General features: G+C 67.9%; 95 protein-coding genes, 1 tRNA gene, 1 other RNA gene and 1 pseudogene (1 of these 98 only partly in view). 53 read left to right on the forward strand and 45 right to left on the reverse strand.

The features are described from left to right. Positions 1-44: the final stretch of an urea ABC transporter ATP-binding subunit UrtE gene (urtE, locus tag TSB10P1A_RS13210; protein WP_186388381.1), read on the forward strand. 652 nt of this gene lie to the left of the window's left edge; only the last 44 of its 696 coding nucleotides appear in the window; the start codon falls outside the window, past its left edge; the stop codon is at positions 42-44. Positions 45-55: 11 nt separating this feature from the next. Here urtE and TSB10P1A_RS13215 read toward each other — a convergent pair whose 3' ends face one another. Then, entirely contained in the window at positions 56-826 is a 771-nt protein-coding gene (locus TSB10P1A_RS13215) for an SDR family oxidoreductase (RefSeq protein ID WP_186388382.1), read from the reverse strand. A gap of 118 nt (positions 827-944) precedes the next feature. Next, a complete protein-coding gene (locus TSB10P1A_RS13220; RefSeq protein ID WP_186388383.1) occupies positions 945-1,343 on the reverse strand; it encodes a DUF2177 family protein in 399 nt (132 codons plus the stop codon). A 336-nt stretch (positions 1,344-1,679) separates the two neighbouring features. Between TSB10P1A_RS13220 and bfr the strand changes: the two genes are divergently transcribed. The 3 genes from bfr (at position 1,680) to TSB10P1A_RS13235 (ending at position 4,456) form a co-directional block, all read left to right on the forward strand. Further along, positions 1,680-2,165 (forward strand): bacterioferritin, encoded by a 486-nt coding sequence (gene bfr, locus TSB10P1A_RS13225; RefSeq protein ID WP_186388384.1) that lies wholly within the window; start codon positions 1,680-1,682, stop codon positions 2,163-2,165. Positions 2,166-2,319: 154 nt separating this feature from the next. After that, positions 2,320-3,474, forward strand: a complete 1,155-nt coding sequence (locus tag TSB10P1A_RS13230; RefSeq protein ID WP_186388385.1) for a lipase family protein — start codon at positions 2,320-2,322, stop codon at positions 3,472-3,474. A gap of 97 nt (positions 3,475-3,571) precedes the next feature. Then, positions 3,572-4,456, forward strand: a complete 885-nt coding sequence (locus tag TSB10P1A_RS13235) for a 2-keto-4-pentenoate hydratase (protein WP_186388386.1) — start codon at positions 3,572-3,574, stop codon at positions 4,454-4,456. Positions 4,457-4,924: 468 nt separating this feature from the next. Here TSB10P1A_RS13235 and TSB10P1A_RS13240 read toward each other — a convergent pair whose 3' ends face one another. The 5 genes from TSB10P1A_RS13240 to TSB10P1A_RS13260 form a co-directional block, all read right to left on the reverse strand. After that, on the reverse strand, positions 4,925-7,417 hold the full coding sequence (locus TSB10P1A_RS13240; protein ID WP_186388387.1) for a Tex family protein: 2,493 nt from the start codon (positions 7,415-7,417) through the stop codon (positions 4,925-4,927). Positions 7,418-7,576: 159 nt separating this feature from the next. After that, positions 7,577-8,689, reverse strand: coding sequence for an ATP-dependent RecD-like DNA helicase (locus TSB10P1A_RS13245; protein WP_186388388.1), 1,113 nt, complete (start codon positions 8,687-8,689; stop codon positions 7,577-7,579). A 67-nt stretch (positions 8,690-8,756) separates the two neighbouring features. Further along, positions 8,757-9,788: a 4-hydroxyproline epimerase gene (locus TSB10P1A_RS13250; protein ID WP_186388389.1), complete on the reverse strand. Its 1,032-nt coding sequence runs from the start codon at positions 9,786-9,788 to the stop codon at positions 8,757-8,759. A 29-nt stretch (positions 9,789-9,817) separates the two neighbouring features. Further along, positions 9,818-11,062, reverse strand: a complete 1,245-nt coding sequence (locus tag TSB10P1A_RS13255; protein ID WP_186388390.1) for an FAD-binding oxidoreductase — start codon at positions 11,060-11,062, stop codon at positions 9,818-9,820. 66 nt (positions 11,063-11,128) lie between these two features. After that, positions 11,129-12,022, reverse strand: a complete 894-nt coding sequence (locus TSB10P1A_RS13260; protein WP_186388391.1) for a dihydrodipicolinate synthase family protein — start codon at positions 12,020-12,022, stop codon at positions 11,129-11,131. 277 nt (positions 12,023-12,299) lie between these two features. On the opposite strand from TSB10P1A_RS13260, the gene TSB10P1A_RS13265 reads away from it, so the two are divergent. Both TSB10P1A_RS13265 and TSB10P1A_RS13270 read left to right on the forward strand, forming a co-directional pair. Next, a complete protein-coding gene (locus TSB10P1A_RS13265) occupies positions 12,300-13,016 on the forward strand; it encodes a GntR family transcriptional regulator (protein WP_186388392.1) in 717 nt (238 codons plus the stop codon). Positions 13,017-13,164: 148 nt separating this feature from the next. Beyond that, positions 13,165-15,036 carry a DUF262 domain-containing protein gene (locus TSB10P1A_RS13270; protein ID WP_186388393.1) on the forward strand — a complete coding sequence of 624 codons (1,872 nt, stop codon included), beginning with the start codon at positions 13,165-13,167 and terminating at the stop codon, positions 15,034-15,036. Between the two features lie 28 nt (positions 15,037-15,064). On the opposite strand, the gene TSB10P1A_RS13275 is transcribed toward TSB10P1A_RS13270, so the two are convergent. Next, positions 15,065-15,745 (reverse strand): GntR family transcriptional regulator, encoded by a 681-nt coding sequence (locus TSB10P1A_RS13275; RefSeq protein ID WP_186388394.1) that lies wholly within the window; start codon positions 15,743-15,745, stop codon positions 15,065-15,067. A 146-nt stretch (positions 15,746-15,891) separates the two neighbouring features. Between TSB10P1A_RS13275 and TSB10P1A_RS13280 the strand changes: the two genes are divergently transcribed. Continuing rightward, positions 15,892-17,055, forward strand: a complete 1,164-nt coding sequence (locus TSB10P1A_RS13280; RefSeq protein ID WP_186388395.1) for a pyridoxal phosphate-dependent aminotransferase — start codon at positions 15,892-15,894, stop codon at positions 17,053-17,055. 99 nt (positions 17,056-17,154) lie between these two features. On the opposite strand, the gene ctrA is transcribed toward TSB10P1A_RS13280, so the two are convergent. Then, entirely contained in the window at positions 17,155-17,844 is a 690-nt protein-coding gene (gene ctrA / locus TSB10P1A_RS13285; RefSeq protein ID WP_067218837.1) for a response regulator transcription factor CtrA, read from the reverse strand. A 384-nt stretch (positions 17,845-18,228) separates the two neighbouring features. Between ctrA and fliI the strand changes: the two genes are divergently transcribed. The 4 genes from fliI to TSB10P1A_RS13305 all read left to right on the forward strand — a co-directional run bounded on the left by fliI (position 18,229) and on the right by TSB10P1A_RS13305 (position 21,034). Then, positions 18,229-19,554 (forward strand): flagellar protein export ATPase FliI, encoded by a 1,326-nt coding sequence (gene fliI, locus TSB10P1A_RS13290; protein ID WP_186388396.1) that lies wholly within the window; start codon positions 18,229-18,231, stop codon positions 19,552-19,554. Between the two features lie 29 nt (positions 19,555-19,583). After that, complete coding sequence (gene fliJ / locus TSB10P1A_RS13295) at positions 19,584-19,994, forward strand: flagellar export protein FliJ (protein ID WP_186388397.1); 411 nt, start codon at positions 19,584-19,586, stop codon at positions 19,992-19,994. Positions 19,995-20,119: 125 nt separating this feature from the next. Then, entirely contained in the window at positions 20,120-20,593 is a 474-nt protein-coding gene (locus TSB10P1A_RS13300) for an acetyltransferase (protein WP_186388398.1), read from the forward strand. A gap of 3 nt (positions 20,594-20,596) precedes the next feature. Further along, entirely contained in the window at positions 20,597-21,034 is a 438-nt protein-coding gene (locus TSB10P1A_RS13305) for a paraquat-inducible protein A (RefSeq protein ID WP_186388399.1), read from the forward strand. 9 nt (positions 21,035-21,043) lie between these two features. Here TSB10P1A_RS13305 and TSB10P1A_RS13310 read toward each other — a convergent pair whose 3' ends face one another. Next, a complete protein-coding gene (locus tag TSB10P1A_RS13310) occupies positions 21,044-22,168 on the reverse strand; it encodes a DUF2336 domain-containing protein (protein WP_186388400.1) in 1,125 nt (374 codons plus the stop codon). Positions 22,169-22,439: 271 nt separating this feature from the next. Here TSB10P1A_RS13310 and TSB10P1A_RS13315 point away from each other — a divergent pair, with 271 nt between their 5' ends. From TSB10P1A_RS13315 to TSB10P1A_RS13345, 7 genes are all read left to right on the forward strand, one after another. Then, a complete protein-coding gene (locus TSB10P1A_RS13315; RefSeq protein ID WP_186388401.1) occupies positions 22,440-24,032 on the forward strand; it encodes an aldehyde dehydrogenase (NADP(+)) in 1,593 nt (530 codons plus the stop codon). A 118-nt stretch (positions 24,033-24,150) separates the two neighbouring features. Then, positions 24,151-26,640 carry a mechanosensitive ion channel domain-containing protein gene (locus tag TSB10P1A_RS13320; RefSeq protein ID WP_186388402.1) on the forward strand — a complete coding sequence of 830 codons (2,490 nt, stop codon included), beginning with the start codon at positions 24,151-24,153 and terminating at the stop codon, positions 26,638-26,640. Between the two features lie 379 nt (positions 26,641-27,019). Continuing rightward, on the forward strand, positions 27,020-28,624 hold the full coding sequence (locus TSB10P1A_RS13325) for an ABC transporter substrate-binding protein (RefSeq protein ID WP_305849900.1): 1,605 nt from the start codon (positions 27,020-27,022) through the stop codon (positions 28,622-28,624). Positions 28,625-28,747: 123 nt separating this feature from the next. Beyond that, positions 28,748-29,755: an ABC transporter permease subunit gene (locus TSB10P1A_RS13330; protein WP_186388403.1), complete on the forward strand. Its 1,008-nt coding sequence runs from the start codon at positions 28,748-28,750 to the stop codon at positions 29,753-29,755. 13 nt (positions 29,756-29,768) lie between these two features. Beyond that, a complete protein-coding gene (locus TSB10P1A_RS13335; protein WP_186388404.1) occupies positions 29,769-30,686 on the forward strand; it encodes an ABC transporter permease subunit in 918 nt (305 codons plus the stop codon). Positions 30,687-30,690: 4 nt separating this feature from the next. After that, positions 30,691-31,569 carry an ABC transporter ATP-binding protein gene (locus TSB10P1A_RS13340; RefSeq protein WP_186388405.1) on the forward strand — a complete coding sequence of 293 codons (879 nt, stop codon included), beginning with the start codon at positions 30,691-30,693 and terminating at the stop codon, positions 31,567-31,569. After that, entirely contained in the window at positions 31,566-32,402 is an 837-nt protein-coding gene (locus TSB10P1A_RS13345; RefSeq protein WP_186388406.1) for a dipeptide ABC transporter ATP-binding protein, read from the forward strand. Before TSB10P1A_RS13340 ends, TSB10P1A_RS13345 begins: the two co-directional genes overlap by 4 nt. 38 nt (positions 32,403-32,440) lie before the next feature. On the opposite strand, the gene TSB10P1A_RS13350 is transcribed toward TSB10P1A_RS13345, so the two are convergent. Continuing rightward, positions 32,441-33,598: a hypothetical protein gene (locus tag TSB10P1A_RS13350; protein WP_186388407.1), complete on the reverse strand. Its 1,158-nt coding sequence runs from the start codon at positions 33,596-33,598 to the stop codon at positions 32,441-32,443. A 222-nt stretch (positions 33,599-33,820) separates the two neighbouring features. Further along, positions 33,821-34,411, reverse strand: coding sequence for a DUF1134 domain-containing protein (locus tag TSB10P1A_RS13355; protein WP_186388408.1), 591 nt, complete (start codon positions 34,409-34,411; stop codon positions 33,821-33,823). Positions 34,412-34,700: 289 nt separating this feature from the next. Between TSB10P1A_RS13355 and TSB10P1A_RS13360 the strand changes: the two genes are divergently transcribed. The 7 genes from TSB10P1A_RS13360 (at position 34,701) to TSB10P1A_RS13390 (ending at position 41,950) form a co-directional block, all read left to right on the forward strand. Then, positions 34,701-35,207 (forward strand): hypothetical protein, encoded by a 507-nt coding sequence (locus tag TSB10P1A_RS13360; protein WP_208984930.1) that lies wholly within the window; start codon positions 34,701-34,703, stop codon positions 35,205-35,207. A gap of 216 nt (positions 35,208-35,423) precedes the next feature. Then, positions 35,424-36,068 (forward strand): histidine phosphotransferase ChpT, encoded by a 645-nt coding sequence (chpT, locus tag TSB10P1A_RS13365; protein WP_186388409.1) that lies wholly within the window; start codon positions 35,424-35,426, stop codon positions 36,066-36,068. Positions 36,069-36,199: 131 nt separating this feature from the next. Further along, positions 36,200-38,965 carry a chemotaxis protein CheW gene (locus tag TSB10P1A_RS13370; RefSeq protein WP_186388410.1) on the forward strand — a complete coding sequence of 922 codons (2,766 nt, stop codon included), beginning with the start codon at positions 36,200-36,202 and terminating at the stop codon, positions 38,963-38,965. Continuing rightward, the gene (locus tag TSB10P1A_RS13375) at positions 38,962-39,441 is read left to right on the forward strand and encodes a chemotaxis protein CheW (protein ID WP_186388411.1); all 480 of its coding nucleotides are present in this window, start codon (positions 38,962-38,964) and stop codon (positions 39,439-39,441) included. The genes TSB10P1A_RS13370 and TSB10P1A_RS13375 overlap by 4 nt, the downstream gene beginning before the upstream one ends. Positions 39,442-39,488: 47 nt before the next feature. Then, positions 39,489-39,854 (forward strand): PleD family two-component system response regulator, encoded by a 366-nt coding sequence (locus TSB10P1A_RS13380; protein WP_186388412.1) that lies wholly within the window; start codon positions 39,489-39,491, stop codon positions 39,852-39,854. Positions 39,855-39,941: 87 nt separating this feature from the next. Further along, positions 39,942-41,090, forward strand: coding sequence for a chemotaxis response regulator protein-glutamate methylesterase (locus tag TSB10P1A_RS13385; protein WP_371515095.1), 1,149 nt, complete (start codon positions 39,942-39,944; stop codon positions 41,088-41,090). Next, positions 41,087-41,950 carry a protein-glutamate O-methyltransferase CheR gene (locus TSB10P1A_RS13390; protein ID WP_186388414.1) on the forward strand — a complete coding sequence of 288 codons (864 nt, stop codon included), beginning with the start codon at positions 41,087-41,089 and terminating at the stop codon, positions 41,948-41,950. The genes TSB10P1A_RS13385 and TSB10P1A_RS13390 overlap by 4 nt, the downstream gene beginning before the upstream one ends. Positions 41,951-42,174: 224 nt before the next feature. Here the strand turns inward: TSB10P1A_RS13390 and TSB10P1A_RS13395 are convergent. Beyond that, positions 42,175-42,250: transfer RNA gene (locus TSB10P1A_RS13395), tRNA-Glu, on the reverse strand. A gap of 141 nt (positions 42,251-42,391) precedes the next feature. Then, on the reverse strand, positions 42,392-42,751 hold the full coding sequence (locus TSB10P1A_RS13400; RefSeq protein WP_186388415.1) for a hypothetical protein: 360 nt from the start codon (positions 42,749-42,751) through the stop codon (positions 42,392-42,394). On the opposite strand from TSB10P1A_RS13400, the gene TSB10P1A_RS13405 reads away from it, so the two are divergent. From TSB10P1A_RS13405 to TSB10P1A_RS13415, 3 genes are all read left to right on the forward strand, one after another. Further along, positions 42,750-43,787, forward strand: a complete 1,038-nt coding sequence (locus TSB10P1A_RS13405) for an RluA family pseudouridine synthase (RefSeq protein WP_186388416.1) — start codon at positions 42,750-42,752, stop codon at positions 43,785-43,787. The two genes, TSB10P1A_RS13400 and TSB10P1A_RS13405, sit on opposite strands and share 2 nt — an antisense overlap. 157 nt (positions 43,788-43,944) lie before the next feature. Further along, positions 43,945-44,847: an RNA polymerase sigma factor RpoH gene (gene rpoH / locus TSB10P1A_RS13410; RefSeq protein ID WP_186388417.1), complete on the forward strand. Its 903-nt coding sequence runs from the start codon at positions 43,945-43,947 to the stop codon at positions 44,845-44,847. 180 nt (positions 44,848-45,027) lie between these two features. Then, positions 45,028-47,226 carry a CHASE2 domain-containing protein gene (locus TSB10P1A_RS13415; RefSeq protein WP_186388418.1) on the forward strand — a complete coding sequence of 733 codons (2,199 nt, stop codon included), beginning with the start codon at positions 45,028-45,030 and terminating at the stop codon, positions 47,224-47,226. On the opposite strand, the gene TSB10P1A_RS13420 is transcribed toward TSB10P1A_RS13415, so the two are convergent. Further along, positions 47,223-48,167, reverse strand: coding sequence for a DMT family transporter (locus TSB10P1A_RS13420; RefSeq protein WP_186388419.1), 945 nt, complete (start codon positions 48,165-48,167; stop codon positions 47,223-47,225). The two genes, TSB10P1A_RS13415 and TSB10P1A_RS13420, sit on opposite strands and share 4 nt — an antisense overlap. A gap of 179 nt (positions 48,168-48,346) precedes the next feature. On the opposite strand from TSB10P1A_RS13420, the gene TSB10P1A_RS13425 reads away from it, so the two are divergent. The 3 genes from TSB10P1A_RS13425 to TSB10P1A_RS13435 all read left to right on the forward strand — a co-directional run bounded on the left by TSB10P1A_RS13425 (position 48,347) and on the right by TSB10P1A_RS13435 (position 52,859). Next, positions 48,347-49,615, forward strand: a complete 1,269-nt coding sequence (locus tag TSB10P1A_RS13425) for an MFS transporter (protein ID WP_186388420.1) — start codon at positions 48,347-48,349, stop codon at positions 49,613-49,615. Positions 49,616-49,778: 163 nt separating this feature from the next. After that, positions 49,779-51,068 carry an adenylosuccinate synthase gene (locus tag TSB10P1A_RS13430; RefSeq protein WP_186388421.1) on the forward strand — a complete coding sequence of 430 codons (1,290 nt, stop codon included), beginning with the start codon at positions 49,779-49,781 and terminating at the stop codon, positions 51,066-51,068. 60 nt (positions 51,069-51,128) lie between these two features. Then, positions 51,129-52,859, forward strand: a complete 1,731-nt coding sequence (locus TSB10P1A_RS13435; RefSeq protein WP_186388422.1) for a hypothetical protein — start codon at positions 51,129-51,131, stop codon at positions 52,857-52,859. Positions 52,860-52,986: 127 nt separating this feature from the next. On the opposite strand, the gene serA is transcribed toward TSB10P1A_RS13435, so the two are convergent. The 22 genes from serA to TSB10P1A_RS13545 all read right to left on the reverse strand — a co-directional run bounded on the left by serA (position 52,987) and on the right by TSB10P1A_RS13545 (position 74,142). Further along, positions 52,987-54,573, reverse strand: coding sequence for a phosphoglycerate dehydrogenase (gene serA, locus TSB10P1A_RS13440; RefSeq protein WP_186388423.1), 1,587 nt, complete (start codon positions 54,571-54,573; stop codon positions 52,987-52,989). Positions 54,574-54,661: 88 nt separating this feature from the next. Then, positions 54,662-55,837, reverse strand: coding sequence for a phosphoserine transaminase (locus TSB10P1A_RS13445; protein WP_186388424.1), 1,176 nt, complete (start codon positions 55,835-55,837; stop codon positions 54,662-54,664). 227 nt (positions 55,838-56,064) lie between these two features. Then, positions 56,065-56,862, reverse strand: a complete 798-nt coding sequence (locus TSB10P1A_RS13450; protein ID WP_186388425.1) for an outer membrane protein — start codon at positions 56,860-56,862, stop codon at positions 56,065-56,067. A 271-nt stretch (positions 56,863-57,133) separates the two neighbouring features. Then, the gene (gene glmM / locus TSB10P1A_RS13455; protein WP_186388426.1) at positions 57,134-58,480 is read right to left on the reverse strand and encodes a phosphoglucosamine mutase; all 1,347 of its coding nucleotides are present in this window, start codon (positions 58,478-58,480) and stop codon (positions 57,134-57,136) included. 310 nt (positions 58,481-58,790) lie between these two features. Continuing rightward, positions 58,791-60,719, reverse strand: a complete 1,929-nt coding sequence (gene ftsH / locus TSB10P1A_RS13460) for an ATP-dependent zinc metalloprotease FtsH (RefSeq protein WP_186388427.1) — start codon at positions 60,717-60,719, stop codon at positions 58,791-58,793. A gap of 129 nt (positions 60,720-60,848) precedes the next feature. Continuing rightward, positions 60,849-62,186, reverse strand: coding sequence for a tRNA lysidine(34) synthetase TilS (tilS, locus tag TSB10P1A_RS13465; RefSeq protein ID WP_186388428.1), 1,338 nt, complete (start codon positions 62,184-62,186; stop codon positions 60,849-60,851). Continuing rightward, on the reverse strand, positions 62,173-63,177 hold the full coding sequence (ybgF, locus tag TSB10P1A_RS13470) for a tol-pal system protein YbgF (protein ID WP_208985164.1): 1,005 nt from the start codon (positions 63,175-63,177) through the stop codon (positions 62,173-62,175). Before ybgF ends, tilS begins: the two co-directional genes overlap by 14 nt. A 209-nt stretch (positions 63,178-63,386) precedes the next feature. Then, complete coding sequence (pal, locus tag TSB10P1A_RS13475; RefSeq protein WP_186388429.1) at positions 63,387-63,872, reverse strand: peptidoglycan-associated lipoprotein Pal; 486 nt, start codon at positions 63,870-63,872, stop codon at positions 63,387-63,389. Between the two features lie 140 nt (positions 63,873-64,012). Then, a complete protein-coding gene (gene tolB, locus TSB10P1A_RS13480; RefSeq protein WP_186388430.1) occupies positions 64,013-65,368 on the reverse strand; it encodes a Tol-Pal system beta propeller repeat protein TolB in 1,356 nt (451 codons plus the stop codon). 150 nt (positions 65,369-65,518) lie between these two features. After that, entirely contained in the window at positions 65,519-66,463 is a 945-nt protein-coding gene (locus TSB10P1A_RS13485; protein WP_186388431.1) for a cell envelope biogenesis protein TolA, read from the reverse strand. A gap of 4 nt (positions 66,464-66,467) precedes the next feature. Beyond that, on the reverse strand, positions 66,468-66,920 hold the full coding sequence (tolR, locus tag TSB10P1A_RS13490; RefSeq protein WP_208984932.1) for a protein TolR: 453 nt from the start codon (positions 66,918-66,920) through the stop codon (positions 66,468-66,470). 4 nt (positions 66,921-66,924) lie between these two features. Further along, positions 66,925-67,638 carry a protein TolQ gene (gene tolQ / locus TSB10P1A_RS13495; protein WP_186388432.1) on the reverse strand — a complete coding sequence of 238 codons (714 nt, stop codon included), beginning with the start codon at positions 67,636-67,638 and terminating at the stop codon, positions 66,925-66,927. Between the two features lie 186 nt (positions 67,639-67,824). After that, positions 67,825-68,298, reverse strand: a complete 474-nt coding sequence (gene ybgC, locus TSB10P1A_RS13500) for a tol-pal system-associated acyl-CoA thioesterase (RefSeq protein WP_186388433.1) — start codon at positions 68,296-68,298, stop codon at positions 67,825-67,827. After that, positions 68,285-69,331, reverse strand: a complete 1,047-nt coding sequence (gene ruvB, locus TSB10P1A_RS13505; RefSeq protein WP_186388434.1) for a Holliday junction branch migration DNA helicase RuvB — start codon at positions 69,329-69,331, stop codon at positions 68,285-68,287. Before ruvB ends, ybgC begins: the two co-directional genes overlap by 14 nt. Next, positions 69,328-69,942: a Holliday junction branch migration protein RuvA gene (gene ruvA / locus TSB10P1A_RS13510; protein WP_186388435.1), complete on the reverse strand. Its 615-nt coding sequence runs from the start codon at positions 69,940-69,942 to the stop codon at positions 69,328-69,330. Before ruvA ends, ruvB begins: the two co-directional genes overlap by 4 nt. Before the next feature lie 28 nt (positions 69,943-69,970). Continuing rightward, complete coding sequence (gene ruvC, locus TSB10P1A_RS13515) at positions 69,971-70,489, reverse strand: crossover junction endodeoxyribonuclease RuvC (RefSeq protein ID WP_186388436.1); 519 nt, start codon at positions 70,487-70,489, stop codon at positions 69,971-69,973. 151 nt (positions 70,490-70,640) lie between these two features. Continuing rightward, positions 70,641-71,390: a YebC/PmpR family DNA-binding transcriptional regulator gene (locus TSB10P1A_RS13520; RefSeq protein WP_186388437.1), complete on the reverse strand. Its 750-nt coding sequence runs from the start codon at positions 71,388-71,390 to the stop codon at positions 70,641-70,643. Between the two features lie 224 nt (positions 71,391-71,614). Beyond that, complete coding sequence (locus TSB10P1A_RS13525; protein ID WP_186388438.1) at positions 71,615-72,442, reverse strand: TIGR00282 family metallophosphoesterase; 828 nt, start codon at positions 72,440-72,442, stop codon at positions 71,615-71,617. Next, complete coding sequence (locus tag TSB10P1A_RS13530) at positions 72,439-73,062, reverse strand: 5-formyltetrahydrofolate cyclo-ligase (protein ID WP_244293103.1); 624 nt, start codon at positions 73,060-73,062, stop codon at positions 72,439-72,441. The genes TSB10P1A_RS13525 and TSB10P1A_RS13530 overlap by 4 nt, the downstream gene beginning before the upstream one ends. A 74-nt stretch (positions 73,063-73,136) precedes the next feature. Further along, positions 73,137-73,292: non-coding RNA, 6S RNA (ssrS, locus tag TSB10P1A_RS13535), on the reverse strand. Between the two features lie 109 nt (positions 73,293-73,401). Next, positions 73,402-73,779, reverse strand: coding sequence for a cell division protein ZapA (locus TSB10P1A_RS13540; RefSeq protein ID WP_186388439.1), 378 nt, complete (start codon positions 73,777-73,779; stop codon positions 73,402-73,404). Between the two features lie 12 nt (positions 73,780-73,791). Continuing rightward, positions 73,792-74,142, reverse strand: coding sequence for a DUF4164 domain-containing protein (locus TSB10P1A_RS13545; RefSeq protein WP_186388440.1), 351 nt, complete (start codon positions 74,140-74,142; stop codon positions 73,792-73,794). 396 nt (positions 74,143-74,538) lie between these two features. Between TSB10P1A_RS13545 and tkt the strand changes: the two genes are divergently transcribed. The 11 genes from tkt (at position 74,539) to TSB10P1A_RS13600 (ending at position 87,794) form a co-directional block, all read left to right on the forward strand. Beyond that, complete coding sequence (gene tkt, locus TSB10P1A_RS13550; RefSeq protein ID WP_186388441.1) at positions 74,539-76,521, forward strand: transketolase; 1,983 nt, start codon at positions 74,539-74,541, stop codon at positions 76,519-76,521. Positions 76,522-76,707: 186 nt separating this feature from the next. Next, the gene (locus TSB10P1A_RS13555) at positions 76,708-78,255 is read left to right on the forward strand and encodes an adenylate/guanylate cyclase domain-containing protein (RefSeq protein ID WP_186388502.1); all 1,548 of its coding nucleotides are present in this window, start codon (positions 76,708-76,710) and stop codon (positions 78,253-78,255) included. Positions 78,256-78,449: 194 nt separating this feature from the next. After that, positions 78,450-79,457 (forward strand): type I glyceraldehyde-3-phosphate dehydrogenase, encoded by a 1,008-nt coding sequence (gap, locus tag TSB10P1A_RS13560; RefSeq protein WP_186388442.1) that lies wholly within the window; start codon positions 78,450-78,452, stop codon positions 79,455-79,457. A 65-nt stretch (positions 79,458-79,522) separates the two neighbouring features. Then, positions 79,523-80,716, forward strand: coding sequence for a phosphoglycerate kinase (pgk, locus tag TSB10P1A_RS13565; RefSeq protein ID WP_186388443.1), 1,194 nt, complete (start codon positions 79,523-79,525; stop codon positions 80,714-80,716). A gap of 109 nt (positions 80,717-80,825) precedes the next feature. Continuing rightward, a complete protein-coding gene (locus TSB10P1A_RS13570; protein WP_186388444.1) occupies positions 80,826-81,857 on the forward strand; it encodes a class I fructose-bisphosphate aldolase in 1,032 nt (343 codons plus the stop codon). 122 nt (positions 81,858-81,979) lie between these two features. Further along, on the forward strand, positions 81,980-82,624 hold the full coding sequence (locus tag TSB10P1A_RS13575; protein WP_186388445.1) for a thiamine phosphate synthase: 645 nt from the start codon (positions 81,980-81,982) through the stop codon (positions 82,622-82,624). Positions 82,625-82,830: 206 nt separating this feature from the next. Continuing rightward, positions 82,831-83,832, forward strand: coding sequence for a tetratricopeptide repeat protein (locus TSB10P1A_RS13580; protein ID WP_208987092.1), 1,002 nt, complete (start codon positions 82,831-82,833; stop codon positions 83,830-83,832). 218 nt (positions 83,833-84,050) lie between these two features. After that, complete coding sequence (efp, locus tag TSB10P1A_RS13585; protein WP_186388447.1) at positions 84,051-84,614, forward strand: elongation factor P; 564 nt, start codon at positions 84,051-84,053, stop codon at positions 84,612-84,614. Between the two features lie 133 nt (positions 84,615-84,747). Then, a complete protein-coding gene (locus tag TSB10P1A_RS13590; RefSeq protein ID WP_186388448.1) occupies positions 84,748-85,542 on the forward strand; it encodes an inositol monophosphatase family protein in 795 nt (264 codons plus the stop codon). A gap of 104 nt (positions 85,543-85,646) precedes the next feature. Then, positions 85,647-86,648, forward strand: coding sequence for a flagellar motor protein MotA (locus tag TSB10P1A_RS13595; protein WP_186388449.1), 1,002 nt, complete (start codon positions 85,647-85,649; stop codon positions 86,646-86,648). Positions 86,649-86,762: 114 nt separating this feature from the next. After that, positions 86,763-87,794 carry a peptidoglycan -binding protein gene (locus tag TSB10P1A_RS13600; protein ID WP_186388450.1) on the forward strand — a complete coding sequence of 344 codons (1,032 nt, stop codon included), beginning with the start codon at positions 86,763-86,765 and terminating at the stop codon, positions 87,792-87,794. Positions 87,795-87,942: 148 nt separating this feature from the next. Here the strand turns inward: TSB10P1A_RS13600 and TSB10P1A_RS13605 are convergent, their stop codons facing one another. Then, a complete protein-coding gene (locus tag TSB10P1A_RS13605; protein WP_186388451.1) occupies positions 87,943-88,668 on the reverse strand; it encodes a DUF1013 domain-containing protein in 726 nt (241 codons plus the stop codon). Positions 88,669-88,802: 134 nt separating this feature from the next. Next, positions 88,803-89,813 carry an NAD(P)H-quinone oxidoreductase gene (locus tag TSB10P1A_RS13610; RefSeq protein WP_186388452.1) on the reverse strand — a complete coding sequence of 337 codons (1,011 nt, stop codon included), beginning with the start codon at positions 89,811-89,813 and terminating at the stop codon, positions 88,803-88,805. A 136-nt stretch (positions 89,814-89,949) separates the two neighbouring features. Between TSB10P1A_RS13610 and TSB10P1A_RS13615 the strand changes: the two genes are divergently transcribed. Then, positions 89,950-90,150: a DUF1192 domain-containing protein gene (locus TSB10P1A_RS13615; protein WP_186388453.1), complete on the forward strand. Its 201-nt coding sequence runs from the start codon at positions 89,950-89,952 to the stop codon at positions 90,148-90,150. A gap of 431 nt (positions 90,151-90,581) precedes the next feature. Beyond that, a complete protein-coding gene (locus tag TSB10P1A_RS13620) occupies positions 90,582-91,112 on the forward strand; it encodes a DUF1465 family protein (protein ID WP_186388454.1) in 531 nt (176 codons plus the stop codon). A 111-nt stretch (positions 91,113-91,223) separates the two neighbouring features. Here TSB10P1A_RS13620 and rpmE read toward each other — a convergent pair whose 3' ends face one another. After that, positions 91,224-91,448, reverse strand: a complete 225-nt coding sequence (gene rpmE, locus TSB10P1A_RS13625; protein ID WP_186388455.1) for a 50S ribosomal protein L31 — start codon at positions 91,446-91,448, stop codon at positions 91,224-91,226. Positions 91,449-91,811: 363 nt separating this feature from the next. Between rpmE and TSB10P1A_RS13630 the strand changes: the two genes are divergently transcribed. Next, the gene (locus TSB10P1A_RS13630; protein WP_186388456.1) at positions 91,812-93,644 is read left to right on the forward strand and encodes an ABC transporter transmembrane domain-containing protein; all 1,833 of its coding nucleotides are present in this window, start codon (positions 91,812-91,814) and stop codon (positions 93,642-93,644) included. Between the two features lie 87 nt (positions 93,645-93,731). On the opposite strand, the gene TSB10P1A_RS13635 is transcribed toward TSB10P1A_RS13630, so the two are convergent. Next, on the reverse strand, positions 93,732-94,523 hold the full coding sequence (locus tag TSB10P1A_RS13635; RefSeq protein WP_186388457.1) for an SDR family NAD(P)-dependent oxidoreductase: 792 nt from the start codon (positions 94,521-94,523) through the stop codon (positions 93,732-93,734). A 164-nt stretch (positions 94,524-94,687) separates the two neighbouring features. Continuing rightward, positions 94,688-96,601 (reverse strand): propionyl-CoA synthetase, encoded by a 1,914-nt coding sequence (locus TSB10P1A_RS13640; protein WP_186388458.1) that lies wholly within the window; start codon positions 96,599-96,601, stop codon positions 94,688-94,690. A gap of 231 nt (positions 96,602-96,832) precedes the next feature. Between TSB10P1A_RS13640 and TSB10P1A_RS13645 the strand changes: the two genes are divergently transcribed. From TSB10P1A_RS13645 to TSB10P1A_RS13655, 3 genes are all read left to right on the forward strand, one after another. Next, entirely contained in the window at positions 96,833-97,597 is a 765-nt protein-coding gene (locus tag TSB10P1A_RS13645) for a sulfite exporter TauE/SafE family protein (RefSeq protein WP_186388459.1), read from the forward strand. 105 nt (positions 97,598-97,702) lie between these two features. Next, the gene (locus tag TSB10P1A_RS13650; RefSeq protein WP_186388460.1) at positions 97,703-99,340 is read left to right on the forward strand and encodes an acyl-CoA synthetase; all 1,638 of its coding nucleotides are present in this window, start codon (positions 97,703-97,705) and stop codon (positions 99,338-99,340) included. A 135-nt stretch (positions 99,341-99,475) separates the two neighbouring features. After that, positions 99,476-99,937, forward strand: coding sequence for an EF-hand domain-containing protein (locus TSB10P1A_RS13655; RefSeq protein ID WP_186388461.1), 462 nt, complete (start codon positions 99,476-99,478; stop codon positions 99,935-99,937). 156 nt (positions 99,938-100,093) lie between these two features. Here the strand turns inward: TSB10P1A_RS13655 and TSB10P1A_RS13660 are convergent, their stop codons facing one another. Continuing rightward, a complete protein-coding gene (locus TSB10P1A_RS13660) occupies positions 100,094-100,273 on the reverse strand; it encodes a YdcH family protein (RefSeq protein WP_186388462.1) in 180 nt (59 codons plus the stop codon). Positions 100,274-100,671: 398 nt separating this feature from the next. Between TSB10P1A_RS13660 and TSB10P1A_RS13665 the strand changes: the two genes are divergently transcribed. From TSB10P1A_RS13665 to TSB10P1A_RS13675, 3 genes are all read left to right on the forward strand, one after another. Further along, positions 100,672-100,893: a YdcH family protein gene (locus TSB10P1A_RS13665; RefSeq protein ID WP_244293104.1), complete on the forward strand. Its 222-nt coding sequence runs from the start codon at positions 100,672-100,674 to the stop codon at positions 100,891-100,893. Positions 100,894-101,010: 117 nt separating this feature from the next. Continuing rightward, positions 101,011-101,508 carry a 5-(carboxyamino)imidazole ribonucleotide mutase gene (purE, locus tag TSB10P1A_RS13670; protein ID WP_186388463.1) on the forward strand — a complete coding sequence of 166 codons (498 nt, stop codon included), beginning with the start codon at positions 101,011-101,013 and terminating at the stop codon, positions 101,506-101,508. 22 nt (positions 101,509-101,530) lie between these two features. Beyond that, positions 101,531-102,631 (forward strand): 5-(carboxyamino)imidazole ribonucleotide synthase, encoded by a 1,101-nt coding sequence (locus TSB10P1A_RS13675; protein ID WP_371515097.1) that lies wholly within the window; start codon positions 101,531-101,533, stop codon positions 102,629-102,631. A 54-nt stretch (positions 102,632-102,685) separates the two neighbouring features. On the opposite strand, the gene TSB10P1A_RS13680 is transcribed toward TSB10P1A_RS13675, so the two are convergent. Then, positions 102,686-104,074 (reverse strand): MATE family efflux transporter, encoded by a 1,389-nt coding sequence (locus tag TSB10P1A_RS13680; RefSeq protein WP_186388465.1) that lies wholly within the window; start codon positions 104,072-104,074, stop codon positions 102,686-102,688. A 492-nt stretch (positions 104,075-104,566) separates the two neighbouring features. Here TSB10P1A_RS13680 and rpsU point away from each other — a divergent pair, with 492 nt between their 5' ends. Together rpsU and TSB10P1A_RS13690 are read left to right on the forward strand one after the other, a co-directional pair. Further along, positions 104,567-104,794: a 30S ribosomal protein S21 gene (gene rpsU, locus TSB10P1A_RS13685; RefSeq protein ID WP_029059436.1), complete on the forward strand. Its 228-nt coding sequence runs from the start codon at positions 104,567-104,569 to the stop codon at positions 104,792-104,794. A 478-nt stretch (positions 104,795-105,272) separates the two neighbouring features. After that, a complete protein-coding gene (locus TSB10P1A_RS13690) occupies positions 105,273-106,127 on the forward strand; it encodes a tetratricopeptide repeat protein (protein WP_244293105.1) in 855 nt (284 codons plus the stop codon). A 337-nt stretch (positions 106,128-106,464) separates the two neighbouring features. Here the strand turns inward: TSB10P1A_RS13690 and TSB10P1A_RS13695 are convergent. After that, positions 106,465-107,190, reverse strand: a pseudogene (locus tag TSB10P1A_RS13695) (ATP/GTP-binding protein); the annotation flags it as partial.

Genomic DNA, 107,190 nt, shown 5'->3' on the forward strand with positions numbered 1-107,190 from the left:
ACGATCTGGAGGAGAGCGCGGTGCGCGCCCACCTCACCGTCTGACGATCAGCCCCTCAGCCGCGGCCGATATAGGGCATGGTCGTCGCCATCACCGTCATGAACTGCACATTGGCATCGAGCGGCAGGCTGGCCATGTGCAGGACGGAGGTGGCGACATGCTCGGCCGCCATCACCGGCTCGGCCCGCACGCTGCCGTCCGGCTGGGCGACGCCCTGCTGCATGCGCACCGTCATGTCGGTCGCCGCATTGCCGATGTCGATCTGGCCGCAGGCGATGTTGAACGGCCGCCCGTCCAGCGAGATCGAGCGGGTGAGGCCGGTGATCGCATGTTTGGACGCCGTATAGGCGGCCGAACCGGGGCGCGGCACATGCGCCGAGATCGAGCCGTTGTTGATGATCCGCCCGCCTTGCGGGTCCTGCGACCGCATCAGGTTGAAGGCGGCGCGCGCGACGAGGAAGGCGCCGTCGAGATTGACGGACATCAGCTTGCGCCATTCCTCGAAGGTGAGATCGCCGATCGGCTTGCCGAGCACGGTGGTGCCGGCATTGTTGAAGACGACGTCGAGCCGGCCGAAGGCGTCCTGCAGGGCGCCGAACAGGTCGTCCACCGCCACCGGATCGCTGACGTCGCAGGGAACGCAAAGGGCCGCCGCCGGATCGACGCCGGACATCGCCACCGTCTCCTCCAGCTTGTCGCCCCGGCGCCCGGTCAGCACCGTGCGGTAGCCCGCCTTGAGAAAGGCGATGGCGCAGGCGCGCCCGACGCCCGCGCTGGCGCCCGTCACCAGCGCCACAGCTCCCGTTCCATCTCCCCGTCCGGCCATCTCGGTCCTCCGCTTGCAAGCCGTTCCAATCGTTGTCGCGACAATGGCCGGGGAGCAGCGGAAAAGGCAAGCCGTGTCGGCACTTGGCCGGGCAGTTTGTCGGAGCGCCGAAAGGGCTCTAGACGAAACTGCGGGCGATCAGGAAGCCGGCGGTCGCCGACACCCCGGTCACCAGCGTGCCCCAGACGATGTCGACCACCGTCACCACCACCGGCCAGTCGCGCAAGGTGGCAAGGTTGGTGACGTCATAGGTCGCATAGGCGAAGAAGCCGAACAGGCAGCCGTAAAGCGCCGCGTCCTGCCAATTGCCCGAACGCAGCGCCGGGGCGACCGCGAAGATGACGATGCCGACCACATAGACGAGGTAGAACAGGCCGGCGACGGCGAAATTCACCTGCTCGGCCATCAGCCCGGCAAGGCGCTCGCGATAGAACGACCCCGCCACATGCGCCAGCCAGATATAATCCATCACCAAGAAGATCAGCGCCGTGGCGCCATAGGCGATCGCATGCGTCATGTCGGGGGCCTTCCTGTTGGTCCTGCCGCTATAAACGCAGGATCGCAGCCGGCGGTTCACCTTTCCGCCGCATTCGGCAGGCCCCTTGCGAAATTCTTGGCAAGGGCCCGGTTTCGCACTGGCCCGTTCTGTCTCCTGTGAAAATCCCTGTCCAGCCGGCCGCAGCCCCTTCCCATTGAATTGGAATTATTCTAAACTACCTTCAATTGATCGCCTTCCCTCCCCGGAGCGACCTCCGCGAGACCTCCGCGACGGCGCCCCCGGAAACCCGTTTGGACGATCCCTACCCGTTTGGACGACCCTCGGGACAATGACCGAAAGACAGGAGTACATGGAATGAAAGGCAGCGCGAAAGTTATCGAACGGCTCAACGAGGCGCTGTTCCTCGAGCTCGGCGCGGTGAATCAGTACTGGCTGCACTACCGCATGCTCGACGACTGGGGCCTGACCAAGCTGGCCAAGAAGGAGCGGGCCGAATCGATCGAGGAAATGCAGCACGCCGACAAGATCATCGCGCGCATCCTGTTCCTCGAGGGCCATCCGAACCTGCAGAAGGTGGCGCCGCTGCGCATCGGCCAGGACGTCAAGGAAGTGCTGGAAGCCGACCTCGCCGGCGAGCACGAGGCCCGCAGCTCCTACTCCAAGTCGCGCGACATCTGTCACGACGAGGGCGACTACGTCTCCATGAAGCTGTTCGAGGAGTTGCTGGCCGACGAGGAAGGCCATATCGACTTCCTCGAGACCCAGCTCGACCTCCTGGAGAAGATCGGCGTCGAGCGCTACTCGCTGCTCAACTCCGGTTCGGCCGACGAAGCCGAATAAGCTCCCTGCTTCGCTCCACTGCACAGCCGCCGCGCCCAGGCGCGGCGGCTTTTTGCGCGCGGGGGCGGGCACGCCTGCGTGTGAATTCGAAAATTAACCAACCTCGAATTGCAAAACCGGTCTATCCTGCCGCTCCGACTCACAGGAGGACGGCATGGCATTCAGCGCCGGTTTCGATTTCACCGAAGCGCGGGCCGCGCTCGCGCTGTCCCAGGCGATCTATGGCGCTCCCGCCATTCCGGTGCCGACGCCCGATCCGGCCGCGCTTGGCTGGACCAAGGTCGATGCGCTGTCGCCATCCGGCCCGACCCTGCTCGACAATCTCTGGCAGATCTGGCGGAGCGATGCCGCCCCGAACCGCTACGCCCTCGTGGTGCGCGGCACGGTCGACACCGACGCCAGCATCCTCGCCGACCTGCTGTTTCCGCTGGTCGATGCAAGGCTCGAACTGACGCTCGATATCGGCGGCGCGACGCTCGACATTCCCTTTCATCTCGCCCGCGCCGAGACGGGCAGCGCCGTCATCGCCGGCACCCATCTCGGCTTCACGCTCAGCCTCTTGTTGATGCTGCTGACCACCGACCGGCCGCTGCTGGCGACCCTTGCCCGCCTGTCGCTGCTGCCGGGAACGGAGCTGCTCGTCACCGGCCACAGCCAGGGCGCCTCCATCGCGACGCTCGCCACCTCGTTCCTGCGCCATGCCAGCGGCCCCTTCGCGCCGTTCCGCACGCTCTCCACCAAGACCTATGTGCTGGCGCCGGCCAAGCCCGGCAACGACCACTATGCCGCCGACTATGCCGCCATCGCCGGCATGGCAGGCTTCGGCTGGACCCTTGCCAGCACGCAAGGCTGGGTGCCGCAGGTGCCGTTCACGCTGCAGGGACCGGGCGATCTCAACACGCCCAACCCCTTGCGCGCCTATGCCGGCGAGACGATGCCGGACAGCGATCCGCGGGTCGCGGCGATGGCGCTGACCGCGGCGACGGCGGCCGAGGCCGCCCAGGTCCAGGCGCTCGCCTATGCGCGGGCGACCGTCGACCGGCTGAAGACGGATCTCGCCGCCATTCGCCTTGCCCCCGACGCGCTGCCGGGCGGCGCCGCGACGCCGGTTCCCGGAACCGCCCTCTCGCCCGCCCTCGACACGCTGCTGTCGCGGCTGCAGCTCTCGCTGAACTATGCCCCGGCGGGCGCCCTGGTGCCGCTGTTCGCCCGGCCCGGCGGCAACCCTGAGGACCCGAAGGACTATTTCTGGCAGCATCATCTCGGCAATTACTGGATCTACCTGCAGGAGCAATACGGCGACCTGTGAACGGCCCCTCCCCGGCGCCGGCTGACGCTTGCAAGGCGCGCCGCGCCCCGGCACTCTTGCGCCCGGCGTGACACGCCTTTCGGGAGGAGTTTCATAAATGCAGTCCAATCGCTCGGCACGTGCCCTTGGTGCCGCCTCGCTTCTCGCCTCACTGCTTGTGCTCTCCGGCGCGGCCCAGGCCGCCTGCCCGGACGATGCGGCCATCGACGCCTTCCTGGCGGCGCGCGCCAGCGCGGCCCCGACGCCGCCGCCGGTCGCCGCCGGCGGATCGATGGCGGACGCCCTGTGCGCGCAAGACAAGATCGTCGCAAGGCTGGAAACGGATCTCGGCCCGGTCGTCGGCTACAAGGCCGGCCTCACCTCGCCCCGATCGCAGGAGGCCTTCGGCGTCAGCGAGCCGGTGCTCGGCACGCTGCTGGAGGGCATGATCCTCACCGGCGAGGTCACCGCCCGGCCGGCGGAGGCGGTGCGCGCGCTGTTCGAGGCGGATCTCATCGTCGAGATCGCCGATGCCGCCGTCAACGAAGCGACGACGCCGGAGGAGGTGCTCGCCCATATCGCCGGCATCCGGCCGTTCCTGGAGCTGCCCGCGCTCGTCGTGGGCAAGGACGACAAGCTCGACGGCCCGGCCATCACCTCGATCAATGTCGGCGCCTGGAAGGGCGTGATGGGCGATCTGATCGAGATCCCGCAAGGGGAAGAGGGCGTTGCCATGCTCGCCGACTTCACCGCGAAGCTGACGATTGAGGCCACCGGCGAGACCCTGTCGGAGGCGCCGGGCAAGGCCGTGCTCGGCCATCCGCTCAACGCGGTCACCTGGATCGCCGGCGCGCTGAAGGCGCAGGGCAAGGCCTTGAAGCCCGGCGACCTCGTCTCGGTCGGCTCGATCGGCCCGCTGCATCCGATGAAGCCGGGCCTGAGCGTGACGCTCACCTACGAGGGCCTGCCCGGCACGCCGAAGCTCGGCGCCCGGTTCGAGTAAGGGCAACGCGGGAGGGGGGAGCCCCTCCTTCGTCATCCCGCACGCAGCGTAAGCGGAGATGCGGGATCGGAGAGCCGGGGCGTATGAGGTGCGCTCCGGAAAAATGCCACGACCGCCGTGGCTCGCCGGTCCCGGGTCGCGCTTCGCTTGCCCGGGATGACGCCGGAGGGGTCGGAGCCAGCAAAACGGCAGCAGCGAGAGGAGCGACACGCCGTCCCGCCTCATGCCCGCTGAGGGTGCCAATGGGTCCCGGCTCTGCGCTGCGCGCGGCCGGGATGACCTTCCGAGGGGGAGGCACGACCTCGCATCCTCTCGGCCGTCACCCCCGGTCGCACGCAAGCACGCACCGGTCACCCCACCCACGGATGTCACCCCACCCACGGATGTCACCCCGGCCGCAGGCGAAGCCGGAGAGCCGGGGTCCATTCGTTCCCAGAGCGGTCGATGGAGAAGGATGCCCTTTCCCGATCAGCGCGGCTTCTTGTTGAAGGCCGCCGCAAGGGCTGCGGCCATGGCGCCGTCGCCGCCGCCCTGCGAGGGCCGCGAGCCGCCAGAACCACCACCGGAACCGCCACCGCCAGAACCGCCACCGGGCCCGCCGCGACGCGGGCCGCCGGGCCCACCCTTCGGACGATCACCACCGCTACCAGGGCCGCCGGGATCGCCGCGCGGCCGGTCGGAGCCGCCGGCACCCCGCCCGCCGGCCGCCTCGCCGCCGTCCTTGCGCATGGTCAGGCCGATGCGCTTGCGCGCCATGTCGACCTCCACGACCTTCACCCGGACGATGTCACCGGCCTTCACCACCTCGGCCGGAACGCGCACGAAACGGTCGGCGATCTGCGAGACATGCACCAAGCCGTCCTGATGGACGCCGATATCGACGAAGGCGCCGAAATTGGTGACGTTGGTGACCGTGCCTTCCAGCACCATGCCGGGGCGCAGGTCGCTCATCGTCTCGACGCCGTCGGCAAGCTTGGCGGTCTTGAACTCCGGACGCGGATCGCGGCCGGGCTTTTCCAGCTCGGTGAGGATGTCGCGCACGGTCGGCAGGCCGAACGTGTCGTCGGCGAAGCGCGCGGGATCAAGCCCTTTCAGCAGCGCCGCATTACCCATCACCTCGGACAGCGGCCGGCCGCAGGCCTGCACGATGCGGCTGGCCACCGGATAGGCCTCCGGGTGCACGGAAGACGCGTCGAGCGGATTGTCGCCGCCGGGAATGCGCAGGAAGCCGGCGCATTGCTCGAAGGCCTTGGGCCCGAGCCGCGCCACCTTGAGCAGCGCCTTGCGGTCGCGGAACGCGCCCGCCGCCTCCCGGTGCGCCACGATGGCCTCGGCAAGGCCGGCGGAAAGGCCGGAGACGCGGGCGAGCAGCGCGGTGGAGGCGGTGTTGAGGTCGACGCCGACCGCGTTCACCGCATCCTCGACCACCGCGTCCAGCGCCTTGGCCAGTTTCGTCTGGTTGACGTCGTGCTGGTACTGGCCGACGCCGATGGACTTCGGCTCGATCTTGACCAGTTCGGCCAGCGGATCCTGCAGGCGGCGGGCGATGGAGGCCGCACCGCGCAGCGAGACGTCGACGCCGGGCAGTTCGCGCGAGGCCAGCTCGCTCGCCGAATAGATCGAGGCGCCGGCCTCGTTGACGATCACCTTGATCGGGCGGTTCGCCGGCGGGATCTCGCCGAGCAGATCGGCGACCAGCCGGTCGGTCTCGCGGCTCGCCGTGCCGTTGCCGATGGCGATGAGCGAGATGCCGTGCCGGGCGATCAGCGCCTTCAGCGCCGCCGTCGAGCCCACGATGTCGTTGCGCGGCTGGAACGGATAGATCGTCGTCGTCTCGACCAGTTTGCCGGTGGCATCGACCACCGCCACCTTGACGCCGGTGCGGATGCCGGGATCGAGGCCCAGCACCGTCTTGTGGCCGGCGGGAGCGGCCAGCAGCAGGTCCTTGAGATTGCGGGCGAAGACGTGGATCGCCTCTTCCTCGGACTTCTCGCGCAGCGCGTTCATCAGGTCGAGTTCCAGATGCAGCGCCAGCTTGACCCGCCAGGCCCAGCGCGCCGTCTCCGCCAGCCAGCGGTCGGCCGGCCGGCCCCGGTCCTCGATGCCGGCGGCCTTCATCACCATCAGTTCGACCGGCTTGAAGGTGCGCTGGTCGTCCTCGTCGACGGCCAGTTCCAGCGCCAGAACGCCCTCGTTGCGTCCGCGCAGCAGCGCCAGCGCCCGGTGGCTCGGCACGTCGGCCCATTTCTCGCGATAGTCGAAATAGTCGGAGAACTTGGCGCCCGCCTGCTCCTGGCCCTCGACCACCCGCGAGCGCAGCACCGCGCCCGAGGTCATGTGCGAGCGCAGCCGCCCGACCAGCGCCGCGTCTTCCGCAAAGCGCTCCATCAGGATCTGCCGCGCCCCGTCGAGCGCCGCCTTGGCGTCCTCGACACCCTTTTCCGCGTCGACGAAGCGGATGGCTGCTGCCTGCGGGTCCTGCGAGGGATCGGTGATCAACAGGTCGGCCAACGGCTCCAGCCCCGCCTCGCGGGCGATCTGCGCCTTGGTCCGCCGCTTCTTCTTGAACGGCAGGTAGAGATCCTCGAGCTGCGCCTTGGTCTCGGCCGCATGGATGCGCCCGGCCAGCGCGTCGTCCAGCTTGCCCTGCTCCTCGATGGAACGCAGGATCGCGCCGCGCCGCTCCTCCATTTCGCGCAAGTAGGTCAGCCGCTCCTCGAGCCGGCGCAACTGCGTGTCGTCGAGACCGCCGGTCGCCTCCTTGCGGTAACGGGCGACGAAGGGGACGGTGGCGCCGCCGTCGAGCAGCTCCACCGTCGCGGAGACCTGCTCCGGCCGGCAGACGAGCTCCGCCGCGATGATGCGGGCGATGCGGGCGGAAATCTCCGGCGGCAGCGCCGTCTTCGCGGACGCGGGACGGGAAGCCGGAACGTCCGGCGAAAAGGAGGAAAGATCGGTCATCTTGCGGGCCTGTCGACAAATCGGGCCGCCGGGCGAGGGCCGGCCGGCGGGCCGGGCACTTTACGCAAGCCGCGCCCGCGACGCCAGTGCGGGACGCCAAGAGGCGAGGGCGAAAGTGGAAAACGGCGACAGCCGGGCCGGACCTGGCCGGGCTCGCGCTCAGCGCACCACGGTGATGCGCTGCGCGGCGCGGGTCACCGCCGTGTAGAGCCAGCGGTCGCGATATTCGCGGAAGGCCCAGCTCTCGTCGAACAGGACGACGTCGTCCCATTGCGAGCCCTGCGCCTTGTGGACGGTCAGCGCATAGCCGTAGTCGAACTCGTCGGAGCGACGCTTGAGGGCGTAGGGGATCTGGTCCGCGCCCTCCTCGAACAGGCCGGGCAGCACCTTGACCTGCACCCGGCCCTTGCCGGCGGCCTCGTCCTCCGGGCGCACGTCGAAGCGCAGCGTGTTGCCCTTGGACGGGCGCAGCCGCGCCACGGTCCACAGCCCGCCGTTGAGCAGGCCCTTGGCCTTGTCGTTGCGCAGGCACACCAGCTTGTCGCCGACCGCCGGCATCGGCGTCGTGTAGCCCTTCAGCTCGCGGATGCGGCCATTGTAGAGCCGCCGCGTGCGGTTGGTGCCGACCAGCACCTGGTCGCTGGCGAGGATCGCGGCGGCATCGATCTCGCGGCGCGAGATGATGCGGCTGTCGCCGTAGCGCCCCGCCTCCAGCTCGCCGCCCTCGCGGATCAGCATCGACATGTGGACGATCGGATTGTCGCGCGCCTGGCGGTGCACCTCCGACAGCATCACGTCGGGCTCGGCCTCGGTGAAGAAGCCGCCGCCCTTGACCGGGGGAAGCTGCGCCGGATCGCCGAGCACCAGCACCGGCGTGCCGAAAGAGAGCAGGTCGCGGCCGAGATCCTCGTCGACCATCGAGCATTCGTCGATGACGATCAGCTTGGCCTTGGAGGCGATGCTGTCGCGGTTGATCGAGAAGCTGAGGCTCTCCTCCTCGTCCTCGCTCTCCTCCTTGCGACCGCGCGGCCGGTAGATCATCGCATGGATGGTGGTGGCGTCGACGCAGCCCTTCTGGCGCAGCACATGCGCGGCCTTGCCGGTGAAGGCGCCGAAGGCGACATCGCCGTCGATGCCTTCCGCCAGATGGCGGGCGAGCGTCGTCTTGCCCGTGCCGGCGAAGCCGAACAGGCGGAAGACCTGCTTGTCTTTCGATTTCAGCCAGCGCGCCGTCTCGTCGAGCGCGTGCCGCTGCTGGGGCGACCAGTCCATGAAGCGAATCGGATCCCGAGTTGGTTCGCTTCCTTCCTACAGGCTTCGCGCCCGCCTGTGCACCCGCTTAGGGGCGCGGATAGAGCTTCACCCCCGTGCCAGTGACCGAAAAGCCGGTCATGTAGGGGTCGCGCTCGTCCAGCGTGATCGTGGAGGTGCCGGTCTTCACCGCCCAGCCCTCGATGGTGGGCACGATGGCCGGCCGGCCGCCGACGGTGGTCTCGGACTTCACCCCGCCGGTGAACAGCGAGCCGATGACGCTCTCATGCACGAAGCGGTCGCCGACCTTCAGCCGGCCGCGCGCCTGCAACTGGGCAAGGCGGGCCGAGGTGCCGGTGCCGCAGGGGCTGCGGTCGATGGCCTTGTCGCCGTAGAAGACGGCGTTGCGCGCGTCCGCCCCCGGCTGGGTCGCCGGGCCCGTCCACTGGATATGGCTGATGCCGCGGATGCGCCCGTCCTCCGGATGCACCATCTCGTATGCCTCGTTGAGCGCGGCGCGCAAGGGCGGGCTGATCGCCACCAGCCGGTCGATATCGATGGCGCCAACACCCGCGAAATTGTCCTGCGGCTCGATGATGGCGTAGAAATTGCCGCCATAGGCGACGTCGAAGGTCAGCCGGCCGAGCTCCGGGCAGTCGATCTCAAGATCCTGCGCTGCCAGGAACGAGGGAACGTTGGTCAGCCGCACGGAGGCGACATGCTCACCCTCCATCTCGTAATCGGCAAGCACCAGACCGGCCGGCGTTTCGAGCCGCGCCTGGCCCGGCGTACGCGGCACCAGCAGCCCCTCCTCGATCGCCATCGTCACGGTGCCGATGGTGCCGTGGCCGCACATCGGCAGGCAGCCGGAGGTCTCGATATAGAGCACACCGATATCGCAATCCGCGCGCGTCGGCGGATAGAGGATCGAGCCGGACATCATGTCGTGGCCGCGCGGCTCGAACATCAACCCGGTGCGGATCCAGTCGTAGCGCTCAAGGAAATCCGCCCGCCGCGCCAGCATGCTGTCGCCGGCAAGATTGGGTCCTCCGCCGGCAACGAGCCGCACCGGATTGCCGCAGGTGTGTCCGTCGATGCAGAAGAACGTATGCCGCGCCACGGCTGCCTCCTCGAGAAAAGAACCGTCTGTCAGAACCTGTCGACCGCGTAAGGGGCAAGGTCGACGGAGGGCTGCTCGCCGGCGACGAGCGCGGCGACGAGTTCGCCCGTCACCGCTGCCTGCGTCAAGCCGTGATGGGCATGGCCGAAGGCATGGATGAGGCCGGGGATCCGCCGGCTTGGCGAGATCACCGGCAGGCTGTCGGGCAGCGAGGGGCGGAAGCCCATCCACCGCTCGCCGGTCGTCGCATCCAGCTTCGGCACCACCTTGCCGGCACGGGCGACCAGCGCATCGACGCGCCGCCAGTCCGGATCGGCGGACAGCCCGCCGAACTCCCCCGCCCCGCCGATGCGCAGGCCGCTCGCCAGCGGCGACAGCACGAAGCCGTAGCCGGCCAGCATGATGAAGCGGCGGAAGGAAACGCCCGGCTCGGGCACGGTGATGTTGTAGCCGCGCTCGGTGTCGAGCGGCACGTCCTCGCCGAGGCCGGCGGCAAGCCGCCGCGACCAGGCGCCGCAAGCGAGCACCACATGCGGCGCCCGGCGCACCGGCCCTTCGCGCAGGCGCAGGATGACGCCCTCGCCGCAGCGCGCCAGCGCCACCACCTCGCCCTGTTCGATGGCGCCGCCGCGCGCCCGCACATGGGCGGCAAGATCGAGACACAGCCCGTGCGGATCGTCCACCTGCACCCAGCCGGGAAGGAAGGCGCCGCCAACGACCGTGGGGCCCAAATCCGGCTCCATCTCGCGCAGCTCGGCACCGCTCACCTCGCGGACCTCAATGCCGTGGTCGCGCTGCAACTGCCAGCCGGAGCGGGCGCGGGCGACTTCACCCGGCTTGTCGAAGACGTCGAGACAGCCCTCGCGCTTGACCCGGCCAAGTGTCCCGCTGCCCTGCCACAGCCGCTCCCAGGCCGGCAGCGCCGCACCATTGAGCGCGGCGATGGCGGAAATCGACCGGCGCCAGGCGGCCGGCCGCGAAGCCTGCATGAAGCGCAGCATCCAGGGCAGGATGGAGAGGGCATAGGCGGGGCGGATGGCGAGCGGGCCGAGCGGATCGAGCAGCCAGCCCGGCGCCTTGCGCCAGATACCGGGCGAGGCGAGCGGGGCGACATCGGTCCAGGCGACGGCGGCGGCATTGCCGCGCGAGGCGCCGCTGCCCGGCGCGTCCCGGTCGATCACCGTCACCGCATGGCCGCGCGCCAGCAGCACCGCCGCCGTGGCGAGGCCGACGATGCCGGCACCGATGATCGTGACCTCGGATCTGTCGCTCATGCGCTCATCCTGTCCCGGGGCGCGCCCCGCCTGTTGCACGGATCCACCAAGTGGATCCGCAGTGCCTCAGAGCGTCGGCAGGGTCGGCCGGACCGCCAGCGCGGCGCGGATGATGCCGTCGACCCGCTCGGCCTCGGCACCCGACAGCGCCATGCGCGGCGCCCGGCAGCGGTCGTTGGAGCCGATCGCATGCACTTCGGCGCGCTTGATGTTCTGCACCAGATTGGTCGAGACATCGAGATCCAGCAAGGGGCGGAACCAGCGGTAGATCGCCCGCGCCTCCTCGATGCGGCCGGCCTGCGCCAGCTTCCAGATCGCCACCGTCTCCTTCGGGAAGGCGACGACGAGGCCGGCGACCCAGCCGGTGGCGCCCATCACGAGGCTTTCCAGCGCCAGGTTGTCGACGCCGGTGAAGACGTCGAACCGATCGCCGAAGCGCGAGATCACCTCGCTGACGCGGCGGATGTCGTCGGTGGACTCCTTCATCGCCACGACCAGCGGCTCGGCGGCCAGTTCCTCGAACATCTCCAGCGTCACGTCGACGCCATAGGCGACCGGGTTGTTGTAGATCATCGACGGCAGGCCGGAGCCGCGGGTGACCGCGAAGAGATGTGCCAGCGTCTCGTGCGGGGCCGAGCGATAGGGCACGCCGGGCAGCACCATCAGCCCGTCGGCGCCGGCCTTGGCCGCGGCCTGCGCGGCCGCGACCGCGCGGCGCGTCGAGCTTTCGCACACGGTCATCAGCACGGGGCGGCTGCCGGCCACCGACTTCGCCAGCTTGAGGATCTCGAGCTTTTCGTCTCCCTCGAGCGCCATCGCCTCGCCGAGCGAGCCGCAGACGATCAGCCCGTCGACGCCCGCCCCGACCTGCAGCGCGAAGCAGCGCTCCATCTCGGCCATGTCCAGCCTGTCGTCGCTGGTGAACTTGGTGGTTACCGCCGGAAAGACACCGCGCCACATGATCGAAACTCCCTTGCCGTCATCTGATATATCAGTTGTCGGATGCACATTCCCATGCGGCTTTCTTTCTGTCAACAACTGATATATCAAGAGGAGGCAGTGTGGTGAATTTGAGATAGGCCTCATGTTGGCAGCACCCTCCAGGGCGTGTTTCAAATTCGAAAACTGCGCTGGAAACGGAACTCGCTCGTCACCCTGTTGGCTCTGAAGTTCGCTCAAGGCACGCCGCGAGATGTGACGAACTTCAGCTTCGGGTGACCGGCCAGAGGAGAGCGCCATGACAGCCAGCCCCGCCGGAGGCGGCCGCGCCGCCGACACCGCCGAGCCCGCCGCCGCAAGCGGCCAGGAGGGAGAGGAAAGCCGCGCCGCCCGCGCCTATCGCGCGCTGGAGGAGCAGATCGTCACGCTCGGCCTTGCGCCCGGCACGGCGATGACGGAAAGCCGCATCGCGGCGCTGCTCGACATGGGCCGCACGCCGATCCGCGAGGCGATCCAGCGCCTCGCCTGGGAGGGGCTGGTGACGATCCGCCCGCGCCTCGGCATTCTCGTCGCCGAAATCAACCCGGCCGATTTCGCCCGCGTGCTCGAGGCGCGGCACGGGCTTGAGATCCTGCTGACCGGTTCGGCCGCGCATCTGGCCAGCCGCGACGAGCGCGACCGGCTGGCCGACTGCGCCCGCGCCATGCGCGATGCCGCCGCCAAGGGCGATGTCGCCGCCTTCCTGCGCGAGGACAAGACCTTCGATGAAATCGTCGCGGTCGCCTCCTGCAACCCCTTCGCCGCCCGCGTGGTGGCGCCGCTGCAGAGCCATTCGCGGCGGTTCTGGTTCCGCTATTTCGGCGAGAGCGACCTCAACTCCGCCGCCTGGCACCATATGGAACTGATGCAGGCCATCGCCTCTGGCGACGTCGCCCTCGCCCGCGCCCGCGCCGACGACCTGATGCACTATCTCCGCCGCCAGGCGATGACGCTGACGGGCGGGCTGGAGCGGTAGGGGGGATCTTGCCTTGACGCAAAAAACACATGAAACTTATTACGGAAGCTGACACAAGGAGACACTTCGGCAGCATGCTTCAGGAAGAGGATCTGAAGTTAATTGTTAAAATTCCGTTTTCAATTTAAAATTTAAATGAGGCGCACAGATGCCAAGAGTTGAATTTGACAGCACCAAGAAACCGCTTGATGATTTACTAAAAAGAGCCCGCGATGGACAGATTCAACTTCCGGACTTTCAAAGAGGTTGGGTTTGGGACGACGAAGGATTAAGGAGCCTCTTGGCGTCCATTTCCAGGTCCTTTCCTGTTGGCGCGGTGATGACGCTACAGACAGGAGGAGATGTTCGTTTCAAGCCTCGTGCGATCGAAGGCGCCCCTGAGGCAAGCCAACAGACTTCGCCGGAGTCACTGCTTCTCGACGGACAACAAAGAATTACCTCTCTTTACCAGACGACGATGAGAAAAGACGTCGTTGACACGATAAACAGCAAGAAACAGAAGATAAAAAGATTCTATTATATTGATATGGAGATGGCATTGCGTGACGAATCTGATAGGTTCGACGCGATCATTGGCCTGCCAGAAAGCAAAATAGAGACGAAGAACTTTGGCAAGGACGTTATTCGAGACCTGTCCTCCGAGACATCTGAATTCCAGCAAATGATGTTTCCGACCAATAGTATATTTGACTGGAATCATTGGCAAACCGGCTTTGTCGCCCACTGGAAATACGACGGTGACAAAACACAGTTCTGGTTCCGGTTCTTGAACGAAGTTCTGACGGCCTTTCATCAGTATCAAATGCCGGTAATAGAGCTCGGCCGACGAACCAGTCGCGAGGCCGTATGCCTCGTCTTCGAGAAAGTAAATACCGGAGGAAAGAAGCTTGATGCCTTTGAGTTGCTTACCGCAATATATGCGGGAGAAGAAGAAGGATTTCACCTGCGCGACGAGTGGTCGGTAATATTGCAGGGGCTACGAGCCTCGATTGCGCTGAAAGATCATCCATTAACGCGTGTTGAGCCGACAGAGTTCTTTCAAGCTTTGTCTCTTTTGTACACACGTGACCGCCGCGCGAGTCACATTGCCGAGCATCGAACTGGCGACGCTCCGGCAATTAGTTGCACCAGAGAAACGCTTCTCAATGTGCCGCTCTGGGCCTACAAGAAATATTCTTCGAAGCTTGAAGAAGGCTTCCGTAAAGCTGGGAAATTCCTGTTCAGTCAGAATATTTACTGGTTCAGGGACGTTCCCTATAAATCGCAGATCGTGCCGCTCGCTGCGATCTTGGCAGAACTCGGCGACAAATGGGAGCACGATCCAGTTCGAAAGAAGCTATCAAATTGGTATTGGTGCGGCGTCTTCGGCGAACTCTATGGTGGCGCGATAGAAACACGTTTTGCGAAAGACCTTTCTGACGTTCTGTCCTGGATAGACGGCGGCAACGAGCCAACCACTGTCAGAGACGCAGGGTTCCGAGCAGAACGCTTGAATACCATGACATCGCGGCTTTCCGCTGCCTACAAGGGCATTCACGCGCTTCTGATGAACGAAGGTGCACGCGACTTCCGCTCTGGACAACCTTTCATCCATACTACCTACTTTGACGAAGCGGTCGACATCCATCACATATTCCCGCGAGCATGGTGCCAAAAAGAGGGTATCAAGCGAGAAGCTTTCGATAGCATCGTAAATAAGACTCCGCTCAGCTACAGAACAAATCGTGTGATTGGAGGCGATGCGCCCTCGCGGTATCTGGCAAGGCTGCCCGAAAAGGGTGGTGCAGCGGACACGGACATTGATTCCTATCTTGCTTCCCACCTGATAGATCCAGCACTGTTACGGCAGGATAGTTTTGACGAATTCTTCGCGCGACGTCGAGAAGCCCTGCTGCTTCTCATAGAAAAAGCGACAGGAAAACCCGCCTACCGTGAGGCGCTTCCCGAGGAGCCTCTCGAGGAGCCTCTCGAGGAGATCATTCCATATGAAGATGATGAAGAAGAAGATACTGAATTTTAAAGTACTTTCATAATATTTCTATGCCCCCCTACCCCCGCAACGCCGCCAGCAAGGCCTTGCCGGCTTCCTCGATATGGGTGCGCAGGATCTCCTGCGCGGCCTCCGCATCGCGGCGGCGGCAGGCGGCGAGGAGTTCGCGGTGCTCGCGGTCGGAGCGCACCGCATAGTCGAGCTGGCGGATGGCGATGCGCAGGTAGCGGTCCGCCGCATCGTGCAGCAATGAGATATGCGCGAGCAGGCGCGGCCGGCCGCAGGCCTCGTACAGCGTCATGTGGAAGCGCTTGTTGAGCGCGCCGAACGCCTCGATGGGTGCGGTTTCCAGTTCGCCCTGGATGCTTTCCGCCCGGTCGATCCGGCTCTCGGTGAGTTCGGGGATCGCGTGGCGCAGGGCAAGACACTCGGCCAGCACCCGCATCTCGTGGATCTCGGCGAGATCGCGCGCGTCGATCGCCGCGACGCTGGCGCCGCGATTGCGGACCATCTCCACGAAGCCTTCCGCCTGCAACAGGCGCAGCGCCTCGCGCACCGGCATGCGGCTGACGCCATAGGCCTCGGCAATCGTCTCCTGGCGCAGCGGCTGGCCGGCGGCGAGCTCCCCGGAAATGATCCGCGTGCGCAGCCGGTCGGCGACCGCCTGCGTCTGGTCGCGGTCCCTGGCGCCCGCCGTCTGCCTCCCCTGCCCGCTGTCGCCCGATCCGCTCGCCGTCATGATCCGTCTGCCTGTCTTGCCTGTTGGCAGCAAGGCGAACCGCGCGCGTCGCCGCGACCCACCCTGATTCCCCGCCTTCGACAATTGACATAGCCCGGCAAGTTCTGCATTCAATATCTTTAATTGGATCCAATATGGAGAATCGTATGACAGTTTCTCGCCTGCGCCACATCCCCGGCATCAATGTCGACAAGATGGGCAATGCCGCCGACGCGCTCGATGATCCGGTCATGCTGCGGCTGGAGAACCTCGACACGGATATCGCCCCGCCGCGCGCCGCGCTGGAGGCGACCCGCGCCGCGGTCGATGCGGACGCGGCCAACAGCTACCTGCCGTTCCTCGGCATCCACGCCTTGCGCGAGGCGGCCGTCGCCCGGATCAAGGCCGACACGGGCGTCGCGTATGATCCGGAAGGAGAATGCATCGTCTCGGCCGGCGGCCTCTCCGGCATTCTCAACGTGCTGCTGGCGATCCTGGAGCCGGGCGACGAGGTGATCATCACCGATCCGGCCTATGCCGGCCTGCTCAACCGCATCCGCCTGGCCGGCGGCGTGCCGCGCCTGGTGCCCTTGACGGTAGCGGAGGGCGGCTGGCGGCTGGACCTCGACGCGCTGGCCGCGGCCCGCTCGGACAAGACGCGCGCGGTGCTGACCATGAGCCCGTCGATGCCGTCGGGCATCGTCCACACTCTTGAGGAATGGCAGGCGATCTGCGATCTGGTGCGGCAGACGGGCGCCTGGCTGCTGCACGATGCGGCAATGGAGCGCATCCTCTACACCGATACGCCGGTTCTGCATCCGCTGCAGTTTCCGGACATGCGCGAACGCACGGTGACCGTCGGCAGCGTCTCCAAGGAATACCGGATGATCGGCTGGCGCGTCGGCTGGATCGTCGGCCCGCGCGAGCTGATGAACGATGTCGGCCTCGTCAGCCTGTCCAACGTTGTCTGCCAGGTCGGCATCGGCATGCCGGGCGCGGCCGCCGCGCTGACGACCGATGACGACGGGGTGGCGCAGGCGACCGCCCGCTGGCGCGCAAGGCGCGACCTGATCCTCACCGAGCTCGCCGACCTGCCCTGCGTCAGGCCCGATGGCGGCTGGTCGCTGCTGATCGACACGGCCGCGCTCGGCCTGCCGCCGGAGCGGGCCTCGGCGCTGCTGCTGGACAAGGGACGGATCGCCGCCACCGCGATGACCGGCTGGGGCGCGCCGGACCGGGCCGGGCGCTACCTGCGCCTCGTCTTCGCCAACGAGCCGCGCGCCCGCCTTGCCGGGATCCGCGAACGCTTCCGCGCCGCCTGGGGGTTGTGAGGCGCGGCGCAATACGACACAGGCCGAAACGACGAAGGCCCCGCCGGACGGCGGAGCCTTCGATCACATCTCGAAACCTCGGATGCGGGAGAGGCCGGCTCAGGCCGCCTTCTCTTCCGGCTCGCGCAGCACATAGCCACGGCCCCAGACGGTCTCGATATAGTTCTTGCCCGACGTGGCGGCCGCCAGCTTCTTGCGCAGCTTGCAGATGAACACGTCGATGATCTTCAGCTCCGGCTCGTCCATGCCGCCATAGAGATGGTTGAGGAACATCTCCTTGGTGAGCGTCGTCCCCTTGCGCAGGGAGAGCAGCTCCAGCATCTGGTATTCCTTGCCGGTCAGATGCACGCGCTGGCCCGAAACCTCGACCGTCTTGGTGTCGAGATTGACGACCAGGTCGCCCGTGGTGATGACCGACTGGGCATGACCCTTCGAGCGGCGCACGATCGCATGGATGCGCGCGACCAGCTCGTCCTTGTGGAACGGCTTGGTCATGTAGTCGTCGGCGCCGAAGCCGAGACCGCGCACCTTGTCCTCGATGCCGGCAAGGCCGGACAGGATCAGGATCGGCGTCTTCACCTTGGACACGCGCAGCGTCCGCAGGACCTCGTAGCCCGACATGTCGGGCAGGTTGAGGTCCAACATGATGATGTCGTAATCGTAAAGCTTGCCGAGGTCGATGCCTTCCTCGCCAAGATCCGTCGTATAGACGTTGAAATTCTCGGACTTGAGCATCAGCTCGATGCTCTGCGCCGTGGCGCTGTCATCCTCGATCAACAGGACACGCATGCCAATCCCCTATGTCTGCCTATCCTGGGCAAGCCGCGCCGGCCGATACGCTCCCGGTGCTAAGGACTGCGGTTAACCTCGACTCACTGTGTGAGACAATGGTTAACAAATTCTGATTCACACCTGCAAGCGCCGATGAGGCCAGTTTGGAAAACTTTTCCAAATGCTTGAAAATTCAATGGAAATCCTTTCCATAAAATCTTCAAGTGTCACATTAAGAAGCCGCGGCAAACGACTCAGGTGACTCAACCTCTACGCCGAACGCGGGACCCAGGATGGCTCACCATCCATGAACCCTCGTGACTAAGATTAACCAAACTCGTAAATGATAGGTTACCGTATCCTGGCTTTTGGGGACCTTCTTTACCGAGCCTTGAGGATCAGATGGACCCGCTCTTCGCCGAACTCGAAGCCCTGATGCCCGCCGAGATCTACGGACGGGTGGTCGCCGTGCAGGGTCTGCTGGTCGAGGTCGCCGGCCCCGTGCACGAGATGAGCGTCGGCGCCGTGCTGGCCGTGGAGAGCGGGGAGAACGGCCCGGCCGTGCCGGCCGAGGTGGTCGGCTTCCGCGACGAGCGGGCGCTGTGCATGCCCTTTGCCGGGCTGGAGGGCGTGCGGCTCGGCTGCCGCGCCGTGCTGATGGCGCGCGAGAGCCTTGCCCATCCGTGCGAGGCCTGGCTCGGGCGCGTCGTCAACGCCATGGGCGAGCCGATCGACGGCCTCGGCCCCCTGCCCGCCGGCGGCGAGCCGCGGCGGCTGCGCAGCCCCCCGCCGGCCGCCGGCGAGCGCGGCCGCGTCGGCCCGCCGCTCGACCTCGGCATCCGCGCGCTCAACACCTTCGTCACCTGCTGCGAGGGCCAGCGCATGGGCATCTTCGCCGGCTCCGGCGTCGGCAAGTCGGTGCTGATGTCGATGATCGCCCGCAACATGGCCGCCGATGTCGCGGTGATCGGCCTGATCGGCGAGCGCGGCCGCGAGGTGCAGGAATTCATCGAGGACGACCTGGGGCCGGAGGGCCTTGCCCGCTCGGTCGTCGTCGTCGCCACCTCCGACGAGAGCGTGCTGATGCGGCGCCAGGCCGCCTATCTGACGATGACCGTCGCCGAATATTTCCGCGATGCCGGGCGCAACGTCATGTGCATGATGGACTCCGTCACCCGCTTCGCCATGGCCCAGCGCGAGATCGGCCTGTCGATCGGCGAGCCGCCGACCTCCAAGGGCTACACGCCGACGGTCTTCACCGAACTGCCCAAGCTGCTGGAACGCGCCGGACCGGGCCGGCCGGGATCGGGCTCGATCACCGGCCTGTTCACCGTGCTGGTAGAGGGCGACAACCACAACGAGCCGGTCGCCGACGCGGTGCGCGGCATTCTCGACGGCCATATCGTCATGGAGCGGGCCATCGCCGAGCGCGGCCGCTATCCGGCGATCAATGTGCTGAAATCGGTCTCGCGCACCATGCCGCGCTGCGTGCCGGAACCGGTCCAGCCGGTGCTGCGCAAGGCGCGGGCGCTGATGGCGACCTATTCCGACATGGAGGAGCTGATCCGCCTCGGCGCCTATCGGCGCGGCTCGGACCCGGTGGTCGACGAGGCGATCTTCCGCCACGACCGGCTGGAAACCTTTCTCGGCCAGTCAAAGGGCGATGCAAGTACGATCGCCGAGGGCTATAGTGAACTTGCCAACCTTTTGGAAATGACTCTCGCTTAAGTTGGCCTGCGCAACGGGAGTACTGAGTAATGAAGTCGCGTGAGAGTCTCATTCGCCTGAAGCAGTTTCAGGTCGACGAGCGTCGTCGCCAACTGGCCCAGATCGAGTCGATGGTCGACGAGTTCAAGCGCATGGCCCGCGAGCTGGACGACCAGATCCTCGCCGAGCAGGAGCGCGTCGGCATCACCGACGTGACCCACTTCGCCTATCCGACCTTCGCCAAGGCCGCCGCCCAGCGCCGCGACAACCTGCTCAACTCGGCAGAGGAGTTGAACGGCCAGCTCGAGGCGGCACGCGAGGACCTGCGCGAGGCTCTGGAGGAGCTGAAGAAGTTCGAGCTGCTGGAAGAGCGCGACCAGATCCGCGAGCGCCAGGAGCGCGAAGCGGCCGAGCAGGACGATCTCGACGAGGTCGCCTCCCGTCGCAAGACCCGGATCTGAGCACCGCCGCCCGCGCGCGGCCCGCGACCGGCTCGGAACACTCTCCCGCCACACTTTCCCAAAGGGCCCGCAGCGCGGGCCCTTTTGCATTTGCGCGAAAGATCGCCGCATGGGATAGCAGCGCCATGTGGACGATACGAGACGCAAGCGCGGGCGAAAGCGCAACGGCCATCGCGATCTGGCGGCGCGCGGTCGCGGCAACCCACGATTTCCTCACCCCGGAGGACTTCGCCGAGATCGAGGCGATGGTGCGGGGCTTCCTGCCGGAGGTGCCGCTGACCTTCGCTGTCGACCGGGACGGCACGGTGGCCGGCTTCATGGTGCTGAGCGAAGGTCATCTCGACGCGCTGTTCATCGATCCGGCCGCCCATGGCCGGGGCGCGGGACGCGCGCTCGTTGCCCATGCGCTGGCGCGGTTTCCCCGCCTCGTGACCGATGTCAACGAGCAGAACGCGGGCGCTGCCGCCTTCTATGCCCGCCTCGGCTTCACCGTCACCGGCCGCTCGGAACGCGACGACCAGGGCCGGCCCTATCCGCTGCTGCACCTGGTGCATGAGGCGGCCGATGCCGCCGCGGATGCGGCCTTGCAGGACGGCTGAACCATGCGCCTCGTCCTTGCCCTGCTGCTGCCGGCGGCCACAACCTGCTTCATCCTCGGCCTGACCCTGCCGCTGATCGAGCTGGAGCGCTTCTATTTCCTCACCGACCGACCGGCGCTGCTGGCTCTCGTTTCCGGCCTGTGGCGCGACGGAGAGACGCTGCTCGCGGTCGTGGTGGGCCTGTTCTCCATCGCCTTTCCGGCGGTCAAGATCCTCGCCCTGCACGTGGCGGCGGTGGCCGGCCGCTCGGGGATCGGCCACGCCTTGATGCATGCGCTCGGCAAGTGGTCGATGATGGACGTGATGCTGGTGGCGCTCGTCGTCTTCGCCGCCAAGACCAGCGGCCTTGCCTCGGCGATCACCCTGCCCGGCCTGTGGTTCTATGCGGCGGCGACGCTGACGACCGCTCTCGCCGCGGCCATCCTTGCCCGCAGCCGCTGAGCGCAGGGATCAGGAAAGCGGTGCCCCGTTCGGCCGGTGGCTGCGCGGCTGCGCCATGCCGCCCCCCGCGCCGCCCCCTGCGCCGATGCCCGTCCCGCTGCCCGTCCCGCTGCCCGCCTCCACGGCCGGCTTCGAGCGGCGATAGGCATCGAGCCAGCGCATTGCCTGGGTCTCGGGAATGCCGAGGTGGCGGCAGCGCAGATGCGCCAGCGCCAGGAACACCTGGTCGGAGGTTCCCGCGACCCGGCACAGGCCGATCAGCTCGTCGATGCCGGCCTGGAACACCGCCCGCTGCACCGCGCCGACGCTCTCGCGCGTGCGGCGCGACAACAGGTCGAAGGCATCGCCCTGCCGCCCTTCGGCCAGCAGCACCAGCACGATCGAGCCGAAGCTGTAGGTGCCGTCCTGCACCAGCCGCCAGGCCTCGTCGACGTCGCAGGACTCCATGAACAGGTTGTATTTCGTCCGCAGTTCCTCGCTGTCCAGATCCGGCGCCGACAATTCGCGCGGATCGGCGCCGCTGAGGATCGCCTCGAGGCGCGCCCGGGTCGGGGCGTTGACATGCGGCAGCAGCCACTCGCAGATCAGCGGCGTCAGATCGCCGCGCACTGCGACGCTCTCCCGCAGGCGGGTGTCGGACAGCGCCCGCTTGGCCAGCGTCCGCAGCGCCCAGTCCGACAGGCCGCTGCGCCGGTTCTCCGCCACCGCTCGCCACACCCTGGTCGGCCCGCGCTCGACCAGCGCATCGGACACCCGGCAGGGCAGGTCGGCGCGGCGGGCCACCGCCAGCAGATGGCTTTCCGGCATCCGCCGGGCGATCTTGACGAGATCGGCCTCCGTCAACGCCGGACTGAGCTCGAGCATCGGCGAGGCGACCAGGATCTCGTCCGTCGCCAGCCGGTAGGCGATCGGATGCGGCGTCTGGCTCCAGGGCGCCATCCGCTTCGACAGATGCGCCCGGTCCTTCAACCCGGCGTCGTCGAGCAGCTTCATGATGATGTCGCTGAAGAGCCGCAGTTCCGCGTCGCTGTGCTCGCCGACGCGCTCCAGAAAAAGGTCCGCCACGCGCTGCAGCAACCTGCGGCGCGCCTCGCGAGTCGTGGTGCGAGCGAGCTTCAACAGTTCGTTGAGCATCCGGTTTCCTTCTGCGGCCGGATCAGCCTGACACGGGATGGTTACCAATCCCTTGTCGGTCGAGGCGTGGTTTCGAGCGATCCGGTCGTTTCCGGCCGGCCTCGCCCCATCCGGCCACCCCTGCCGCCACCCCTGCCGCGCCGATTGCCGCCGGCTGCCCTCGCACTGCGGATCGACTGGTTGATTTCATTCTGATATATCACTAGTCGAGTACTCGGGGCGATACGTTGCCCGAAACCCGCCTGCCAACCCCGACGCGCTGGAGATACCCATGCCGAACGGTCATCACCTTGTTGCCGGCGACTGGATCGCCGGAACGGGTGCGTTTCACGCCCTCGACCCCGCAACCGGCGAGCAGCTCGCCCCGGCCTTCGCGGAGGCCGACGCGGCCCTAGTCGACCGCGCGGCCCGCGCCGCCGAGGCCGCCTTTGCCGACTATGCCGCCCGTCCCGTCGCCGAGCGCGCCGCCTTCCTGCGCCGCATCGCCCGCGAGATGGAGATCGACGGCCCCGCCATCGTCGCCCGCGCCATGCGCGAGAGCGGCCTGCCGGAGGCCCGCCTGACCGGCGAGCTCGGCCGCACCACCGGCCAGTTGCGCTTCTTCGCCGACTGGATCGAGGCCGGCCACTGCTTCGACGCCCGCATCGACACGGCGCAGCCGGACCGCACGCCGCTGCCGCGTCCCGAGATCCGCTCGATCCTGCGCCCGCTCGGCCCCGTCGCCGTCTTCGGCGCCTCCAACTTCCCCCTCGCCTTCTCGACCACCGGCGGCGACACCGCCTCGGCGCTCGCCGCCGGCTGCCCGGTCGTGGTCAAGGGCCATCCCGCCCATCCCGGCACCGCCGAACTGGTCGCCCGCGCCGTCGCCGCCGCGATCCGCGCCTGCAACATGCCGGCCGGCACCTTCTCGCTGCTGCAGGGCGCGGGCCATGCCTCGGGCGCAGCTCTCGTCGCCCATCCGCTGATCACCGCCGTCGGCTTCACCGGGTCGCTGCGCGGCGGCCGGGCGCTGTTCGACATCGCCGTCTCGCGGCCGCAGCCGATCCCCTTCTATGGCGAACTCGGCTCGATCAACCCGGTCTTCGCCCTGCCGGCGGCGCTCGCCGCACGCGCGGCGACGCTCGGCGCAGACTGGGCCCGCTCGCTGACGCTCGGCACCGGCCAGTTCTGCACCAATCCCGGCGTCGTGGTGGCGCTGGAGAGCGAAGGGCTGGAGGCGTTCCTGTCCGCCGCCGACGCGGTGCTTGCCGGCATGCCGGCGCAGGCCATGCTGACCCCCGCCATTGCCGGCGCCTATCGCCGCGCCGTCGGCACCCGGGCGCAGGATGCGGCGCTGTCGGCACGGATCTCCGCCGCGCCGGCCGGCGAAGGCCCCGGCGCCTGTCACGTCACGCCGGCCGTGTTCGAGACGACGGCCACAGCCTTCCTTGCCTCGCACGCCCTGCAGGAAGAGGTCTTCGGCCCGGCGGCCGTGGTCGTGCGCTGCCGCAGCGAGGACGAACGGCTCGCCGTCGCTGCCGCCCTTGAAGGCCAGCTCACCGCCACCCTGCTGCTGGAGACGGCGGACGAGGCCGACATGGCGATTGCCCGCAAGCTGGTTCCGGTGCTGGAGCGCAAGGCCGGCCGCCTGCTCGCCAACGGCTTTTCCACTGGCGTCGAGGTCTGCCATGCGATGATGCATGGCGGCCCCTATCCCGCCTCCACCGACACCCGCTCGACCTCGGTCGGATCGCGCGCGATCCTCAGATTCCTGCGCCCCGTCGCCTATCAGAACCTGCCGGCGGCGCTGCTTCCCGAAGGCATCGGCGAGGATGCCGCAGGACCCCGTCTGGTTGACGGAACGCCCCTATCGGGTAGGAGTTAGGGGAACCCTCCGGGAGGAGGCGGCCATTCCTGCCGCCTCCGCCACCGCTCGCCATGCGGTCCCGTCCTCATCTTCCGGGCGAGGCAGGGACGCCGGCGCGGCACAAGAAGGAAGCCGCATGCCCTTCCACGGACGCCTGACCCGTCTCCTCACCCTCCTGTTCGCCGCCGTTCTGCTGCTGTCGGCCGCCCATGTCGGACCGGGCTTCGCCCAGACTGGCCAGCAATCCGGCCAGCAGCCGGGCGGCGCCGCGACAGGTCAGGCGCCCGGTCAGGCGCCAGGTCAGGCAGGCAGCCAGGCGGACGGCGCAGGGGACGCGGACCCGCAGGCCGGCGCCCGCCAGGACGCGGAAGCCTTGATCCGCCTGCTGCAGGATCCGGGCGCCCGCGACGCGCTGATCGACTATCTGCGAAACGCCCCGCCGACCGCAGGCACGACGCCGCCGCCGGCAGCGCCCCCCGCCCCAGCAACCGACACGGCAACCGACACGGCGGCAGCGGCGGAGGCTGAGGAGGCTCCGGCGGCCGAGTTTCCGCGCCAGCCGACCCATATTGCGCTGCGCATCGCCGCCGCGACCCAGAACGTGCTCGGCGAGGGCATGGTCTATGTACAGCGGATCGCCCGCTCCTTCACCTCGCTGCCGACCGCGCTCGCCTACAGCGCCGGCGCCAACTGGGAGCGTGTCCAGAGCATCGTGCTGCGGCTGGCCGTGCTCGCCTTCGCCGTGTTCGCGATCGTCTCGCTGCTGCACCGGCTCGCCGACCGGCTGTTTGCCCGGCTGATCGGCGACGGCAGCTCGGTCACGGTGCTGCGGCGCGTCGTGCTGCTGGTTCTCCATCTCGTGGCGGAGGCGATCGTCGTCGCCATCGCGCTCGGCGCCGGCTATGCGATCGCCCTTTATACCGGCGACACGAGGGGCCGCGTCGAACTGGTGGAATCGCTGTTCCTCAACGCCTTCTTCTTCACCCAGGTGGCGAAGGTGCTGACCCGCTTCGCCCTCAGCCCGGAATTCACCATCCTGCGCCTCGTCCCGCTCGACGACGAACAGGCTCTGTACTGGCGGCGCTGGCTCTTCGTCATCTACAACCTGCTCGGCTACGGGACGATGGTGGCGGTGCCGCTGGTCGCCAGCAACATCTCCTTCCTGCTCGCCGATTCGCTGCGGATGATAATCGTGCTGGCCAGCGTCGCCATCGCGATCGTCGCGATCCTGCGCAATCGCCAGGACACCCGCGAGCGGATCCTCGCCTATGCCGAACGCCAGTCCAACGTCGTCGCCACCGGCCTGGTGGAGGTCGCGGCCCGCATCTGGCACCTGGTCGCCATCGTCTATGTGCTGATGCTGCTCGGCGTCTGGCTGTCCCGCCCGTTCGACGCCGTCACCTTCATGGTCCGCGCCACCGGCCTGTCGGTGCTGACGGTGATGGTCGGCACCATCGTCTCGCTGGCGTTGACCCGGACCATCGCCGGCGGCGTGCACCTGCCGCAGAACATCCACGAGCGGCTGCCGATGCTGGAGCGGCGGCTCAACACCTTCGTGCCGAGGGTGCTCTCGCTGGTCCGCCTCGCCGTCTTCGTCGGCGTCGTGCTCGGCATCCTGCACGCCTGGGGCACGGTCGACGCCCTGTCCTGGTTCCACTCCAGCGACGGCCAGGACCTGGTCAGCCGGCTGGCCTCCGCCGGCATCATCCTCGGTATCGGCTTCCTGATCTGGCTCGCCGTGATGTCCTGGGTGGACCTGCGCCTCAATCCGCGCGGCCGGTTGCCGACCTCGCGCGAGAAGACGCTGTTCAACCTGTTCCGCAACGCCTTCTCGATCCTGCTGCTGGTGATGATCGCGCTGCTCACCCTGTCGGAGATCGGCGTCAATATCGGCCCGCTGATCGCCGGTGCCGGCGTCTTCGGCCTTGCCATCTCCTTCGGCTCGCAGAAGCTGGTGCAGGACATCATCACCGGCGCCTTCATCCAGTTCGAGAACGCCATGAACGAGGGCGACGTGGTCACCCTGGGCGGCGTCACCGGCACCGTGGAGAAGCTGACGATCCGCTCGGTGCGCCTGCGCGACATCGACGGGGCCGCCCACATGATCCCCTTCTCCACCGTCGACCGGGTGGCGAACTTCATGCGCGGCTGGGCCTATCATGTGGCGGCGATCGGCGTTGCCTATGACAGCGACCTGACCGAGGTGAAACTGGCGATGCATGCCGCCTTCGACCGGCTGATGCAGACCGACTTCAAGTCCGAGATCCTCGAGCCGCTGGAGATGCACGGCATCACCACCTTCGGCGACAGCGCCATCACCGTGCGCGCCCGCATCAAGACCCGCCCCGGCTCGCAATGGTCGGTCGGGCGTGCCTATAACGAGCACATCAAGGCGGTGTTCGACGAGCGCGGCATCGAGATCCCGTTCCCGCAGGTCACCTATCACATGGCCGACAGGGCCCCGGCGGTCGAAGGCGGCAGCCTCGTCGCGCCGGCGGCGCCGGTGCAGGCGGCGCCTGGCGCCCTCGACACGCCGGGGCCGGCAGAGGCCGGTGCAACGCCCAAGCCCGCCCGCCGGCGGCGGCGCAAGAAGCCCCAGGACGTGCCGTCCGAGGACGATGTGTGACGGACGGCGACGCTGAGCCGGGTCCTCCCAGGACCCGGAGGCGACGACCCGCAGGCGGGCGCTCCTCACCGGGAGCATGGAGGCGCCCCGCCGCCACGCGGCATTCCGCAGGTTGTGGTTTTCCCCTTCACGTGAGCGTTGCGGTTGCCGTGAGGTGGCGTAAAGTAAACACCGCCTGCGCGCCCGTGCGCGACGGCCTTCCCGCACGGCGCCTGTTCGGGATTTTTCTTCCCATTTGCGATGAAAATAGAAACCATCATTCTGTTGTAAGCCTGTGCAGGCGCTATTAATGTGCCCACAAGGCCGTCCCGCAGGAAAACAGACTTCCCCAAGGGAAGATAAATCGGGGCGCGCCGAATCTTCAACTGGGAGAGTATCCATGATCATCCGCCGCAGCATGAAGGCCGCCCTTCTGGGCGTCAGCCTCGCCCTGTTCGCGACCGGCGCCGCCTCCGCCAAGAATCTCGTCTATTGCTCGGAAGGGTCGCCGGAGGGCTTCGATGCCGCCCTCTTCACCGCCGGAACCACCTTCGACGCCTCCGCCAAGCCGATCTACAACCGGCTGGTCGAGTTCAAGCGCGGCACCACCGAGGTCCTGCCGGGCCTGGCCGAGAGCTGGTCGGTCTCCGACGACGGTCTGGAATACACCTTCACCCTGCGCCAGGGCGTGAAGTTCCACACGACGCCGTATTTCACGCCGACCCGCGACTTCAACGCCGACGACGTGATCTTCTCCTTCCAGCGTCAGGGCGACAAGAACCACCCGTGGAACGCCTATACCGCCGGCGCCTCCTGGGAATATTTCGACAGCATGTCGATGCCCGATCTCATCAAGGAGATCGTCAAGGTCGACGACCATACGGTGAAATTCGTGCTCAGCCGGCCGGAAGCGCCGATGATCGCCAATCTCGCCATGGACTTCGCCTCGATCCTGTCGGCCGAATATGCCGACAAGCTCGCCGCCGACGGCAAGATGGAGATGATGAACCAGGAGCCGATCGGCACCGGTCCGTTCTCCTTCGTCGGCTACCAGAAGGACGCGGTCATCCGCTACCAGGCCTTCGCCGACTACTGGGGCGGCAAGCAGCCGATCGACAACCTGATCTTCGCGATCACGCCGGACGCCTCGGTGCGCCTGCAGAAGCTGAAGGCCGGCGAGTGCCACGTGATGCCCTATCCGGCACCGGCCGACCTCGCCGACATCAAGGCCGACGCCAACCTGACCCTGATGGAGCAGGAAGGCCTCAACGTCGGCTATCTCGGCTACAACACCCGGATCGCCCCCTTCGACAATGCCAAGGTCCGCAAGGCCCTCAACATGGCGATCAACAAGCAGGCGATCCTCGACGCGGTGTTCCAGGGCGCCGGCCAGGCGGCCAAGAACCCGATCCCGCCGACCATGTGGTCCTATAACGAGGCCATCGTCGACGATCCCTATGATCCGGAAGCCGCCAAGAAGATGCTCGAGGAAGCCGGCGTCTCGGGTCTCAAGATGAAGGTCTGGGCGATGCCGGTGCAGCGCCCCTACAACCCGAACGCCCGCCGCATGGCCGAACTGATCCAGGCCGACTTCGCCGAGGTCGGCGTCGAGGTCGAGATCGTCTCCTTTGAGTGGGGCGAGTACCTGAAGCGCTCGACCGAGCTCGACCGCGACGGTGCCATCCTGCTCGGCTGGACCGGCGACAACGGCGATCCGGACAACTTCCTCGCCGTGCTGCTCGGCTGCGACAGCGTCGGCAGCGCCAACCGCGCCCAGTGGTGCGACAGGACCTTCGACGATCTGATCCAGAAGGCCAAGGTCACCGCGGACAAGGAAGAGCGCACCAAGCTCTACGAACAGGCGCAGGTCGTGTTCAAGGAGCAGGCGCCGTGGGCCACCATCGCCCATTCGGTCGTGTTCATGCCGATGTCGGCCAAGGTGTCCGGCTATGTCATGGACCCGCTCGGCGGCCACTGGTTTGACGGCGTCGACATCGCCGAGTAAACCGCGCGCGCCGCGGTCTCTCCGCTCCGGCTGCAAGGTCCGGGGCGGAGATGCCCGGCCAACGCCATCCCGCACCGGCCCGGATCTCTTCCGGGGCCGGTGCGGTCGTTTTGGACACGCCCGATGATCCGTTTCCTGTTCGCACGCCTGGCGCTGCTCGTCCCGACCTTCATCGGCGTGACGATCATCGCCTTCGGCTTCATCCGCCTGCTGCCCGGCGATCCGGTGCTGCTGCTCGCCGGCGAGCGCGGCCTCAGCCCCGAACGCTACGCCCAGTTGATGGAGCAGTTCGGCTTTTCCAAGCCCGTCTGGCAGCAATATCTCGACTATCTCGCCGGCGTTCTCACCGGCGATCTCGGCAACTCCATCGTCACCAAGAAGCCGGTCTTCGACGAATTCATGGCGCTGTTCCCGGCGACCGTCGAACTGGCGATCTGCGCGATCATCATCGCGGTGGCGCTCGGCATCCCCGCCGGCATCCTCGCCGCCGTGCGCCGCGGCTCGGTCACCGACCAGGCGATCATGGGCACCGCGCTGGTCGGCTATTCCATGCCGATCTTCTGGTGGGGCCTGCTGCTGATCATCCTGTTCTCCGGCATCCTGCAATGGACGCCGGTCTCGGGCCGCATCTCGCTGATGTACTTCTTCCCGCAGGTCACCGGCTTCATGCTGATCGACAGCCTGCTGTCCGGACAGAAGGGCGCCTTCCAGTCGGCGGTCAGCCACCTGATCCTGCCCTCCCTGGTACTGGCGACGATCCCGCTCGCCGTGATCGCCCGCCAGACCCGCTCGGCGATGCTGGAAGTGCTGGGCGAGGACTATGTCCGTACCGCAAGAGCCAAGGGCCTGGCGCCGCTGCGCGTCATCGGCCTGCACGCGCTCAGAAACGCCATGATCCCGGTGATCACCACCATCGGCCTGCAGGTGGGCGTGCTGCTCGCCGGCGCCATCCTCACCGAGACGATCTTCTCCTGGCCGGGCATCGGCAAGTGGATGATCGACAGCATCTCCCGCCGCGACTATCCCGTAGTCCAGGGCGGCCTGCTGATGATCGCGCTGATCGTGATGATCGTGAACCTGACGGTCGACATGCTCTACGGGCTTGTCAATCCGCGCATCCGTCACACCTGAGCCGGGGCCGACCATGACCGACACACCCGTTTCCACCGCCGCCGTCGAGGCGGAAAGCCGCAACGCCACCCGCAAGATGCTGGCGGAGTTCTGGTTCTACTTCTCGCGCAACCGCGGCGCCGTCGCAGGCCTCGTCGTCTTCGGCGCCCTGGTGCTGGTCGCGCTCGCGGCCCCGCTGGTCGCCCCGCACCATCCGGACATGCAGTATCGCGACAGCTTCCTGACCCCGCCGGCCTGGGCGCAAGGGGGCAAGGCCGCCTTCCTGCTCGGCACCGACGCCGTCGGCCGCGACATCCTCTCCCGCCTGATCTTCGGCGCCCGCTTCTCGCTGTTCATCGGCCTGGTGGTGGTCACGATCGCGCTCACCGGCGGCATCGTGCTCGGCCTCGTCGCCGGCTATTTCCGCGGCTGGGTCGACACCGTGATCATGCGGGTGATGGACGTGATCCTCGCCTTCCCCTCGCTGCTGCTGGCACTGGTGCTGGTCGCCGTGCTCGGGCCCGGCCTTGGCAATGCGATGATCGCCATCGCCATCGTGCTGCAGCCGCATTTCGTCCGCCTGACCCGCGCCGCCGTGCTGGCCGAGCGCAACCGCGACTATGTGGTGGCCGCAAGGCTGGCCGGGGCCGGCCCCCTGCGGCTGATGTTCAAGACGATCCTGCCGAACTGCCTGGCACCCCTGATCGTGCAGGCGACCCTGTCCTTCTCCAACGCCATTCTCGACGCGGCCGCCCTCGGCTTCCTCGGCATGGGCGCCCAGCCGCCGACCCCCGAATGGGGCACGATGCTGGCGGAAGCGCGCGAATTCATCCTGCGCGCCTGGTGGGTGGTCACCTTTCCCGGCCTTGCGATCCTGATCACCGTGCTCGCCATCAACCTGGTCGGCGACGGCCTGCGCGATGCCCTCGATCCGAAGCTGAAGCGGAGCTGACCCGATGAGCCTGCTCGAAATCCGCAATCTCAGCGTCGAGTTCGACACCGCCAGCGGCCCGTTCCGCGCGCTTGCCGGCGTCGACTACACGGTCGAGGCCGGGGAGGTGCTCGCCATCGTCGGCGAGAGCGGCTCCGGCAAGTCGGTCGCCATGCTGGCGGTGATGGGGCTGCTGCCCGACACCGCGACGGTCACCGCCGAGCGCATGTCCTTCGAGGGCACCGACCTCAGGTCCCTGTCGGCGGCGCAGCGGCGCAAGGTCATCGGCAAGGACATCGCGATGATCTTCCAGGAGCCGATCGCCAGCCTCAATCCCTGCTTCACCGTCGGCTTCCAGCTCGACGAGGCGCTGAAGACCCACACGACCCTCAACCGCCGGCAGCGCCGCGACCGGGTGATCGAACTGCTCACCGCCGTCGGCATTCCCGAGCCGGAGCGCCGGATCGGCGCCTTCCCGCACCAGATGTCGGGCGGCCAGTGCCAGCGGGTGATGATCGCCATCGCCACCGCCTGCAATCCCAAGCTGCTGATCGCCGACGAGCCGACCACGGCGCTCGACGTCACCATCCAGAAGCAGATCCTCGACCTCTTGACCCGCCTGCAGCGCGACCACGGCATGGGGCTGATCATGATCACCCACGACATGGGCGTCGTCGCCGAGACCGCCGACCGGGTCGTCGTCCAGTACCAGGGCCGGCAGATGGAGACCGCCGACGTGCTCACCCTGTTCGAGAACCCCAGCCATCCCTATACGCGGGCGCTGCTCTCGGCCCTGCCGGAAAACGCCACCGGCGACCGGCTGCCGACCGTCGCGGATTTCGCCAGGGACTTCGCCAGGGAAACCCAGGCCGGCACGGATAGCGGCCGGGAGGCACGCCCATGAGCGACGTCATCCTCAAGGTCCGCGACCTCAAGCGCGACTACCAGATCGGCGGCGGCCTGTTCTCCGCGCCGCGCCTGCTGCATGCGGTCAAGGGCGTCAGCTTCGACGTGGAGCGGGGCACGACGCTGGCCGTGGTCGGCGAAAGCGGCTGCGGCAAGTCGACCCTCGCCCGCATGCTGACGATGATCGACGCCCCGACCTCCGGCTCCATCGAGATCGACGGCACGCCGATCGACATCACCCGCCACGGCATCACCCGCGAGATGCGCCAGGCGGTGCAGATCGTCTTCCAGAACCCCTATGGCTCGCTCAATCCGCGCCAGAAGATCGGCGCCGTGCTGGAGGAGCCGCTGCTGCTCAACACCTCGATGAGCGCGGCCGAGCGGCGCGACGCGGCGCTCGCCATGCTGGAAAAGGTCGGGCTCAAGCCGGAGCATTACGGGCGCTATCCGCACATGTTCTCCGGCGGCCAGCGCCAGCGCGTCGCCATTGCCCGCGCGATCATGCTGCGCCCGCGCCTGCTCGTGCTGGACGAGCCGGTCTCCGCGCTGGATCTCTCCGTGCAGGCGCAGATCCTCAATCTGCTGGCCGATCTGCAGGACGAATTCGGCCTCACCTATGTGTTCATCAGCCACGACCTGTCGGTCGTGCGCTACATCGCCGACAAGGTGATGGTGATGTATTTCGGCGAGGCGGTGGAATACGGCACGCGCGACGAGGTCTTCGGCAATCCGCAGCACGCCTATACGCGCACGCTCTTTGCCGCCACCCCGAAAGCCGATGTCGCCAGCATCCGGGCCCGGCTGGAGAAGAAGTCGGCCGCCGCCGGCTGAGATTGGGCGCCGCCCCCGCCTGCGGGCGGGAGCGGGTGTCAGCCGCCGGCCTTGGCCTTGCTGCGCGTCTCCCGCTTGGGCGCCTGCGGCGGCGGCTGGACTGCCCCGTCCGCTGCCGGCGCCTTGCGCTCGCGCACCGCGCGGATGCGTGCGGCCAGCGACTGAGCCACCGACGGGGCGACAGCATCAGGCGCCTCCGTTGCCGCAAGCACCGGCGCCAGATCCTCGTCGGTCCCGAGCGAGGCGGCAACGGAGGCGGCAAGGCCGGCAAGCTCCGCGCGCAGGGCGACGAAATCGTCATTGCCGCGCAGTTCCGCCCGCAGCCGTTCGTTCTCGGTGCGCAGCCGCGCCGCTTCCCCGGCCAGCGTCTCTTCGCCCGAAGTCCCTTCCGCCAGCACCGACAGGCGGGTGATTTCCGCCTGGGCGGCGATGAGCCGCGACTCCGTCTCGAACAGCCGGTCGTCGCGGGCGCGCAGTTCCTGCCGGCTGAGGCCGGCGCCCCGGCCCGCGCCCTGCGTGCCGGACGCCTCGTCGATCCCGCCGGCCGCGGCGGCGCGCTCCTCGGCGCGCTTGAGCCGGCGCTTCAGCGAGGCGATCTCGCCCTCCAGCGCCGTCACCCTGGTCAGTTCGGAAACCTTGCCGAGCGGATCGTCGCCGCGTGCTGCCACCATCGGCACCTCGACCTCCGCCACGGTCGGGGGGTGGATCGAAACAGGAGGCTGGACGTGAACGGCCTCGCCGGATCCGCCGCCCCTGTCGGCGCTTGCCTCCGCCGCCATCAGCCGCTTGAGGCTGCGTTCCAGCTCGCGGATGCGCGCCTTTGCCCGCGCCAGCGCCTCGCCGCCGTCATGGATCTCGCGGCGCAGATCCTCCTCCCGCGCCATCGCCTCGGCCAGCGCCTGGTCCTTCGCCCCGAACTCGGCGCGCACGTCCCCGGCCATCGCCTCGGCCCGGTCGCGGGCGATACGGTTCTCCGTCGCCTGCTGCCGCAGCCGCTCCAGCCCCGCTTCCAGCTTGCGGTATTCGACCGCGTGCCGGGCGCGCAGGCCGGCGATCTCGCCGCGCACATCCGCATGGGTCATCGGCGTCGTCGCCTCGACAGCGGCGCGCGTCAACCGCACCGCCCGGCGCCACACGGTCGGGATCAGCGCCACCGACAGCAGGCCGGCGAGGCAGAACCCGAGGGCCACATACATTGCCGCTTCAATCAAGACCGCTCACCACCGTTGGAGCACGGGCGCCGGACGCTTCCGGCCATGGAGGCCCCGCACCCGGACCCAGGCACCGAAACCCTGGCGCCTCGCGTGCCTCGGCCTTGCAGGCCGCGGGACATCGACGCCCCGTCACCTGCACATTTTACCATGCCTTCCTGATACAAGACGCAGGGTCGCCCGCCAAGCGCCTCGGCACGGCTCCGCTCAAAAAGGGTTCCAGGTCGGCTGGTCGGTGAACTTCAGGTAGCCGATATTGACCCCGAGCCGCGCGCCGACGCCGGCACGCACCGGCACCACATAGATGTCGTGGTTGGACAGCACCGTCATGCCGAAGCCGCCGATCAGATAAGCCGAGCCGTTGACGCCGACATAGCGGCGATAGATCGCCGACGTGTCGGGCAGATTGTAGACCAGCATCATCACCCGGGCCCCGTCGCCGCCGATGTCCCAGCCAAGCGACGGCCCCTGCCAGAACACCTTGTGGGTGCCGGCATTGCGCGTGTAGAGCTGCCCCTCGCCATAGCGCGCCCCGGCGATCAGCGCGCCCGAACCTTCCTCCCCGAGGATATAGCCGTTCGGCTGGCCGTATTGTGCCACCGCGCGCTCCACCACCGAGGCAAGGCCGCCCGACAACTGGCCGAAGAAGCGATGGCCGGTATCGAGCAACTCGCCCTGGCTGTACTGCTCGGGCTGCTGCGCCCGCGCCTGCGGCAGGCCGGCCGCGACGAGCGCGAGAAGGCCGAACACCAGGGTGGCGGCGATCGTGCCGGCACGGAAAGGGGAAAGTGACGTCATGATGCTCCATCCTCGATGCTCGCGCGTGCCAGCAGTTCGCTTCCGGCATCCGCGCGTTTTCCGCGGCCAACCTTTGCCGCCGCCCAAACGCCCTGTCGAACCTGCGCGGACCGCCGACAGACACCTCGTTCCGGCGACACGCGTCCAGTGACGCGTTTCCAGTGACACGTTTCCAGTGACACTGCTGCATTCGGCAAGGGCCGGCGGCCCCCGGCCGGGCTCCTCCGCGGTTGCCCTCGAACCCGGCTTGTGGGCACAGTCGTCGCCCCGGGGAACGCGGACTGATTCGATGCCAGAGTGTAGTCCAAATCGGAAAAGATTATGGTCGCCGGCCCGACGCGGCGGACGGAGCCTGCCGGCCCTTGTCGCCGGCCTGCTGGGCGTCCTTCTGATCGCCGCCCCGGCTCCGGCCATCGACTACGCCACCGATCCGATGTCAGGCTATGCGCTCGGCGGCCACGATCCGGTCGCCTATTTCATCGACCGCGCGCCGCGCCAGGGCAGCCGGCGGCAGGAGCTGCGCTGGGACGACACCGTCTGGATGTTCGTCAACGAAGGCAATCGCGCCGCCTTCCTGAAGGACCCGCATGTCTACGCGCCGTTTCTGCGGGGCTGCGACCCGCTGGCGCTCGCCGAAGGCTTCGTCACCATCGGCAACCCGATGATCTTCGCCCTCTACAACGGCCACCTCCTGCTCTTCCATTCCGAAATCAACCGCTTCCTGTTCCTGGCCGATCCGGACAACCTGCTGGCCGCCGCCAGGGGCCATGCCCGCGCCGAAGGCTGCAGCCACTGACCGGCGGGAGACCGGCCGGAGACCGGACCGCTTGGCAGCGCGGAACGGGCGGTGTAACCCTTTCGCGAGGATCGAATCGTGCCGCGACGGCAGGCACGGCCTTGGCATCGTCCGGGACAACCAGGACGGCCGGTCAGGGACGCTGCCACTCGTCGAGGCGCATGTATCGCCAGGGGCCTCCCAGGGGCCTCCCAGGGATATCGCCAAGGACACTTCATGACCGCCATCGACGAACTCAGCGCCCTCGACCTTGCCGCCCTGGTGGCGAGCCGCGTCTGCCACGACATCATCTCTCCGGTCGGCGCGATCACCAACGGCCTCGAAGTCCTCGACGAGGACAACAGCGAGGACATGAAGGAATTCGCGATGGACCTGATCCGCAAGAGCGCGCGTCAGGCCTCGGCCAAGCTGCAGTTCGCGCGCCTTGCCTTCGGCGCCGCCGGCTCGGCCGGCGCGGAGATCGACCTTGGCGACGCTCATTCGGTTGCCGCCGGCTTCCTCGCCAACGAGAAGGCCGATCTCGACTGGCAGGTGCCCCGCCTCTTGATGGCCAAGAACCGGGTCAAGCTGCTGCTCAACCTGGTGCTGCTGGCCAACCAGTGCGTCCCGCGCGGCGGCCTGATCACCGTCACCATGGACGGCGATGCGCAGGCTCCCACCTTCCGGTTGAAAGTAACGGGATCGACAACCAAGGTTCCGGCCCTTGTTCTCGACATGACCTCCGGCAAGGAACCGGAAAGAATCGACGCCCACACCGTTCAGCCGGTCTACGCCGTCTTGCTCGCCCGTGACTCCGGTATGGCTTTAGAAGTCGTTAAGGAAGACGATGGAGTCAAGATTACTGCCACCTCTGCGGGTTAAACTGCTTCAAAAGTACCCTACGTCGTTTCAGTCTATCTTAACTGTTTGAGCCGCATTGTCTCCGTCAGGGATGGGTGGTCCGGATGCAGGATCCGGATCGTGTACCAGTAACCAGTCGGGTGAGTGTGGCCATGGACGACTTGCTTAGCGAGTTCCTTACAGAAACGAACGAGAGCCTGGATGTCGTCGACGTCGAGCTTGTGAAGTTCGAGCAGGAACCGAACAACGCGAAGATTCTCGACAATATTTTCCGTCTGGTCCACACGATCAAGGGAACCTGCGGTTTCCTCGGCCTGCCGCGCCTCGAGGCGCTGGCCCATGCCGGCGAGACATTGATGGGCAAGTTCCGTGACGGCGCCAAGGTGACGCCCGAGGCGGTCTCGCTCATCCTCTCCTCCATCGACCGTATCAAGGAGATCCTTGCCGATCTCGAGGCGGCCGGCGGAACCGAGCCCGAGGGCAGCGACGACGACCTGATCTCCGAGCTCGAGCGCATGTCGCTCGCGGCCGTGGCCGGGGGCGCCGCCGCCCAGGACGAACCCGTCGCCGAGGAAGAAGGCGTTGCCAGCGGCGGCCTCGTCGAACAGGTGCTGGAGCGTCCGCTCCGTCCCGGCGAAGTCTCCCTCGACGAGCTGGAGCGCGCCTTCCGCGAAGCCGAGGTGGAGGTCGAGCTCCCGGTTTCCGCTCCCGTGTCCGAAATCGAGGCCGATGCGGAGATGGAGGCGGAAGCCGCCGCCCCGCCGCCGCCCCGTGCCATCCGTCCCCGCGTCCGCGAGGAAGAGGCCGCCCCGCGCGAGAGCGCCGAGAAGGGCGAGAAGAAAGCCTCCGTGTCGAGCCAGTCGATCCGCGTCGCGGTCGAGACGCTCGAACACCTGATGACGATGGTCTCCGAGCTGGTCCTCACCCGCAACCAGCTTCTCGAGATCGTCCGCCGGCACGAGGATTCCGAGTTCAAGGTGCCGCTGCAGCGCCTGTCGAACGTGACCGCCGAGCTGCAGGAAGGCGTCATGAAGACGCGCATGCAGCCGATCGGCAATGCCTGGCAGAAGCTGCCGCGCATCGTCCGCGACCTGAGCCAGGAACTCGACAAGCCGATCGAACTGGAGATGATCGGCGCCGAGACCGAACTCGACCGCCAGGTTCTCGAGCTGATCAAGGATCCGCTCACCCACATGATCCGCAACTCCGCCGATCACGGGCTGGAGATGCCGGTCGACCGTCGCGCCGCCGGCAAGCCGGAAAAGGGCACGATCACCCTGTCCGCCTATCATGAGGGCGGCCATATCATCATCGAGGTCAAGGACGACGGGCGCGGCATCGATGTCGACCGCGTCAAGGCCAAGGTGCTGGAGCGCGGGCTGGCCAGCGAGGCCGAGCTCGACAAGATGACGGATCAGCAGATCCACAAGTTCATCTTCCACGCCGGCTTCTCCACGGCGCAGAACGTCACCAGCGTCTCGGGCCGCGGCGTCGGCATGGACGTTGTCCGCAACAATGTGGAGCTGATCGGCGGAACGATCGACCTGCGCTCGGTTCCGGGCCGCGGATCGAGCTTCATCATCAAGATCCCGCTGACGCTCGCCATCGTCTCGGCGCTGATCGTCGAGGCCGGCGGCGACCGCTTCGCCATCCCGCAATTGTCGGTGGTCGAGCTGGTCCGCGTGCAGTCGAACTCCGAACACCGGATCGAGCGCATCAAGGACACCCCGGTCCTGCGTCTGCGCAACAAGCTGCTGCCGCTGGTGCACATGTCCCAGTTGCTGGGCGTCGGCCCGAACAATGGCGGCCAGGAGATCGAGTCCGATACCGGCTTCATCGTCGTGATGCAGGTCGGTAGCCAGACCTTCGGCGTCGTCGTCGACGGGGTCTTCCATACCGAGGAAATCGTCGTCAAGCCGATGTCCTCCATGCTGCGCAACCTGACCATGTTCTCCGGCAACACCATCCTGGGTGACGGTGCGGTGATCATGATCATCGATCCGAACGGCGTCGCCTCCGCCATGGCCAGCCACGCGTCCAGCGTCGTCGCCGAAGGCGAGCGCAAGGAGGCCGAGGAGGCGATGACCTCCGCCCTCGACGGCCAGTCGACCGTGTCGATGCTGCTGTTCCGCGCCGGCTCGCCCGAGCCCAAGGCGGTGCCGCTGTCGCTGGTCACGCGCCTGGAGGAGTTCGAAGTCTCCAAGATCGAGCACTCCAACGGCCGCGACCTGGTCCAGTATCGCGGCGCCCTGATGCCGCTGGTCTATATCGAGGCCTCGCAGACCCGCCGCGCCGACGGAACCCAGCCGATGCTGGTCTTCTCGGATGCCGGCCGGTCCATGGGCCTCGTCGTCGACGAGATCGTCGACATCGTCGAGGACCGCCTGAACATCGAGGTCGGCTCCGACCGGCCCGGCATCCTCGGCTCGGCGGTCATCAAGGACAAGGCGACCGAGATCATCGACCTCGGCTACTACCTGCCGCAGGCCTTCGAGGACTGGTTCATGCGCAAGGAGATGGATATCTCCGCGCTGACCAAGAAGGTTCTCCTGGTCGACGACAGCGCCTTCTTCCGCAACATGCTGACGCCCGTCCTCAAGGCGGCCGGCTACGACGTCACCGCCGTCACCGGTCCGCACCAGGCCTTCGAGCTGCTGGAGAACGGCGACGCGTTCCAGGCGATCGTCAGCGACATCGAGATGCCCGAGATCAACGGCTTCGAGTTCTGCGAGGCGCTCAGGCGCGATCCGCGCTTCCGCAAGATCCCGATCCTGGCGCTGTCGGCGGTGGTCTCTCCGGCCTCCATCGAGCGCGGCCGCCAGGCCGGTTTCGACGACTATGTGGCAAAGTTCGACCGTCCGGGGCTGATCGCCTCGCTGAAGGACCTGTTCGCCGGTGAAATGGGAATTGCGGCATGAGGCACAACGACAATCTCGCAGCCGGTATCGACGATACCATCCAATACGTCACCGTCATCATCGGCGGCCAGCTCTTCGGGCTGCCGATCAGCCAGGTGCATGACGTCTTCGTTCCCGAGAGCGTGACCCGCGTGCCGCTGGCCGCTCCCGAGGTCGCCGGCGTGCTGAACCTGCGCGGCCGCATCGTCACCGCCATCGACATGCGCAAGCGGCTGCACCTGCCCGACCGCGGCGAGAACGCCCAGGTCATGGCGGTCGGCATCGAGCACAAGGGCGAAAGCTACGGGCTCGTCATCGATCAGGTCGGCGAGGTGCTGCGCCTGTCGAACGACTCCATGGAACCCAATCCGTCGAATCTCGACAAGCGCTGGGCCGAGATTTCCGGCGGCGTCCACCGCCTCGACGGCAAGCTCATGATCATCCTCGATGTCGGCCGCCTGTTCGGTGCGATGTTCGAGCCGATGGTCGCGGCCTGAAGCGGCCGTACAGGTGAACTGAAACCCGGCAATCGGGAGACCAAGAAATGAAACACTGTCTCGTCGTCGACGATTCCAGCGTCATCCGCAAGGTCGCACGCCGCATCCTGGAGGACCTGTCCTTCGAGATCTCGGAGGCGGAGGACGGACTGAAGGCGCTGGAGGCCTGCCGCAAGCGCATGCCGGATGCCATCCTGCTCGACTGGAACATGCCGGAAATGGACGGCCTGGAGTTCCTGCTGGCCCTGCGCAAGGAATATGGCGGAGAAAAGCCCGTCGTCGTGTTCTGCACGACGGAGAACGACGTCGCGCATATCACCCGGGCCATGCGGGCAGGCGCGAACGAGTACATCATGAAGCCGTTCGACAAGGACATCGTGGAAGCGAAATTCCACGAGGCCGGGCTGCTGTAACCCTTTTCAAGGGCAAACCACATGAACGTCAGTTCTTCAGCGCCGGCCCCTCACCGGGACGGTGCCAAGGCGGATTGTATCCGCGTCATGGTTGTCGACGATTCCGTCGTCATTCGCGGCCTGCTCAGCCGCTGGGTCGAGGCCGACCCGGCGCTGCAGCTCGTCGGCTCGCATCGCAACGGCAAGCTGGCCGTCGACGATATCGAACGCTCCAATCCGGACGTGGTGGTCCTCGACATCGAGATGCCGGAAATGGACGGGCTGACCGCCTTGCCGCTGATGCTGCGCAAGAAGCGTGATCTCGTCGTCATCATGGCCTCCACCCTGACCCGCCGCAACGCCGAGGTCAGCCTGCGCGCCCTGTCGCTCGGGGCCCAGGATTATGTTCCAAAGCCGGAATCGACCAGCGAGGTCACCACCTCGATCGATTTCCGCCGCGAGCTGATCGACAAGGTCAAGGCTCTCGGCCAGCGCCGCCGCAATCTCGGGCCCGCCGGCGGCGGGCGCATGATGCGCGCCCAGACCGCGGCCGGACGCGCCGCGTCGCAGGCCCCGGCCGGCGCCGCCCCTGCCGGCTACAGCCGCCTTGCCGCCGGTCCCGCCGCTGCGCCCGCCGCACCGGCGATCCGCACCCGGCCCTATTCGGCGGCCCGCCCGCGCATCCTGGCCATCGGCTCCTCGACCGGCGGCCCTCAGGCGCTGCAGAAACTGCTGGCCGACATCGGCACGGCCATCCGCGAAGTGCCGGTGGTGGTGACGCAGCACATGCCGCCGACCTTCACCGCGATCCTCGCCGAACATCTCGCCAAGGCCTCGCTCCGGCCGGCGAAGGAAGCGGAGAACGGCGAGATCCTGAAGCCCGGCCACATCTATGTCGCGCCGGGCGGCCTGCACATGACCGTCGACAAGGACGGTGGCCAGGTGCTGGCCCGGCTGAACGACGGCCCGCCGGTGAACTTCTGCAAGCCGGCAGTCGATCCCCTGTTCGACAGCGTCGCCAAGGTCTACGGCTCCGCCACCCTGGCGGTGGTGCTGACCGGCATGGGTCATGACGGCGCCGCGGGCGTGCGCACCATCGCCGCCGGCGGCGGCAGCGTCATCGCCCAGGACGAGGCGACCAGCGTGGTGTGGGGCATGCCCGGCGCGGCCGCGCAGACGGGCATGTGTTGCGAGATCCTGCCGATCTCCCGGATCGGCCCCAAGATCTCCGGATTGTTGAGTGGAGGCCCCAGGTGATTGCGTCACAGTTCGAATATCTCAAGCAGTTCCTGAAGGCCAAGTCTGGACTGGTTCTGACCAACGAGAAGCAGTACCTGGTGGAAAGCCGCCTGCTGCCGGTCGCCCGGCGTCACGGCCATGCCGGCCTTGCCGAGCTGATCCAGGCGATGCAGAAGCCCGGTGCGATGCAGCTCTGCTCCGACGTGGTCGAGGCGATGACCACCAACGAGTCCTTCTTCTTTCGCGACAGCACCCCGTTCCAGCATTTCCGCGAGGTGATGCTGCCGGCGATGCTGAAGGCGCGCGCCGACCGCCGCGCGATCCGCATCTGGTGCGCCGCCGCCTCCACCGGCCAGGAGCCCTATTCGCTCGCGATCTGCCTGAAGGAAGCGGCAGCGAAACTGGCCGGCTACCGCGTCGAGATCATCGGCACGGACCTGTCGAACGAAGTGCTGGAAAAGGCCAGGAACGGCATCTACAGCCAGTTCGAGGTGCAGCGCGGCCTGCCGATCCAGATGCTGCTGAAGTATTTCACCCAGAAGGGTGACCTGTGGCAGATCAATCCGGAACTGCGCTCCATGGTGCAGTGGCGCAAGCTGAACCTGCTGGAGAGCTTTTCCACGCTCGGCTCCTTCGACATCGTCTACTGCCGCAACGTGCTGATCTACTTCGATCAGCCGACCAAGGTGGACGTGCTGCAGCGCATCGCCAAGCAGATGCCGGCCGACGGCTATCTGGTGCTGGGTGCGGCCGAGACGGTGGTCGGCCTGACCGATGCCTTCCGCCCGGTACCGGAACTGCGCGGCCTCTATCAGCCGGCCCAGGCCGCCGGTACGCAGGGCCTTGTGGCCCGCTCGCGCTTCCAGGTCGCCGGCTGAGCCGCCGCAAGCCACATTTGCACGACCCCGAAACGCCGGCGCCCTCGCGCCGGCGTTTTGCATTTGCGGCAGGAACCGGAGGGAAAGGGGCAACCGGAAACGGCACGGGGCCGGATGCCGCGCACGCGAAAAGCCTTGCCCGCAGGCAGCCTGGACGCTTCGATTTTCCGGAAATGTCGCGGAGCCGGCGGCAAGTCGCTCGTATCGCAAGCGCTTGCGAAAATTGGCACCCCCAAGGGGACTCGAACCCCTGTTTCCGCCGTGAGAGGGCGGCGTCCTAGACCGCTAGACGATGGGGGCGTCGGCCGGTCAGTTACGAACAGGCCGCGTCAATAGAACGCCCGCGCGCCGAATGCAAGCCCCATTTTTCGCAAAGCCTGTGGACAGTTGAAAAACCGCCATGCCGACCGCCGGTGGCCCCGGCGGCCGTCGTGCCTGTCGTTACTGCGCGACGAACGTGGTCTCGCCGATCAGCCGGCCGGTCGTCGCCTCCAGATGCAGCAGCTTGCTGGTCGTGCCGTCGCGCACCAGCAGGATCAGCCGATCGCCCGACAGGATCATGCTTTCCACCCGCCCGTCCTTGCCGATCGCGACGGTTGCGGCTATATCGCTGCCGTCCGCCCGCTTGCCGCTTTCGGACAGCTTGTAGATGATGGCCGCGAGAACGGCCATGAAGCCGAGCACCATGACGAGGCTCGAGACGGCGAGCAGCCGCTTCAGCTTCTTCTGAACCCGTTCCATCGCCGGATCCAGCGGGGCTTCCGCGTTGCGGTCTTCGTCGTCCATTGCCGGATGTGTCATGTCTATGTCCATTGAAGAGGAAGGCGATGCCGATGGCGTCGCGATCGCAGCCCTTGCCGTTTCCCAGGAGGATGCCGGCAGCCGCCTTGATGCGTGCCTTGCCCGCCATCTGCCGGAACTCAGCCGCAGCCGCATCCAGTCGCTGATCCGTCAGGGCCGGGCGCGCGTCGACGGGCGGACCATACTGGAGCCCAAATACCGGGTCAATTCGGGCGAGGACCTTGCGCTGGAGCTTCCCGAGGCGGAAGAGGCCGAGCCGACGCCGGAGGCGATCCCGCTGACGATCGTCTACGAGGACGAGCATCTCGTCGTCGTCGACAAGCCCGCCGGCCTCGTCGTCCATCCCGGCCCCGGCAACTGGAGCGGCACGCTGGTCAACGCCCTGCTGCACCATTGCGGCGACAGCCTGTCGGGCATCGGCGGCGTCAAGCGGCCCGGCATCGTCCACCGGCTCGACAGGGACACCAGCGGCCTGCTGGTCGTCGCCAAGACCGACCTCGCCCATCAGGGCCTTGCGGCCCAGTTCGCCGACCATGGCCGCACCGGCCCGCTGGAGCGCGAATATGTCGCCCTCGTCTGGGGCGCGCCGATGCAGCTTCGCGGCACGGTCGACGCCGATCTCGCCCGCTCCTCCGCCAACCGGCAGAAGATCGCGGTGACCAAGTCGGGTGGCCGCCATGCCGTCACCCACTGGCAGGTGCGCGAGCGCTTCGGCCCGAAGGACGCCGCCCCGCTGGCCGCCCTGATGGCCTGCCGGCTGGAGACCGGCCGCACCCACCAGATCCGCGTGCACATGGCCCATATCGGTCATCCCCTGATCGGCGATGCCGACTACGGCGCCCATTTCCGCACCAAGTCGGCACGTCTGCCGGACGAGGTCCGCGCGGTCGTCGACGCCTTTCCCCGTCAGGCCTTGCACGCCGGCCTGCTGGCCTTCGCCCATCCGGCGAGCGGGGAAACCCTGCGTTTCGAAAGCCCCCTTCCCGACGACATGGCTGCCCTGATTGCGGCAATCCGGACAATTTCCCCATCATAATTAGCAAAGTTTTGTCCTGATATTGTCCAAATGACACCTATATTGGGAGCTTCGGCGTGCCATTCGGGCGCCGCAACCGAATGCCCTGCGATGGCGGTCGCACACTCGGCCAGGACCGATGCGACCCCGGAGGGATCGTGGGAGAAGGGGTGCTTTCATGGCCCAGAACATTCCGGCGCTGAGCTCCGGCGAAGGCGGGCTCAGCCGATATCTGGACGAGATCCGGCGGTTCCCGATGCTGGAGCCGCAGGAAGAATATATGCTCGCCAAGCGCTACAAGGAGCATGACGACCCGGCCGCGGCCGAGCGGCTCGTGACCTCGCATCTGCGCCTCGTCGCCAAGATCGCCATGGGCTATCGCGGCTACGGCCTGCCGATCTCCGAGGTTGTCTCGGAAGGCAATGTCGGCCTGATGCAGGCGGTCAAGCGCTTCGAGCCCGACAAGGGCTTCCGCCTCGCCACCTATGCGATGTGGTGGATCAAGGCGGCGATCCAGGAATACATCCTGCGCTCCTGGTCGCTCGTGAAGATGGGCACCACCGCCAACCAGAAGCGCCTGTTCTTCAACCTGCGCCGGCTGAAGGGCCGCATCCAGGCGCTCGACGAGGGCGACCTGCGCCCGGAGCATGTCACGGAGATCGCGACCAAGCTCGGCGTCAGCGAGGAGGAGGTCGTGTCGATGAACCGGCGGCTCGCCGGCGACGCCTCGCTCAACGCGCCGATCCGCGCGGAGGCCGACAGCGGCGAGTGGCAGGACTGGCTCGTCGACGAGAGCGACAGCCAGGAGGCGATCTTCGCCCAGCAGGAAGAGCTCGACCAGCGGCGCAAGCTGCTCGGCGACGCGATGGAGGTCCTCAACGACCGCGAGCGGCGGATCTTCGAGGCCCGCCGGCTGTCCGAGGATCCGGTGACGCTGGAGGACCTGTCGAGCGAGTTCGGCGTCAGCCGCGAACGCGTCCGCCAGATCGAGGTCCGCGCCTTCGAGAAGGTGCAAAAGGCGGTCCGCCGGGGCGCGCGCGAGCTGGAACAGCCGCAGGCACAGATCGCCGGCCCGGCCTGACGGGCACGAGCGCCTCTCGCCTCGTGCAAATCGCAGTCCCGCGCCCCCGGCGCGGGACGCGCGTTTGCCGCAAAGCGGATTCCCCTTTCAGATCCGATGCTCTAACCTTCCCGGCAGTGCCGGGAAGGTTAGAGCATCGGACCGGCATGACGGCCGGCGGCAGGAAAGGCGGAAGACCCCATGCGCATCACGCGACGCAAGCGCCTGTTCGTGGCGGCGGTCGGGTGCCTGGTGCTCGCCGTCGTTACCGCGCTGCGCGCCTACGATCCGCCCTTCGTCTCGGAGATCCGTCTGATAGGCCTCGACAGCTACCAGCGCTTCTGGCCACGCCCTCACGATGACTTTCCCGTCCGTATCGTCGACATCGACGAGCGCTCGCTGGCCGTGCACGGCCAATGGCCCTGGCGCCGCGACACGCTGGCAGACCTGACCCGCGCGCTGGCGGAGCTGGGGGCCGCCGCCATCGCCTATGACGTGATCTTCGCAGAACCGGACCGGCTGTCGCCCCACCGCTATGTGCCGGACCTGAAGCTCGGCAGCGATGCCGCACTGGAGGGGCTCGCCGACCGGCTCCCGGACACGGACCAACTGTTCGCGGAGGCGATTGCCGAGGCGCCCGTCGTCCTCGGCTTCGCCATCCTGCCCAATGCCGATGGCGGCCGGCCGGCCGCCAAGGCCGGTTTCGCCCATGCCGGCAGCGACCCGGCCGCCAGCCTTCCCGCCTTCCCCTCGGTGCTTGCCAGCCTGCCCGTGCTGGAGGAGGCGGCGACGGGAAGCGGCGGCCTCAGCCTGTCCAGCCGCGACACGGTCGGCATCGTGCGGCGCGTGCCGATGGTCTTCACCGACGGGCAGGCGCTGTTCCCGAGCCTGGTGATGGAGGCCTTGCGGGTTGCCCAGGGCGCCGGCAGCTACATCATCCGCTCCGCCGATGCGAGCGGGGAACTGGGCACCGGCGCGGCGGCCGTCACCGACATCAAGGTCGGCGCGGTTCCCTTCCCCACCACGGCGCAGGGCGAGCTCTGGGTCTATTTCAACGAGGACCGGCCCGATCGCTACGTCTCCGCCGCCGACGTGCTGGACCCGGCGACACGGGCCGGCCTTGCCTCGCGGATCGAGGGCCAGATCGTCTTCGTCGGCACCTCGTCGGTGGGTCTCTTCGACATCCGCGCGACACCCCTCGGCGACCTCGTCCCCGGTGTCTCGGTGCATGCGCAGGCGGCGGAACAGATCCTTGCCGGCACCTTTCTCAGCCGGCCCGACTGGGCCGACGGCGCCGAGATCATCGTCACCGTGCTGCTCGGCATCGCCGTCATCGCGTTGACCCTCGCCTTCGGCGCGATCTGGGCGGCGGCCATCGGCGGCGGCATCGCCCTTGTCCTTTATGCCGGCGCCATCCACCTCTTCCGCACGCAAGGGCTGCTGCTCGATCCGGTCTATCCGACCGCGGTCAACCTGTTCGCCGTCTACGCCGCCGCCACCGCCCTGCTCTACGTCCTGACCGAACGGGAAAAGCGCTTCGTGCGCGCCGCCTTCGGCCAGTATCTGGCGCCGGAAATGGTCAAGCGGCTGGAGACGGCGCCGGACGCCCTGCGGCTCGGCGGCGAGATGCGCGACATGACCATCATGTTCATGGACGTGCGCGGCTTCACGCCGATCTCCGAGCAACTGACGCCGACGGATCTGGTCGCCTTCCTCAATGCCCTGCTGTCGCCGCTCTCCGAGGAGATCCAGGCACGCAGCGGCACCATCGACAAATATATCGGCGACAGCATCATGGCCTTCTGGAACGCGCCGATGGATGTCGGCGACCATGCCGCCAAGGCCTGCGGGGCGGCGCTGGAGATGGTGCGGATCGTCGACCGGCTGAACGCGGCAGATGCCTTCCACTTCCGCCAGCGCGGACTGCCGACGCAGAGCGTGCGCATCGGCGTCGGCCTCAACACGGGCGAGGCCTGCGTCGGCAACATGGGCTCCGACCGGCGCTTCAACTATTCGGTGATCGGCGATGCAGTGAACGTCGCGGCGCGAATCGAATCGAGCTGCAAGGCGGTCGGCGCCGATTGCGTCGTCTCCGAGGACACCGCGCGCGCGGCCCCCGGCTTCGCCTTCCTGGAGGCCGGCGCTATCCCGCTGAAGGGCAAGAGCGTGCCGATCCGCCTGTTCGCCCTTGTCGGCGATCCCGACTATGCGACCAGTGCCGAGTTCCAGGCACTCGCCGAAGCCCATGCGGCACTGGTCGCGGCGATCGACGACGGCGACCGCGAGACGGCGCTTGCGCGTCTTGCCGCCTGCCGGGAACGCGCGCCAGAGCGGCTCCACGACATCTACGACCGCTTCGCCGAACGCATCGAGGCAATGCCGCACCGCGCCCCGGCCTAGCGAGGGTCGCTCCCGGCCGGGCGGCGCGAACTGCCGAAGACTGCCAGCACGCGCCCGTCGAGCAGGACCAGACCGGCGAGCAGCACGCCCATGCCGGCGAGTTGCAGCCCCGACAGGGCCTCGCCGAGCAGCAGGGCGGAGATCAGCGTCGCCGATACCGGGATCAGCAGCGTGACCAGCGAGGCATTGGTGGCGCCGCCCTCGCTCAACAGGCGGAAATAGATGAGATAGGCAAAGGCGGTGCAGGCGGTGCCCAGCGCCACCACCGAGGCCCAGGCCGCCGGCCCCGCCATGGCGGGCGACCAGCCGCCGGGACTGGCGGACGCCTGCCAAAGCGCCAGCGGCAACAGCAACAGGCTGGAGCCGGTGAGTTGCCCGGTCGCCGCCACCATCACCGGCACACCGCGAAAGCGGCGGGCGAAAGCGGCGGCAAAGGCATAGGACAGCGCCGCGCCGAGACACAGGAACTGCGCCCAGGCCGGCTCGCCGGCAAGGCCCGCCAGCGCGCCCGCCTCCAGCCCCGGCAACAGCAGCAGCGCCACCCCGGCGAAGCCGACGACGATGCCGGCGACCCGATGCGCCCGCAACACCTCCTGGCGAAACGCCAGCGAGGCGACGAGCACGGTGAAGATCGGCGTCGTCGCGTTGAGGATCGAGGCAAGGCTCGCCGAGATGCCCGTCTGCCCCCACAGGATCAGCGAGAACGGGATCGCGTTGTTGAGAAGCCCCATCAGCAGGAAGGCGCCGAGGGTCGAACGATCGCGCGGAAAGGCAAGCCCGTAGATCCGCAGCACCGCGTGCAGCACCAGCGCCGCCAGCAGCACCCGCAGGAAGGCGAGAACGAAGGGCGGGATCTCGCCAAGGGCGATCTTGCCGAACGGAAAGGTCGCGCCCCACACCAGCGCCAAGACGACCAGCAGCACCCAGTTCTTCCAGCTCATTGTCCCTCTCCGCCAACGCCTTGCCCGGCGCCTCGACATGCCTATCGCCGGCCGCCCGTCGCACCCACCCGATAGGCGAGCGTTGCGGCCATCCAGGTTGAAAAGTCGAAACAGGGGCTTGTGGCGGGCGGCCACCGCGGTCAGGATCGGCGTTCCCGCCGCCCCGAGTGCTGGCCAGCATGCCCGACAATCCGTCCTCCCTCGCCTCGCGTCCGCTGCTCTTCCGCCTGATCCCGCTTCTCGTCGCCGCGGCTCTGCTGCTTGGCGCCAATGGCGTGGCGATGACCGTGATCGCGGTGCGCGGCCGGCTGAACGGCCTTTCCGACACGACCATCGGCCTGTTCGGCTCGGCCTATTATGCCGGCTTCATTCTCGGCGTGCTGGTCACGCCGATCCTGATCCAGCGCGTCGGCCATATCCGGGTGTTCTCGGCCCTTGCAGCGCTGAGCGCCATCTCCGTGCTGCTGTTGCTGCTCACCGCGCCGGGCTTCACCTGGGCGGGCCTGCGCTTCGTCAGCGGCATCGCCTTCTGCGGCACGGCGATGGTGCTGGAAAGCTGGCTGAACGCTCTTTCCTCGAATGCCGAGCGCGGCCGCATCCTCAGCATCTACCGCATCGTCGACCTGGGCGCGGTGACCGGCGGGCAGTTCCTGCTGCCGGCCTTCGGCGCCGGCGGCGTCGAGATCCTGGTGGTGATCGGCCTTGTCTTCTGCGCCGCGCTCATTCCGGTCTCGCTCGCCCGCGAGGGCAATCCCCCGGTCTCCGACACGACGCGGATCAACTACCTGTCGATCTGGGCGATCTCGCCGGTCGCCGCCGTCGGCTGCCTGACCATCGGCCTGACCAACGGCGCCTTCCGCACCGTCGGCCCGGTCTATGCGCAAGGGGTCGGCCTCGACGCCGACGGGCTGGCGCTCCTGATCAGCCTGTGGGTGATCGCCGGCGCCATCTTCCAGTTTCCGCTCGGCTGGGCCTCGGACCGCATCGACCGGCGCTACGTGCTGATCATGGCGACGCTCGGCGCCGGCCTCTCCTGCCTGTTCCTGTCCGGCGTCACCGCTGAGGCGGCGATCTTCCTCGGCGCCTTCCTGTTCGGCGGCTTCGCGCTGCCGCTCTATTCGCTCTCCGCCGCCCATGCCAACGACCATGCCGGCCCCGGACAATATGTCGAGCTCGCCGCCGGGCTGACCATGTTCTTCGCGCTGGGCGCCATGGTCGGCCCGCTGATCGCCTCGGCGGTGATGGACCGGTTCGGCCCCGCCGCCTTCTTCGTCTATACTGGCGGGCTGCACCTCGCCTTCGTCGCCTTTGTCGGCCTGCGGCTTCTGGTCCGCGAGGCGGCTCCGGCGAGCCGACGCGGCCGCTTCGTCTGGCTGCTGCGCACTTCGCCGGCGATCTTTCGCCTGGCAAGCAGTCAGAAGGGACAGGACAAGCCGGATCGGGAGTGACTTTTCCGCCGCGCCGGCCGGGAAAGCGGGTCTTGGGGCTCGTCAACCCGCGCGGCCGCCGTTATAGTCCGCCTCACCTTGCCCCGGTCGGCTGAACCGGGGTTTTTCGTGTGTGCTGGCACCACTGCCAGCCGGGTTTCGAGTGATCGAAGGAACGTATCGCATGGCCAATGTCGTCGTCGTCGGATCTCAATGGGGTGACGAAGGGAAGGGCAAGATCGTCGACTGGCTGTCGGAACAGGCCGACGTCGTCGTGCGCTTCCAGGGCGGCCACAATGCCGGCCACACTCTGGTGATCGACGGTGTCAGCTACAAGCTGTCGCTGCTGCCCTCGGGCGTGGTGCGCGGCAAGCTGTCGGTGATCGGCAACGGCGTGGTGATCGACCCGCATGCGCTGGTGGCGGAGATCGGCCGGCTTGCCGAGCAGGGCATCAAGGTGTCGCCGGACACGCTGGCGATCGCCGGCAACGCGACGCTGATCCTGTCGCTGCACCGCGAACTCGACGCGCTGCGCGAGAACGCCGCCACCGGCACCAAGATCGGCACCACCAAGCGCGGCATCGGCCCGGCCTATGAGGACAAGGTCGGCCGCCGCGCCATCCGCATCATGGACCTTGCCAATCTGAAGAGCCTGCCGGCCAAGATCGACCGGCTGCTGGCGCATCACAACGCCCTGCGCCGCGGCCTCGGCGAGCCGGAAATCGATCCGGCGACGATCTTCGCCGAACTCGAAAGCGTCTCCGGCCAGGTGCTGCCCTATATGCAGACCGTCTGGTCGCTGCTCGACACGTGCCGCCGCGACGGCAAGCGCATCCTCTTCGAGGGCGCGCAAGGAACGCTGCTCGACATCGACCACGGCACCTATCCGTTCGTCACCTCGTCGAACACCGTCTCCGGACAGGCGGCGGCCGGCAGCGGCCTTGGCCCCGGCTCCATCGGCTATGTGCTCGGCATCACCAAGGCCTATACGACCCGCGTCGGCGAAGGCCCGTTCCCCAGCGAGCAGACCGACGAGATCGGCGAGTTCCTCGGCACCCGCGGCCACGAGTTCGGCACCGTGACCGGGCGCAAGCGCCGCTGCGGCTGGTTCGACGCGGTGCTGGTGCGCCAGAGCTGCAGCATCAACGGCATCAACGGCATCGCCCTGACCAAGCTGGACGTGCTGGACGGGCTCGACGAGATCAAGATCTGCGTCGCCTACGAACTCGACGGCCAGCGCATCGACCACCTGCCCGCCTCCCAGGGCGCGCAGGCCCGCGTCAAGCCGATCTACGAGACCCTGCCGGGCTGGAAGGAATCGACGGAAGGCGCCCGAAGCTGGGCCGAACTGCCGGCGCAGGCGGTCAAGTATGTCCGCCATGTCGAGGAGCTGATCGGCACGCCGGTCGCGCTGCTCTCGACCTCACCGGAACGGGATGACACAATCCTTGTCCAGAATCCGTTTCAGGATTAAGCGTTAAATCGCGGATCGCGCCCCGGCGCGATCCTATGTGCGGCGATCACGAGTGGCGACATGGCAGATTACTACCCGGTTTTGAAAAAAACCGTCGCAGCGCTTCCAGAGAACACCGGAGCAGCCCGGCGCGAGATCTATCAGCGCGCGCGCAAGGCTATTGTCGCCCAGCTCAAGGCCTATGATCCGCCCCTGTCGCCGTCGGAGATCACCGCCGAACAGCTTCGGCTGGAGGAATCCATCCGCAAGGTGGAGGCGGAGGCCGCGCGCGAGACGCTTGGTTTCTCCGCCGCCCAGCAACCCGTGGCAACGCCTCGCCCGGCCGCTCCGCCGCCGGCCGCGACCCCGCAGCCAGCCGCAAGGCCGGCCGCCCCGCAAGCCGCTGCCCCCGCGCGCCCGGCGCCCGCAGCGCCGACAGCGGCGGCCGCCCGGCCAACAGTTGCCGCCGAACCGCCGCGCGACACGCTGAAGAGCGCCATCGAGGAAGCGCGCAAGCTGGGCGAGGCCGCCGATCAGGCGAGCCGCTCCGCCCGCAGCGCCCTTGAGGACGAGCCGGCACCCGCGGCCCCGCACAAGCGCGAGCCGACGCTCGGCGCCGAGCCCTCGCTTCGCACAGCACCGATGGCTGCGGACGAGGAAGAGCGCCGTCCGCTCGCCGGATCGCGCGGCTCGCGCGCGTCCGCCCGCGATATGGGTCCGTCCAGGGGCCCGTCGCCGCTGCCGCTCGACGCCGACATGCGCCCGTCCCGCCTGCCGGCGCTCCTCGGCGGCCTCGCCCTATTGCTCGTCGTCGTGGGCATCGGCGCCGTGACCTATTCCCAGCGCGAGACGCTGCTGGGCCTGTTTTCCTCCGACGACAGCGCCCCGGCGCCGTCCCGGCAGACCACGGACACCGGCCCCGCGCCGACCGGCAACGGCGCCGACACCACCCCCGCCTCGCGCAAGGACACTGCCCGCCTGCTCGACGGGCCGGCGCCGGATGCACGCGCCGTGACGACGACGCGGATCACCCCGAACGGCCCGCAGACCGACACGCTGGCGCCCACGGATGCGGACAGCGGCGTGCGCACGGTCGAGCCGCAGACACCGGCTTCGCAGCAGGCCGACAGCGAGACCACCGAGGAGCCGGAAGCGGCCGCGACGGCGGAGGATCTGGCCGTCGAAACCCCGGCCGATGCCCTGCCGCAACAGGACACCCGCACCGCCGCCGCCCCCGCGCAACCCGACCCGACCGCCAGCACCGAGGCGCCGGTCGCCCAGCGCGCCATCCTCTACGAGGAGGGCCCGACCGCCGGCAGCGCCGGCCAGGCCTCGGCCGGCCGCGCGGTGTGGAGTGTCGCGCAGGAGACTGTCGACGGGCGCGCCGAGACGGTGCTGAAGATGCGCATCGAGGTGCCGGACCGCAACATTGCCGCCAATCTGACCCTGAAGCCCAACCGGGACGAAACGCTGCCGGCGAGCCACCTGCTCGAAGTGCAGTTCGAACTGCCGGAAGGCTTCTCCGGCCAGGGCGTCGCCGACGTGCCCGGCCTTGTGATGAAGACCACCGAGGAGGCGCGCGGCGATGCGCTGATCGGCGCCTCGGTGAAGGTCGCCGACGGCTACTTCTGGGTCGCCCTGTCCAACCTGCCGGACGAGCAGGAGCGCAACCTGATGCTGCTGCGCGATCGCGGCTGGATCGACATCCCGATGCTCTACGAGAACGGCAAGCGCGCCATCCTGACGCTGGAAAAGGGCACGCCCGGCAGCCGCGCCGTCCAGCAGGCGACCGACGCCTGGCGCGCCGGCTGACGGCGGCGCCCCCGCGCGACGCGCACACATGAACACGCACACTTGAACACGCACATGAAAAGGGCCGGAGCGGCATCCCGCTCCGGCCCTTTTCGCATCGTGCCCAGCGCCGCGAGGCGGCACCGGATCAGAAGGCCAGCGGCTTCGCCTGCTTCACATGCGGCAGCGAAGCGATCTTTGCCAGCACCGCCTCCGGCACCTCGCCGTCCACCTCGACCAGGCAGATCGCATCCTCGCCCGGCGCCGTGCGGCCGAGGTTGAAAGTGGCGATGTTGACCCCGGCCTCGCCCAGGACCGTGCCGAGCTGGCCGATGAAGCCCGGCTTGTCCTCGTTGGTGACATAGAGCATGTGGGAGCCGAGCTCGGCTTCCATGTTGATGCCCTTCACCTGGATGACGCGCGGCTTGCCGTCGGAGAACACCGTGCCGGCGACGGAGCGCTCCTGGCGCTCGGTCTTCACCGTCAGGCGGATATAGTTCTCATAGGCGCCAGCCTGGGCCCGGCGCACCTCTTCCACCATGATGCCGCGCTCGCGCGCCATCACCGGAGCCGAAACCATGTTGACGGTCTGCAGCAGCGGCTGCAGCACGCCGGTCAGCGCCGCTGCCGTCAGCGCCTTGATGTTCATCTCCGCGACGGCCCCCTCGTATTCGAGGCGGATGCCGCTGAGACTGGTCTCCGTCAGTTGGCCGGCGAAAGAGCCGAGCAGTTCCGCCAGCTTGACGAACGGGGTCAGGCGCGGCGCCTCCTCGGCGGTGATCGAGGGCATGTTGAGCGCGTTGGAAACGGCGCCCTTCATCAGGTAGTCCGACATCTGCTCGGCGACCTGCAGGGCGACATTCTCCTGCGCCTCGCTGGTCGACGCGCCCAGATGCGGGGTGCAGACCAGGTTGGGCGCGCCGAACAGCACGTTCTCCGTCGCCGGCTCGTCCACGAAGACGTCGACGCCGGCACCGCCCACCTTGCCGCTGTCCAGCGCCGCGCGCAGCGCCGCCTCGTCGACCAGCCCGCCGCGGGCGCAGTTGATGAGGATGACGCCGTCGCGCATCTTCGCAATCGCCGCAGCATCGATGATATTGCGCGTCTTCTCGGTCAGCGGCGTGTGCAGCGAGATCACATCGGAGCGCGCCAGCAGCGTGTCGAGATCGACCTTTTCGACGCCGAGGTCGACGGCGCGCTCGTCGGACAGGAACGGATCGAACGCCACCACCCGCATCTTAAGCCCGATGGCGCGATCCGCGACGATGGAGCCGATATTGCCGCAGCCGATCAGACCGAAGGTCTTGGAGGTGATTTCCGCGCCCATGAAGCGCGACTTTTCCCACTTGCCGGCCTGGGTGGAGATATCGGCGGCCGGGATCTGGCGGGCGACGGCGAACATCATCGCGATGGCATGCTCGGCCGTGGTGATCGAATTGCCGAAGGGCGTGTTCATGACGATGACGCCCTTGGCGGACGCCGCCGGAATGTCGACATTGTCGACGCCGATGCCGGCGCGTCCGACCACCTTCAGCCGGTCGGTGGCGGCAAGCAGCTTCGCTGTCACCTTGGTGGCGGAGCGGATCGCAAGGCCGTCATAGTCGCCGATGGCGGCAAGCAGCGCGTCCTTGTCCTTGCCGAGATCCGGCCGGTAGTCGACCTCGACCCCGCGCGAGCGGAAAATCTCGACGGCGGCCTCGGACAGTTGATCGGAAATGAGAACCCTGGGGGCCATAGGTCAGTCTCCCTGGCTTGCCGGACCACGGTCCCGCGCCCTCGCGCGGGACCGGACGGCCTGTGTCGTCTGTCGTGTAGGGAAAGGCTCAGGCGGCCTTGCCGAGCGCCTGCAACTGCTGCTCGAAGGCCCAGTCAAGCCAGGGCAGCAGCGCCTCGACATCGGCCTGCTCCACCGTGGCGCCGCACCAGATGCGGAAGCCGGACGGCGCGTCGCGATAGGAGCCGATGTCATAGGCGACACCGGCGGCCTCGAGCGCGGTGGCCATCGCCTTGGCGAAGCCGGCCTGCTGCCCGGCATCGAGCCCGGCGACGCGCGGATCGACGATCCGCAGGCAGACGGAGGTGTTGGAACGGGTCGCCGGATCGCTCGCCAGGAAGTCGACCCAGCCGGTGCGCGCGACCCAGTCGGCAATGGCGCCGGCATTGCCGTCCGCACGGGCGATCAGTGCGTCAAGGCCGCCGATCTCCTTCGCCCATTTCAGCGCGTCGATATAGTCCTCGACGCAGAGCATGGACGGCGTGTTGATGGTCTCGCCCTTGAAGATGCCCTCGATCAGCTTGCCGCCCTTGGTCATGCGGAAGATCTTGGGCAGCGGCCAGGCCGGGGTGTAGCTCTCCAGCCGCTCGACCGCGCGCGGGCTGAGGATCAGCATGCCATGCGCCGCCTCGCCGCCCAGCACCTTCTGCCAGGAGAAGGTGACGACATCCAGCTTGGCGAAGTCCAGCGGCTGGGCGAAGGCGGCCGAGGTGGCGTCGCAGATCGTCAGGCCGTCACGGTCGGCCGCGATCCACTCGGCATCCGGCACGCGCACACCGGAGGTCGTGCCGTTCCAGGTGAAGACCACGTCGCGCGCGAAATCGACGGTGGAAAGATCGGGAAGCGCGCCATAGGGCGCCTCGATGACCCGCGTGTCGGCCAGGCGCAACTGCTTGACCGCATCGCTCACCCAACCGGAGCCGAAGCTCTCCCAGGCCAGCAGGTCGACGCCGCGCGGGCCGAGCAGCGTCCACATGGCCATCTCGACGGCGCCGGTGTCGGACGCCGGAACGATGCCGATGCGATAGTCCGCCGGCACTTGCAGGATTTCGCGGGTAAGCTCGATTGCCTCGGCGAGCTTGGCCTTGCCCGGCTTGGCGCGGTGGGAGCGGCCGAGCGGCGCATCGGCGAGCGCCGCGGCCGACCAGCCGGGACGTTTCGCGCAAGGACCGGAGGAGAAACGGGGATTTTCCGGCCGAACGGCCGGTTCTGCATGCTGCGTCATCTGACTACCCTTCCAGATAGGTGCTCCTCGTTGGGGAGGAGTGTCCCGCTGACGGAGATAGCCGAAGCGCGTGTGGCCCGCAAGCGGTCAAAACGACGGAGCCGGTTGGGGGCCCCGATCGAAGGGAAGAGCAGAACGCACAGGACCGGGCACAAGACCCGGTCCCATGACTGTCTCGACTGTCCATGGCAGCCACCCGCGGCGCCATGCCGCGGAGGGCGGTCCGATCAGTATCGGGCGACGATCGGCTCCGGCATGAAGGTCGGGCCGGAGTTGAACGTGTATCGCATGCCGACCCGGAACTCGTGCGCGGCAAGATCCTGGTAGCGGATCTTGTAGGACGGATTGGCGCCGCCCGTGCTGAAGCTCTTGGTGTAGGCATTGCCGATGTTCAGGTAGCGGTAGCCGGCGTCGATCGCCCAGTTCGGCGTCAACTCATACGACCCGCCCGCCATCAGCGCCCAGGAGAAGTTCCAGGTGCTGCCGCCCGGATACTTGCCGGAGGCGCCGTCCGGATTGAGGAACTTCACGTCGCTGGCGGTGACGTAGGACGTACCGATACCGCCGCCGACATAGGGCGTGAAGCCGGCCCAGGTGCCGAGGTCGACATAGCCGTTGACCAGGAAGGTCAGGACGTCGATCTTCGCCGTCTCCTTGGAGAACCCGCCAATGCCGGGGCCGCCGCACGGCGCCGGGCACGGCGCATAGCCGGTGACCTTGGCCGGGAACTCGTAGTCGACCGTCACGTCGGCGCGCAGATAGTCGCTGAACTTGTAGCCGACGCCGGCACCGATCATGCCGGTGCGGGCCATCTTCTCGTTCCGGAAGTGCAGCGGCCCGTAGGCAACGCTCGGGGTCTGGTAGATCTTGTAGCCGATGTCGCCACGCAGATACCACCCTCCCGTCACGACCGGCACCTGCGGAACATGCTCGATCACCGGGATCGGCATATCCGCTGCGTGGACGGCTGACGAGACGATCATCGCGACGCCAGCCAGGCACATTTTCTTGATTTGGCTGCTCATGTCTCGGTCCTCGTAGGTGCGTCCGTACAGTCTTCGTTTGCCGGCCGCGCACGTGAAACACGAGGCTAGATTTGCCGAAAATGCTTAAGGTGGGCTTAACCGTAAAATTTAACCGTGTTTTTTTACGTTAATGAAGAGTAAACAAAAGAAGAGAGAAATTGCGATAAGCAACAGTCTCCCCGCATCTTTGCAGACTGTTAACCATACGAAAGGGCCGCCTCCTTTCGGAAAGCGGCCCTTGCAGCTTGGCGAGCAGAACGACCGTTCGGCGTCAGGCGGCGGCGCGCGCCACCGCCGCGGCGATCCGGTCGACGACCCCGGTCAGCACATCCTCGTTGTCCGCCTCGCCCATCACACGGATCAGCGGCTCGGTGCCGGACGGACGGATGAGCAGGCGGCCGCTGGTGCCGAGCGTCTTGCGGCCATCCTCGATGGCCTGCTGCACGCCCGGATCGTCCAGCGGCGTGGCTCCGGAATAGCGGACATTGCGCAGGATCTGCGGCACCGGATCGAAGCGGCGGCAGACCTCGGAAACCGGCCGGCCGAGCTTGGAGACGCAGGCCAGCACCTGCAGCGCCGCGACAAGGCCGTCGCCGGTGGTGGCGAAGTCGGACAGGACGATATGGCCCGACTGTTCGCCGCCGACATTGTAGCCGTGCTGGCGCATGTGCTCGACCACATAACGGTCGCCGACCTTGGTGCGGGCAAGCGTCAGGCCGAGGCCGCCAAGATAGCGCTCCAGCCCGAGATTGGACATCACCGTGGCGACGATGCCGGAGGCCGCGAGGCGCCCGTCCTCCAGCCAGGACTGGGCGACAACGGCCATCAACTGGTCGCCATCGACCACCTTGCCGTTCTCGTCGACGATGATCACCCGGTCGGCATCGCCATCGAGCGCGATGCCGATGTCGGCGCGCACCTCATGCACCTTGCGGCACAGGGCATCGGTGTCGGTGGAGCCGCATTTCAGGTTGATGTTGTAGCCGTCCGGATCGACGCCGATGGCGATCACCTCGGCGCCGAGTTCCCACAGCACTTCGGGGGCGACCTTGTAGGCAGCGCCATTGGCGCAATCGACGACGATGCGCAGGCCGGCAAGGCTCATCTCCCGCGGCAGGGTGCGCTTGGCGAATTCGACATAGCGATCGCGCATGCCGTCGATGCGCTTGGCCCGGCCGAGATCGGAGGGAGAGGCAAGTTGCCGCGACAGGTCCTGCTCGATCAGCTTCTCGATCTCGCTTTCCGCCTCGTCGGAGAGCTTGTAGCCGTCGGGGCCGAAGAACTTGATGCCGTTGTCCTGGTAGGGGTTGTGCGAGGCGGAGATCATCACGCCGAGATCGGCACGCACGGAGCGCGTCAGCATCGCCACCGCCGGCGTCGGCATCGGCCCGAGCAGCAGCACGTCGAGACCGACCGCCGTGAACCCGGCGACCAGCGCATTCTCGATCATGTAGCCGGACAGGCGCGTGTCCTTGCCGATCACCACCCGGTGGCGATGCGAGCCGTTGCGGAACGACAGACCGGCGGCCATGCCGACCTTGAGGGCGATGTCCGGGGTCATCGGCGCACGGTTGGCCGTGCCGCGAATGCCGTCGGTTCCAAAATACTTGCGCGTCATGTCGACCCTGTCTTTTGCGGCGGGAGGCCAGCCGGTTCGGCCGGTCGGCACATCGGCCTGCGTCCGCGTGTCGGCCGCGCCGGCCTGTGGCCGGTCCCGCCCCCCAAGCGCGGCACGAACTCCAGCCCGGCCGGCGGTTCCTCCATGTAGCACCAAGCTGCCAGAAAGGAGTTCAAAATTTGTTTTCGTTCGTTACAGCCCGGCAAGGCCGCGCGGGATCGCGCCGCCGCATGAAAACGGCCCGGCAGTCGCCTGCCGGGCCGTTTCGCGTTAACGGGAGGACGGCCTCGGGCCGTCAGCCGCGCAAGGATCAGCCCTGCGGCTGCGGCTCCATGCCGCCGGTCGGAGCATCGCCCTCGCCGCGCCGCTTGGCGCCGGTCTTCGGCACCGCCGAGGCGCGCGCCGTCGGCTGGTCGTCGTCGGTCTCGCGCACCGGCGGCTTGCCGTCGAGCAGGTCGCGGATCTCGTCGCCCGACAGCGTCTCGTATTCGAGAAGACCGTTGGCGATGATGTGGAGCTGATCCTCGTGCTCGGACAGAACGCGCTTCGCCGTCTCGTAGCCGGTGTTGACGAAGGCCTTGATCTCCGCGTCGACAATGCGCTGGGTGTCTTCCGACACGTGCTGGCTCTTGGCGACCGAATGGCCGAGGAACACCTCTTCCTGGTTCTCGCCATAGAGCAGCGGACCGAGCTTGTCGGACATGCCGAACTGGGTCGCCATGGCCCGCGCCAGACGGGTCGCCATCTGGATGTCGCCCGAGGCGCCCGAGGTCACCTTCTCGTAGCCGAAGATCATCTCCTCGGCGACGCGGCCGCCCATCGCCACCGCAAGGTCGGCCTTGCACTTGGCGCGGGTCAGCGAGACCTGGTCCTTCTCCGGCAGGCGCATGACCATGCCAAGCGCGCGTCCGCGCGGGATGATCGTCGCCTTGTGGATCGGATCGGACGCCGGCATGTGCAGCGCCACCAGCGCGTGGCCTGCCTCGTGATAGGCGGTGAGCTTCTTCTCTTCCTCGGTCATCACCAGCGTGCGGCGCTCGGCGCCCATCATCACCTTGTCCTTGGCGTCCTCGAACTCGGCCATGGTGACCAGCCGCTTGCCGCGGCGGGCAGCCAGCAGCGCCGCCTCGTTGACCAGGTTCATCAGGTCGGCACCGGAGAAGCCGGGGGTTCCGCGCGCCAGCGTGCGGACATTGACGTCCGGCGCCAGCGGCACCTTGCGCATATGGACCTTGAGGATCTTCTCGCGGCCGGTGACATCCGGGTTCGGCACGACGATCTGCCGGTCGAAGCGGCCCGGGCGCAGCAGCGCCGGGTCAAGCACGTCCGGACGGTTGGTCGCCGCAATGATGATGACGCCCTCGTTCGGCTCGAAGCCGTCCATCTCCACGAGCAACTGGTTCAGCGTCTGCTCGCGCTCGTCATTGCCACCGCCCAGGCCAGCGCCGCGATGGCGGCCCACCGCGTCGATCTCGTCGATGAAGATGATGCAGGGCGCGTTCTTCTTCGCCTGCTCGAACATGTCGCGGACGCGGCTGGCGCCGACGCCGACGAACATCTCGACGAAGTCGGAGCCCGAGATGGTGAAGAAGGGCACGTTCGCCTCGCCGGCGACGGCGCGCGCGGTCAGGGTCTTGCCGGTGCCCGGAGGACCGACCAGCAGCACGCCGCGCGGGATGCGGCCGCCAAGGCGCTGGAACTTCTGCGGATCGCGAAGGAACTCGACGATCTCCTGCAGGTCTTCCTTGGCCTCGTCGATGCCGGCGACATCCTCGAAGGTGACGCGGCCATGCGCCTCGGTCAGCAGCTTGGCCTTCGACTTGCCGAAGCCCATTGCCTTGCCGCCCGAGCCCTGCATCTGGCGCATCACGAAGATCCAGATGCCGAGGATGATCAGCATCGGGAACCAGGAGATCAGCGCGCCGAGCAGCGAGAAGCTCTCCTGCGGCGGACGGGCGATGATGCGCACGTCCCTGGAGCGCAGCAGCTCGACATATTCGCCGGCCGATTCGGGCGCATAGGACTGGAACGCACCGCCGCTGTTATAGGTGCCGATGATCTGCTGGCCCTGGATCGTCACCTCCCGCACATCGCCCTGCTCGGCCTGGTTCAGGAACTGGGAGAAGGGGATGTCGTTCGTCACCGTGCGCTGTCCCGGGCTCTGGAAGAGCTGGAACAGGGCGATCAGCAGCAGGCCGATAATCACCCAGAGGGCAAAATTGCGAAAATTGGTGTTCATGAGCGGTTCCTTCACCGCGACATGGCGGCGGTCTGCGCTGGATAGACGTTCTTTAAGGCCAAGATAGGTCCGCCGAAAGGGGCTGCCAAGGCGACGATGGAGATTCGCACGCAACAGGTCTCGTTTTTCTTAAAAATCTTCGACAGCGAACGGATTGGCGGCAAGTTCCGCCCGCCGCAGGCTTTCTTCCGGCCCGAAGGGAACCAGTCGGATCCGTGCGGGCGGCGTTCCGGCAAGGCCGGGACAATAGGCCGCATCGCCCGGCCCGAGCAGCAGGGGCGCGGCGGCGAAGGCCGGCGCGGGCCAGTCGCCCGCCGCCTTGCGGTCGATCCCGTGCTCCGAGAGCGTCCCCAGGGGCACGACACGAACCGCGTCGCCCCGCTCCACCTCCAGCAGGAAGCGCCGGTCGAAGACGGCCCGGCCGGGGCCGCGCAGCATCACCGGCGCAACTCCGCCCCGCCCCGGCTCGCGCCAGAAGACGATCTCGCCGCCGCGCCGGCGCGCCACCACGCCGGACAGTGTCGACTGGATCTCGGCATGTCGCGCCAGACGCTCCACCAGCCCCTCCAGCCGGGCGAGACGCGGCGGATAGGGCTCGCCGCCGGTCGCGGCCAGCAGCCTGGCGAAGAGGCGCAGCAGGCTCTCACGCGGCAGGGCGGCGATCGCCTCCAGCCGCAACCGCACCGGGCCGGCCGGATGGCGCAGGAGACCGGCGGCCAGCGCCGCGTCGACCTGCGCGTCGATGGCGGCTGCCGCCGAGGCCAGCCGCCCGGCGGTGGCGGCAAGCGTCGCGGCATCGAGCCCCTCTCGGGCCAGCGCCGGCATCAGGCGGCGCAGGCGGGTGCGCGCATAGGCCGGATCGTCATTGGACGGGTCTTCGGCAAAGGCCTCGCCCGCCGCCCGGCAGGTGGCGACGAGGCTGGCCTTGGAGACGGCGAGCAGCGGCCGCAACACGGTCACGCAGGCCGCCTCCCCGTCGTGCCAGAGGCCCCGCGCCGGCATCGCCGCAAGGCCGTAGACACCGCTGCCGCGACCAAGGCGCAGCAGCAGCGTCTCCGCCTGATCGTCGAGATGATGGGCGAGCACCAGCGCCTCGGCGCCGAGCTCTGCACTGGCCTCGACAAGCAGGGTCCGGCGCAGGTCGCGCGCCGCCGCCTGGCGATTGGCGGAGGGCTTGGGCGCTCGCGATGTCAGGACCCGGCAGGCAAGGCCGAGCCGGTCGCAAAGCTGCGCCACGGCACGGGCCTCATGCGCCGCTTCCGGGCGCAGGCCATGATCGACGGTCAGGACGTGAATGTCGGGAGGGGCGGTCCTGCGCGCGCGCCAGGCGGCGACAAGCAGCAACAGGGCCGTGGAATCGGGGCCGCCGGAAACGCCGAGGGCGAGCGAGCGAAACGATGTCAGCGGTGCAAGGAGGGCGTCGGCCTGCGTCTCGCAGACGGGCCGCGCGCGGTCAGACGCAGCCACCGCTCTGCTGCTGGGCCTGGGCTTCGGCACGGATCGAGGTCGGCGCGCCCGGATACTTGGTCAGGAGTTCGCTGAAGGTGGCGCAGGCCGCGTCCTTCTGGCCGATCCCCTTCAGCGACAGGCCGAGCTTCAGCAGGCTGTCGGTGACCTTCGAACTGTCGGGATAGTCGGTATAGCTCTTCAGGAAGGCGTCGGCCGCATCGCGGTACTGCTTGCGGGCATAGAGGCTCTCGCCAAGCCAGAACTGGGCATTGGCCGCCAGCGGATCATTCGGATGGTCCTGCAGGAAGCGCTTGAACCCGGCCTCCGCCCCGGCATAGTCGCCGGCCATGATCATCGAATAGGCGCCGTCATAGTCGCCGCGCGGCGATCCGCCGGACGGGACCGCCGCCATCTCGAATGTCTCCCGCGGCTGGCCGCCGGAGACGCCGGGGGGCAGGCTGTCCTGCCCTCCGCCGCCGGCAAATCCGCCCGGTTCGCTGGCAAAACCGCCCGTGCCCGACTGTCCGCGCGCCAAGGCCGAGAGGTCGAGCGGGCCCGCCCCGAGCCCTGCCGTCTCCTCCTGCTCGTAGCCACCTTCGGCGCCGAACTCGGCATCGCCCGATCCATCGACGGAGAGTTGGCCGAGCGTGCCGGTGGCAGGGCCGTAGCTCTCGCCACCGCCCTGCAGGCCGGCCAGACTGCCGGCCTCTCCGCCCCCGGTATCGGAGCGCTTGCGACCGCCCTGCTCCAACTGCTGGAAGCGGTACTCGTTGTCCTCCTGCATCCGCTGGAGCTGCTCCTGCAACTGTCGGATCTGGTAGGTAAGCTGCTCGATCTGGCCGGTCAGGCTCCGCACCTGCTCCTCGACCTGGTTGACCCGCACCGCCGCGTCGCCATCGTTGCGCGACCCGAAAAGCTGGGCCGACGCCGACTGCGGCAGTGCCAGGAGCACCACCAGCGCGAAGACGCCGGGTAGAATTCTGAACGCCATGGGTTTCAATCGCTTCATGCCTGTCCTCCGCCCGTGCGGCAGACGGGCGACCGCCCGTCCGTCCGCCTGAACGCAATAGCACAGGGCGCCGCGACTTCGGCCAAATTTTGACGCGGGCCAAGGCATGCCGTCGCAACGCCTCGCCTAAAACAAAGAGCGGCCGCAGCGGTTTCCCGCCCGGCCGCCCCGAAGGCAGATAGATCGTTGCCGAGGCGCTGTCGCGCCGATCAGCTTCCGGCGTTGTCGAGCACGGTCACGCCGCGACGGTTCTGCGTCCAGCAGCTCTCGTCGTTGCAGACCGCGACCGGACGCTCCTTGCCGTAGGAGACCGTCTTGATCCGGTTGCCCGGGATGCCGCGCGCGACAAGATAGTTGCGCACCGCGTCGGCGCGCCTTGCGCCCAGCGCGATGTTGTACTGGCGCGTGCCGCGCTCGTCCGCATGGCCCTCGACCGTGACCGTGTAGCGGGCATAGCTGCGCAGCCACTGAGCCTGCTTGTCCAGCGTCGCCGTCGCCTGCGGCGTCAGCGTCGACTGATCCTCGTTGAAGAAGACACGGTCGCCGACATTGACCACGAAGTCCTGGCCGCTGCCGGGCTGGACGTTGCCGGTCAGGCCGTCCGGCTTGGTCTGCGCGCAGGCGGCGAGAAGCATCGCGCCCACAACGACAGAAGCAATGCGCGCGCTTCGGCTACGCATTCCGAGATTGATCATCAAACACACTCCTGATCCCCACCACCCCGACAGGGTAAACGCTTCTACAGCGAAACCGGTTAAGCGCGCGTTCATCAACATGGTTAACGAACTCTTGCGCGCCACAGACGCAAGGGTCGTTCAACCCTAGCGGCTGGCTCCTATTCCAGCAAGGGCGACCACGCCGGATCCGACGCGAAGGCCGGCGTCGGCACCCGCTGCTCGTTGTAGCCGGTCAGATCCACGGTCCAGAGCTGCGGACCGCCCGTTGCGCCCGGCGTGTCGCGGAAGAACACCAGGACGCGGCCGTTCGGCGACCAGGCAGGCCCCTCGTTGTGATAGCCCTCGGTGAGGACGCGCTCGCCGGACCCGTCCGGCCGCATGACGCCGATCATGAAGCGGCCCTGATGCATCTTGGTGAAGGCGATCAGATCGCCGCGCGGCGACCAGACCGGCGTCGAGTAGCGGCCCGGGCCGAAGCTGATGCGCTGCGGATTGCCGCCATTGGCCTCCATCACATAGAGCTGCTGGGTGCCGCCGCGGTCGGACTCGAAGACGATCCGGCGTCCGTCCGGCGAATAGGACGGGCTGGTGTCGATCGCCGGCGTGTTGGTCAGCCGCGTCGTGCGGCGCGAGCGCAGGTCCATCTCGAAGATATTGGCATTGCCGCCCTGCTGCAGGCTCATCGCCACCCGCTGGCCGTCCGGCGAGAAGCGCGGGGCGAAGGTCATGCCCGGGAAGTTGCCGACCATCTCGCGCTGCCCGGTCTCGATGTTGAGCAGATAGACGCGTGGGTCGGTGCCCGCATAGGCCATGTAGGTGACTTCCTGGCGCGAGGGCGAGAAGCGCGGCGTCAGCACCAGTTCGTTGCCATTGGTCAGGTAGCGGACATTGGCGCCGTCCTGGTCCATGATCGCCAGGCGCTTGACGCGCTTGTCCTTGGTTCCGGTCTCGTCGATGAAGACGATGCGGGTGTCGAAATAACCCTTCTCGCCGGTCAGCCGCTCATAGATCGCATCGGCGATGATATGGGCCATCCGCCGCCAGTTGTCGGCAGTGGTGTAGAATTGCTGGCCGAGCATCTGCTGGCCGGCAAAGACGTCCCACAGGCGGAACTCGGCGCGGATACGGCCGTCCGACTGCCGCTCGATGGCACCGACCACCAAGGCCTGCGCGCCGATCGGGCGCCAGGAGGCGAATTGCGGCGGCGTGTTCACATCGACATTGGTCTCGATGAAGCTTGCCGGATCGAGCGGCCGGAACAGGCCGGACCTGGCAAGGTCGGCCTTGATCACGTCGGTGATCTGCGAGGCAAGCTGCGCCTCGCCGCCACGCCCTGCAAAAGCCGGCAGGGCGATGGGCAGCGGCTCGATATTGCCCTGGGTGATGTCGATCTCGATCACCGCCGATGCGCGCTCGGCCGGAAGCAGTCCGAAGCTCCAGATCACCGCCGCAAGCAGCAGGGCAGTGATCCGCAAGCCCGAGCTTGCAATGCTGGCAGATGCCTGTCTGATCATCCTCTAGGCTCCGTCGGTCCTGTGTCGCGGCGCACCGCGAAAGCGGATGTGCCGTGTCCCGGCCCATCCGTTGCGTGAGAATTCGTCATTTTCGCGTCCCTTGCGAATCTTGGCATATCCGCAACGGTCTTGGGATGTCCCGATCCATGCTCAGCCGCCGAGCAGTTCGCGCGGATCGAAATTGATGATCACTTCCCGCCAGGCATCGTATTTCGCCGCCGGCAGGGAATAGGGAGCGCAGCGCAGCACCGCCCGGCGCGCACTCTCCGCCGCAATGCCGAAGGACGGGTTGTTGCTGGAATTCATGATTTCCGGACGCTGGTCCACCTCGCCGCCCGGGGTGAGGAACACCTTGAGGCGGACATTGAGGTCACCCGCGCCGGCCGCGCCGGCCGGCGGGTTCCAGCAGCGCGAGATCTGCCCGCGCAGCGCGTCGATCTCCGACTGGCTCATCGTCACGCCGCTCTGCCCCTGGCGGCTGCCGAGCGACGCCGGCTGCGTCGAATTCGAGCTCGCCCCGCCCGCCGGCTCGACCTTGTTGAGCAGGGCGGCGATCTCGTTCGGATTGAAATTCTCGCGCGGCCGCTCGCGCTGCGGCTGCGCCGGCGGGGTCGGCTTGGAGCGCGGGCGCACGGTCGGCGGCGGCGGCGTTTCCGCCACTTTCTTCTCGGGCTCCGGGGCCGGGGTCGGCGCCGGCTCGGGCTCCGCCTTCGGCGCGGGAGGCTCGGGCGCCACCGGCTGCGGCTGCGGTTCGGGCGGCACGGGACGCTCGGGGGCGGGCGTCGGCTCCGGCGTGGGGGCGGGCGTTGGCGCCGGCGTTGCCTGGTTGGGACGCTTGGCCTCGGTCTCGGCCGGCTTCTCCTCGGCTTTTGGCTGCTCGACGGGCTTTTCGGTCGGCCGCGTCGCCTCGACCTCGCGCACTTCGGCCGTCTTCTCGCCGATGCGCAGGCGGGTCAGTTCGGAGACGGGCACCAGATCGACAGGCAGGCTGTCCACCGGCGCGATCTCGAACGGCTTCGCATCGGGGAAGGACATCACTCCCCAAAGCAGCACGGCCAGATGGCCGGCAGTCGATGCGATGAGCCCGACACGCATGGGCCTACTGCTGCTCCTCGAGCGTCACGAGGCCGATCCGCTTGTAGCCGGCCGCGCTGATCCGCCCCATCACCCGCATGATTGTGCCGTAGTCGGCGTTCTGGTCGCCGCGCACGAAGATCCGCTCCTCGTAGCCGGCGCGCGCGATCGCCTCCAGTTTCGGCACCACTTCCTCGGCGGCGATTTCCGTCTCCTGGATATAGATCCGCCCATCCGCGGCCACCGAAATCGTGATCGGCTCGGTGGCGCCCTCCATCGGGCTCGCCTGCGTCTCGGGCAGGTCGAGCGGCACGCCGACGGTGAGCAGCGGCGCCGCGACCATGAAGATGATCAGCAGCACCAGCATCACGTCCACGAAGGGCGTGACGTTGATCTCGCTCATCGGCTGGCTGCGCCTGCGGCGCCGCCGTCTGCCGGTGTCCTCGGGCGCCGCGCCGCCGGCGGACTGCATGCCCATGGGGTCAGCTCCTCTCGTCGATCTGACGCGACAGGATGGCGGAGAACTCGTCGGCGAACCCTTCCATCCGGGCGGCCAGCTTGCCGGCATCCGCCGACAGCTTGTTGTAGGCGATCACCGCCGGAATGGCCGCGAGAAGGCCGAGCGCGGTCGCAAGCAGCGCCTCGGCGATGCCCGGCGCGACGACGGCAAGGTTGGTGTTCTTGGAGGTGGCGATCGCCTGGAAGCTGGTCATGATGCCCCAGACCGTGCCGAACAGGCCGATGAACGGGGCGGCCGATCCGACGGTCGCCAGCACCAGCAGCCGTGCCTCCAGCCGTTCCGCCTCGCGGGCGATGGTCACGTCCATCACCCGGTCGATGCGCTGGCGCAGGCTGGCGATCGCCGGCCGCGCGCCCTCGTGGCTGCGTTTCCACTCGCGCATCGCGGCGATGAACAGCGCCGCCATCGAGTGGTTCGCCCGCCCCGACAGGGTGCGGTAGAGTTCCTCCAGCGACTGGCCGGACCAGAACACCGTCTCGAAGCGGTTCATCTGTCGCTTCGTGCGCGTGAACAGCAGCCACTTGTCGACGATGATCGCCCAGCACCAGATCGATGCCACGACAAGGCCGAGCATCACCAGCTTGACGACGAGATGCGCCTGCAGGAACAGCGCGAAGAAGGACATGTCGCCCTGCGGAGCCGCGAGGGTCGTTTGTGCAAGTTCCACGGGATTCATCTAATTCAGGACCTCTTGCCCGATACCATTGGCGCACATGCCGGATCGGTTGCCGGTTGCCCGTATCGATCGGGCCAGTCGGTTGTCCGCTGATCGACCGCCTCAATGACGAGCGATTTTGGCGAAACTGGGACTGTTTCCGCCGATAACCTGCGGCATTAAGCCAGCGTTAAGGTTACTGTCGCGTTAAGACGGCGCGATGTCGGCGGTCAGGCGGGCGGCGAGCGCCGGCGGCAGGCGGCGCGGCCGCCCTTGCGGAGAAATCACCGCAACCGTCACCAAGGCGGAAAACAGCAGAACCTCTGCGCGCCGCACTTCCTGGTTAAGGACGATGCGCGCGCCGCGCGCCTCGGTAAGGCGCGTTGCGACCTCCAGCCGGTCGTCGATGCGCGCCGGCGCGTGAAAATCGATCTCCATGTGCCGGACGGCGAAGGCCAACGGTTCGCCATGAGCGCCGGCGGCCAGCTCGTTGTGGTGGACGCCGCACAGACGCAGGAAATCCGAGCGGCCGCGCTCGGCGAATTTCAGATAGGCGGCGTGATAGACTACGCCGGTGAAATCGGTGTCCTCGTAATAGACCCGCACCGGCAGGACATGCCGCCCCTCCTCGATCCGGCCGGCAAGGTCCGGCCAGCGGCCATCCTCCTCACGTGTCGTCATCGGTGAACAGCCCGAGCTGCGGTGCGCCGCCGCCCTGCGGAACCGCCAGCCCCAGATGCTGGAAGGCGAGCGGCGTCAGGATGCGTCCGCGCGGCGTGCGCTGGATATAGCCCTGCTGGATCAGATAGGGCTCGACGATCTCCTCGATGGCATCGCGCGGCTCCGACAGGGCGGCGGCGATGGTCTCGATGCCGACCGGCCCGCCGCCGAACTTCAGCGCGATCTGGTTGAGATAGCGCCGGTCGAGCTGGTCGAGGCCGGCGCTGTCCACCTCGAGCTGGGTCAGCGCCCGGTCGGCGATGGCGGCATCCACCGTTTCCTGACCGGCAACCACCGCGAAGTCGCGCACCCGTCGCAGCAGGCGGCCGGCGATGCGCGGCGTGCCGCGCGCGCGCCGGGCGATCTCCCGCGCCCCGTCGTCGCTCATGCCGAGGCCGAGGATGCGGGCGCCGCGCCGCACGATCAGCTCCAGCTCCTCGGAGGTGTAGAACTGCAGGCGGACGGGAATGCCGAACCGGTCGCGCAGCGGTGTCGTCAGGAGGCCGAGCCGCGTCGTCGCCGCGACCAGGGTGAAGCGCGCGAGGTCGATCTTCACCGAACGCGCCGCCGGGCCCTCGCCGATGATCAGGTCGAGCTGGAAGTCCTCCATCGCCGGATAGAGCACTTCTTCGACGGCCGGGCTGAGACGGTGGATCTCGTCGATGAACAGGACGTCGCGGTCCTCCAGATTGGTCAGCAAGGCAGCAAGATCGCCGGCCTTGGCGATCACCGGGCCGGAGGTCGCGCGGAAATTGACGCCGAGCTCCCGCGCCATGATCTGGGCGAGCGTCGTCTTGCCGAGACCCGGAGGTCCGACGAAGAGCACATGGTCGAGCGCCTCGCCGCGGGCCTTGGCCGCGCCGATGAAGACCTTGAGATTGGCGCGCGCCTGCGCCTGGCCGACGAAATCGTCGAGCACCTGCGGGCGCATCGTCGTGTCGATCTCGTCGCCGCGCAGTTCCGGCGAGACGAGGCGGCCGGCGTCCTCGCTCATCTGGCAAGCTCCTTGAGGCCGAGACGGATCAGCGTGGCGGCCTCGGCGCCCTCGCCCGCGCTCTTGACGGCGGCGGCCACCGCGGCGCTCGCCTGCGCCGGCTGATAGCCGAGATTGACGAGGGCCGACACCGCATCGCCGACCGCCGTCGGCACGGCGGCGGAAGCCTGCTGCGCGGCGGCGATGGTGCCGGCATCGACGCTGGCAAAGGCCGGCGCCTTGCTCTTCAGTTCGGTGACGATGCGCTCGGCGACCCGCTTGCCGATGCCCGGCGCACGGGCGATCTGGGCCGTATCGCCCAGCGCCACCGCATTGGCGAGTTCGGACGCCTTCATCACGCCGAGCGCCGCCAGCGCCACCTTGGCGCCGACCCCCTGCACGGTCATCAGCAGTTGGAACCAGGCCTTTTCCGAGGCGCTGGAGAACCCGTAAAGGCGGATCATGTCCTCGCGCACCAGGGTCTCGATATGCAGCACCGCCGCCTCGCCGCGCCCCGGCAGGCCCTGCAGCACGCGCGCCGGCGCATAGACCAGATAGCCGACGCCGTGAACATCGAGGATCAGGTGATCGTCGCCGATCTCGTCGACCACACCCTTGAGTTTGCCGATCATGCCCGTCTCCCGGCTCCCATGGACAGAGTCATCGCGCCAGCTTCTCGGCGATACGCGCCGCCGCCGGCGTCACCCGGTGCTGGGCATGGCAGATGGCGATGGCCAGCGCGTCCGCCGCATCGTCGGAATTGAACGTCGCCTTCGGCATCAGCACCTTCACCATCATGCGGATCTGCTCCTTCTCCGCGTGGCCGGTGCCGACGACCGTCTTCTTGACGAGGTTCGGCGCGTATTCGGACACGGCGAGCCCGTTCAGCGCCGGCACGAGCAGCGCGATGCCGCGCGCCTGGCCAAGCTTCAGCGTCGCCCCGGCATCCTTGTTGACGAAGGTGAGTTCCACCGCCGCCTCGTCCGGCGCCTGCTGCCCGACGACCTCCTGCAACCCGTCATGCAACTGGCGCAGCCGGTCGGACAGCGGCAGCCGGTTGTCGGAGAGGACGGTGCCGCTCGCGGCGAAACCCATGCGGTTGCCCTCGACCACGATCACCCCCCAGCCGGTGCGCCGGAGGCCTGGATCGATGCCAAGGATGCGAATCGGGAGTGCCATGGAACAAATCGGTAACGCCATTCGCCGCCCCTGACCAGCGCGGACATGGCGCCAGCCCCGCAAACCAGCAGAAAACCGGGCGCCGTAAACGACGAAAGCCCGGCGAGAAACCCGCCGGGCTTTTGCAGGGACGCAAAGGAAGCGCGGGTGCTCAGGCCGCCGTCAGGCGGGCCAGCGTTTCCTCGTCGACGTCGAAGTTGGAGTAGACGTTCTGCACGTCGTCGTCGTCTTCCAGCAGGCCGATCAGCTTCAGCATGGTCTGGGCCTTGTCGGCATCGACCGGGGTCAGCGTCTGCGGCTTCCACACGGTCTTGACGGTCTCGGCCTCGCCGAGCGTGGCTTCCAGCGCCTTGGAGACCTCGCCGAGATCCTCGAAGGCGCAGGTGACCACGTGGCTGGTCTCGTCGGACTGCACGTCCTCGGCGCCGGCTTCGATGGCGGCCTCCAGAATCGCGTCGGCGCTGCCGGCCGCGGCCGGATAGACGATCTCGCCGATGCGATCGAACATGAAGGCGACCGAGCCGGTCTCGCCCATCGACCCGCCACATTTGGAGAAGTAGGAGCGCACATTGGAGGCCGAGCGGTTGCGATTGTCGGTCAGTATCTCGACGATCACCGCGACGCCCGCCGGGCCGTAGCCCTCGTAGCGGATCTCCTCGTAATTGTCGCCGTCACCGGCCTGCGACTTGTTGATGGCCCGCTGGATGTTGTCCTTGGGCATCGACTGCGCCCTGGCGTTCTGCACGGCCAGGCGCAGGCGCGGATTGGAGTTGATGTCCGTGCCGCCCATCTTCGCCGCGACCGTGATCTCCTTCGACAGTTTGGAGAAGATCTTCGAGCGGACCGCGTCCTGACGGCCCTTCCGGTGCATGATGTTCTTGAATTGGGAATGTCCGGCCATGTCGCTTCCTGGTCTTGTCGGGAACGCCGGCGGTCTCGGCCACGCCTTGGCGCGGCCCGGACACGGTCTCCAGGCGCGTTCCTCCCGGATTGATGTCGGGCAGGCGGGCCCGATCGGCTGCTGCCGATCCCGATCCGCCTGCAATCTCAAAAGATCGGCGCGTTATAGGCCGCAGCGGCAAGAAAATCCAGCATCGGCTGGCGATACCGGCAACGCCTTTTGCGTCATCCTGCCGTCCAGAACGCGGGCAGCGCGCGGGTCAGTCGCCCGCCCAGCCGCACCGGTTCGATGGCGGTGGCAAGGCCGCTGGCGTCGTCCACCTCGACCGCGACCCCGCACACCGTCGCCTCGCCCGTTGCCGGGGTGAAGCGCCCGGACGGGATCTTGCGCAGGAAGCGGGAGATCGGCTCGTCCTTCTCCATGCCGAGCACCGAATCGTAGTCGCCGCACATGCCGGCATCGCTCATATAGGCGGTGCCGCCCGGCAGGATCTGGTGGTCGGCGGTGGGCACATGCGTGTGCGTTCCCACCACCAGCGTTGCCCGCCCGTCGACGAAATGCGCCAGCGCCTGCTTCTCGCTGGTCGCCTCCGCATGCATGTCGATGACGATGGCATCCGCCACCTGGCCGAGCGGCGTTGCATCCAGCACCCGCTCCACCGCAACGAAAGGATCGTCGAGACTGTCCATGAACACCCGGCCCATGACATTCATCACCAGCACCCTTGCGCCGTTGCGCGCGGTGAACAGGTTGGCGCCGCGCCCCGGCGCCCCTTGCGGGAAGTTGAGCGGGCGCAGCAGGCGGTCCTGCCGCTCGATATAGACCAGCGTGTCGCGCTGGTCCCACACATGGTTGCCGGTGGTGACGACATCCGCCCCCGCATCCAGCACGTCCTGCAGGATCTCCTCGGTGATGCCGAAGCCGGCCGCCGAGTTCTCGCCATTGACGATCACGAAGTCGATGGAGTGGCGCTCGACCAGCCCCGGCAGCAGATCGGTCGCCGCCTGGCGGCCGCTGCGGCCGACGAGATCTCCCAGAAACAGCAGCCTCATGCCCGCTCGGGTCCTTCCAGTTGGATGAAGCCGCGCTCGGTCAGGATCCGGTCGAGGCGGCGGTCGTGGGGTTCCTCCGGCACGCTTTCCACGTCCTGCAGCGAAAAGGCAATACCGACGGTTGCCGGCGGCGCGCCGCGCGCGGCGGCAATGCGCGCGATCGCCCGGTCGTAATAGCCCCGGCCATAGCCGATCCGCCCGCCCCGCCGGTCGAAGGCGGCGAGCGGCACCAGCATGCAGTCGGGCACAAGGACGTCCGCATCGGCGGGCGGTTCGGCCGTGCCGAAGCCGGCGGGCACCAGCACGGTCTCGCGGGTCAGCCGGCGGAACACCAGGTCGCCGTCGACGATCGCCGGCAGGCACAGCGCGTGTCCGCGCGCGCGCAGCGCATCCATCAACGGCCGGGGGTCGATCTCGTCGCGGATCGGCCAGAAGCCGGAGACGACGGCGCCCTCCGGAAAACGCAGCGCATCAACGGCCTCGGCCAGCGCCAGGCCGCCCTCGATCCGCGCCTGGACGGGCAGGCCGGCGCGGCGCCCGAGCGCCTCCTTGCGGCGCAGGGACTTCAACGCGCGCAGGGCGCGGATCTCTTGCGGAATGTCGGTATCGGGAAAGGTCAAGCGTCGTGCTCCCCGGAGCGGCGGCCGAAAGGGCTGCCGACGCTCCGTCCAGGGCGACGGCGATAGAGGGAAATGACGTGGCCACCTCGGCCGTTGGAGGTTGCAATCCCGGGAAACCTACAGAGTAGGTGGGCGCCGTATGCCCCAGCCCACGGGCCGGAGCAGGAACAGCTCCCTAGGGATGCGTAAGGCCCCGGGGATATGTCTCCTGACGCACCGCGCAGCCACGCCAATTCCGATATAGGGTCGCTTTGCCGCGAAATACAACACACGTTTTCGCATGCCCGGTTTTCGCATGGCCGGCCGGCAGCGCGCGGAACGCCCGGCGCGCGCGGCCGGTCACGCATCCGCGGGTCGCAGCGATCGCGCCAGCCCGTCCGCCAGCGCCTCGACCTTTTCGGCCGCGTTGACGATGCGGCCGGCAAGCTCGGCTTCGTTGCGCGCCGCGCTGTCCAGCGCCACCCTTCGCGCTTCGCGCAGGCTGTCGACCTCGTCCTGCAGCGCCGCGAGCCGCCGCTCGCGCTCCACCAGTTCGTCGGTGACCATGATCCCGGCCATCACCGTCAGGCGCAGGTCGCCGATCTCGCCGAAACTACCGCGCAGGCTGTCGATGGCGCTGTCGAAGCGGCGGGCAAGCGCGGTCAGCCGCTCCTCCTCGCCGTCGTCGCAGGCCATGCGGAAGCTGCGTCCGTTGATCGTCACGATTATCTGAGCCATCGCCTCGCCGCCTCAGCCGCCATGCGTCTCGAGCACGGAGCGGATCGATTCCATCGCCGACACCAGCCGTCGCGACACCTCGCGATTGGCATCCTCCAGCCGGGCGACACGCGCCTCGGCGGTGTCCAGCGTCGCGGCCAGCGAGGACCGGTCTTCGCCCAGCCGCTGCAATTCCTCCTGCAGGCCGCTCAGCGACATGTCCGCCTCCAGCCGCCGCTGCACCGCCGCGTCCAGCCGGGCCACCGCCCGCGCCAGCCGGTCCAGCGCGGCATCGACGCTGGCGCCGGGACCTGCCGCGGACGCGACCGGCCGGGTCTCGCCCCTGCCCGTCTGCCCCCCGGAAACCCCCGACGTATCGTCCATTCCAACCCCTTGTGGATTCGCGGCCAGCACCGCGCCGCCCGCAGGCGCAATACCCGCATCCGTCCCCTGCCGCTATACCATTCCTTGCCGCCCGATGCGAGATGGGGGGCAAGGCCGTGCGACAGGCCTTGCGGCGATCCGTTTTGTTGACTCGCCCAAGGTTCCTGATATTTGTCGAGCCGCCTCGGCGGGCTCCGGTGAAAACCGGTTGCAACCGCCGGAAAACCGATATCGCCGGCGGCCCGGACACGACCCGCGCCGACCCGTCCCGACCGGGCGCAGCGCCTCCCCGACGCGCCCTGGGACAGGCCGGAGGCGTACAACCGGGACCCGTGCGGTGCCCGCATCACGGACGAGTAGCCCGCGTGGGCCACCGACAGGGACGAACGGAATCAGATGACCGATCTCGTAAAGCACAATCGCATGGCCAATGCGATCCGTTTCCTCGCAGCAGATGCCGTGGAAGCGGCCAAGTCCGGCCATCCCGGCCTGCCGATGGGCGCGGCCGACATCGCGACCGTGCTGTTCACCCAGGTGATGCACTACGACCCGACCCGCCCGGACTGGCCGGACCGCGACCGCTTCGTGCTGTCGGCCGGCCATGGCTCGATGCTGCTCTATGCGGTCCACTACCTGCTCGGCTCCGAGGACTTCACCCTCGACCAGCTCAAGAAGTTCCGCCAGATCGGCGCGCTGACCGCCGGTCACCCCGAATACGGCCACGGTGCCGGCATCGAGACCACCACCGGCCCGCTCGGCCAGGGCCTTGCCAATGCCGTCGGCATGGCAATCTCCGAACGCCATCTGCGCGAGACCTTCGGCGCCGACCTTACCGACCACTACACCTATGTGCTGGCCGGTGACGGCTGTCTGATGGAGGGCATCAGCCAGGAGGCGATCTCGCTCGCCGGTCACCTGAAGCTCAATCGCCTGATCGTCATATGGGACGACAACGGCATCTCCATCGATGGCAAGGTGTCGCTCACCGACAGCACCAACCAGCTCGAGCGCTTCGAGGCCAGCGGCTGGAAGACCGTCGCCATCGACGGCCACGATCCGGTGGCGATCGCCGCCGCGCTGACCGAGGCGCGCAACAGCGACCGCCCGACCCTGATCGCCGCCAAGACCGTCATCGGCTTCGGCGCACCGAACAAGGCCGGCTCGGAAAAGGTGCACGGCTCGCCGCTCGGCGCCGAGGAACTGGCCGCGACCCGCAAGGCGCTCGGCTGGGCGCATGAGGCCTTCGAGGTGCCCAGCGACATTCTCGACGCCTGGCGCATCGCCGGCCTGCGCTCCGGCCAGGCCCGCAAGGAGTGGGAAAAGCGCCTTGCCGTCGCCGACACCGAGCGCCGCTCGGAGTTCGAGCGTCGCCTGCGCGGCGACCTGCCCGCCGGCTTCGGCGAGGCGATGGCGAAGCTCAAGAAGCAGATCGCCCAGGACAAGCCGACCATGGCGACCCGCAAGGCCTCCGAATATGTGCTCGGCACGATCACCAAGGTGGTGCCGGAGACGATCGGCGGCTCGGCCGACCTGACCGGCTCCAACAACACCCGGACCGCCGACACCGCCCCGATCACGCCGGACGACTTCACCGGCCGCTACCTGCACTGGGGCATCCGCGAGCACGGCATGGCCGCGGCGATGAACGGCATGGCGCTGCATGGCGGCACCATCCCCTATTCCGGCACCTTCCTGGTGTTCTCCGACTATGCCCGTCCGGCCATCCGCCTGGCGGCGCTGATGCGCCAGCGGGTCATCCATGTGATGACCCATGACAGCATCGGTCTCGGCGAGGACGGCCCGACCCACCAGCCGGTCGAGCATTACGCCGCGCTGCGGGCGATCCCCAATCTCGACTTCTACCGCCCCGCCGACGTCACCGAGACGCTGGAATGCTGGCAGTTGGCGCTGGAAACCAGCGAGACGCCGAGCGTTCTCGCCCTGACGCGCCAGAACCTGCCGGCGGTGCGCACCAGCTTCGAGGCCGAGAACCTGTCCGCCCGCGGTGCCTATGTCCTCGCCGACAGCGACGAGGCGCCCGAAGTCACGATCTTCGCCTCCGGCTCGGAGATCGAGATCGCGCTGCAGGCCCGCGAGACGCTGGAGGCCGCCGGCACCGCGACCCGCGTCGTCTCCGTGCCCTGCATGGAGCGGTTCGAGCGCCAGTCGGCCGACTACCGCTCCGACATCGCCGGCGGGGCGAAGGTCAAGGTCGCCATCGAGGCCGGCATCCGCATGGGCTGGGACGCCATCATCGGCGCCGACGGCATCTTCGTCGGCATGACCGGCTTCGGCGCGAGCGGCCCCTATCAGGAGCTCTACCGCCACTTCGGCATCACCGCCGAGGCGGTGGTCGCCGCCGTCAACGCCCGCCTGTAAGCGGCGGTTCCGGCACCAACCTGACGGGCGGCGCAGCGCCGCCGCCCTCTCCTGCCCGTTGCGCTGACGCAGCGATCGGCTGTAAGACCTGTCGATCATCGGGAGATCGCCGACGTGTCGCCCACCCCCGGGGAACGCCGTTCCACTCACGCCCTCTGGCGCTCGATTGCCGAGCGTCCCTGGATCATGGCGCTTGCCATCGCCATGGCGCTCGCGCTGCTGCCGGTCGCCGTCTGGCTGGATCTCCGGAACCTTTCCGACGCCGGCCTGGCGACCCAGGCGCGCACCCTCAACGCCATGGTGTCGGAGATCCGCGCCTATTACGGCTCCAACGTGGTCGGCCGTGTCCAGGCCCATACCGGCGATTCCGTCGCCGTTCACAATTACGAGGACGTGCCGGGAGCGATCCCGATCCCGGCGACCCTGTCGCTGGAACTGGGCGGGGTGATCGCCGGCCGTGGCGGCGGCGATGTCGAGTACCGCTTCGTCTCCGATCTGCCCTTCGCCAACCGGGCGTCCCACAAGCTCGACGCTTTCGAGGCCGGCGCGCTGGCGAGTTTCCGCCAGAGCCGTTCGGCCGATGCGGTCGCCACCGATTTCTCCGGCTCGCTGTTCGAACGGCAGATCCGCATGGCCGTTCCGGTGGTTCTGGGCCAGGCTTGCGTCTCCTGCCACAACACCCATCCCGAAAGCCCGAGGCACGACTGGCAGGTCGGCGACGTGCGCGGCATCCAGGCCATCACCGTACACCAGCCGATCGCCAGGAACCTGTTCTCCTTCAAGTATCTGTTCCTCTACTTCGCCGGAGCGAGCGCCTTCGGCGTCGCCTTCGCAGGATTGCAATGGCGGCAGGCCAACGATTTCCGCCGGATGAACGCGGAGCTTGAGGAGGCGAACGGCTTCCTCGCCTCCATCTCGATGAAGATCTCGAAATACCTCTCGCCGCAGATCTACAAGTCGATCTTCTCCGGCGAGAAGGACGTGGTGATCTCCACCGAGCGCAAAAAGCTGACGATCTTCTTCTCCGACATCAAGGACTTCACGGAGACGGCCGAGCACCTGCAGCCCGAGGAGCTGACCAGCCTGCTCAACGAGTATTTCACGGAAATGTCCGCCATCGCCCAGGCGCATGGCGCCACCGTCGACAAGTTCATCGGCGATGCGATCCTCGCCTTCTTCGGCGATCCGGAGACGCGCGGCGCGCGCGAGGATGCCAATGCCTGCCTCGACATGGCGATCGCGATGCAGAAGCGCATGGCGGAACTGAACGCGCTCTGGCGCCGGCGCGGGATCGAAAAGCCGTTCGAGGTCCGCATGGGCATCAACACCGGCTATTGCAATGTCGGCAATTTCGGCTCCTCCGACCGCATGGACTACACGATCATCGGCGCGGAGGCGAACCTGGCCGCCCGCCTGCAGGGGATCGCCCAGCCCGGCGGCATCGTCATCTCCTACGAGACCTGGGCGCATGTGCAGGACCGGGTGCGCGTGCGCCGGCTGGAACCGATCACGCTGAAGGGCATTCCCGGAGAGATCGTGCCCTATGCCGTCGAGGGGCTGCGCGAGGCGGACGCAGCCCATCCGCAGACCATCAGCGAGGAGGACGAGGGCCTCGTTCTCCATCTCGACCTTGCGAAACTCGACGCCGAAGCCCGGCGCAAGGCCGAGGCCGTGCTGGAAAAGGCCCTCGGCGCGGTGCGGATGCGGGAGACGGCAGCAAACGACAAGGCCTGAGACATGCGCGCGCATCGGCCAGATATGTTGCTTGAACCCGTTGCATCCGTGACGAGGCTTCGGTAACCAGCCATCGGGCGCCGTGAAACGGCGCTCCAAAGACGACAGGAGCCGGACAACACGGTATTGGATCGCCCGGCTCGGCCAGATCAATCGCCCAAGGAACGCGGTTCGCCGCCACAGGAGAGACACGCATGACCGTGAAGGTTGCCATCAACGGGTTTGGTCGCATCGGACGCAACGTGCTGCGCGCCATCGTGGAGTCGGGCCGCACCGACATCCAAGTCGTAGCGATCAACGATCTCGGCCCGGTCGAGACCAACGCCCACCTGCTGCGCTATGACTCCGTCCATGGTCGCTTCCCGGCGACGGTGACCGTCGACGGCGACACGATCGACGTCGGCACCGGCCCGATCAAGGTCACTGCGGTGCGCGACCCCAAGGACCTGCCCTGGGGCGATCTCGGCGTCGACATCGCCATGGAGTGCACCGGCATCTTCACCGACCGCGCCAAGGCCGCCCTGCACCTGGAGAACGGCTCCAAGCGCGTGCTGGTCTCCGCCCCGGCCAACGGTGCCGACCTGACGGTCGTCTACGGCGTCAACCACGACAAGCTCTCCAGCGAGCACAAGGTCGTCTCCAACGCCTCCTGCACCACCAACTGCCTGGCGCCGGTCGCCAAGGTCCTCAACGACGCCTTCGGCATCGAGAAGGGCTTCATGACCACGGTGCACGCCTATACCGGCGACCAGCCGACCCTCGACACCATGCACAAGGATCTCTATCGCGCCCGCGCCGCGGCGATGTCGATGATCCCGACCTCGACCGGCGCCGCCAAGGCCGTCGGCCTGGTGCTGCCGGAGCTGAACGGCAAGCTGGACGGCGTCTCGATCCGCGTCCCGACGCCGAACGTCTCGGTCGTCGACTTCAAGTTCGTGCCCAAGCGCAAGGTCACCGTGGCCGAGGTCAACGCCGCGCTGGTGGCGGCCGCCGACGGCGCGCTCAAGGGCATCCTCGCCTATACCGACGAGCCGCTGGTCTCCATCGACCTCAACCACAACGGCGCCTCGTCGACCTTCGCGCTCGACCAGACCAAGGTGATCGATGGCGACCTCGTCCGCGTGATGTCCTGGTACGACAACGAGTGGGGCTTCTCCAACCGCATGTCGGACACCGCGGTGGCCTTCGCGAAGACCATCTGACTTGGCAGGCACGGCCGGCGCCCCTCGCGCCGGCCGTTGCGCATGAGACATCCAGGCGAGCGACCATGACCTTCAAGACCCTTGACGATCTCGGCAACCTGTCCGGCCGTCGCGCGCTGGTGCGCGTCGACCTGAACGTGCCGATGGACGGCAGCCGGGTGACCGACACCACCCGCATCGACCGGGTTCTGCCGACCATCCGCGAACTCGCCGACAAGGGTGCGCGGGTGGTGCTGCTCGCCCATTTCGGCCGCCCCAAGGGCGCCGTGGTGCCGCAGATGAGCCTTGCGCCCGTCGCCGCCGCCCTCTCCGAGCGTCTCGGCCGGCCGGTCGCCTTTGCCGCGGACTGCATCGGCGCTGCCGCCGCCTCCGTCATTGACGGGCTGAAGGACGGCGATGTCGCGCTGCTGGAGAACACCCGCTTCCACGCCGGCGAGGAAAAGAACGACGGTGCCTTTGCCGATGCGCTCGCCGCGCTCGGCGACATCTATGTCAACGACGCCTTCTCCGCCGCCCACCGCGCCCATGCCTCCACAGAAGGCCTCGCCCGCCGCCTGCCGGCCTATGCCGGCCGCACCATGCAGGCGGAGCTGGAGGCGCTCGCCTCGGCCCTGACCACGCCGGTGCGCCCGGTGCTCGCCGTCGTCGGCGGCGCCAAGGTCTCCTCCAAGATCGACCTGCTCGAGAACCTGGTGAAGAAGGTCGACCTGCTGGTGATCGGCGGCGGCATGGCCAACACCTTCCTTGCCGCGCAAGGCAAGGCGGTCGGCAAGTCGCTGTGCGAGCACGACCTTGCCGACACCGCGCGGCGGATCATGGATGCGGCCGCAGCCGCCGGCTGCGAGATCGTGCTGCCGGTCGATGCGGTCGTTGCCCGCGAGTTCAAGGCGGGAGCGGCCAGCGAGACCGTTGCCGTCGACGCGGTGCCGGAAGATGCGATGATCCTCGACGTCGGCCCGGCCTCGGTCGCCAACGTCGCGGCGAAGATCGACGCCGCCGCCACCCTGGTGTGGAATGGCCCGCTCGGCGCCTTCGAGATCGAGCCCTTCGACATCGCCACGGTGGCCGCCGCCCGCCATGCCGCCGGGCGCAGCCGCGATGGGTCGCTGACCAGCGTCGCCGGCGGCGGCGACACGGTCGCCGCGCTCAACCATGCCGGCGTCGCCGACGATTTCACCTATGTCTCGACCGCCGGCGGCGCCTTCCTCGAATGGCTCGAGGGCAAGGTTCTGCCGGGCGTCGTCGCGCTCGAGAATTAAGCCTTTCGGCGAAACAGCTTGCGCCGCGCCTGCAAAAGCGCGGCGCTTTTGATAGAACGCCGCCAACGCAGAGCGGCAACGCTTGCACGCAAGAAGAGGGTCTCATCGGATGAGTGAACGTCTCGAGGATATCGCACAGGCCATGGTGGCCACCGGTCAGGGCATCCTTGCCGCCGACGAAAGCACCGGCACGATCAAGAAGCGCTTCGACCAGATCGGCACCGAGAACACCGAGGACAACCGCCGCGCCTATCGCGAGATGCTGTTCTCCAGCGCCGAGGCGATGAACGACTGCATTTCCGGCGTCATCCTGTTCGACGAGACGCTGCGCCAGAAGGCGGCCGACGGCACGCCCTTCGTCGAGATGATCCGCAAGGCCGGCGCCGTTCCGGGCATCAAGGTCGACAAGGGCGCCAAGCCGCTTGCCGGCTTCCCCGGCGAGACCGTCACCGAAGGCCTCGACGGGCTGCGCGAGCGTCTTGCCGAGTATTACGAACTCGGCGCCCGCTTCGCCAAGTGGCGCGCGGTGATCGACATCAACGAGGAGGACGGCCTGCCGTCCAGCACCTGCATCCAGACCAACGCCCATGCGCTCGCCCGCTATGCCGCGCTGTGCCAGGAAGCCGGCATCGTGCCGATCGTCGAGCCGGAAGTGCTGATGGACGGCCCCTCGGCGGCCCACGACATCGAGACCTGCTACGAGGTCACCGAGTGGACGCTGAACACCGTGTTCGCCGAGCTGTTCCAGATGGACATCCTGCTCGAGGGCATCATCCTCAAGCCGAACATGATCGTGCCGGGCAAGAACGCCCCGATCCAGGCCACGGCCGAGGAAGTCGCCGAGCTCACCCTGCGCTGCCTCAAGGCCACGGTGCCGGCGGCCGTGCCGGGCATCGCCTTCCTGTCCGGCGGCCAGTCCGACATCGAGGCGACCGAGCACCTGCATCTGATGAACGCCGCCGGCCCGCTTCCCTGGAAGCTGACCTTCTCCTATGGCCGCGCTTTGCAGCAGGCCGCACTCAAGGCCTGGGGCGGCAAGCCGGAGAACGTTCCGGCCGGCCAGGCCGCGTTCCTGCACCGCGCCCGCATGAACGGGCTCGCCGCCAAGGGCGAATGGGCCAAGGCGCTCGAGACCGCCTGACCGGACACCGATCCGACCGGCAAGCTTGACGAGAGGGGCGGTTTCGCCCCTCTTTTGCCGTGATCGCCCCTCATTCCGGGACGGGTTCCGATTGCCCGGCCCACGAAGCGGAAGGATGCGCCGTGCACCCGCGCCTCTACCTGATTACGCCCGCAAGTTTCGAGCTCGACGGGTTCTGCAAGGACCTCGCCTCCGCCCTTGCCGGCGGCGACGTGGCCTGCCTGCTGATCACCGACGGCGGCTGGGGCGAGGCCGGCTTCCAGAAGATCGCCGAGACCATCGTGCCGATCGCCCAGGCGGCGGGCACCGCCGTGCTGGTGCAGAACGATTCGCGCGCCGCCGGCCGCAGCCGCGCCGACGGCATCCATGTCGACACCTCCGACGAGGACCTGAAGCGCGCGCTGGAGACGTTCCAGCCCCGCGGCATCGTCGGCGCGGGCGACATCCGCACCCGCCATGACGCGATGACCCTCGCCGAACTCGGCGTCGACTACGTGATGTTCGGCCTGCTGGCGCGCGAGGAGGACGTCGAGCCGCACGCCAAGACGCTGCAGTTCTCGTCCTGGTGGGCGGAAATGTTCGAGACGCCCTGCGTCGCCCTGTGCGGCAGCGACCTCGCCGGCGTCGAGACCTGTGCCGCCACCGGCGCCGATTTCGTCGCCCTGCGCGGCGCCGTGTGGAACCATCCGGACGGTCCCGAGGCGGCGGTGCGCGCGGCCAACGAGGTGCTGTCCCGCTTCGAACTGACGGAGGCGGATGGCGGATGAGCGCGCGCGGAGGGTGGCAGGCAGGCATGCTGGCAGTGCTGCTGTCCATCTGGACGGCGGCGCCTCCCGCCCTTGCTGAGGACACCCCCGCAGAAGCAGCCCCCGAAGCTGCCCCCGAAACATCAGCCGAAACGCCGGCCGAACCACCTGCTGAGGCGGACGCCGCGACCGCCGCGCCGGCGCCGGATCTTCCCGGGGCCGGCAGGATGCCCACGCCCGAGGAGATCGCCGAGCGGCTCTCCTCCGTGCTGCAGCGCCCGGTCAGCCCGGATGCGGACAGCCCCCTTCTCGTGCCGCCCACCAGCGTCGCCCCGCCGCTGCCCCTCCAGGTCGAGGACGAGGTCCGCGACTACGCCTATGGCGCCTTCCAGCGCGGCTGGTATCTGACCGCCCTGGCGCGGGCGACACCGCGTGCCGAGGCCGGGGATGCCGCCGCGCAGACCCTGCTCGGCGTGCTCTACGAAACCGGGCGCGGCCTGCCGCAGGACGCGGAACTGGCGGCAAGCTGGTACCAGCTCGCCGCCAACAATGGCGACACCCGCGCCGCCCTGCGCTACGGCCTGATGCTGCTCAACGGCCTCGGCGTCGCGCAGGACAAGGTGAAGGCCGGCGACATGTTCGAGATCGCCGCCAATGCCGGCATTCCGGAGGCGATCTACAATCTCGCCGGCCTCTATCGCACCGGCGAGGGACGGCCGCTCGATCCCGACCGGGCGCTGGAGCTGCTGGAAAAGGCCGCCGATCTCGATGATGTCGACGCCCGCTTCCAGCTCGCCCAGTTCTATCTCGACGGCCCCGCCGACATCCGCAGCGAGACCCGCGCCGCCTTCTGGATGGGGCGCGCCGCGCGCCAGGGCCATGTCGGGGCGCAGGTGCGCTACGCCATCCTGCGCTTCAACGGCCGCGGCGTCGATCCGGACGAGACGGAGGCGGCCGACTGGTTCGAGCGCGCCGCCAGCGCCGGCAACCCGGTGGCGATGAACCGGCTGGCGCGGATCTATGCCTTCGGCCGCGGCCGCGAGATCGACCTGGAGAAGGCGGCCGGCTGGCACATGGCCGCCCGCGCGCTCGGCATCTCGGATCTGGAGATGGACGGCGTGCTCGCCTCGATCGACCTGGAGACGCTGGCCAAGGCGACCGCCTTCGCCGAAAGCTATGCGGCGGCGGCCGACCTGACCGTCGAGGACAGCCCCGACCTCACGCCCTGAGCCGGCAAAACCGCCTTTTTGCTTGATTGGCAACCGGAAGTGTGGTGGACAGGCCGCGCACCAGACATTGTGCCCGGCCGACGCAACGGCGCCCATGCCAGGGGCCCGCCCGGACGGGCCCGGCGGCCCAGGCGGCGCCGGAGACGCCTGCGGCAGGGGCAGCGGATTGCCCCCGCGGAGCGAACCGCCGCAGGACAGTTGGAAACGGAAGAAGACACATGAAGATCAACGGGAACGAGATCAAGCCGGGCAACGTGCTGCAGCACCAGGAGACGCTCTGGGCGGTCGTCAAGGTCGAGCACGTCAAGCCGGGCAAGGGCGGCGCCTTCGCCCAGGTCGAGATGAAGAACCTCATCGACGGCCGCAAGCTCAACGAGCGCTTCCGCTCCGCCGACAAGGTCGAGCGCGTGCGCCTCGAGCAGAAGGACTTCCAGTATCTCTATCCCCAGGAAGACATGCTGGTCTTCATGAACACCGAGACCTACGAGCAGATCGAGCTGCAGGCCGATTTCGTCGGCGAGCGTGCCGCCTTCCTGCAGGACGGCATGATGGTGACGCTGGAGATGCACGAGGATCGTCCGATCGGCATCACCCTGCCCCAGTATGTCACGCTGGAGATCACCGAGGCCGATGCCGTGGTCAAGGGCCAGACCCAGTCCTCGTCCTACAAGCCGGCCATGCTGGAGAACGGCGTGCGCGTCATGGTGCCGCCCTTCATCACCGCCGGCGAGAGGATCATCGTCGACACCGAACTGGTCGAATACGTCCGCCGCGCCGACTGAGGCACCCGCACGGGCCGGCGGCCGCATCCGTCGCCGTCCCGCCCCCTCTTGCGCGGCCGGACCCATCGCCGATCCCGCGCCAATTCCGCGCCAATTCCGCGCCAATTCCGGCAGGAAGCTTCCAGGAACCGTCATGTCCCGCTCCGCCATCCTGAATGTCATGGTCCAGGCCGCGCTGAAGGCCGGCCGCAGCCTCGCCCGCGATTTCGGCGAGGTCGAGAACCTGCAGGTCTCGCGCAAGGGGCCGAGCGACTTCGTGTCGGCCGCCGACATCGCCGCCGAGAAGATCGTGCGCGCCGAGTTGCAGAAGGCGCGTCCCGGCTACGGCTTCCTGATGGAGGAGTCCGGCACCATCGAGGGCGAGGATCCGCAGCACCGCTGGATCGTCGACCCGCTCGACGGCACCACCAACTTCCTGCACGGCATCCCGATGTTCAACGTCTCGATCGCGCTGGAGCGCGACGGGGTGATCGTCGCCGGCGTCATCTACAATCCGGCGATGGACGAGCTCTTCACCGCCGAGCGCGGCCGCGGCGCCTTCCTCAACGACCGGCGGCTGCGCGTCGCCGCGCGCAAGTCCCTGCCGGACTGCGTCATCGCCACCGGCATCCCCTTCCTCGGCGTCGGCGACCATGCCCGCACGCTCAAGGAGCTGCGCCATGTCATGGGCGAGGTTGCCGGCATCCGCCGTTGCGGCGCCGCCGCTCTCGACCTTGCCTGGACCGCTGCCGGCCGTTTCGACGGGTTCTGGGAGCACGGCCTGTCGCCCTGGGACATGGCGGCCGGCCTGCTGCTGGTGCGCGAGGCGGGCGGCTACGTCACCGACATCGACGGCGGCGAAAAGATGTTCGAGACCCGCTCCATCGTTGCCGGCAATGAGCAGGTCCAGTTGCAGCTCCGCCAGTTGCTCAAGGCCGCGCGGAGCTGAGGCTCGCCCCCGCGGCGGGGCGGGCGGGCGACATTACGGCTTTCCAGTCCGGTGAAAATCACGCTATCAAGGGCTTGTCCTCAATAGGGAGAAGACAAGCCGTCATGGCGCGTGCCTATGATTCGTACAGCCTGTCCAGTCCCTGGGTCTATCTGATCCGGATGATCATCTTCCTGGCGGTGGTCGCGTTCATCGCGCTCATCCTCTATCGCCAGATCGCCTCCGCCTTCATGAGCAATCCCGGTCTCAACGGGCTGATCATCGGCACCGGCGTCGTCGGCATCCTGCTCGCCATCCGCCAGGTCATCCGCCTGATGCCGGAGGTGAACTGGGTCAACGGCTTCCGCCTCGGCGATCCCGGCATCGAGGTCCGCCGCCCGCCGGTGCTGCTGGCGCCGATGGCGACGCTGCTCGGCAACCGCGCCGGCGACACGATCCTGTCCCCGGCCACCACCCGCTCGATCCTCGATTCCATCGGCATGCGTCTCGACGAGGCGCGCGAGATGGCGCGCTACCTCACCGGCCTGCTGGTGTTTCTCGGCCTGCTCGGCACGTTCTGGGGCCTGCTGCAGACCGTCGGCTCGGTCAACGTGACGATCCAGAGCCTCGATGTCGGCTCCGCCGATGCCAATGTCATCTTCGAGGACCTCAAGGCCGGCCTCGAGGCGCCGCTGGCCGGCATGGGCACCGCCTTCTCGTCCTCGCTGTTCGGCCTCACCGGCTCGCTGGTCCTCGGCTTCCTCGACCTGCAGGCCAGCCAGGCGCAGAACCGCTTTTACAACGAACTGGAAGACTGGCTGACCACCCTCACCGACATCGATCCGGACGAGGCCGGCAGCGCCGGCTCCGGCCTGGTCGAACTGCGCTTCGCCATCGACAACCTGCGCAAGACCGTTGCCGAGGGCGGCGGCGGAGCCGGGCGCAACGCGGCGGTGGCCATGGCCAACCTCGCCGAGGGCATCCAGGGCCTCGTCCAGCATGTGCGCAGCGAGCAGCAGATGATGCGCGACTGGGCCGACGAGCAGTCCGAGCAGCAGAAGCGGATCGAGCACCTGCTCAAGACCATGGCGGCGGCGTTCGAGCGGATCAAGGACGAGCCGAAATGACCCGTCCCGCAGGGCTTCCGATTGGCGGGCGCACTGCGACCGGTTCGGCGCCGGATCACCGCCCCGATCGGGAAGCGGAATTGACTTCGAATTGGCCGAAAGGGCTCTAGAGCTATGGCCGGCACGCGCATGAGACGGCGGGAGGGACGCACGGACTATTGGCCGGGCTTCGTCGACGCCATGGCCTCGCTGCTGCTCGTCATCATCTTCCTGCTGTCGATCTTCGTGCTCGCCCAGTTCTTCCTCGGGCAGCAGCTTTCCGGGCGCGACACCGTCCTCAACCGCCTCAACGCCCAGATCTCCGAACTGACCGAACTGCTGGCGCTGGAGCGGGCGAGCGGCCGCGACCTGCAGGACACTATCGCCACGCTGACCGCCAACCTCTCCGATGCCGAGGCCGAACAGCGGCGCCTGCAGGGCCTGCTCGACACCTCCTCGGACCGGGCCAGCCAGACCGGCGGCGCCCTTGCCGGCATGGAAAGCGCGCTGGAGGAGGAGCGCCGCCTGTCGCAGCGCGCCCTCTCCCAGGTGGAACTGCTCAACCAGCAGATCTCGGCCCTGCGCCGCCAGATCGCTGCGCTAGAGGATGCGCTGGAGGCCTCGGAAAGCCGCGACCGCGAAAGCCAGACCAAGATCGCCGATCTCGGACGCCGGCTGAACGTGGCGCTGGCCCAGCGGGTGCAGGAACTGTCGCGCTACCGGTCGGACTTCTTCGGCCGCCTGCGCGAGATTCTCTCCCAGCGTTCCGACATCCGGGTCGTCGGCGACCGCTTCGTCTTCCAGTCCGAAGTGCTGTTTTCTTCCGGTGTCGAGACGATCAATCCGGCGGGCGAGGAAGAGCTGCGCAAACTCGCCGACGCGATCAAGGAGCTCGCGGTCCAGATTCCTTCGGAGATCAACTGGGTGCTGCGGGTCGACGGCCACACCGACGCGCGCCCGCTTTCGGGAACCGGACGCTTCCGCAACAACTGGGAGCTCTCCGCCGCCCGCGCGATCTCGGTGGTGCGCTACCTGATCGACCAGGGCGTCGATCCCAGACGGCTGGTCGCCGCCGGCTTCGGCGAGTTCCAGCCGCTGGAAGAGGGTGACAGCGACGAGGTGCTCGCCCGCAACCGCCGCATCGAGCTGAAGCTCACCGAGCGCTGATCGCCGCCGGGTCAATGCCCGCCCACTCCCGGCAGCGGAAAAAGCAAAAGGCCGTTCCCGATCCGGAAACGGCCTCTTTTCATCGAAAATCGCCCGGATCGGCGCGAGATACGGTCGCGCCGCGTATCACAGGCGCGACCAGTACGACTTAATAGTCGTCGTCATCCTCGTCGCGGGCCTTGCCCTTGAGCGAGTTGAGCTTGGCGAAGACGGCGGCGGCGTCGATCTCCTCGTCCTTCGGCTGCGAGGGGGCGGGCCGGGCAAAGGCGGCCGCCATCGCGTCCTCCGAGGTGGTCTCGTCGACCGGCAGCAGCGTCTCCTCGTAGTGTTCGCTCTCGGGCCGCGGCGGCAGGTTCTTCGACGCCTTCTCGACCTCCATGTCGAGCTCGATCTGGCTGCACAGGCCCAGCGTCACCGGATCCAGCGGCGTCAGGCTGTTGGAATTCCAGTGGGTGCGCTCGCGGATCGCCTGGATCGTCGGCTTGGTGGTGCCGACCATGCGCATGATCTGGGAATCCTTCAGCTCCGGATGGTTGCGCACCAGCCACAGAATGGCGTTCGGCCGGTCCTGGCGGCGCGACACCGGCGTGTAGCGCGGTCCCTTGCGCTTGCTCTCCGGCACGCGGGTCTTCGGCTCCTGCAGCTTCAGCCGGTAGCCGGTGTTCGCCTGCGCCTTCTCGATCTCCTCGCGGGTGAGCTGGCCGGTCATCACCGGATCCAGGCCCTTGATGCCCTGGGCGGCCTCGCCGTCGGCGATCGCCTTCACCTCGAGCGGGTGGAGTTTGCAGAAGTCGGCAATCTGCTCGAAGCTGAGGGACGTGTTGTCCACAAGCCACACGGCCGTCGCCTTGGGCATCAAGGGAGTGGTCGCCATGTGTAATGCCTCCTGTTCGCTCCGCCGGGAACCGCACTTGTGAGCGCAGGAGCCGGCAAAGCCTAAATCATCTGTCGCATGGAAGGGGAACTGCAAGGCTTATACGCGTTCCCCGCCATGAAATCAAACATGGATCACGTCGCGGCCCCGGTCAAAAGCACGATCTTGCCGATGTGTCCGGAGCTCTCCATCCGCGCATGTGCCGCAGCGGCTTCGGCCAAGGGGAAGGTCGAATCCATCACCGGGCGGACCGTGCCGGCCTCGATCAAGGGCCACACCTTCTCGCGCAACTGCGCGGCTATCGCCGCCTTGAACGCCGCCTCGCGCGGGCGCAGCGTCGAGCCGGTATGTGTCAGCCGCTTGACCATCAGCCGCGAGAAATTGACGTTCTCGGCGATCCCGTTCAGCGTCGCGATCTGGCAGATGCGGCCCTCCACCGCCGCCACCTTCCAGTTGCGCTCCACATAGTCGCCGCCGACCATGTCGAGGATCACCTCGACCCCGTGGCCGCCGGTCGCCTCCAGCACCACCTCGACGAAATCCGCGCTGTTGTAGTTGATCGCATGGTCGGCGCCGAGCCGGCGCGCCGCCGCCGCCTTGTCGTCGGAGCCGACGGTGGTGAAGACCTCGGCCCCGAAGGCCTTGGCGAGCTGGATCGCCGTGGTGCCGATGCCCGACGTCCCCCCATGCACCAGGAACCGCTCGCCCGCCGTCAGCCCGACCCGGTCGAAGACATTCGACCAGACCGTGAAGAAGGTTTCCGGGATCGCCGCAGCCTCAGCCATGGACAGTCCGGAAGGCACCGGCAGCACGCTACCCGCAGGCGCTGTCACATATTCCGCATAGCCGCCTCCCGGCACCAGGGCGCAGACCCGGTCGCCCGGTGAGAGGCCGGCGACCTGCGGCCCGAGCGCGACGACGGTGCCGGCGACTTCCAGGCCGGGAATGTCGGTGACGCCGGGCGGCGGCGGATAGTGCCCCATCCGCTGGATCACGTCCGGCCGGTTGACGCCGGCTGCCTCGATGCGGATCAGCACCTCGCCGGCGGCGGCAGACGGCACCGGCCGCTGCATCGGCGCCAGCACATTGGGTCCGCCCGGCGTCTCGAAGCCGATTGCCGTCATCATGCGGGGAATGTCGCTCATCGGACCCGTCCTCTTGCGCTTGCCTTTGGTGTCCCGGTTTAAGACGTCCCGCACGGCCTGACAATTGACGAGCGCCCATTCGGGCGGACATCCTGCCGGACGGCGAGGGGCGCGGTCGGCAAAGGGAGACCCGGACATGCAGGACGAGTTCGATTCGAAGACAGGCGGCATCGCCCTTCCGATTGTTCTGGGCGAGGACCTGTCGCGACTTTCTGTGGATGAACTGACGCGGCGCATCGAAGACTTGACAGGGGAGATTGCCCGCGTCGAACGCGAGCGCGATGCCCGCAGCGGCGTGCGCGCGGCGGCCGATGCGCTGTTCCGCAGCTCGTCCTGAGTGGGCTCCGTCACAGTTAACCTTCGATATTTACTTCAAATTTGACTTTGCGCTCCGCTGCGTGAGGCGCCAGGATTCATTAAAAATTTAGTCATTTACCAATTATTAAGCTTTCCAATTCATAACTGTGTGTATCCAGTCCTCTGGATTTCGAGTGGCTCCTGTCCACTCTGTTTGACGCCTCCCTGTTAATGACTTCGAGCCGCGGTCGCCGCGGCTCTTTTTTTGCCGGCGTCTTCGGTGTATCCCCTCAAGAAGCCGGCCGCCTGCGCCAGACGGCATGGCACGGCGCTTGCACAGCAAGCAGGGACCCGACCGCTGGGACCCGTTTTGGGACAGGTGTCCCGTTTCACGCCAGGCCTCGCAGAAGCGCCGGCAGGACACCGCGGTCGCCAGGGATCGAGACAAGGCTGGACAGGAGGCACTGGCGCATGACGGACTGGTTCTCATCCACGCGGCGAAATGCACCGATCGACTTCGCCGACCGGCTGGCCAATTCGGAGATGTTCTCCGCGCTGTTCCGCGACGGCATGGCGCTGGTGGAGGAAACCGCCGCCTATCTGGACGGCGAGGGACGGGTGCAGTCGAAGTCGCTGCCGCGCGCCGGCTCGCTCGCCTATGCGACGGAATCCATGCGCCTGACGACGCGGCTGATGCAGATGGCGTCCTGGCTGCTGCTGCAGCGCGCCGTCAACGAGGGCGAGATGTCGGCCGAGCAGGCCGGCAACGAGAAGAACAAGGTGCGCCTCGACACCCTGTCCTCGACGCGCGGCGGCTCCGGCTGGCAGGATCTGCCGCAGGAGCTGCGCGACCTGATCGAGCGGTCCGTGCGTCTTCAGGAGCGCATCCAGCACCTCGACCGGATGATCTACGAGAGCCGCCACGCGGAAGCCGCCGCGATCGACAATCCGGTCGCCGTTCAGCTCGACGTGCTCAACGCCGCTTTCGGCTCGCGCCGCTGAGCCGGCTTCCGGCGCGGAGCCGACAAGACCCAACAAAAAACCCCGGCGCCTGAGGCTCCGGGGTTTTTCGTGTCTGCGTCCACCCGCAAGGGCGGAGCGGGGCTCCGGCGATCAGTTGCCGAGGAAGCCCGCATACTTGTTCTTGAAGCGCGAAACGCGGCCGCCACGATCCATGAGCTGGCGGTCGCCGCCGGTCCATGCCGGATGGGTCCGCGGATCGATGTCGAGCTGCAGCGAGTCGCCATCCGCGCCATAGGTGGAGCGGGTGTGGAACTCCGTACCGTCCGTCATGACCACCTTGATGGAGTGGTAGTCGGGATGAATGTCCTTCTTCATCTTCTCGTCCCCGTGCCTGCGGCTTACACCGGCCCTGGGGAGGCGCGGCGCATTCATGTTGGAGCTGTGGTCGTGTCCCCGTCCTGCGCACGTGGCAAGCCCGCCGGTGGCGGCAAGTCCTCGCTGCATGACGAAGTCACGGATTCATCGGCGGGCCACGCGGAAGCGCGCGCGGCACCTGAAACCTTGAGCGCGAGCCTATAGCCCATTCATCGGCGGAAAACAAGGCCGCAAAGCCGCGTCCGGCGCCCTCGCGGAGCCGCCGGCGCCGCGACAATCGCGATCGCGTCCACAGGTTGGACTTACGGCTCCAAACCGTTATGGTCCGCTGGCATCCGGCAGGAACAGAGAGCAAGAACAAGCGTGTCCCGATACGGCTCCCCCACAGCGCCCGACCGCGGCGGAAAGCGTGACCTGCGGCCGCTGGCCGCGCTGCTCCCCTATCTGGTGAAATACCGGGTCCGGGCGGTGCTGGCCCTGGCCGCATTGATGGGCGCTGCCGGCACCACCTTGCTGCTGCCGATCGCCATTCGGCGGATGATCGATTTCGGCTTCGGCGCGGACGACCCGTCGCTGGTCGACAACTATTTCTCGGTGCTCATTCTCGTCGCCGCCGCGCTCGCCACCTTCTCGGCCCTGCGCTACTATCTGGTCACCTCGCTCGGCGAGCGGATCGTCGCGGACCTGCGGGCCGACGTCTACAGCCACATCATCCGCCTCTCCCCCGGCTATTACGACAGCGCCCGTTCCGGCGAGATCGTGTCGCGTCTCACCGCCGATGCCACCCAGGTCAAGTCGGCGGTCGGCACCAGCGCCTCCATCGCCATGCGCAACCTGATGATGTTCCTCGGCGCCTCGACCATGATGGTGGTGACCAGCCCACGGCTGTCGATGTTCGTGCTCGGTGCCATCCCGATCATCGTGCTGCCGCTGATCGCCTTCGGCCGCAGCGTGCGCCGCCGCTCGCGCCACGCGCAGGACACCCTGGCCGACGCCTCGGCCTATGCCTCCGAGACGCTGGGCGCCGTGCGCACCCTGCAGGCCTTCACCAACGAGGCGCTGGCGAGCCTGCGCTTCGGCGCCAATGTCGAGGAGGCCTTCCGCGCCGCCCGCTCCGCCATCCTCGCCCGCGCCCTGCTCACCGCCTTCGCCATGTTCGTCATCGCCGGCAGCGTCGTCACCGTGCTCTGGGTCGGCGCCAGCGACGTGTTCAACGGCCGCATCACCGCCGGCGAGCTCGGCCAGTTCCTGCTCTATTCGATCTTCGCGGCTGGCGCCCTCGGCGAGCTCAGCCAGGTCTGGGGCGAGATCTCGCTGGCCGCCGGCGCCGCCGAACGCCTGTCGGAACTGCTGAAGATCAAGCCGGAAATCGCCGCCCCGGCGAAACCGGTGAAGCTGCCGCAGCGCGTGTCGGGCGCCCTCGCCTTCGACAACGTCTCCTTCGCCTATGGGGCGGGCAGCGGCCTGCCGGTGATCACCGACGTCTCGCTCAATGTCGAACCGGGCGAGACGGTCGCCGTCGTCGGCCCCTCCGGCGCCGGCAAGTCGACCCTGTTCCACCTGTTGATGCGCTTCTACGATCCGAGCCAGGGCACGATCCGCGTCGAGGGCGTTCCCTTGCGCGACTGCGACCCGCTCGAGCTGCGCCGGCAGATCGCCCTGGTGCCGCAGGACACCACCGTGTTCGCCGCCAGCATCGCCGACAACATCGCCTTCGGCCGGCCGGAGGCAACGCGGGACGAGATCGAGGCGGCGGCCCGCGCCGCCTTTGCCGACACCTTCATCCGCGCCCTGCCCAAGGGCTACGACACCGCCGTCGGCGAGCGCGGCGTCACCCTGTCGGGCGGCCAGCGCCAGCGCCTTGCCATCGCCCGCGCTATTCTCAAGGACGCGCCGATCCTGCTGCTCGACGAGGCCACCAGCGCGCTGGACGCGGAGAGCGAGACCCTGGTGCAGACGGCGCTGGAGGGCCTGATGCAGGGCCGCACGACGCTGGTCATCGCCCACCGCCTCGCCACCGTGCTCAAGTCCGACCGGATCATCGTCATGGAGGACGGGCGCATCGTCGAGAGCGGCCGTCACGCCGATCTCGTCGCCCATGGCGGACTTTATGCCAAGCTCGCCAAGCTGCAGTTCGAGACCGGCGCCCGCGCCTTCGACACCGCCGCCGACAGGCGCGAGTCGGCCGCCGAATAGGCCCCGGCACTGCCAGCGAGAGCGACAAAGGCCGGGCGCCACAAGCGCCCGGCCTTTGTCGTGTCTCACGCTGGGGTGGAAGTCCGCTCAGTCCTCCGCGGCCACCGGCACCGTGTAGTTGAGCGGCAGCCGCCCGCCGTCCGGATACAGGGTCTGGCCGGTCATGTAGCTGGCATCGTCGGAGGCGAGGAACGCCGCGACGCCCGCGATCTCCGACGGTTCGCCGACCCGGCCGAGCGGCGTGCGCGACAGCACCCGCGTCTGCGCCGCCTTGTCCGCATTCACCGCCGTCAGCATGTCGGTCATGATCGAGCCGGGGCCGATGCCGTTGACGCGGATGCCATGCGGCGCCAGCGCCAGCGCCGCGACCTTGGTGAGCTGGTTCATGCCGCCCTTGGAGATCGAATAGGGCACCTGGTCGGCGATGGCGAAGACCGCGTTCACCGACGACATGTTGATGATGACGCCCGGCTCGCCGCCCGCCGCCACCTTGTCGACCATGTGACGGGCGACCGCCTGGCTGCACAGGAACGCGCCCTTCAGGTTGACCGACAACACGCGGTCGAAATCCGCCTCCTCGATCTCGAGGAAGTCGCCGCCGGCGACGATGCCCGCATTGTTGACCAGGATGTCGATGTCGCCGAAGGCGTCCAGCGTCGCCGCCACCAGGTTGCGCACGTCGAGCTTCTCCGCGACGTTGCAATGGACATAGCGCAGCTCGCCGAGGGTCTTCAGCTCCGCCTCGGCCGCCTCGCCGCGCGCATCGTCCACATCGGCGATGACCACCTTGGCACCGTCGGCGAGAAAGCGGCGCGCGATCGCCAGGCCGATACCGCCGGCTCCGCCGGTGACGATGGCAACCTTGTTTTCCAGGGACACGGAGTTCCTCGCTGCTGTCTGTTCACGCAATTCCGGGACAGGCCGCCCGCGCGGGCGATGGGCCGTCCGCGCGCGAACATAGGACGCAGCGCCGCCCCTGTCGATGCGACAGCCTGAAAGCGCTGGGGAAGCAGCGGGCCGCGGCACCTGCCGCAGCGGCGGCTTCAGCCGCCGACCGGCAGGCCGCGTTCCTTCAGCGCCGCGGCGATCTCGTCGATGATCGCCGGATCGTCGATCGTCGCCGGCATCCGGTACTCCGCCCCGTCGGCGACCTGCCGCATGGTGGCGCGCAGGATCTTGCCCGAGCGGGTCTTCGGCAGCCGCTCCACGGTGATCGCCAGCTTGAAGGCGGCGACCGGGCCGATCCGCTCGCGCACCAGGGCGACCAGTTCCTTCTCGATCTCCGCATGCGGCCGGTCGACGCCGGCCTTCAGCACCACGAAGCCGCAGGGCGACTGGCCCTTGAGCTGGTCGGCAATGCCGATCACCGCGCATTCGGCGACGTCCCGGTGGCTCGCCAGCACCTCCTCCATCGCCCCCGTCGACAGCCGGTGGCCGGCGACATTGATGATGTCGTCGGTGCGCGCCATGATGAAGAGATAGCCGTCCTCGTCCATCAGGCCGGCATCGGCCGTCTTGTAGTAGCCGGGGAACTCTTCCAGATAGCTCGCGTGGAAGCGCTCCGGCGCGTTCCACAGCGTCGGCAGGCAGCCCGGCGGCAGCGGCAGCTTCACCACCACATTGCCCAGCGCGCCGTTGGCGACCGGGTGGCCGGCATCGTCCACCACCTGCACGTCGTAGCCGGGCATGGGAACCGTCGGCGAGCCGTGCTTGACCGGCAGCATGCCGAGCCCGACCGGATTGCCGACGATCGGCCAGCCCGTTTCCGTCTGCCACCAGTGGTCGATGACCGGCACGCCGAGCTTGTCCTCCGCCCAGGCGATGGTGTCCGGATCGGCCCGCTCGCCGGCCAGGAACAGCGTGCGGAAGGAGCCGAGATCGTAGTCGGCGATCAGCTTGCCCTCCGGATCTTCCTTCTTGATCGCGCGGAAGGCGGTCGGCGCGGTGAACAGGCTCACCACGTTGTGCTCGGAAATCACCCGCCAGAACACGCCGGCATCCGGCGTGCCGATCGGCTTGCCCTCGAAGACGACCGTCGTCGCGCCCTGCAGCAGCGGCGCATAGACGATGTAGGAATGGCCGACGACCCAGCCGACATCGGAGGCCGCCCAGAACACTTCGCCCGGCGCCACGCCATAGTGGTTCGCCATCGTCCATTTCAGCGCCACCATGTGGCCGCCGGTGTCGCGCACCACGCCCTTGGGCTGGCCCGTCGTGCCGGACGTGTAAAGGATGTAGAGCGGATCCGTCGCCTTGACCGGCACGCAGGCGACCTTGCGGCCCTGCGCCAGCGCATCGGCGGTGAGGGCGCCGAAATCATGGTCGCGCGCGCCGTCCAGCGCCGCCTCGGCCTGCACCCGCTGCAGCACGAAACAGGCCTGCGGCTTGTGCCGGGACATCTCGATGGCCGCGTCCAGCAGCGGCTTGTAAGCGACCACCCGGCCCGGCTCGATGCCGCAGGAGGCGGCGATGATCGCCTTGGGCGTCGCGTCGTCGATGCGGGTGGCGAGTTCGCGCGCGGCAAAGCCGCCGAAGACGACCGAGTGCACCGCGCCGAGCCTGGCGCAGGCCAGCATCGCCATCACCGCCTCGGGGATCATCGGCATGTAGAGGATGACGCGGTCGCCCTTGCCGATGCCGTGATCGGCCAGCACCGCGGCCATGGCGTTGACCCGCTCCAGCGTCTCCTCATAGGTGAAGACGGCCTGACCCCCGGTGATCGGGCTGTCATAGATGATCGCCGGCTGGCCGGGGCGATCGCGCTCCACATGCCGGTCGAGGCAGTTGTAGCAGGTGTTGCATTCCGCGCCGGCAAACCATTGGCCGTAGCCGCCAAGCGAGGGATCGAAGACCGTGTCCCAGGGCTTCATCCAGTCGATCTCGGCGGCGGCCTTCGCCCAGAAGCCTTCCGGATCGCGCTGCCACGCCTCGTAGACCTCGTGGTAACGGCTGGTCATCGGCTTGTCCTCCCTATGGAAATTCGGCCAGTCGAAACCCGGCCTTCCGCAACGCGGTTCAGCGTATCTGCCGCGACGGGGCACGGAAAGGCAAGCCTTGCCACCCTATACATTCGGCGAATGGGAAGTTTGCTTAGGCGGGCCGTCCTGCAACATGACAGCGCCCTGCTCCCCCGTATAGATTGGCCAGGGCGTCGATTCGGTGCCAGCCTCCTGTCGGTAAAGACCCCCGTGCATCCCGTTTCCGATCCCCTGTTCTATGCCTTCGCCATCCCGGCGGTGATCCTGGTCGGGCTGGCCAAGGGCGGCTTCGGCGGGCCGCTGTCGCTGCTCGGCGTGCCGATGATGAGCCTCGTCATTCCGCCGGTGCAGGCCGCCGGCATCATGCTGCCGATCCTCGTCGTCATGGACATGGCCGGGCTGATCGCCTATCGCGGCAAATATGACGGGGCGAGCCTGCGCATCTTGCTGCCGCCGGCGATCCTGGGCATCGGCATCGGCTATCTCACCGCCGCCCATGTCAGCGATGCCCATGTCCGCCTGCTGGTCGGCCTGGTCGCGGTGCTCTTCACGCTCGACTATCTGCGCGGCGGCGCGCGGATGGGCGAAGCGAAGCCGCAACGCCCCTGGGCCGGGCGGTTCTGGGGCTCGATCGCCGGCTTCACCAGCTTCGTCAGCCATACCGGCGGCCCGCCCTACCAGATCTACATGCTGCCGCTGCGGCTCGACCCGATCCGCTTCGCCGGCACCACCGTGCTGTTCTTCACCACGATGAACGCGATCAAGCTGGTGCCCTATGCCGCGCTCGGCCAGTTCGACGCGGCGAACCTTGCGACCTCCGCCGTGCTGCTGCCGCTCGCCCCGCTGGCGACCCTTGCCGGCGTCTGGCTGGTGCGCCGGGTACAGCCGGCGCTGTTCTACCGCATCACCTATCTCGCCGTCGGCGTCATCGGCCTCAAGCTCTTGTGGGATGGGGCGAGCGCCCTCCTCGCCTGATCGGGCAGGCCGCCGAACGCAGTTGATCGAACGGGGCTTTGCCGCTTTGATGCCGGGAACGGCGGGGAGAAAGCGCCGGCTGACAGGGCATATCCGGAGGAACGAATGGCCGACAACGGCACCCCCTTCACGCGCGATCTCGACAAGGTCGAGGCGAACTACACACCGCTGTCGCCGCTGAGCTTCCTGGCGAGGGCCGCCGCCGTCTTCCCCGACCAGACCGCCATCGTGCATGGGCGCCAGCGCGTCTCCTATGCCGAGTTCTACGCCCGCAGCCGCAGGCTCGCCTCGGCGCTCGCCGCCAGGGGCATCGGCAAGAACGACACGGTGACGGTGATGCTCTCCAACACCCCGCCGATGCTCGAGGCCCATTACGGCGTGCCGATGACCGGCGCCGTGCTGCATTCGCTCAACACCCGGCTCGACGCCGCCATCCTCGCCTTCCAGCTCGACCATGCGGAAAGCAAGGTCGTCATCACCGACCGGGAATTCGCCCCGGTGATGAAGGAGGCGCTGGCGCTGGCAAAGGTCGCCCCGCTGGTCATCGACTATGACGACCCGCAGTTTCCGCAAGCCGGCGAATTGCTCGGCGAGATCGACTACGAGGCGTTCGTCGCCTCCGGCGATCCCGATTTCGCCTGGCAACTGCCGGCCGACGAATGGGACGCGATCTCGCTCAACTACACCTCCGGCACCACCGGCAATCCGAAGGGCGTCGTCTACCACCATCGCGGCGCCTATCTGCTGGCCCAGGCCAATGTCCTGACCGCCTCCATGGCCCGGCATCCGGTCTATCTGTGGACCCTGCCGATGTTCCACTGCAACGGCTGGTGCTTCCCCTGGTCGCTGTCGCTGGTCGCCGGCACCCATGTCTGCCTGCGCTGGGTCCGCGCCAAGCAGATCTGGGACGCGCTCGCGGACGAAGGCGTCACCCATCTGTGCGGCGCGCCCATCGTCATGTCGACGGTGCTCAACGCGCCCGAGGAGGACAAGCGCGACCTTGCCGGGCGCATCGTCGAGTTCTTCACCGCCGCCGCCCCGCCGCCCGAGGCCGTGCTTGCGGCGATGAAGGAGGCCGGCTTCAACGTCACCCATCTCTACGGCCTGACCGAGGTCTACGGCCCCGCCGTCGTCAATGACTGGAAGCGCGAGTGGGATGCCCGCACCCCGGCCGAGCAGGCGGCGCTGAAGGCGCGCCAGGGCGTGCGCTATGTGGCGCTGGAGGATCTCGCGGTGCTCGATCCCCAGACCATGCAACCCGTTCCCGCCGACGGCGAGACCCTCGGCGAGGTGATGTTCCGCGGCAATGTGGTGATGAAGGGCTATCTCAAGAACCCGGCCGCGACGGCGGAGGCCTTTGCCGGCGGCTGGTTCCATTCCGGCGATCTCGGCGTCATGCATGAGGACGGCTATATCCAGCTCAAGGACCGGTCCAAGGACATCATCATCTCCGGCGGCGAGAACATCTCCTCAATCGAGGTGGAGGACGTGCTGTTCAAGCATCCCGAGGTGATGGCCGCCGCCGTGGTCGCACGGCCGGACGAGAAATGGGGCGAGACCCCTTGCGCCTTTGTCGAGCTGCGCCCCGGCGCGCAGGTGACGGCGGAGGAGATCGTCGAGTTCTGCCGCCAGCGACTCGCCCGCTACAAGGTGCCCCGCCATGTGGTCTTCACCGAACTGCCGAAGACCTCGACCGGCAAGATCCAGAAATTCGTGCTGCGCGAGATGGCGAAGGAGGTGTGAGCACCGCGCTCCGGCCGCAAGCGGCGGGCACGCCTGCGACAGCGCGCCGCCCCGTCGCCTTGCGCGTTTCGGAGTAAGATCTCAACGTTCGAAGACATGAAATAAACGGCGCCCACGGGTGCCGGGGAGCAGGACATGACACATCTTCGCCGCACGTTGGCAGGCCTCACGCTTGCCGCAACCCTGGTCAGCGGGGCCGCGCTGGCACAGCAGGGGATGGGTCAGGGCATGGGGGGCGGCGGCATGGCCACCCGGATGGAAGCCATGGACACCGACGGCAATGGCAGCGTCTCCCTGCAGGAGATGCTGACCCACGCCGAGGACGTCTTCCATGCGATGGACAGCGACGGCGACGGCAAGCTGACCATGGACGAATACATGGCGCTCCGGATGGGTTCCCAGCAGGGCGGCAACACCGCGATGCAGGCACGCCGGCAGGAGGAGAAGGAGGCGCGCTTTGCGCCCATGGACACGAACGGCGACGGGACGCTGAGCCTCGACGAGTTCCTGTCCGGCGCCAAGGCCCGTTTCGGCCTCGCCGATGAAAATGGCGACGGCGAACTGGCCCGGCCCGAGTGGCGCGCCTTGCACTTCTGAGGCGTGTTTGGGGCCGCCCACCTGCGCGCCGACAGGTCCGTGCGCCATGACACCACGACAGTCTGGGTCCCGAAAACACAGAAGCCGCGGCAAGGCCGCGGCTTCTGCTGTGGTCGAAGGGGCCTTGCGGCCCCTTCCCGTGTCAATGCAGGATCTTCAGTGCAGGGTAGAGCCGGAGCGAAGCCGCTCGATCTGGTCCTTGAGCTGAAGTTTCTGGCGCTTCAGGCTGGCGATCTCCAGCGAGTCCGTGCTCGGATGGCGCATCGCCTCTTCCAGTTTTCGCTCAAGATCCGAGTGACGTTTCTTCAACTCGACCAGATGCGACTGAAGGGACATGGATAACCTCCTTGCCTATTCGCGTTTGACGACATCAGTGTGACACAGCCTGCAAGCCCTGTCGAACGCTTCCGAAGGTCCTTGCCCCGATTGCGCGATTGCCGTTAGCGCAGGGTTTACGGAGCGTTTTCTCCGGCGGATCCGCCCGTCCGCGGCCCTCCGGCCGCCGCCTGCGACACCCTGTCCACGGCCGCCGCGCGTCGCCGCGATGTTCAACGGGTCTACCGCCCGGGCCGCCATCGCGGTATCCTGTCGGCGGAAGCGTTTTGGCCTTCGGGAGGACCCTGTCCGAGCGTTCCGGGGCGTTGAAGATGATCGGCTTTGCGAAGGTCGGGCGGTCCGCCTTGCACCTTCCGCCGGTCGGGTGGGCGTTTGCGCCGAAAGTCTGGAGTAGAGGCATGGATGCGGGCATGGACGGCGACTTCGACGACAAGACGGTGCGCATCGAGCTGGCGCGCCTGCGCCAGGAACACCGGGACCTCGACATGGCCATCGGCGCCATGGTGGAGACCGGCCGAGCCGACGCGCTGCAGCTTCAGCGCCTGAAGAAGAAGAAGCTCGCGCTCAAGGACCGCATCACCACGCTGGAAGACCGCCTGCTTCCCGACATCATCGCCTGACCGGCCCTGACGGCTCTCCGGCGCCGTGCCGCAAGGCCCTTGCGCGCCGCCCGGCTCTGCCTATAGTGCGGGGCCTTCCGGCACGGCCGGCAACAGCAACCTCAGGCAGGGGCGCGCATGGGCGAGGCAAATCCGCAAGTGGCCATCATCATGGGCAGTCAGTCCGACTGGCCGACCATGAAACATGCGGCCGACACGCTGGCGGCGCTCGGCGTCTCGCATGAGGCGCGCATCGTCTCGGCCCACCGCACCCCCCAGCGGCTCTACGATTTTGCGACCGGCGCCCGCGAGGCCGGCTTCAAGGTGGTGATCGCCGGCGCGGGCGGCGCCGCCCATCTGCCCGGCATGACCGCCTCGATGACGCCGCTTCCCGTCTTCGGCGTGCCGATCGAGTCCCGCACGCTGAAGGGCGAGGACAGCCTGCTGTCCATCGTCCAGATGCCGGCCGGCATTCCGGTCGGCACCCTTGCCATCGGCAAGGCCGGCGCGGTCAACGCCGCCCTGCTCGCCGCCGCCGTGCTGGCCCTCACGGACACCGCCCTCGCCGCTCGGCTCGACGACTGGCGCCGGCGCCAATGCGAGGCGGTCGCCGAGCACCCGTCCGACGACGCTTGACCAGGAAGGGCACGGGCAGATGATGAAGACCGGCGACCGGCCGTTGCTGCCGGGAGATACGATCGGCATTCTCGGCGGCGGCCAGCTCGGTCGCATGATCGCCCTTGCCGCCGCCCCGCTCGGCCTCAAGACCCATATCTTCTGTCCCGATCCGGCGAGCCCCGCCTTCGAGGTCGCCCAGACCCACACCATCGCCGGCTATGACGATGTTGCCGCGCTCGACATCTTCGCCGCCTCGGTCGATGTCGTTACCTACGAGTTCGAGAACGTCCCCGGCCCGACCGCCAGCCATCTGGCCGCCCGCGTGCCGGTGCGCCCGGGACCGCGCGCCCTTGCGGTCTCGCAGGACCGGCTGGAGGAAAAGAGCTTCCTGCAGACCGCCGGCATTCCCGTCGCCGGCTTCTGGCGTGTCGACAGCGACGAGGAGGCGGTCGCCGCGCTGCATGAGGCCGGTGGCAAAGGCATCCTCAAGACCCGGCGCCTCGGCTATGACGGCAAGGGCCAGATCCTGCTGCGCTCGGCGGCGGAGGCGCGCGACGCCTTCGCCCGGCTCGGCCGCCACGCCGCCATCATGGAAGCCTTCGTGCCCTTCGAGCGGGAGGTCTCGGTGATCGCCGCGCGCGGCCTCGACGGCACCTTGCGCGCCTATGACGTCGCCGAGAACGTCCACCGCGACCATATCCTCAAGACCTCGACCGTGCCGGCGGCCCTTGCCCCCGAACTGGCGGCCGAGGCCCGCCGCATGGCGGAGACGATCTGCGAGCGGCTCGACTATGTCGGCGTCATCGGCGTCGAGATGTTCGTGCTGCCGGAGGGCGCAGGGGGCCCGCGCCTCGTCGTCAACGAGATCGCCCCGCGCGTGCACAATTCCGGCCACTGGACCCAGGACGCCTGCCAGGTCTCGCAGTTCGAGCAGCATGTGCGCGCCGTCGCCGGCTGGCCGCTCGGCAGCGCCGAGCGCCATTCCGACGTGGTCATGGAGAACCTGATCGGCGAGGAGGCGGACCGCTGGGCCGACATCCTCAGCGAGGCCGGCGCCTCGCTGCATCTCTACGGCAAGACGGAGAGCCGGCCGGGCCGCAAGATGGGCCATGTCAACCGCATCCGCCCGCTCAAGGCCTGAGCGGGCGCCCCGGACCGGATCACCGCAGAGCAGAACGCCTCAGATCAGGCCACCTCAGATCAGCCCGATCCGCTCGCGCAGCGCGAAGCGCCACATGACAAGCACGGCGACGAAGGCAAGGCCCGCCGCCAGCCCGATCCAGATGCCGATGCCGCCGAAGCCGAGCGGGAAGCCGAGCACATAGGCGCCGACCATGCCGACGCCCCAATAGCCGGCCACCGCCATGATCATCGGCACCTTGGTGTCCGACAGGCCGCGCAACAGGCTGCCGCCGATCACCTGCGCCCCGTCGAAGACCTGGAACAGCGCCGCCACCGCCAGGAAACTGACGCCGATGGCATGGACGCTTGCCGCATCCGGATTGCCGAAGTCGAGGAACAGGCCGACCAGCGTCTCGGGGATCAGCAGGAAGACGATGGCACTCGTGCCCATGAAGGCCATGCCGAGGTTGAAGCCGGTCCAGCCGGCCCGCCCGACCGCCTTGCGGTCGCCGCGCCCGGCCGCCAGGCCGATGCGGATCATCGCCGCCTGGCCGATGCCGATCGGCACCATGAAGGCGATCGAGGCGAACTGGGTGGCGATCCCGTGCGCCGCAAGGTCGATGGTGCCGATCCAGCCCATCATCACCGACGTGCCGGAAAACAGCGCCACCTCGACCAGGAGCGTCACCGCGATCGGCCAGCCGAGCTTGACGATCTCCAGGAGCTTCGGCCAGTCCGACCGCCAGATCCGCCCGAACACGCCATAGCGCCGCAGATGCGGCTGGCGCAGCACATAGGCCACCAGCAGCAGGAAGGTCACCGTCGAGGTGATCACCGAGCCGATCGCGGCGCCGACCAGTTCCAGCCGCGGAAACCCGAAATGGCCGAAGATCAGCACATAGTTGACCATGGCGTTGAGCACCGCTCCGGCCACCGTCGCCCACAGGACCGCCTGGGCCCGCTCCATCACGGTGATGAAGTTTCTCAGCGCCATCGTCAGCAGCGACGGCACCAGGGTGACCATCATCACCTGGGCATAGCCGCCGGCCAGCGCCGCCACCTGCGGCTCCTGGCCGAGCGCCAGCAGCAGATCCTCGGTGTGCCACATCACCAGCAGCGCCGGGATCGAATAGAGCGCGACGAACCAGAAGCCCATCCGCACCGCCCGCCGCAGCTCGCGCACCTTGCGCTCGCCGCGGGCCCGCGCCGCCAGCGGGATCACCGCCTGCAGCACGCCCATGCCGAACAGCCAGAGCACGATATAGAGGTTGAAGGCCAGCACCACCGCCGCCAGCTCGGTGGCGCCGAGCCAGCCGATCATCAGCACATCCGTGGTATTGACGGCCATCTGCGCCAGTTGCGCCCCGGCGATCGGGGTGCCGAGCGCCAGGGTCGGCAGGATATCGCCGCGCCAAAGGGCGGAAAGCCGGCCGGCCGGCCGGGCCGTGGAGGGATCGGTCATCCCCTGAACTCCGGGAGTGCCCGGAGCTCACACCGGTGCGCACAGGCCGCGAGGGCCTGAAGAGAGCGCAACCAGGTCCCGCACGGGCAAAGGACATGGACACCGGACGCCGCGCAGGGCGAAAATCCGCGCCGGCAGCCGGACCTCTTCCTAGTTCCTCGCTACAATCCTGTCCAGAAAAACCGGCCGCCCGCTTTTGCCTCCGCCACGCTGAAACCCTGTGCCGAACCGGGTCGGGATTCCCCACTGTGCAGCCGCAAAACATGGCTCGGAACCGGTGAATGCGGGTGGACAAGCCCGGTTGCCTCTGCTAACACAACGCCCTGACTGGCGACGCGAGGGCGGCGCGGCCTTGTCTTTGTGCAAGTGGCAGCCCCTTCCCGGATGGCGACCGGTTTCGGTGGTGATCCGACTTCGCTTCCGCATCACATTGAAATTGCTCCGCACAGGGTGCAGGTCCGCATCCCGTGCAAACACGATGGGAAAAGACGCGTGCAGGTTCTGGTCCGCGACAACAATGTCGATCAGGCGCTCAAGGCGCTTAAGAAGAAAATGCAGCGCGAAGGCATCTTTCGCGAGATGAAGCTTCGCGGCCACTACGAAAAGCCGTCCGAGAAGAAGGCCCGTGAAAAGGCCGAGGCCGTTCGCCGCGCCCGCAAGCTGGCGCGCAAGCGGGCCCAGCGCGAAGGCCTGCTGCCGAGCAAGGCTCCCCGCCGCTAAAAGTACGGCCCGGCGCGGACCAGTGTTTCGCGCCACGTCCAGCCGACACCCCAGGTTCTTTCGCCTCCCTCCCGGGCCGTCACGCCCGGCATGGAGGCGAAGCCGTTTGCATAGGCCCGCGCCGGCCACGGCCGAAGCGGGTCGGTGCCAGTACGGGTCGATGCCAGTATGGGTCGATGCCAATACGGGTCGGTGCCGGCATCGGGGAGGTGCCGCGAGCAGGTTCGGCTCTGGCAATTGGCGGATGTCCCGATGCGGTTCGCCGGGTTTCCGCCCGAATCGCTTGGCATCTTGTCGCCTGGCTTCTTGTCGCCTGGCATCGTCCGGTGGCGGGTGGAACGCGCTGGACGATCGTGCCATTGTCCGTCGCGATGGTGTCCGTCGCGATAAAGGCCGGTGCGACGAAAGGTCTTGGTTGCGGCGGAAGGCCTTGGCGGCTGGTTGCGGGACAGGACAGGATCAACCGAGGTGGTGGGCATTGCGTAAGGCGACGTTTCGATCAGGCCCCCTGCGGGGTGTTCTCCTCTCCGCCGCCCTGCTGGTGGCGGGTTGCCAGGCATCCGGCCTGTCCTCCGGTTTCGAGGTCGACCGTTCCGCCGGCTCCGCCGCGAACATCGATTCCCTCAACGCGGTGATCAAGGCCAACCCGCGCGACGCGGCCGCCTACAACACCCGCGGCATCGCCTATGGCCAGGCCGGGCGCCACAAGGAGGCGATGGCGGATTTCGACACGGCCCTGCAACTGTCACCGGACTCGTTCCAGGCCTATGCCAACCGCGCGCTGGTCCACCGCCGCTTGGGCAACCTCAACGCCGCCGTCAACGATTACAGCGCCGCCCTCCGGATCAAGCCGGACTATGACCTTGCCCTTGTCGGGCGCGGCAATTCCTACCGCGAGATGGGCCGCGACGATCTCGCCCTTGCCGATTTCGACGCGGCGATCCGCCGCGATTCGAGCAATGCCCGCGCCTTTCACAATCGCGGCCTCATCCATCAGGCGCGCGGCAGCCATCAGCAGGCCGTCGAGGATTTCGCCATCGCCATCGGCCTCGATCCCAACGCGGCCGAGCCCTATATCGCGCGCGGCATCTCTTATCTCGCGCTGAACGATCCCAAGGCCGCCCTGTCGGACCTGTCCGAGGCGGTCAACCGCGACACGCGCTCCGCCGTCGCCTGGGCCAATCGCGGCTTCGCGCTGGAGACGCTCGGCCAGGCCAGCGACGCGCGCCGGTCCTACAGCCGCGCCCTCGGCATCGACGGCTCCAACCAGATCGCCCGCGAGGGCCTCGGCCGGCTCGACCGGGGCGGGTCCGGCGTGGTCACCCGGAGCTGACGCCAGGCCCAGAGCCGTTTCGGAGCCGTTTCGCCGCCGTTTCGGCGCCCCTCTCTTTCTCCCTTTCCGGCGCCCTTCCCGCCGCCGTCCGTGACATCCCCGTGGCTTCCCATCCCCGTGGCTTCCGCCGCAGGGGAGCCCTTTCGTCCTCGTCGCCCTGCCCCCTTCGACGGCAATCCTGAGGGCGGTCCCGCAGGCCCGCGGCACATCGGCCCGTCTCCTCCCGAAACGACAGGCCGCCGGTTCTACCCGGGCCACAAGACGCGAAAGGCCGGCAGCGGATCACCGCTGCCGGCCTTTCCTGTTTCTGCAGGTCTTCAACCGCGGGACCTTGTCCTCAGCGCAGCGACACCACCGGCAGCACGACAATGGCGGGTCCCTCGAACCGGTCGGGACGCGGCATCGCGGCTTCGCGCGCCGAGGCGCCAAAGCGGTTGGCATAGACACGGCCGCCCGGCGCCATCAGCAGTTCCAGCCGCCGCTGGTTGGGATGCTGGAGCTGGGCGAAGGTCCGGGTACGGGTGTTGGTGAGGCCCGAAAGGATTTCGGGAAGCGCGGTCCGGTCGGGAAGCGCGGCAAAGCGCGCCAGCGGATCGCGGATCACCGGCTCCGGCAGGCGTCCGGACACCGAGGCCTGGCGGGTCGCCGGAGCGGGAGCGGCGGCGCGCGACGGCGCCACGGCGGAATTGCCGCCCGATGCGCTCGCGGACGCGGTTGCCGGTGCATAGGCGAGGGTCGCGGCGGTGAGGTCCGCCTGCGGCTTGCGGCCGGGTGCCGCGCCGGTGGCGGCGGCGATGGCCGCAACACCGTCCGTAGGGGCCGGTCGCGGCAGCGCGGCGGCGAGCGCGGTTCCGGTCGCGGCCTCGATCGGGCCCTGGCGCAGTTCCGCCGGCTTGGTGGGCGGCGCGATGGCGGCAACGGTGATCGGGGCCTGTGCCGCCGGCGCCGCATCCTCGCGCGCGGCGACGGCTGCGGGCGTGTCGACGGCCGGCAGGCCACCGGCCAGGCGGCGGGCCTGGTCGTCCAGCGTGCCGCTGCCGCCCCGGCCGGTTGCGGCGGCGAC

Source organism: Stappia sp. TSB10P1A (assembly GCF_900185725.1).
Taxonomy (GTDB): domain Bacteria; phylum Pseudomonadota; class Alphaproteobacteria; order Rhizobiales; family Stappiaceae; genus Stappia.

What these genes read in the sequence shown, in the direction of transcription:
- ybgC (WP_186388433.1), bottom strand. Translation starts at nt 68,298, where the DNA reads ATGACGACACGTGAGGAGGATGGCCGCTGGCCGGACCTTGCCGGCCGG.
- TSB10P1A_RS13245 (WP_186388388.1), bottom strand. Translation starts at nt 8,689, where the DNA reads ATGGACTGGTCGCCCCAGCAGCGGCACGCGCTCGACGAGACGGCGCGC.
- TSB10P1A_RS13620 (WP_186388454.1), top strand. Translation starts at nt 90,582, where the DNA reads ATGACGGACTGGTTCTCATCCACGCGGCGAAATGCACCGATCGACTTC.
- TSB10P1A_RS13600 (WP_186388450.1), top strand. Translation starts at nt 86,763, where the DNA reads ATGGCCGGCACGCGCATGAGACGGCGGGAGGGACGCACGGACTATTGG.
- TSB10P1A_RS13580 (WP_208987092.1), top strand. Translation starts at nt 82,831, where the DNA reads ATGCCCACGCCCGAGGAGATCGCCGAGCGGCTCTCCTCCGTGCTGCAG.
- TSB10P1A_RS13310 (WP_186388400.1), bottom strand. Translation starts at nt 22,168, where the DNA reads ATGCTCAACGAACTGTTGAAGCTCGCTCGCACCACGACTCGCGAGGCG.
- efp (WP_186388447.1), top strand. Translation starts at nt 84,051, where the DNA reads ATGAAGATCAACGGGAACGAGATCAAGCCGGGCAACGTGCTGCAGCAC.
- fliJ (WP_186388397.1), top strand. Translation starts at nt 19,584, where the DNA reads ATGAAGTCGCGTGAGAGTCTCATTCGCCTGAAGCAGTTTCAGGTCGAC.
- TSB10P1A_RS13380 (WP_186388412.1), top strand. Translation starts at nt 39,489, where the DNA reads ATGAAACACTGTCTCGTCGTCGACGATTCCAGCGTCATCCGCAAGGTC.
- TSB10P1A_RS13325 (WP_305849900.1), top strand. Translation starts at nt 27,020, where the DNA reads ATGATCATCCGCCGCAGCATGAAGGCCGCCCTTCTGGGCGTCAGCCTC.
- TSB10P1A_RS13590 (WP_186388448.1), top strand. Translation starts at nt 84,748, where the DNA reads ATGTCCCGCTCCGCCATCCTGAATGTCATGGTCCAGGCCGCGCTGAAG.
- TSB10P1A_RS13675 (WP_371515097.1), top strand. Translation starts at nt 101,531, where the DNA reads ATGAAGACCGGCGACCGGCCGTTGCTGCCGGGAGATACGATCGGCATT.
- TSB10P1A_RS13255 (WP_186388390.1), bottom strand. Translation starts at nt 11,062, where the DNA reads ATGAGCGACAGATCCGAGGTCACGATCATCGGTGCCGGCATCGTCGGC.
- TSB10P1A_RS13570 (WP_186388444.1), top strand. Translation starts at nt 80,826, where the DNA reads ATGAGTGAACGTCTCGAGGATATCGCACAGGCCATGGTGGCCACCGGT.
- TSB10P1A_RS13540 (WP_186388439.1), bottom strand. Translation starts at nt 73,779, where the DNA reads ATGGCTCAGATAATCGTGACGATCAACGGACGCAGCTTCCGCATGGCC.
- ruvB (WP_186388434.1), bottom strand. Translation starts at nt 69,331, where the DNA reads ATGAGCGAGGACGCCGGCCGCCTCGTCTCGCCGGAACTGCGCGGCGAC.
- TSB10P1A_RS13680 (WP_186388465.1), bottom strand. Translation starts at nt 104,074, where the DNA reads ATGACCGATCCCTCCACGGCCCGGCCGGCCGGCCGGCTTTCCGCCCTT.
- ftsH (WP_186388427.1), bottom strand. Translation starts at nt 60,719, where the DNA reads ATGAACACCAATTTTCGCAATTTTGCCCTCTGGGTGATTATCGGCCTG.
- TSB10P1A_RS13305 (WP_186388399.1), top strand. Translation starts at nt 20,597, where the DNA reads ATGCGCCTCGTCCTTGCCCTGCTGCTGCCGGCGGCCACAACCTGCTTC.
- TSB10P1A_RS13265 (WP_186388392.1), top strand. Translation starts at nt 12,300, where the DNA reads ATGACAGCCAGCCCCGCCGGAGGCGGCCGCGCCGCCGACACCGCCGAG.
- TSB10P1A_RS13385 (WP_371515095.1), top strand. Translation starts at nt 39,942, where the DNA reads ATGGTTGTCGACGATTCCGTCGTCATTCGCGGCCTGCTCAGCCGCTGG.
- TSB10P1A_RS13545 (WP_186388440.1), bottom strand. Translation starts at nt 74,142, where the DNA reads ATGGACGATACGTCGGGGGTTTCCGGGGGGCAGACGGGCAGGGGCGAG.
- bfr (WP_186388384.1), top strand. Translation starts at nt 1,680, where the DNA reads ATGAAAGGCAGCGCGAAAGTTATCGAACGGCTCAACGAGGCGCTGTTC.
- TSB10P1A_RS13370 (WP_186388410.1), top strand. Translation starts at nt 36,200, where the DNA reads ATGGACGACTTGCTTAGCGAGTTCCTTACAGAAACGAACGAGAGCCTG.
- ctrA (WP_067218837.1), bottom strand. Translation starts at nt 17,844, where the DNA reads ATGCGTGTCCTGTTGATCGAGGATGACAGCGCCACGGCGCAGAGCATC.
- TSB10P1A_RS13605 (WP_186388451.1), bottom strand. Translation starts at nt 88,668, where the DNA reads ATGGCGACCACTCCCTTGATGCCCAAGGCGACGGCCGTGTGGCTTGTG.
- TSB10P1A_RS13615 (WP_186388453.1), top strand. Translation starts at nt 89,950, where the DNA reads ATGCAGGACGAGTTCGATTCGAAGACAGGCGGCATCGCCCTTCCGATT.
- TSB10P1A_RS13280 (WP_186388395.1), top strand. Translation starts at nt 15,892, where the DNA reads ATGACAGTTTCTCGCCTGCGCCACATCCCCGGCATCAATGTCGACAAG.
- TSB10P1A_RS13260 (WP_186388391.1), bottom strand. Translation starts at nt 12,022, where the DNA reads ATGTGGCGCGGTGTCTTTCCGGCGGTAACCACCAAGTTCACCAGCGAC.
- TSB10P1A_RS13445 (WP_186388424.1), bottom strand. Translation starts at nt 55,837, where the DNA reads ATGACGCAGCATGCAGAACCGGCCGTTCGGCCGGAAAATCCCCGTTTC.
- TSB10P1A_RS13655 (WP_186388461.1), top strand. Translation starts at nt 99,476, where the DNA reads ATGACACATCTTCGCCGCACGTTGGCAGGCCTCACGCTTGCCGCAACC.
- TSB10P1A_RS13420 (WP_186388419.1), bottom strand. Translation starts at nt 48,167, where the DNA reads ATGAGCTGGAAGAACTGGGTGCTGCTGGTCGTCTTGGCGCTGGTGTGG.
- TSB10P1A_RS13650 (WP_186388460.1), top strand. Translation starts at nt 97,703, where the DNA reads ATGGCCGACAACGGCACCCCCTTCACGCGCGATCTCGACAAGGTCGAG.
- TSB10P1A_RS13525 (WP_186388438.1), bottom strand. Translation starts at nt 72,442, where the DNA reads ATGAGGCTGCTGTTTCTGGGAGATCTCGTCGGCCGCAGCGGCCGCCAG.
- gap (WP_186388442.1), top strand. Translation starts at nt 78,450, where the DNA reads ATGACCGTGAAGGTTGCCATCAACGGGTTTGGTCGCATCGGACGCAAC.
- TSB10P1A_RS13335 (WP_186388404.1), top strand. Translation starts at nt 29,769, where the DNA reads ATGACCGACACACCCGTTTCCACCGCCGCCGTCGAGGCGGAAAGCCGC.
- TSB10P1A_RS13555 (WP_186388502.1), top strand. Translation starts at nt 76,708, where the DNA reads ATGGCGCTTGCCATCGCCATGGCGCTCGCGCTGCTGCCGGTCGCCGTC.
- TSB10P1A_RS13415 (WP_186388418.1), top strand. Translation starts at nt 45,028, where the DNA reads ATGCGCATCACGCGACGCAAGCGCCTGTTCGTGGCGGCGGTCGGGTGC.
- serA (WP_186388423.1), bottom strand. Translation starts at nt 54,573, where the DNA reads ATGGCCCCCAGGGTTCTCATTTCCGATCAACTGTCCGAGGCCGCCGTC.
- TSB10P1A_RS13430 (WP_186388421.1), top strand. Translation starts at nt 49,779, where the DNA reads ATGGCCAATGTCGTCGTCGTCGGATCTCAATGGGGTGACGAAGGGAAG.
- tolR (WP_208984932.1), bottom strand. Translation starts at nt 66,920, where the DNA reads ATGGGCATGCAGTCCGCCGGCGGCGCGGCGCCCGAGGACACCGGCAGA.
- TSB10P1A_RS13275 (WP_186388394.1), bottom strand. Translation starts at nt 15,745, where the DNA reads ATGACGGCGAGCGGATCGGGCGACAGCGGGCAGGGGAGGCAGACGGCG.
- TSB10P1A_RS13360 (WP_208984930.1), top strand. Translation starts at nt 34,701, where the DNA reads ATGCCAGAGTGTAGTCCAAATCGGAAAAGATTATGGTCGCCGGCCCGA.
- TSB10P1A_RS13640 (WP_186388458.1), bottom strand. Translation starts at nt 96,601, where the DNA reads ATGACCAGCCGTTACCACGAGGTCTACGAGGCGTGGCAGCGCGATCCG.
- TSB10P1A_RS13230 (WP_186388385.1), top strand. Translation starts at nt 2,320, where the DNA reads ATGGCATTCAGCGCCGGTTTCGATTTCACCGAAGCGCGGGCCGCGCTC.
- TSB10P1A_RS13270 (WP_186388393.1), top strand. Translation starts at nt 13,165, where the DNA reads ATGCCAAGAGTTGAATTTGACAGCACCAAGAAACCGCTTGATGATTTA.
- TSB10P1A_RS13300 (WP_186388398.1), top strand. Translation starts at nt 20,120, where the DNA reads ATGTGGACGATACGAGACGCAAGCGCGGGCGAAAGCGCAACGGCCATC.
- glmM (WP_186388426.1), bottom strand. Translation starts at nt 58,480, where the DNA reads ATGACGCGCAAGTATTTTGGAACCGACGGCATTCGCGGCACGGCCAAC.
- TSB10P1A_RS13320 (WP_186388402.1), top strand. Translation starts at nt 24,151, where the DNA reads ATGCCCTTCCACGGACGCCTGACCCGTCTCCTCACCCTCCTGTTCGCC.
- TSB10P1A_RS13435 (WP_186388422.1), top strand. Translation starts at nt 51,129, where the DNA reads ATGGCAGATTACTACCCGGTTTTGAAAAAAACCGTCGCAGCGCTTCCA.
- pgk (WP_186388443.1), top strand. Translation starts at nt 79,523, where the DNA reads ATGACCTTCAAGACCCTTGACGATCTCGGCAACCTGTCCGGCCGTCGC.
- TSB10P1A_RS13610 (WP_186388452.1), bottom strand. Translation starts at nt 89,813, where the DNA reads ATGAGCGACATTCCCCGCATGATGACGGCAATCGGCTTCGAGACGCCG.
- TSB10P1A_RS13355 (WP_186388408.1), bottom strand. Translation starts at nt 34,411, where the DNA reads ATGACGTCACTTTCCCCTTTCCGTGCCGGCACGATCGCCGCCACCCTG.
- TSB10P1A_RS13350 (WP_186388407.1), bottom strand. Translation starts at nt 33,598, where the DNA reads ATGTATGTGGCCCTCGGGTTCTGCCTCGCCGGCCTGCTGTCGGTGGCG.
- TSB10P1A_RS13520 (WP_186388437.1), bottom strand. Translation starts at nt 71,390, where the DNA reads ATGGCCGGACATTCCCAATTCAAGAACATCATGCACCGGAAGGGCCGT.
- TSB10P1A_RS13220 (WP_186388383.1), bottom strand. Translation starts at nt 1,343, where the DNA reads ATGACGCATGCGATCGCCTATGGCGCCACGGCGCTGATCTTCTTGGTG.
- TSB10P1A_RS13340 (WP_186388405.1), top strand. Translation starts at nt 30,691, where the DNA reads ATGAGCCTGCTCGAAATCCGCAATCTCAGCGTCGAGTTCGACACCGCC.
- TSB10P1A_RS13425 (WP_186388420.1), top strand. Translation starts at nt 48,347, where the DNA reads ATGCCCGACAATCCGTCCTCCCTCGCCTCGCGTCCGCTGCTCTTCCGC.
- tolQ (WP_186388432.1), bottom strand. Translation starts at nt 67,638, where the DNA reads ATGAATCCCGTGGAACTTGCACAAACGACCCTCGCGGCTCCGCAGGGC.
- TSB10P1A_RS13375 (WP_186388411.1), top strand. Translation starts at nt 38,962, where the DNA reads ATGAGGCACAACGACAATCTCGCAGCCGGTATCGACGATACCATCCAA.
- ruvA (WP_186388435.1), bottom strand. Translation starts at nt 69,942, where the DNA reads ATGATCGGCAAACTCAAGGGTGTGGTCGACGAGATCGGCGACGATCAC.
- TSB10P1A_RS13450 (WP_186388425.1), bottom strand. Translation starts at nt 56,862, where the DNA reads ATGAGCAGCCAAATCAAGAAAATGTGCCTGGCTGGCGTCGCGATGATC.
- TSB10P1A_RS13345 (WP_186388406.1), top strand. Translation starts at nt 31,566, where the DNA reads ATGAGCGACGTCATCCTCAAGGTCCGCGACCTCAAGCGCGACTACCAG.
- TSB10P1A_RS13235 (WP_186388386.1), top strand. Translation starts at nt 3,572, where the DNA reads ATGCAGTCCAATCGCTCGGCACGTGCCCTTGGTGCCGCCTCGCTTCTC.
- pal (WP_186388429.1), bottom strand. Translation starts at nt 63,872, where the DNA reads ATGATCAATCTCGGAATGCGTAGCCGAAGCGCGCGCATTGCTTCTGTC.
- ruvC (WP_186388436.1), bottom strand. Translation starts at nt 70,489, where the DNA reads ATGGCACTCCCGATTCGCATCCTTGGCATCGATCCAGGCCTCCGGCGC.
- chpT (WP_186388409.1), top strand. Translation starts at nt 35,424, where the DNA reads ATGACCGCCATCGACGAACTCAGCGCCCTCGACCTTGCCGCCCTGGTG.
- TSB10P1A_RS13660 (WP_186388462.1), bottom strand. Translation starts at nt 100,273, where the DNA reads ATGTCCCTTCAGTCGCATCTGGTCGAGTTGAAGAAACGTCACTCGGAT.
- fliI (WP_186388396.1), top strand. Translation starts at nt 18,229, where the DNA reads ATGGACCCGCTCTTCGCCGAACTCGAAGCCCTGATGCCCGCCGAGATC.
- rpmE (WP_186388455.1), bottom strand. Translation starts at nt 91,448, where the DNA reads ATGAAGAAGGACATTCATCCCGACTACCACTCCATCAAGGTGGTCATG.
- TSB10P1A_RS13405 (WP_186388416.1), top strand. Translation starts at nt 42,750, where the DNA reads ATGTCTATGTCCATTGAAGAGGAAGGCGATGCCGATGGCGTCGCGATC.
- rpoH (WP_186388417.1), top strand. Translation starts at nt 43,945, where the DNA reads ATGGCCCAGAACATTCCGGCGCTGAGCTCCGGCGAAGGCGGGCTCAGC.
- TSB10P1A_RS13330 (WP_186388403.1), top strand. Translation starts at nt 28,748, where the DNA reads ATGATCCGTTTCCTGTTCGCACGCCTGGCGCTGCTCGTCCCGACCTTC.
- purE (WP_186388463.1), top strand. Translation starts at nt 101,011, where the DNA reads ATGGGCGAGGCAAATCCGCAAGTGGCCATCATCATGGGCAGTCAGTCC.
- TSB10P1A_RS13315 (WP_186388401.1), top strand. Translation starts at nt 22,440, where the DNA reads ATGCCGAACGGTCATCACCTTGTTGCCGGCGACTGGATCGCCGGAACG.
- TSB10P1A_RS13240 (WP_186388387.1), bottom strand. Translation starts at nt 7,417, where the DNA reads ATGACCGATCTTTCCTCCTTTTCGCCGGACGTTCCGGCTTCCCGTCCC.
- ybgF (WP_208985164.1), bottom strand. Translation starts at nt 63,177, where the DNA reads ATGAAGCGATTGAAACCCATGGCGTTCAGAATTCTACCCGGCGTCTTC.
- TSB10P1A_RS13215 (WP_186388382.1), bottom strand. Translation starts at nt 826, where the DNA reads ATGGCCGGACGGGGAGATGGAACGGGAGCTGTGGCGCTGGTGACGGGC.
- TSB10P1A_RS13665 (WP_244293104.1), top strand. Translation starts at nt 100,672, where the DNA reads ATGGATGCGGGCATGGACGGCGACTTCGACGACAAGACGGTGCGCATC.
- TSB10P1A_RS13485 (WP_186388431.1), bottom strand. Translation starts at nt 66,463, where the DNA reads ATGCGTGTCGGGCTCATCGCATCGACTGCCGGCCATCTGGCCGTGCTG.
- TSB10P1A_RS13400 (WP_186388415.1), bottom strand. Translation starts at nt 42,751, where the DNA reads ATGACACATCCGGCAATGGACGACGAAGACCGCAACGCGGAAGCCCCG.
- tkt (WP_186388441.1), top strand. Translation starts at nt 74,539, where the DNA reads ATGACCGATCTCGTAAAGCACAATCGCATGGCCAATGCGATCCGTTTC.
- tolB (WP_186388430.1), bottom strand. Translation starts at nt 65,368, where the DNA reads ATGATCAGACAGGCATCTGCCAGCATTGCAAGCTCGGGCTTGCGGATC.
- TSB10P1A_RS13595 (WP_186388449.1), top strand. Translation starts at nt 85,647, where the DNA reads ATGGCGCGTGCCTATGATTCGTACAGCCTGTCCAGTCCCTGGGTCTAT.